Source organism: Hyphomicrobium sp. D-2 (genome assembly GCF_029872155.1).
Classification (GTDB): domain Bacteria; phylum Pseudomonadota; class Alphaproteobacteria; order Rhizobiales; family Hyphomicrobiaceae; genus Hyphomicrobium_A.
In genome coordinates this window covers 1-114,146 of sequence record NZ_JARXLA010000002.1, presented here as the reverse complement: position 1 = coordinate 114,146, position 114,146 = coordinate 1, and the positions used below count along the sequence as shown (strand labels likewise).

Annotated in this window: 106 protein-coding genes, 1 tRNA gene, 1 pseudogene and 1 riboswitch; of the genes and pseudogenes, 59 read left to right on the top strand and 49 right to left on the bottom strand. The window is 61.5% G+C overall.

Annotated elements, in window-relative coordinates; all coding sequences use genetic code 11:
- Positions 1–159: 159 nt before the first annotated feature.
- From QEZ49_RS02405 to QEZ49_RS02380, 6 genes are all read right to left on the bottom strand, one after another.
- Positions 160–603: a host attachment protein gene (locus QEZ49_RS02405; protein ID WP_280383876.1), complete on the bottom strand. Its 444-nt coding sequence runs from the start codon at positions 601–603 to the stop codon at positions 160–162.
- Between the two features lie 150 nt (positions 604–753).
- Complete coding sequence (locus QEZ49_RS02400; protein WP_280383874.1) at positions 754–2,244, bottom strand: hypothetical protein; 1,491 nt, start codon at positions 2,242–2,244, stop codon at positions 754–756.
- A gap of 244 nt (positions 2,245–2,488) precedes the next feature.
- Positions 2,489–3,949, bottom strand: coding sequence for a PepSY domain-containing protein (locus QEZ49_RS02395; protein ID WP_280383872.1), 1,461 nt, complete (start codon positions 3,947–3,949; stop codon positions 2,489–2,491).
- Positions 3,950–4,001: 52 nt separating this feature from the next.
- Positions 4,002–6,368 (bottom strand): TonB-dependent receptor, encoded by a 2,367-nt coding sequence (locus tag QEZ49_RS02390; protein ID WP_280383871.1) that lies wholly within the window; start codon positions 6,366–6,368, stop codon positions 4,002–4,004.
- A gap of 228 nt (positions 6,369–6,596) precedes the next feature.
- Positions 6,597–6,784: riboswitch (cobalamin riboswitch) on the bottom strand.
- 176 nt (positions 6,785–6,960) lie between these two features.
- On the bottom strand, positions 6,961–7,461 hold the full coding sequence (locus QEZ49_RS02385) for a DUF192 domain-containing protein (protein WP_280383869.1): 501 nt from the start codon (positions 7,459–7,461) through the stop codon (positions 6,961–6,963).
- Positions 7,462–7,469: 8 nt separating this feature from the next.
- Entirely contained in the window at positions 7,470–8,024 is a 555-nt protein-coding gene (locus tag QEZ49_RS02380) for a cold-shock protein (protein WP_157066678.1), read from the bottom strand.
- A gap of 759 nt (positions 8,025–8,783) precedes the next feature.
- On the opposite strand from QEZ49_RS02380, the gene QEZ49_RS02375 reads away from it, so the two are divergent.
- The 5 genes from QEZ49_RS02375 (at position 8,784) to QEZ49_RS02355 (ending at position 13,753) form a co-directional block, all read left to right on the top strand.
- Positions 8,784–9,599, top strand: coding sequence for a phosphoadenylyl-sulfate reductase (locus QEZ49_RS02375; RefSeq protein ID WP_280383867.1), 816 nt, complete (start codon positions 8,784–8,786; stop codon positions 9,597–9,599).
- Positions 9,596–10,501, top strand: coding sequence for a sulfate adenylyltransferase subunit CysD (cysD, locus tag QEZ49_RS02370; RefSeq protein ID WP_068461287.1), 906 nt, complete (start codon positions 9,596–9,598; stop codon positions 10,499–10,501). The genes QEZ49_RS02375 and cysD overlap by 4 nt, the downstream gene beginning before the upstream one ends.
- Entirely contained in the window at positions 10,501–11,964 is a 1,464-nt protein-coding gene (locus tag QEZ49_RS02365) for a GTP-binding protein (RefSeq protein ID WP_068461285.1), read from the top strand. Before cysD ends, QEZ49_RS02365 begins: the two co-directional genes overlap by 1 nt.
- A gap of 114 nt (positions 11,965–12,078) precedes the next feature.
- Positions 12,079–12,822: a sulfite exporter TauE/SafE family protein gene (locus tag QEZ49_RS02360; RefSeq protein WP_280383863.1), complete on the top strand. Its 744-nt coding sequence runs from the start codon at positions 12,079–12,081 to the stop codon at positions 12,820–12,822.
- 115 nt (positions 12,823–12,937) lie between these two features.
- The gene (locus tag QEZ49_RS02355; RefSeq protein WP_280383861.1) at positions 12,938–13,753 is read left to right on the top strand and encodes a sulfite exporter TauE/SafE family protein; all 816 of its coding nucleotides are present in this window, start codon (positions 12,938–12,940) and stop codon (positions 13,751–13,753) included.
- Positions 13,754–14,010: 257 nt separating this feature from the next.
- Here QEZ49_RS02355 and QEZ49_RS02350 read toward each other — a convergent pair whose 3' ends face one another.
- From QEZ49_RS02350 to cysG, 3 genes are all read right to left on the bottom strand, one after another.
- Positions 14,011–15,744, bottom strand: a complete 1,734-nt coding sequence (locus QEZ49_RS02350) for an NADPH-dependent assimilatory sulfite reductase hemoprotein subunit (protein ID WP_280383859.1) — start codon at positions 15,742–15,744, stop codon at positions 14,011–14,013.
- Positions 15,745–15,782: 38 nt separating this feature from the next.
- Positions 15,783–17,561 carry a flavodoxin domain-containing protein gene (locus tag QEZ49_RS02345; RefSeq protein WP_280383857.1) on the bottom strand — a complete coding sequence of 593 codons (1,779 nt, stop codon included), beginning with the start codon at positions 17,559–17,561 and terminating at the stop codon, positions 15,783–15,785.
- Between the two features lie 79 nt (positions 17,562–17,640).
- A complete protein-coding gene (cysG, locus tag QEZ49_RS02340) occupies positions 17,641–19,110 on the bottom strand; it encodes a siroheme synthase CysG (protein ID WP_280383855.1) in 1,470 nt (489 codons plus the stop codon).
- A 672-nt stretch (positions 19,111–19,782) separates the two neighbouring features.
- Between cysG and pqqA the strand changes: the two genes are divergently transcribed.
- The 6 genes from pqqA to QEZ49_RS02310 all read left to right on the top strand — a co-directional run bounded on the left by pqqA (position 19,783) and on the right by QEZ49_RS02310 (position 23,837).
- Complete coding sequence (gene pqqA, locus QEZ49_RS02335) at positions 19,783–19,872, top strand: pyrroloquinoline quinone precursor peptide PqqA (protein WP_068459450.1); 90 nt, start codon at positions 19,783–19,785, stop codon at positions 19,870–19,872.
- Positions 19,873–20,031: 159 nt separating this feature from the next.
- Entirely contained in the window at positions 20,032–20,961 is a 930-nt protein-coding gene (pqqB, locus tag QEZ49_RS02330) for a pyrroloquinoline quinone biosynthesis protein PqqB (protein ID WP_280383852.1), read from the top strand.
- A 53-nt stretch (positions 20,962–21,014) separates the two neighbouring features.
- Positions 21,015–21,734, top strand: coding sequence for a pyrroloquinoline-quinone synthase PqqC (gene pqqC, locus QEZ49_RS02325; protein ID WP_280385059.1), 720 nt, complete (start codon positions 21,015–21,017; stop codon positions 21,732–21,734).
- Between the two features lie 3 nt (positions 21,735–21,737).
- Entirely contained in the window at positions 21,738–22,040 is a 303-nt protein-coding gene (pqqD, locus tag QEZ49_RS02320; protein ID WP_280383850.1) for a pyrroloquinoline quinone biosynthesis peptide chaperone PqqD, read from the top strand.
- Positions 22,037–23,293, top strand: a complete 1,257-nt coding sequence (gene pqqE / locus QEZ49_RS02315) for a pyrroloquinoline quinone biosynthesis protein PqqE (protein WP_280383848.1) — start codon at positions 22,037–22,039, stop codon at positions 23,291–23,293. The genes pqqD and pqqE overlap by 4 nt, the downstream gene beginning before the upstream one ends.
- A gap of 157 nt (positions 23,294–23,450) precedes the next feature.
- Positions 23,451–23,837, top strand: a complete 387-nt coding sequence (locus tag QEZ49_RS02310; protein WP_280383846.1) for a cytochrome c family protein — start codon at positions 23,451–23,453, stop codon at positions 23,835–23,837.
- Positions 23,838–24,019: 182 nt separating this feature from the next.
- Here QEZ49_RS02310 and folK read toward each other — a convergent pair whose 3' ends face one another.
- Positions 24,020–24,544: a 2-amino-4-hydroxy-6-hydroxymethyldihydropteridine diphosphokinase gene (gene folK, locus QEZ49_RS02305; RefSeq protein ID WP_280383844.1), complete on the bottom strand. Its 525-nt coding sequence runs from the start codon at positions 24,542–24,544 to the stop codon at positions 24,020–24,022.
- Between the two features lie 258 nt (positions 24,545–24,802).
- On the bottom strand, positions 24,803–25,180 hold the full coding sequence (locus QEZ49_RS02300) for a 4a-hydroxytetrahydrobiopterin dehydratase (protein WP_173954208.1): 378 nt from the start codon (positions 25,178–25,180) through the stop codon (positions 24,803–24,805).
- A gap of 45 nt (positions 25,181–25,225) precedes the next feature.
- Here QEZ49_RS02300 and QEZ49_RS02295 point away from each other — a divergent pair, with 45 nt between their 5' ends.
- From QEZ49_RS02295 to fae, 7 genes are all read left to right on the top strand, one after another.
- Positions 25,226–26,245: a beta-ribofuranosylaminobenzene 5'-phosphate synthase family protein gene (locus QEZ49_RS02295; protein WP_280383843.1), complete on the top strand. Its 1,020-nt coding sequence runs from the start codon at positions 25,226–25,228 to the stop codon at positions 26,243–26,245.
- A 29-nt stretch (positions 26,246–26,274) separates the two neighbouring features.
- Entirely contained in the window at positions 26,275–27,174 is a 900-nt protein-coding gene (locus QEZ49_RS02290) for a methylenetetrahydromethanopterin dehydrogenase (protein ID WP_280383841.1), read from the top strand.
- Positions 27,171–28,364 (top strand): ATP-grasp domain-containing protein, encoded by a 1,194-nt coding sequence (locus QEZ49_RS02285; protein WP_280383839.1) that lies wholly within the window; start codon positions 27,171–27,173, stop codon positions 28,362–28,364. Before QEZ49_RS02290 ends, QEZ49_RS02285 begins: the two co-directional genes overlap by 4 nt.
- Complete coding sequence (gene mch / locus QEZ49_RS02280) at positions 28,336–29,307, top strand: methenyltetrahydromethanopterin cyclohydrolase (RefSeq protein ID WP_068461258.1); 972 nt, start codon at positions 28,336–28,338, stop codon at positions 29,305–29,307. Before QEZ49_RS02285 ends, mch begins: the two co-directional genes overlap by 29 nt.
- Positions 29,282–30,391, top strand: coding sequence for a RimK family alpha-L-glutamate ligase (locus QEZ49_RS02275; RefSeq protein WP_280383836.1), 1,110 nt, complete (start codon positions 29,282–29,284; stop codon positions 30,389–30,391). Before mch ends, QEZ49_RS02275 begins: the two co-directional genes overlap by 26 nt.
- Positions 30,379–31,215, top strand: coding sequence for a triphosphoribosyl-dephospho-CoA synthase (locus QEZ49_RS02270; RefSeq protein ID WP_280383834.1), 837 nt, complete (start codon positions 30,379–30,381; stop codon positions 31,213–31,215). Before QEZ49_RS02275 ends, QEZ49_RS02270 begins: the two co-directional genes overlap by 13 nt.
- A 229-nt stretch (positions 31,216–31,444) precedes the next feature.
- The gene (gene fae, locus QEZ49_RS02265; RefSeq protein ID WP_068461256.1) at positions 31,445–31,957 is read left to right on the top strand and encodes a formaldehyde-activating enzyme; all 513 of its coding nucleotides are present in this window, start codon (positions 31,445–31,447) and stop codon (positions 31,955–31,957) included.
- Positions 31,958–32,134: 177 nt separating this feature from the next.
- On the opposite strand, the gene QEZ49_RS02260 is transcribed toward fae, so the two are convergent.
- A complete protein-coding gene (locus tag QEZ49_RS02260; RefSeq protein WP_280383831.1) occupies positions 32,135–32,911 on the bottom strand; it encodes a HisA/HisF-related TIM barrel protein in 777 nt (258 codons plus the stop codon).
- Here QEZ49_RS02260 and QEZ49_RS02255 point away from each other — a divergent pair.
- A complete protein-coding gene (locus tag QEZ49_RS02255) occupies positions 32,910–33,929 on the top strand; it encodes a hydantoinase/oxoprolinase family protein (protein WP_280383829.1) in 1,020 nt (339 codons plus the stop codon). The two genes, QEZ49_RS02260 and QEZ49_RS02255, sit on opposite strands and share 2 nt — an antisense overlap.
- A 103-nt stretch (positions 33,930–34,032) precedes the next feature.
- Here QEZ49_RS02255 and QEZ49_RS02250 read toward each other — a convergent pair whose 3' ends face one another.
- The 7 genes from QEZ49_RS02250 to QEZ49_RS02220 form a co-directional block, all read right to left on the bottom strand.
- Positions 34,033–34,596, bottom strand: a complete 564-nt coding sequence (locus QEZ49_RS02250) for a DUF447 domain-containing protein (protein ID WP_280383827.1) — start codon at positions 34,594–34,596, stop codon at positions 34,033–34,035.
- A 76-nt stretch (positions 34,597–34,672) separates the two neighbouring features.
- Positions 34,673–35,275, bottom strand: coding sequence for a uridylate kinase (locus QEZ49_RS02245; protein WP_280383825.1), 603 nt, complete (start codon positions 35,273–35,275; stop codon positions 34,673–34,675).
- Entirely contained in the window at positions 35,272–35,664 is a 393-nt protein-coding gene (locus QEZ49_RS02240; RefSeq protein WP_280383823.1) for a dihydroneopterin aldolase, read from the bottom strand. The genes QEZ49_RS02245 and QEZ49_RS02240 overlap by 4 nt, the downstream gene beginning before the upstream one ends.
- Entirely contained in the window at positions 35,661–36,416 is a 756-nt protein-coding gene (locus tag QEZ49_RS02235; RefSeq protein WP_280383821.1) for a (5-formylfuran-3-yl)methyl phosphate synthase, read from the bottom strand. Before QEZ49_RS02235 ends, QEZ49_RS02240 begins: the two co-directional genes overlap by 4 nt.
- 200 nt (positions 36,417–36,616) lie before the next feature.
- Positions 36,617–37,351 carry an ATP-binding cassette domain-containing protein gene (locus tag QEZ49_RS02230; protein WP_280383819.1) on the bottom strand — a complete coding sequence of 245 codons (735 nt, stop codon included), beginning with the start codon at positions 37,349–37,351 and terminating at the stop codon, positions 36,617–36,619.
- Positions 37,348–38,127 (bottom strand): ABC transporter permease, encoded by a 780-nt coding sequence (locus QEZ49_RS02225; protein WP_280383817.1) that lies wholly within the window; start codon positions 38,125–38,127, stop codon positions 37,348–37,350. The genes QEZ49_RS02230 and QEZ49_RS02225 overlap by 4 nt, the downstream gene beginning before the upstream one ends.
- The gene (locus QEZ49_RS02220; RefSeq protein ID WP_280383815.1) at positions 38,117–39,103 is read right to left on the bottom strand and encodes an ABC transporter substrate-binding protein; all 987 of its coding nucleotides are present in this window, start codon (positions 39,101–39,103) and stop codon (positions 38,117–38,119) included. The genes QEZ49_RS02225 and QEZ49_RS02220 overlap by 11 nt, the downstream gene beginning before the upstream one ends.
- 453 nt (positions 39,104–39,556) lie before the next feature.
- Here QEZ49_RS02220 and QEZ49_RS02215 point away from each other — a divergent pair, with 453 nt between their 5' ends.
- The 3 genes from QEZ49_RS02215 to QEZ49_RS02205 all read left to right on the top strand — a co-directional run bounded on the left by QEZ49_RS02215 (position 39,557) and on the right by QEZ49_RS02205 (position 41,756).
- Positions 39,557–40,339, top strand: a complete 783-nt coding sequence (locus QEZ49_RS02215) for an ATP-binding cassette domain-containing protein (protein ID WP_280383813.1) — start codon at positions 39,557–39,559, stop codon at positions 40,337–40,339.
- Entirely contained in the window at positions 40,336–41,394 is a 1,059-nt protein-coding gene (locus QEZ49_RS02210) for an ABC transporter permease (RefSeq protein ID WP_280383811.1), read from the top strand. The genes QEZ49_RS02215 and QEZ49_RS02210 overlap by 4 nt, the downstream gene beginning before the upstream one ends.
- Before the next feature lie 116 nt (positions 41,395–41,510).
- On the top strand, positions 41,511–41,756 hold the full coding sequence (locus QEZ49_RS02205; RefSeq protein WP_280383809.1) for a hypothetical protein: 246 nt from the start codon (positions 41,511–41,513) through the stop codon (positions 41,754–41,756).
- A 122-nt stretch (positions 41,757–41,878) separates the two neighbouring features.
- Here the strand turns inward: QEZ49_RS02205 and QEZ49_RS02200 are convergent, their stop codons facing one another.
- The 3 genes from QEZ49_RS02200 to QEZ49_RS02190 form a co-directional block, all read right to left on the bottom strand.
- Complete coding sequence (locus tag QEZ49_RS02200) at positions 41,879–42,601, bottom strand: PQQ-dependent catabolism-associated CXXCW motif protein (RefSeq protein WP_280383807.1); 723 nt, start codon at positions 42,599–42,601, stop codon at positions 41,879–41,881.
- A gap of 130 nt (positions 42,602–42,731) precedes the next feature.
- Complete coding sequence (locus QEZ49_RS02195; protein WP_280383805.1) at positions 42,732–43,286, bottom strand: c-type cytochrome; 555 nt, start codon at positions 43,284–43,286, stop codon at positions 42,732–42,734.
- Positions 43,287–43,430: 144 nt separating this feature from the next.
- Complete coding sequence (locus QEZ49_RS02190) at positions 43,431–45,347, bottom strand: PQQ-dependent dehydrogenase, methanol/ethanol family (RefSeq protein ID WP_280383803.1); 1,917 nt, start codon at positions 45,345–45,347, stop codon at positions 43,431–43,433.
- Between the two features lie 762 nt (positions 45,348–46,109).
- On the opposite strand from QEZ49_RS02190, the gene QEZ49_RS02185 reads away from it, so the two are divergent.
- The 5 genes from QEZ49_RS02185 to QEZ49_RS02165 all read left to right on the top strand — a co-directional run bounded on the left by QEZ49_RS02185 (position 46,110) and on the right by QEZ49_RS02165 (position 51,595).
- Entirely contained in the window at positions 46,110–47,465 is a 1,356-nt protein-coding gene (locus QEZ49_RS02185; protein WP_280383801.1) for a formylmethanofuran dehydrogenase, read from the top strand.
- Positions 47,466–47,482: 17 nt separating this feature from the next.
- Positions 47,483–49,150 (top strand): formylmethanofuran dehydrogenase subunit A, encoded by a 1,668-nt coding sequence (locus tag QEZ49_RS02180; RefSeq protein WP_280383799.1) that lies wholly within the window; start codon positions 47,483–47,485, stop codon positions 49,148–49,150.
- Complete coding sequence (fhcD, locus tag QEZ49_RS02175; RefSeq protein ID WP_068461232.1) at positions 49,147–50,046, top strand: formylmethanofuran--tetrahydromethanopterin N-formyltransferase; 900 nt, start codon at positions 49,147–49,149, stop codon at positions 50,044–50,046. Before QEZ49_RS02180 ends, fhcD begins: the two co-directional genes overlap by 4 nt.
- Positions 50,043–50,852 carry a formylmethanofuran dehydrogenase subunit C gene (locus QEZ49_RS02170; RefSeq protein WP_280383796.1) on the top strand — a complete coding sequence of 270 codons (810 nt, stop codon included), beginning with the start codon at positions 50,043–50,045 and terminating at the stop codon, positions 50,850–50,852. The genes fhcD and QEZ49_RS02170 overlap by 4 nt, the downstream gene beginning before the upstream one ends.
- A 305-nt stretch (positions 50,853–51,157) precedes the next feature.
- Positions 51,158–51,595, top strand: a complete 438-nt coding sequence (locus QEZ49_RS02165) for a universal stress protein (protein ID WP_280383794.1) — start codon at positions 51,158–51,160, stop codon at positions 51,593–51,595.
- An 820-nt stretch (positions 51,596–52,415) separates the two neighbouring features.
- On the opposite strand, the gene QEZ49_RS02160 is transcribed toward QEZ49_RS02165, so the two are convergent.
- Entirely contained in the window at positions 52,416–53,918 is a 1,503-nt protein-coding gene (locus QEZ49_RS02160; protein WP_280383792.1) for a sugar transferase, read from the bottom strand.
- A 349-nt stretch (positions 53,919–54,267) separates the two neighbouring features.
- A complete protein-coding gene (locus QEZ49_RS02155; RefSeq protein ID WP_280383790.1) occupies positions 54,268–54,759 on the bottom strand; it encodes a hypothetical protein in 492 nt (163 codons plus the stop codon).
- A gap of 334 nt (positions 54,760–55,093) precedes the next feature.
- Between QEZ49_RS02155 and QEZ49_RS02150 the strand changes: the two genes are divergently transcribed.
- Together QEZ49_RS02150 and QEZ49_RS02145 are read left to right on the top strand one after the other, a co-directional pair.
- Complete coding sequence (locus QEZ49_RS02150; RefSeq protein WP_280383789.1) at positions 55,094–55,624, top strand: hypothetical protein; 531 nt, start codon at positions 55,094–55,096, stop codon at positions 55,622–55,624.
- 212 nt (positions 55,625–55,836) lie between these two features.
- The gene (locus QEZ49_RS02145) at positions 55,837–56,628 is read left to right on the top strand and encodes a hypothetical protein (RefSeq protein WP_280383787.1); all 792 of its coding nucleotides are present in this window, start codon (positions 55,837–55,839) and stop codon (positions 56,626–56,628) included.
- A gap of 40 nt (positions 56,629–56,668) precedes the next feature.
- Here QEZ49_RS02145 and QEZ49_RS02140 read toward each other — a convergent pair whose 3' ends face one another.
- Positions 56,669–58,018, bottom strand: a complete 1,350-nt coding sequence (locus QEZ49_RS02140; protein WP_280383786.1) for a PQQ-dependent sugar dehydrogenase — start codon at positions 58,016–58,018, stop codon at positions 56,669–56,671.
- A gap of 347 nt (positions 58,019–58,365) precedes the next feature.
- On the opposite strand from QEZ49_RS02140, the gene QEZ49_RS02135 reads away from it, so the two are divergent.
- The 6 genes from QEZ49_RS02135 (at position 58,366) to QEZ49_RS02110 (ending at position 64,879) form a co-directional block, all read left to right on the top strand.
- Positions 58,366–60,357 carry a carbohydrate porin gene (locus QEZ49_RS02135; RefSeq protein ID WP_280383784.1) on the top strand — a complete coding sequence of 664 codons (1,992 nt, stop codon included), beginning with the start codon at positions 58,366–58,368 and terminating at the stop codon, positions 60,355–60,357.
- Positions 60,358–60,603: 246 nt separating this feature from the next.
- Positions 60,604–62,199 carry an AMP-binding protein gene (locus QEZ49_RS02130; RefSeq protein WP_280383782.1) on the top strand — a complete coding sequence of 532 codons (1,596 nt, stop codon included), beginning with the start codon at positions 60,604–60,606 and terminating at the stop codon, positions 62,197–62,199.
- A 350-nt stretch (positions 62,200–62,549) separates the two neighbouring features.
- Positions 62,550–62,750, top strand: a complete 201-nt coding sequence (locus tag QEZ49_RS02125) for a hypothetical protein (RefSeq protein WP_068461208.1) — start codon at positions 62,550–62,552, stop codon at positions 62,748–62,750.
- Between the two features lie 74 nt (positions 62,751–62,824).
- Positions 62,825–63,004 carry a hypothetical protein gene (locus QEZ49_RS02120; protein WP_280383779.1) on the top strand — a complete coding sequence of 60 codons (180 nt, stop codon included), beginning with the start codon at positions 62,825–62,827 and terminating at the stop codon, positions 63,002–63,004.
- Between the two features lie 48 nt (positions 63,005–63,052).
- Entirely contained in the window at positions 63,053–63,958 is a 906-nt protein-coding gene (rimK, locus tag QEZ49_RS02115) for a 30S ribosomal protein S6--L-glutamate ligase (protein ID WP_280383778.1), read from the top strand.
- 177 nt (positions 63,959–64,135) lie between these two features.
- Complete coding sequence (locus QEZ49_RS02110) at positions 64,136–64,879, top strand: arginyltransferase (protein WP_280383776.1); 744 nt, start codon at positions 64,136–64,138, stop codon at positions 64,877–64,879.
- Between the two features lie 97 nt (positions 64,880–64,976).
- On the opposite strand, the gene QEZ49_RS02105 is transcribed toward QEZ49_RS02110, so the two are convergent.
- Entirely contained in the window at positions 64,977–65,675 is a 699-nt protein-coding gene (locus QEZ49_RS02105) for a hypothetical protein (protein WP_280383774.1), read from the bottom strand.
- A 435-nt stretch (positions 65,676–66,110) separates the two neighbouring features.
- Here QEZ49_RS02105 and QEZ49_RS02100 point away from each other — a divergent pair, with 435 nt between their 5' ends.
- Positions 66,111–66,398, top strand: coding sequence for a hypothetical protein (locus tag QEZ49_RS02100; protein ID WP_280383772.1), 288 nt, complete (start codon positions 66,111–66,113; stop codon positions 66,396–66,398).
- 381 nt (positions 66,399–66,779) lie between these two features.
- Here QEZ49_RS02100 and parC read toward each other — a convergent pair whose 3' ends face one another.
- From parC to QEZ49_RS02065, 7 genes are all read right to left on the bottom strand, one after another.
- Complete coding sequence (gene parC, locus QEZ49_RS02095; protein ID WP_280383770.1) at positions 66,780–69,035, bottom strand: DNA topoisomerase IV subunit A; 2,256 nt, start codon at positions 69,033–69,035, stop codon at positions 66,780–66,782.
- Positions 69,036–69,221: 186 nt separating this feature from the next.
- On the bottom strand, positions 69,222–70,022 hold the full coding sequence (locus tag QEZ49_RS02090) for a tellurite resistance TerB family protein (RefSeq protein WP_280383769.1): 801 nt from the start codon (positions 70,020–70,022) through the stop codon (positions 69,222–69,224).
- A 195-nt stretch (positions 70,023–70,217) separates the two neighbouring features.
- A complete protein-coding gene (locus tag QEZ49_RS02085) occupies positions 70,218–70,673 on the bottom strand; it encodes a CoA-binding protein (RefSeq protein WP_280383766.1) in 456 nt (151 codons plus the stop codon).
- A gap of 64 nt (positions 70,674–70,737) precedes the next feature.
- A complete protein-coding gene (locus tag QEZ49_RS02080) occupies positions 70,738–72,084 on the bottom strand; it encodes a DUF1254 domain-containing protein (protein ID WP_280383765.1) in 1,347 nt (448 codons plus the stop codon).
- A 53-nt stretch (positions 72,085–72,137) separates the two neighbouring features.
- Positions 72,138–73,169 (bottom strand): DUF1254 domain-containing protein, encoded by a 1,032-nt coding sequence (locus QEZ49_RS02075; RefSeq protein WP_280383763.1) that lies wholly within the window; start codon positions 73,167–73,169, stop codon positions 72,138–72,140.
- A gap of 134 nt (positions 73,170–73,303) precedes the next feature.
- Positions 73,304–74,140: an enoyl-CoA hydratase gene (locus QEZ49_RS02070; protein ID WP_280383761.1), complete on the bottom strand. Its 837-nt coding sequence runs from the start codon at positions 74,138–74,140 to the stop codon at positions 73,304–73,306.
- A gap of 81 nt (positions 74,141–74,221) precedes the next feature.
- The gene (locus QEZ49_RS02065; RefSeq protein ID WP_280383759.1) at positions 74,222–74,776 is read right to left on the bottom strand and encodes a hypothetical protein; all 555 of its coding nucleotides are present in this window, start codon (positions 74,774–74,776) and stop codon (positions 74,222–74,224) included.
- A 364-nt stretch (positions 74,777–75,140) separates the two neighbouring features.
- On the opposite strand from QEZ49_RS02065, the gene rplM reads away from it, so the two are divergent.
- The 4 genes from rplM to argC all read left to right on the top strand — a co-directional run bounded on the left by rplM (position 75,141) and on the right by argC (position 78,108).
- Entirely contained in the window at positions 75,141–75,602 is a 462-nt protein-coding gene (rplM, locus tag QEZ49_RS02060) for a 50S ribosomal protein L13 (protein ID WP_068461163.1), read from the top strand.
- 5 nt (positions 75,603–75,607) lie between these two features.
- Positions 75,608–76,087 carry a 30S ribosomal protein S9 gene (gene rpsI, locus QEZ49_RS02055; RefSeq protein ID WP_068461161.1) on the top strand — a complete coding sequence of 160 codons (480 nt, stop codon included), beginning with the start codon at positions 75,608–75,610 and terminating at the stop codon, positions 76,085–76,087.
- Positions 76,088–76,383: 296 nt separating this feature from the next.
- Complete coding sequence (locus tag QEZ49_RS02050; protein ID WP_280385057.1) at positions 76,384–77,025, top strand: TerC family protein; 642 nt, start codon at positions 76,384–76,386, stop codon at positions 77,023–77,025.
- Positions 77,026–77,172: 147 nt separating this feature from the next.
- The gene (gene argC, locus QEZ49_RS02045; protein ID WP_280383752.1) at positions 77,173–78,108 is read left to right on the top strand and encodes an N-acetyl-gamma-glutamyl-phosphate reductase; all 936 of its coding nucleotides are present in this window, start codon (positions 77,173–77,175) and stop codon (positions 78,106–78,108) included.
- A 103-nt stretch (positions 78,109–78,211) separates the two neighbouring features.
- Here argC and QEZ49_RS02040 read toward each other — a convergent pair whose 3' ends face one another.
- From QEZ49_RS02040 to QEZ49_RS02030, 3 genes are all read right to left on the bottom strand, one after another.
- Positions 78,212–79,291, bottom strand: coding sequence for a COX15/CtaA family protein (locus QEZ49_RS02040; RefSeq protein WP_280383750.1), 1,080 nt, complete (start codon positions 79,289–79,291; stop codon positions 78,212–78,214).
- 232 nt (positions 79,292–79,523) lie between these two features.
- Positions 79,524–80,591, bottom strand: coding sequence for a polysaccharide deacetylase family protein (locus QEZ49_RS02035; RefSeq protein WP_280383748.1), 1,068 nt, complete (start codon positions 80,589–80,591; stop codon positions 79,524–79,526).
- 178 nt (positions 80,592–80,769) lie between these two features.
- Complete coding sequence (locus QEZ49_RS02030) at positions 80,770–82,893, bottom strand: GumC family protein (RefSeq protein ID WP_280383746.1); 2,124 nt, start codon at positions 82,891–82,893, stop codon at positions 80,770–80,772.
- Between the two features lie 158 nt (positions 82,894–83,051).
- On the opposite strand from QEZ49_RS02030, the gene QEZ49_RS02025 reads away from it, so the two are divergent.
- From QEZ49_RS02025 to QEZ49_RS02010, 4 genes are all read left to right on the top strand, one after another.
- Complete coding sequence (locus QEZ49_RS02025) at positions 83,052–84,029, top strand: polysaccharide biosynthesis/export family protein (RefSeq protein WP_280383745.1); 978 nt, start codon at positions 83,052–83,054, stop codon at positions 84,027–84,029.
- 96 nt (positions 84,030–84,125) lie between these two features.
- Positions 84,126–85,235 (top strand): glycosyltransferase, encoded by a 1,110-nt coding sequence (locus tag QEZ49_RS02020; RefSeq protein WP_280385055.1) that lies wholly within the window; start codon positions 84,126–84,128, stop codon positions 85,233–85,235.
- A gap of 105 nt (positions 85,236–85,340) precedes the next feature.
- The gene (locus tag QEZ49_RS02015) at positions 85,341–86,843 is read left to right on the top strand and encodes an undecaprenyl-phosphate glucose phosphotransferase (RefSeq protein WP_173954166.1); all 1,503 of its coding nucleotides are present in this window, start codon (positions 85,341–85,343) and stop codon (positions 86,841–86,843) included.
- Positions 86,844–86,880: 37 nt separating this feature from the next.
- A complete protein-coding gene (locus QEZ49_RS02010; protein ID WP_280383740.1) occupies positions 86,881–88,290 on the top strand; it encodes an O-antigen ligase family protein in 1,410 nt (469 codons plus the stop codon).
- A gap of 24 nt (positions 88,291–88,314) precedes the next feature.
- Here QEZ49_RS02010 and QEZ49_RS02005 read toward each other — a convergent pair whose 3' ends face one another.
- Complete coding sequence (locus QEZ49_RS02005; RefSeq protein ID WP_280383738.1) at positions 88,315–89,463, bottom strand: DUF1513 domain-containing protein; 1,149 nt, start codon at positions 89,461–89,463, stop codon at positions 88,315–88,317.
- Complete coding sequence (locus tag QEZ49_RS02000) at positions 89,453–90,559, bottom strand: imelysin family protein (RefSeq protein ID WP_280383736.1); 1,107 nt, start codon at positions 90,557–90,559, stop codon at positions 89,453–89,455. The genes QEZ49_RS02005 and QEZ49_RS02000 overlap by 11 nt, the downstream gene beginning before the upstream one ends.
- Positions 90,560–90,922: 363 nt before the next feature.
- Here QEZ49_RS02000 and QEZ49_RS01995 point away from each other — a divergent pair, with 363 nt between their 5' ends.
- Both QEZ49_RS01995 and QEZ49_RS01990 read left to right on the top strand, forming a co-directional pair.
- Positions 90,923–92,134: an imelysin family protein gene (locus QEZ49_RS01995; protein WP_348534787.1), complete on the top strand. Its 1,212-nt coding sequence runs from the start codon at positions 90,923–90,925 to the stop codon at positions 92,132–92,134.
- Entirely contained in the window at positions 92,131–93,639 is a 1,509-nt protein-coding gene (locus QEZ49_RS01990) for a di-heme oxidoredictase family protein (RefSeq protein ID WP_280383732.1), read from the top strand. Before QEZ49_RS01995 ends, QEZ49_RS01990 begins: the two co-directional genes overlap by 4 nt.
- Before the next feature lie 70 nt (positions 93,640–93,709).
- Here QEZ49_RS01990 and pgi read toward each other — a convergent pair whose 3' ends face one another.
- On the bottom strand, positions 93,710–95,356 hold the full coding sequence (gene pgi, locus QEZ49_RS01985; protein WP_280383730.1) for a glucose-6-phosphate isomerase: 1,647 nt from the start codon (positions 95,354–95,356) through the stop codon (positions 93,710–93,712).
- A gap of 219 nt (positions 95,357–95,575) precedes the next feature.
- Positions 95,576–96,652: a transaldolase gene (tal, locus tag QEZ49_RS01980; RefSeq protein ID WP_280383728.1), complete on the bottom strand. Its 1,077-nt coding sequence runs from the start codon at positions 96,650–96,652 to the stop codon at positions 95,576–95,578.
- A 430-nt stretch (positions 96,653–97,082) separates the two neighbouring features.
- On the opposite strand from tal, the gene QEZ49_RS01975 reads away from it, so the two are divergent.
- The 8 genes from QEZ49_RS01975 (at position 97,083) to QEZ49_RS01940 (ending at position 104,294) form a co-directional block, all read left to right on the top strand.
- Positions 97,083–98,111, top strand: a complete 1,029-nt coding sequence (locus tag QEZ49_RS01975) for an aldo/keto reductase (RefSeq protein ID WP_280383726.1) — start codon at positions 97,083–97,085, stop codon at positions 98,109–98,111.
- Between the two features lie 239 nt (positions 98,112–98,350).
- Positions 98,351–99,181 (top strand): alpha/beta hydrolase, encoded by an 831-nt coding sequence (locus tag QEZ49_RS01970; RefSeq protein WP_280383725.1) that lies wholly within the window; start codon positions 98,351–98,353, stop codon positions 99,179–99,181.
- Positions 99,182–99,500: 319 nt separating this feature from the next.
- Positions 99,501–101,408, top strand: a complete 1,908-nt coding sequence (locus tag QEZ49_RS01965; RefSeq protein WP_280383723.1) for a methanol/ethanol family PQQ-dependent dehydrogenase — start codon at positions 99,501–99,503, stop codon at positions 101,406–101,408.
- A gap of 138 nt (positions 101,409–101,546) precedes the next feature.
- Positions 101,547–102,233 carry a pentapeptide repeat-containing protein gene (locus tag QEZ49_RS01960; protein WP_280383721.1) on the top strand — a complete coding sequence of 229 codons (687 nt, stop codon included), beginning with the start codon at positions 101,547–101,549 and terminating at the stop codon, positions 102,231–102,233.
- Positions 102,234–102,238: 5 nt separating this feature from the next.
- Positions 102,239–102,721, top strand: coding sequence for a hypothetical protein (locus tag QEZ49_RS01955; RefSeq protein WP_280383719.1), 483 nt, complete (start codon positions 102,239–102,241; stop codon positions 102,719–102,721).
- Positions 102,718–103,146, top strand: coding sequence for a cytochrome c-550 PedF (gene pedF / locus QEZ49_RS01950; RefSeq protein WP_280383717.1), 429 nt, complete (start codon positions 102,718–102,720; stop codon positions 103,144–103,146). The genes QEZ49_RS01955 and pedF overlap by 4 nt, the downstream gene beginning before the upstream one ends.
- Before the next feature lie 18 nt (positions 103,147–103,164).
- Positions 103,165–103,965, top strand: a complete 801-nt coding sequence (locus tag QEZ49_RS01945) for a quinoprotein dehydrogenase-associated SoxYZ-like carrier (protein WP_280383715.1) — start codon at positions 103,165–103,167, stop codon at positions 103,963–103,965.
- Positions 103,965–104,294, top strand: coding sequence for a hypothetical protein (locus QEZ49_RS01940; RefSeq protein WP_280383714.1), 330 nt, complete (start codon positions 103,965–103,967; stop codon positions 104,292–104,294). The genes QEZ49_RS01945 and QEZ49_RS01940 overlap by 1 nt, the downstream gene beginning before the upstream one ends.
- A gap of 59 nt (positions 104,295–104,353) precedes the next feature.
- Here the strand turns inward: QEZ49_RS01940 and QEZ49_RS01935 are convergent, their stop codons facing one another.
- From QEZ49_RS01935 to QEZ49_RS01910, 6 genes are all read right to left on the bottom strand, one after another.
- A complete protein-coding gene (locus QEZ49_RS01935) occupies positions 104,354–104,563 on the bottom strand; it encodes a heavy-metal-associated domain-containing protein (RefSeq protein WP_280383712.1) in 210 nt (69 codons plus the stop codon).
- A 39-nt stretch (positions 104,564–104,602) separates the two neighbouring features.
- Positions 104,603–105,340, bottom strand: coding sequence for an outer membrane beta-barrel protein (locus QEZ49_RS01930; protein WP_280383711.1), 738 nt, complete (start codon positions 105,338–105,340; stop codon positions 104,603–104,605).
- Between the two features lie 793 nt (positions 105,341–106,133).
- Complete coding sequence (locus tag QEZ49_RS01925) at positions 106,134–106,469, bottom strand: P-II family nitrogen regulator (RefSeq protein ID WP_280383709.1); 336 nt, start codon at positions 106,467–106,469, stop codon at positions 106,134–106,136.
- A 4-nt stretch (positions 106,470–106,473) separates the two neighbouring features.
- Positions 106,474–107,205: a DUF1538 domain-containing protein gene (locus tag QEZ49_RS01920; protein ID WP_280383707.1), complete on the bottom strand. Its 732-nt coding sequence runs from the start codon at positions 107,203–107,205 to the stop codon at positions 106,474–106,476.
- Positions 107,202–107,897, bottom strand: coding sequence for a DUF1538 domain-containing protein (locus QEZ49_RS01915; protein WP_280383705.1), 696 nt, complete (start codon positions 107,895–107,897; stop codon positions 107,202–107,204). The genes QEZ49_RS01920 and QEZ49_RS01915 overlap by 4 nt, the downstream gene beginning before the upstream one ends.
- A gap of 15 nt (positions 107,898–107,912) precedes the next feature.
- Positions 107,913–108,215: a hypothetical protein gene (locus QEZ49_RS01910; RefSeq protein WP_280383704.1), complete on the bottom strand. Its 303-nt coding sequence runs from the start codon at positions 108,213–108,215 to the stop codon at positions 107,913–107,915.
- A gap of 95 nt (positions 108,216–108,310) precedes the next feature.
- Between QEZ49_RS01910 and QEZ49_RS01905 the strand changes: the two genes are divergently transcribed.
- Together QEZ49_RS01905 and QEZ49_RS01900 are read left to right on the top strand one after the other, a co-directional pair.
- The gene (locus QEZ49_RS01905; protein WP_280383702.1) at positions 108,311–109,630 is read left to right on the top strand and encodes a glutamate decarboxylase; all 1,320 of its coding nucleotides are present in this window, start codon (positions 108,311–108,313) and stop codon (positions 109,628–109,630) included.
- Positions 109,631–109,947: 317 nt separating this feature from the next.
- Positions 109,948–110,025, top strand: a tRNA-Lys gene (locus QEZ49_RS01900).
- A 289-nt stretch (positions 110,026–110,314) separates the two neighbouring features.
- Here the strand turns inward: QEZ49_RS01900 and QEZ49_RS01895 are convergent.
- Positions 110,315–110,929, bottom strand: a complete 615-nt coding sequence (locus tag QEZ49_RS01895) for a S4 domain-containing protein (protein WP_280383700.1) — start codon at positions 110,927–110,929, stop codon at positions 110,315–110,317.
- A gap of 287 nt (positions 110,930–111,216) precedes the next feature.
- Between QEZ49_RS01895 and QEZ49_RS01890 the strand changes: the two genes are divergently transcribed.
- From QEZ49_RS01890 to QEZ49_RS17235, 3 genes are read left to right on the top strand one after another with little or no spacing between them, the layout of a single operon-like run.
- Entirely contained in the window at positions 111,217–111,633 is a 417-nt protein-coding gene (locus QEZ49_RS01890; protein WP_280383698.1) for a hypothetical protein, read from the top strand.
- A gap of 5 nt (positions 111,634–111,638) precedes the next feature.
- Positions 111,639–111,947: a hypothetical protein gene (locus QEZ49_RS01885; protein WP_280383696.1), complete on the top strand. Its 309-nt coding sequence runs from the start codon at positions 111,639–111,641 to the stop codon at positions 111,945–111,947.
- On the top strand, positions 111,948–112,259 hold the full coding sequence (locus QEZ49_RS17235) for a DMT family transporter (protein ID WP_348534795.1): 312 nt from the start codon (positions 111,948–111,950) through the stop codon (positions 112,257–112,259).
- Here the strand turns inward: QEZ49_RS17235 and QEZ49_RS01880 are convergent.
- Together QEZ49_RS01880 and QEZ49_RS01875 are read right to left on the bottom strand one after the other, a co-directional pair.
- Positions 112,202–112,513 carry a tRNA-guanine transglycosylase gene (locus QEZ49_RS01880; protein ID WP_280383694.1) on the bottom strand — a complete coding sequence of 104 codons (312 nt, stop codon included), beginning with the start codon at positions 112,511–112,513 and terminating at the stop codon, positions 112,202–112,204. The two genes, QEZ49_RS17235 and QEZ49_RS01880, sit on opposite strands and share 58 nt — an antisense overlap.
- Before the next feature lie 882 nt (positions 112,514–113,395).
- Positions 113,396–114,146: pseudogene (locus QEZ49_RS01875) on the bottom strand (S-adenosylmethionine:tRNA ribosyltransferase-isomerase); the annotation flags it as partial.

The following is a 114,146-nucleotide window of genomic DNA, read 5'->3' as shown; positions in this document are numbered from 1 at the left end:
CCATCCCGTGTCGGGGCAGCACGCCAGCAACACTACCGGCGCCGCTGCTTCACCCGCTGCTTCGATGCATTGCAACGCAACAGCGAGCCGTTGTTTTCAGCGCTTCCAAACAAGGACGCCCACGCGCTGCGGCCAAGCGCAACGTGCGGGAAGGATGCCTCAGATCGGCATCACCGCACCCAGGTGTTCCGGCAACGCCTTGGTGGGCACCTTCACCAGATCCTTGTCGAGCTCGGCATAGACCTTGTGCTTGACCGGCTCGGACAGCACCTCGCGCAGATCTCCCAGCGCTGCCGGTGGCGCCACCAGCACCAGCCGGTCATAGGCATCCTTCGACAGCCCCTGGTCCAGCACCTTGCCAAGATGCTGCGCGAACGCACGCTTCAACTCGCGGTGCGGATCAACACGCGGCGTGATTGCGTGGCGCGAAACGCCGACGGACTCATGCGTGCGCCCCAGCTTGTCGCGCACGAGTTCACTGTCCGGACGATCATCGCCGTTGATGACTTCGATCTGCTCGATGCCTTTACCGGGGCCGCGATTTGCAAACAGGCGCGCATGGGCGCCATCGGCGATCAGGATCCAGGTGGTTGTCGCTTTCATGCTGCAAGCTCTCCCGTTACGCGCCGACTATTGCGCCGCTGAATGATGAGAGTGCGCGCGAAGTGTCACCAGGTCATTGACGCCCACACGCACCGGCATCCAACGCTTAACGCATCCAATTTTAGCCAACTGCCGTGCAGCTTAATCGTCTCACTTCAGGCGTCTGCCGAACGCAAAGATCGCAGCAATGGGAATGACGAAGCCCATCACCAGACTGATGCCGACGATGTACGGCAAGTTGTCGTATTGGCCGCGCGTGATGACGAATATCTCGTTGAGGTATTTCGTCTGCAGCGCGCCAGCGACGAGCGCGAGGTTCATCAGCGACGCCATCAGCGCGAACCATGTTGCGCGATGTCCCGCTGGCGCATAGATCGCGATCAGCGTCAGCAACGGTATCATGCTGAGCTGCGCGAAAGGTGATGTCGTCGCCGCATCGATTATGGCGATGGTGCGCGCGCCGAAACCGAACACACGCTCGGTCCAATCGGCAAGACCAAGCGTGAGGCCGAATGCCGGCAGCGACAGCAGCGTGGTGATAACGGTGAGCCAAAGCAGCACCTGCGCTACCGGACGGCGCGTGATCGCATCGGAGAACAGCCACATGCCGAGCAGTGCAAGGGCGGCGCCGATCTGCGCCAGCGTGCCCTGGAACGCTTCATCGAAGCCCAGCACATCGATGACGAACCAGGTGTAGCCCTGCCCGGCCAGCGGCATGGCGCGGTAAATGAAAATGATCAGCGCAGCAAAAAAGATCGTGCGCTGTGTTTCGGGATCGAGCTGACGCACCACGCGCCACAGCATCGAACATATGACCGCCATCGAGACCGCGAACACGATTTCCTGATTGAACGGCACCGAAGCCCCCGCCAGCGTCAGCACGAAAACGCCGAACACGATGCCACCGCCGAGGATGCGCCAGTCGATAGGCCGCCGCTCAACCGGCCGCAGCGAAATCAACAGCGCACCGCTGACCGATATGGCGGGAATGATGAGCCCGGCGAGAAACACGCTTTCATACGAATAGATGCTGGCGATCCAGCCCGCGAGCCCGGCGACGCAGAACATGCCAAACGACAGCGCAAGCCGCCCCAGCACCTGAACCATGCCGAGATCGCGATCGATATCTGCCTTCGGGCGCGGCGTGCCATCGGGATTATTGCGGTCGACAACCTCCGTGCTCATCGCATCGGCGACGACATCCTGAATGACAACGCCGAGCACGCTGACAAACGCACCCAGCCGGTACAGGTTTTCCGGGCTGGCAAAGGTGAGCCAGCCGCCCGACGCACCCGCCAGCAGCAGCATGCCCGATGCTATGAATGCCGCGCCGATGAAAACATAAATTCGCCGTTGCGAGCCGAAAATAGGCACGGCATCGACGAGTTCGCCGAACACCATCTTCACCGTCCACGGCAGCGTGATCCAGACGCTGAGCGCAGCGAGTTCGGCGGGGCTGAGGGTGAGTGCCTTCTTGACCCAGAAGGCTTCGGCAACAGCGATCAGCCCCAGCGCGCCATAGGCGAAGTAGACCATCAGCAACGGCAGGTAGCGGGGTTTGAAGGCGCGGATCGGATTGAGCAGCGCCGCTTCAAGCTGGCGCTTCACATAATCCATGCTCCAGGCTTCGCCCGCTGCCATATGGTGCTCCTTCAGGGATCAGGCCGAACTACAGGACGCCGCACACCACCAACCCCATCAGAGGCTGTTGCAGGCATGGAGTGCGAGCGCCGAGCAATCAGTCCGTAGCCGACAATGCTGGCCGCAGGCTATGCGCACGATCAAGGCCCAACACCGTTAAAAGATCATTGGCCCGTTTGATCGGCGGCGCGCTGGCCGCAACGCGCCGCGATGGGATGCGTGCAGGCTTGAGATGGCGGCAGTGTCAGCGCAGCCGAAACATGCGGTATGCCAGCACCACGCCGGTGAGAGACACCGCCATGCCCAGCATCGAAAGCAACCAGATCAGCGTCTGACGGAGCAGCGGGCGCTCCAGCAGCCACGGCAGATCATACTGATGCGCGAAGCCGAACAGCCACCGATAGACCCGGTCGCCCTGCGCCAGCGCGCCAACGATGCGCCCGGTGGTCAGGTCGATCATCAGCCATGTGGACGCCGGATCGTCAAACATGACGCGCAGCGCCGGCAATGGCCGCTGGGCAAGGTGCGAAAACCAATAGAGATCCGGCGCATCCAAGCGCTGGACTGCCGCGATATTAGCTCCCGGCATCACGACAGCCGCCGCCGCCGTCAGACGCTGCTCGGCAAGATCCGCCGCTTCGCCGCTGCCGGCCAGCACCCGCCTTGCAGCGCCATCATCGGCGATGATGATGGGCGCGCCTTCGACCCATGAGAACGACAGCTCCTTAGTGTGCGCGCCAACTGCCGCGCGCAGCGTCGGCAATGTCGCCGCGAACGCAGGCCGCCCCGCGCCATAATAACGGGCGAGATCGTCGGGGCCGATGCTCAGGCCGCCGATCAACCCAAGCGGCGATACTGACAGCCATCCGCTGACCAGCCAAGTGACCACAAACACACCACCGACAAGTCCACTGAGATGATGCCATCGCATCCAGCCACGATAGGGCGTGATCCGTCCCGAGGCGTAGCGCTTACGCAACCGCATGCGCAGCACACCGATCCAGATGCCGAGCACGGCACCGATGGCGGCCGGCCCCGCCGTCCACATGATGACCTGACGCCACAGCGGCGGATCGCTTCTGATGACGGTGAAATAAATCCAGTGCGGCACCGAGCCGAGCCAATTCCAGATGCGCTCGCTGCGGCTGGTGTTCTGAACGATCTCGCCGGTTTTGGACGAGACATAAATTTCAGTACCGCGACCATCCGCAAGTTCGAACAGGTGCAACGGGCGATGCGGTGAGAACAACCCGGAGACCGTCCATTGATCCTGCTGAATTGTGCGGGCGTGACTGACCGGGCTATCGGGAAAAACGCGCTCTAGCCGCTCGGCGGCAGCATTGGCATCAACGCTGGCGATCAACCGGCCATCCAACGCGGAGACGGAGGTGGGCTTGCCAAAATCGACAATGCGATAGACCGGTTCATCGCCCCACATTTCGAGGCGGAACACGGTTGGCACCCAGGCCAGATTGACGGCTGCGAGTGCCTCACCCGGCGTGACGTTGATTTTGTCGGCATCGAGCCTAGGCAATGCCGTCAGGCGTTCCGCATCACGCCATGCGGGATACGGCACGTACAGCATCACTAGGCCGGAGAAGAACCACATGGCGCATAGCAGGCATGTGAGTACCCCGAGCCAGCGATGGCTCCAGAAAAGCCCGCGCCGCAGCAATTGAACCAGAGAATAGGTTGCCAGTCTCAAGTCTCAACTCTTGCTGCGGCGCTGTGCGAAAGTGCGTCCGCGGATCGACGGATCAGAACTTGTAGCCGAGCGATACCGCAAACGTGCGCGGCGGCGCGACAAAGCCCTGGATATCGTTGCCTGTCGCGACCGACGGATCGGTTCGATAGTACGATGCATAGGTTTTATCGAACAGATTGGTCACCTGGAAATCCAGTGTCGCCGCTGCGGTAGGCTTCCACTGCAGAGCTGCGTTCGCGATTGTGTAGGCAGGCCGCTCTAGCGTATTGGCGAAGTTTTCGTAGCTGCTGCCAACATACTGGATGCCGCCGCCAACCTGCCAGCCCGGAGCGAACGCCCAGGTTAGCCAGATGTTCGCGGTTTCGCGAGGCACAATGATTGCCTTCTTACCCGAGTAGTCGACCATTCGAGCAACAAAATTGACCCAATCGATTTCGGGGTAAGCAAACTCATCGTATTTGGCGTCGAGCAGAGCGCCGTTCGCATCCAGTCGCCATCCGCTGCCAAGTTCCGCGCCGAACGTAGCTTCAATGCCGCGCGACGACTGCTGACCAATCTGGTGCAACGTCGGAGTGAATGCCGGCGTGATCCCGCGGATCAACATGTCATTCTTCACGATTTCATAAGCTGCCAGCGACCATTCAACCGCGCCGCCGAAGAGCGATTGTTTGATACCAATCTCGTACTGGGTGCCGGTCGTCTGCTTGAGGTTGGAGATGTTTTTTGCATAGTCGAGCAGCGGCACGTCCAGAGGATCAGCGCCGACGGCATACTGACCGTAAATTGCCAAGCCCTCAACCGGCGTCACCACTACGCCAGCGCGCCAGTTGAACGAGTTGAAGTCGCTCTCAAAGCCATTGTTGGCATTCGCTAGGTCTTCACGCGTCAACGTCGTCGTGTCCCACCGCGCGCCGCCAACAACGGTAACGTAACGATTGAGCTCAAGGCGATCCTCCAGGAAGAACGAGCGCTGCATGAGTTCGGATTCGAACCGCGGCACGAGCGTGTGCGGGTTCGGGAACAGACCTGGATTGGGGTTGAAAGGGTTCACGCTCGGAATACCCCCGGCGCTGTAATTCGCGTAGTCGAATGTGCCCTTGTTTACGTCAAAGCCAACCACAGTCTCGTTGCCGAAGCCGAGGAAGTTGCTGCGGACAGTGGCGTCAAGCCGATTGCCGATCTGGTTTTGCTTCTGCCGGATATGCAGCCCGCCGAACCGGTCGATCTGATTGTTTGCAGTGTCCCACACGTAGTCCTCAACGTTGCGGAACTCGCGCCGGCTGCCCAGACGATAGGCGACGTTGCGAACAGTGATACCTTCTGTTGCTTGCCATTCGGCCTTGAACTGAGTCCACTCGTCGCGGAACTCGGCCAGCGAGTTAGCGATGTTGTAGTTCTTGTCCTTGATGCTCTTGTCGAACACGCCATCTCGATAGGGAACGCCGAAATACTGCATCGGCTCGCGTTCAGCGTAATCGTGCGAGACCGAGAGCACGAGGTCGTCTGAAACCTGCATGCGCAGGGCGCCATAGGCGTTGAAGTTTTCGGAGTCGCCGTTGTCGACCCAGCCGTCCGACGCTTCCTTGCTGAGCGCAAAGCGATAGGCCACCGCATCGGTAAGCGAGCCGCCGCTGTCGACAGACGCGCGCCGTGTGTTGTTGCTGTCGTAATAGACCTGCGCCTCGTTGACCTGCGCGCCAACGATAGGCTTTTTGGGCACAACATTGATGGCGCCGCCGATGGCTCCGTCGCCGTAAAGAATGGACGCGGGGCCGTGCAGAACTTCGACGCGCTCGACGGACCACATGTTGAACGGGAACGATGTGGTGCCGCCCGTGCCCGGATAAAGGCGCGTGCCATCGTAAAGCCGCGTGATCGAATTGTTGCCCACGAAGCCGCGCGCCGTGAAGGCTGTGCCCAGTACCAGGATCGTAGCGATCGTGATGCCCGGCGCGTTCTGCGTAACGGCTTCAGTGATCGTGTGCTGCCCGCGCTCGCGGGCGGTCTGGCCCGAGATGATGCTGACGCTTGCAGGCGTTTCGAGCGGCGTCAGGCCTAAGCGGCTGCCTGTGGTGTTCGGCACATCAAGATTCACACCGGGTCCGGGATCGGCATAGAGCGGCGATGCGCTTGATTCTGCGGTTGCCGTTGCCGTTGCCGTTGCGGTCTGGGGCGGCTCCGCAGCCACAGCAACAGGGGCGGCAGCCGAAGCGGGCGCGCTCTTTTTCTTGGCGACCTGAGCTTTTTTCTTTTTGGCCGCTGGCTCGACAACGAGCGCAGGCAGCTCATCGGCTGGAGCCGCCGCCGACTGCGCATTGGCGTCGGCCGTTCCCAGCATGAATGCGGTGGCCGCAGCCAGGGCACCGAACGAAACACTTATGGATGGATGGAACGCGCGGAACGCCGAACGCTTGGACACAACACTACCCCCAGTTACGCAAACCAAACCGAGGGAAACACGCCGGAACGCAACTCTACCGCACACAGCGATACACCACAGCTCCGCGCCGTGATGCGCACCGATGGCGCTGGCTAAACAGCTGGTGTCAGGAAATGACACCGTAGAACGACAAACCTGACGTAGCTTCCCTACGGTCGCACATCAGTCGCCACTACGGGTGTCCGTTCTACCGCGCGGCCCGCACGGCAAAGGGCGACTTGTGACGTCAGGTCTCCTGGCTCTCGGCTCTGGCGCTTTATCCGGCCTTCCCAGCAGCTCCATGAGAGCCGCCAGTGGCGTATGCGGAAAAGCTCGCCGATTACAGTTGCGGGCGCAGCCGCGGTTTTAGCGTATCGCCTCACCGCGTTCCCTTGAACATCACCCCTGCATCTGCGCCTGTGGGGGGCACATGAGTCAATGCCGAAGGGCCGTCCGGTTGTGCGCGCCCATTACCGACGTGACCGATTCGCAACAGTCATCCGCGCCTTACATGCCACCGGTGCTCGTCAGTACTGAGTGGCGGCTGATCCGCCTTGCGAACTGGCCTCTTCAACTAACAGACGGTGGCGTTTCAGTTTTCCGGGGCGGCTGATGAAAAGCTGGGATGGCGAACCCGATCGCCTGCCTTGATACCCAGCCGCTGCGTTGCTCCACCCGCCAGCTCAAGCACAGCCGAGACCGGCCCACCGGAAGCGACGATGCGCTCGGACAGAGGTTCGGTACGCACCTCGATGCGATGGATGACGCCATCCGGCTTAATGAACAGCATATCCAGCGGGATGTACGTGTTGCGCATCCACATGCTGATCTCGCGCGGCTCACCATAGGGGAACAGCATCCCCTTGTTGTCCGCCAGCTCGGTGCGGAACATGAGGCCAAGCGCCTTCTGCTTGGGATCGTCCGCAATCTCGACGTCGATGGCCAGCTCACGACCATCCGCCGGCAGCAGCCAGAGCTTTTCGACACGCATCTGCACATCGGCCACAGCAACACTCGCCGCCGTGCCAAGCGCCATAACAAACAGGGCCGCCCCACGGGCAGCCCTGCTCTGATGAATTTGCAATTTTGCCATCGCCCTTATCAGTGCGTTGGCGGCAGCCCCGGCTGACCATCCGGTCTCAGTTCGGCAGCCATGCAGCCCTTACAGCCGTGACCCCAGCGAACCATGACCATTTGACCCGGACGCAGCTCGGTGAAGCCGAAGCGCCGCAGTGTTTCCATATGTACGAAGACGTCCGGCGTTCCTTCGCCACGCGTCAGGAAGCCGAAGCCTCGTACCCTATTAAACCACTTTACCATGGCCCGCTCCCAGTCACTCTCGGGCGTAACGATAACGTGTGTACGCTGCGGAAGCTGCGAGGGATGAATCGCAGTGCTCTCGTCCATGCTAAGGATGCGGAATGCCTGCATTCCCTTGGGACGGCGCAGGATCTCAGCGTGAACCCGGGCACCTTCGTAGGCTGTCTGGTAACCACCGGCGCGGAGGCAGGTGACGTGCAGCAGGATGTCGGCCAACCCGTTGTCGGGCACGATAAAGCCATAACCCTTTGATGCATCGAACCATTTAATAGATCCGACGACCTCGAAGACTTCGACACCGGCTTCTTCGGCCCGTTCTCTCGACATGTCGGCCATAGGCTCGAACTGCGGAAAATCCGGACGCTCTGAAGAATCCCCCATTGTGGTACCCCGCTACTTTCTCAAACGTTTGCTTTTACGCCTCCGAACTTCGCCAACCCATGGAAGAGCCCTCTTCATGGCAGGCGACGTCGCGAAGCACGTGAAGAATACCATTTGTTAACCTGCCCGCTAGTTCGTTTGTTCCCGCAAAGCACTTGCAGCAGGAATGTCACGGGGATGTCCACATTAAATCACACAGAACAAGTCATTGGTTTTCATGGGTTTTATGGGTTATTATTTCATCCCCACATTTTCATCTGGATCAACTTGGGCACAGCTCTCCGAATGAATCCGTCTTTGCAAATTGAGCTCGCGAACTGACGTATTGCAGCGGCACTGATTCGTTTATCCACATGCTGTGGATCATTTCCGCCGACAGAAAAAACGAGCGAATCGACAGACGAATCATCGGCGACGATTTGACTGCGAATAGGAATGCCGGACGCTATAAAGGCGGCTGTCCACAAGTGCGCTCGGGGCGATCGCGCCCAGCCCGCGCGGAATGGCTTTCCGGCGCCTCTCGGCGGCTCACCATGGCGAGCCGCACGCGGTTGGCTCTCGGCCTTCCGGGACAGCGTTCCCCCAAGCCTCGGATTGGCAAAAAATTCCACCCCTCCGGGTGATGGGGAATGTGATACTATTTTTATTTCTGACTATAGCTTTAAGTAGAATAAGGTTTCCACTACGTTCGGCCTTGAGGATTTAGGGACCACTATGCCGACGAAAACCTCGAAAGCGGGCGCCGCCAACGCTTCGCCCCGCGCCATCCGCCAGCCTTCGCCGACTTCGACACCCTATGACTGGGTGGCCGAAGCAGATGCGCTTGACCAACGCCTGAGTGAGATCGACAGCCTTGAAGAGCGGCTGCTCGAGATCACCCGCTCCGTTCCCGGCCGCATCACTTTCTCTACCAGTCTTGGCATCGAGGATCAGGCCGTTCTGCATGGCATCGCCCGCAGCGGCGCCAACATTGATGTCTTTACTCTGGATACCGGCCGCCACTTCCCCGAAACGCTCGACACCCTCGAAGCCAGCGAGAATGTCTACGGCCTCAAGATCCGTGTGATGTTCCCGGAGGCGCACGAAGTTGAAGAGCTGGTTGCCCGCGACGGCATCTATGGCTTCCGCATGGCCATCGAGAACCGCAAGGCCTGCTGTGACGTGCGCAAGGTGCGGCCGCTGAAGCGCGCACTGAACGGCGCCACCGGTTGGGTGACGGGCCTGCGGCGTGAACAGTCCTCCGGTCGCGCCCATGTGCCCTTTGCGGCCTGGGACGCAACGGACGGTCTGGTCAAGCTTAACCCGCTTGCGGACTGGAGCCTGGAGCGCCTGGAATCTTTCGTGGCCAACAACGCCATCCCGATCAACCCGCTGCACGACCGCGGCTTCCCTTCCATCGGCTGCCAGCCCTGCACGCGCGCCATCCGCCCCGGCGAGGACATTCGCGCAGGACGCTGGTGGTGGGAGAACGAAGACGGTAAAGAGTGCGGCCTGCACAATCGCCCCCGCCAAAAGGATGCCGCCGCATGAGCGCGCAATTTTCGCACCTTGATCTGCTCGAAGCAGAAGCGATCCACATTTTCCGCGAGGCTGCGGCTCAGTTCCGCAAGCCGGTGCTGATGTATTCGATCGGCAAGGACTCGACCGTTCTGCTGCACCTCGCCCGCAAGGCGTTCTGGCCGCAGAAGCTGCCGTTTCCATTGCTGCACATCGACACCAAGTGGAAGTTTCGCGACATGATCACGTTCCGTGACAAGACGGTGCGTGATTTCAATCTCGATCTCATCGTGCACACGAATGAGGACGGGCTGAAGCGGGGCGTCAATCCGTACGATCACTCGCCATCCGTCTACACCGACGTGATGAAAACACAGCCGCTGAAGCAGGCGCTGGACAAATACGGCTTCGACGCAGCCTTCGGCGGCGCACGCCGCGATGAAGAAAGCTCGCGCGCGAAAGAGCGCGTGTTCTCGTTCCGCTCGCCCGGTCACCGCTGGGATCCGCGCCGCCAGCGCCCCGAAATGTGGAACCTGCTGAACGGTCGCCTCGGCCCCGGCGAAACGGTGCGCGTGTTCCCGATGTCGAACTGGACCGAACGCGACGTGTGGCGTTACATCGCCCGCGAAAACCTCGACGTTGTGCCGCTCTATTTCGCGGCCGAGCGTCCCACCATCGTGCGCAATGGTCAGTTGCTCGTCATCGATGACGACCGCCTGCCGCTGCAGCCCGACGAAGTTCCCGAACTGCGCAGCGTGCGGTTCCGCACTCTGGGCTGCTGGCCGTTGACCGCCGCCGTAGCCTCGACCGCAAACGATCTTGAAAGCGTCGTAACCGAAACACTTGGCGCCCGCACATCGGAACGCCAGGGCCGGCTTATCGACCATGACCAAACCGGCGCGATGGAGCGCAAGAAGCAGGAAGGCTACTTCTGATGACAGCGGTCACTGCTATCCGGCGCGAAGCCACTGCGCCTGCCCTCAAACAGGAGCTGGACGGCATCCTGCATCTTCTGACCTGCGGCTCGGTTGATGACGGCAAGTCAACGCTCATCGGGCGCCTGCTCTATGATGCATCCGACCTTTCCGACGATCAGCGCGCGCTGATCGACAAGTCCACCACCGCCAGCGGTCAGCCCGATTATTCACTGCTGCTCGACGGTCTCGTTGCTGAGCGCGAGCAAGGCATTACGATTGATATCGCATGGCGATACTTCGATACCGACAAGCGCCGCTTCGTCGTCATCGACAGCCCCGGCCACGAGCAGTATACGCGCAACATGGCGTCGGGTGCCTCCCATGCCGACGTTGCTATCATGCTTGTCGATGCGCGCCATGGCGTGAAGCGCCAGACCCGGCGCCATGCGGCCATTCTCGACATCGTTGGCGTGCGTCGCGTCATCCTGGCCGTCAACAAGATGGATCTGGTTGACTGGTCGCAGGAAAAGTTCCGCGCCATCGAAGCCGATTTCCGCAAACTGACGCTGCGCTTCGGCTTCCGTGATGCGATCGCGGTTCCCGTCTCCGCCGTAACGGGTGACAACATCGCCCATCAGTCGGAGCACATGCCGTGGTATTCTGGCCCGCATCTGCTGGAATACCTTGAGAAGACGCAGGCGCGTGATGTTGCCCCGCGTGGTCCCTTCCGGCTGCCGGTGCAGACCGTGCTGCGCGATGGCGTCGATTTCCGCGGTCTCGCTGGCACTGTTGCATCTGGTTATGTCAGCGTTGGCGACCGCGTGACAGACGTGTTGAGTGGCCAGAGCGCACACGTGCTGCGCATCGCCACCATGGACCACGATCTGGAAATCGCGCGTCAGGGCCAAGCCGTCGCCATCCAGCTCGACACCGACATCGACGTTGCACGCGGCGCGGTCATTTCAGCCGCCGATAGCGCGCTGCCCATCGTGGCCGGCCAGATCGAAGCCCGCATCATCTGGCTGTGGGAGACGCCGTTCGACAACGCCAACGGCTATCTCCTGCGCACCGGAACCGATCTGGCGCCGATTGCCGACATCACGGTGTCGTCGCTGCTGGATCTGGAATCGCTGGCCGTGCAGCCGGCGACGACCGTTGAAGTCAACGACATCGCCAACGCTTCCATCACGCTTGGCAGGCCGGTTGCCGTCGACACGTTCGCCGACAATCAGCCGACGGGCGTGTTCCTGATCGTCGATGCGCTGACGGGCGCCAGTGTTGCCGGTGGCGTGATCACCGCCGCGACTGCGGGCGAAGCAAGCAATGAAGGCGCATTCCATCTGACGCGCGAATTGCTGACGCGCGGTCTGTGCCGCGATCTGGGCGAAAGCGACGAAGACCGCCGCGAATTCCAGCGCCGCGCCAACGAAGCAGCGTTGCTGCTGCAGTCCGCCGGCGTGCAGGTAAAGATCGACATCTGATCAGACGAGATGAGTAAAAAGGAGCCGGAGACGGCTCCTTTTATTGTGGCCGCAGCGTCCGTTATATGGATTAATCCGTCGCTCTATCGATCATTTAAAGGTTAGTTTCGCCGCATGTGGGAAGACTTTCTACTGTTTGTCGCCGTCGGCTTCGCCGCGCAGATGGTGGATGGTGCTATCGGCATGGCCTATGGCGTTACGTCCTCCTCGGTGCTGCTAAGCATGGGTGTGCCGCCGGCCACCACCAGCGCCTGCGTGCACGCGGCTGAAACTTTCACCACCGCAGTTTCGGGCACGGCCCACTGGAAACTCGGCAACGTCGATCGCAAGCTTCTGGTCCGCCTTGCAGTGCCGGGCATGATCGGCGGCGCGCTTGGAGCCTTCGTTCTCACCAATATTGATGGTGACACAATCAGACCATTCATCAGCGCCTACCTGCTGCTGTTGGGCGTGCTGATCGTCTGGAAAGCGGTTGCGAGCCGCCCGTCGGAGGGCGCAGAACCGTCACGGGTCATCCCGCTGGGTTTCTTTGGCGGCCTGTTCGATTCCATCGGCGGCGGCGGCTGGGGCCCGATTGTCACCTCGACGCTGATCGGCCAGGGCACAAAACCGCGCTATGCGATCGGCTCGGTCAATCTCGCCGAGTTTTTCGTCACACTGACGATCTCAGCCACCTTCATCATGACCATCGGCCTCGACCTGTGGCCCATCATTGCCGGTCTGATCATCGGCGGCATCATCGCAGCGCCCTTCGCCGCTTACGCAACCAAGGTGTTGCCGGACAAAGCCTTGATGATCCTGGTCGGCTGCGTGGTCGTGATCCTGAGCCTTCGCACCATCATCTCGGCACTCACATAGGCACCGGGCATTTCAGTTTCGTCGGCCAGACGTGCTAAGCGCTGTCCGGTCTGTTCAACATAACGGAGCGTCCGACGTCCCCGGCGCGGACAATTGAATCGCTGATCGGCACCTGATGGAATTGTTTTTCTCAACCGGCTGGCCGGTCGTCATCATCGGCGGCTTTGCGGTTGGCTTTCTGGTGGGGCTGACCGGCGTGGGCGCCGGCTCACTGATGACGCCGTTTCTGATTTCGGGCCTGGGCGTGCCGCCCATTCTCGCGGTCGGCACCGATCTGCTGTTCGCCTCAATCACCAAGGCATCGGCAGCCTGGCGTCACAACCGGCTCGGCAACGTCGACTGGCCGATCGTGAAATGGATGGCGCTCGGCAGTCTGCCCGGCGCTGCAGCCGTGCTGGCGTGGATGTACCTCACCAAGCCCGATGTGCACGTGCTGTCGATCATCATCCGTGAGGTTCTTGCCGCCGCGCTTGTCATCAGCGCGCTTTGCGTCGCCGCCTATCCGCTGCTGAAGCGGCGCGCCAACGGCAATGGCAACAACGGCGCCGCGACCGACAATCCGCCCGTGCGGCGCGCGCCCACGCTGGCGCTAGGCATCATCCTGGGCGTGCTTGTCGCGCTCACGTCGGTCGGCGCGGGCGCGATCGGCGTCGTGGCGCTGACGGTGCTGTATCACACCATGTCGGCGCGCCGCCTGATCGGCACCGACATCGTGCACGCCATCCCTCTCACGTTTCTGGCGGGCATCAGCCACTTCGGCATGGGCCACGTCGACCTGACGATACTGGGCCTGCTGCTGATCGGCTCGGTGCCGGGCATCGCGTTGGGTTCACGCATCACCAGCATGGTGCCGGACTGGGTGCTGCGCGTGGTGCTGGCGCTGGTGCTGGGCTGGGCGGCCTATTCCCTCATCGGCCCGCTGGCGCACTGAGCGCTGAGACTTACGCCCGAAAGCTCCGAGCCTCCGAACGCACGCGCGGCCAGCGTCGCGTTGGCGCGCTTGGCGTCGCCGCATGCCGATGACGCCAGTGTTGCTGAGCCATCCCCATAACGAAAAAGCCGTCGCGCTCTGTCCAAAGACAGTGCGCGACGGCTGTCGTCACATGCAGGTGAAGTGACGTAACTGTATCGGCCAGCGTGGCGACAAGGCGCCTGACGCTGGCGAAACCCAGTATCCGCAGGCGGCTGCTATTCCGCCGCCGCAACCTTTACCGGCGCAAGATCAGCGTGGAAGCGATTGCCGCCGGTCGTTGCCTGAACATAACCGGCGCGGATGGCAAAGTCTCCGAAATGTTCGCCCTGCTCGCGCTCCTTGGCGTAGCGGGAGAAGATCGGATCCAGCAACCGCACAATACCACTTTTATCGACGTCCTCGGCATAAAGCTTGTTCAGCCGCTCGCCGTTAAATGCCGCACCGAGGTACAGGTTGTAAAGTCCTGGATTGCGGCCGACGAGACCGATCTCGGCCAGATACGGACGCGCGCAGCCGTTGGGGCAGCCGGTCATGCGGATGACGATCTCGTCGTCGCGCAGGCCGGCGCGATCCAGTGAATCCTCAAGCGCCGTCACCAGCTCCGGCAGGAAGCGCTCGCTCTCCGCCAGCGCCAGGCCGCACGTCGGCAACGCGACGCACGACATCGAGTTGCGGCGGATGCCCGAAAGATCAGTCCCGATGTCGATGCCATGCTGCTTCAGGATGGCCTCGATCTTCGCCTTGCCCTTGGCCGGTACGTTGGTGACGATGACGTTCTGGTTTGCAGTGACAACAAACCCGCCCGGATGGACTTCCGCGATCTCGCGCAACGCCGAGCGCAGCGTCCAGCCCGGCACATCCTTGATGCGACCGTTCTCGATGTAGAGCGTCAGGTGCCATTTCTTGTCGGCGCCCTGCGTCCAGCCGATCACGTCACCGGTCGAGGTGAATTCATACGGCCGCGCCTCGCCCAGCTTGTAGCCGAGACGCTTCTCGACTTCGGCGCGGAAATTAGCGAGGCCGCGATCCTCGATCGTGTACTTCAGGCGCGCGCGCTTGCGGTTCTCGCGATTGCCCCAATCGCGCTGGACGGTGACAACTTTCTCGGCAACGTCGATCGCCTGCTCCGTCGTGCAGAAGCCCATCACGTCGGCCGTGCGCGGGAAGGTTTCGGTGTCGCCGTGGGTCATGCCCATGCCGCCACCGACAGCCACGTTCCAGCCGACAAGCTTGCCGTCCTCGACGATGGCGATGTAGCCCAGATCGTGCGCGAACAGATCGATGTCGTTGGACGGCGGAACAGCCACCACGATCTTGAACTTGCGCGGCAGATAATGCTGGCCGTAAATCGGCTCTTCCTCGGGCTGCGCAGGCCGCGTCTTGTCGACCACCTGCTCACCGTCCAGCCAGATCTCGTGGTACGCGCCAGTGCGCGGCAGCAGATGCTCGCTGACATTGACAGCAAGTTCATGCGCGGCCGTGTGCGCCTTCGTCAGATACGGATTGGACGCCGCCAGCACGTTGCGGTTCACGTCACCGCAGGCCGCCAGCGTATCGAGCAGCGCCGCATTGATGGCCTGCATTGTGCGCCGCATGTTCGGCTTGATGACGCCGTGGAACTGGAACGTCTGGCGCGTCGTCAGCCGAAGCTGATCGTTGGCATAGGTGCCCGCGATCGCATCAAGCTGCAGCCACTGCTTCGACGTTGTCACGCCGGCCGGCAGACGCACGCGGATCATGAAGCTGAAAGCCTTTTCCAGCTTCTTCTTGGTGCGCTCACCGCGCACGTCGCGGTGGTCCTGCAGGTACGTGCCGTGGAACTTCGTGAGCTGGCTGTCGTCTTCGGAGATGGCACCCGTTGAGACGTCTGCAAGACCTTCAGCGATGGTCCCGCGCAGCAGCCGGCTGTCTTCCTTGATGTGTTCGTTCTTTGAACGCTTGTCAGTCATGTCGTCCGTCCTGTCAGAGTGCCCCCAGGCCACCCTTTTTAATATACGTCGCGCTGATACCGGCCCGCCTTGGCGAGCTCTTTCAGCTTTGCGCGGCCAACCTCGTCATCGCCGCGCGCCGTTTCAGCAAGGATGCGCGCCAGCGTGTCATCGACATCGCGTGCCATCCCCTTTTCGTCACCGCAAACGTAGACGTGCGCACCATCGGCAATCCAGTCGAGCAGTTCCTCGCGCCGATCCCACAGGCGATGCTGCACGTAGATCTTTTCCGGCTGATCGCGCGAAAACGCAACGTCGATACGGCTGAGCGTTTCGGAAGCCAGATGCTCCTGCCATTCGAGCTGATAGAGGAAGTCGTTGGTGAAGTTGCGCTCACCGAAGAACAGCCAGCTCTTGCCCTTGTGCTCCAGCTCCGCACGCTCTTCGATGAAGCCGCGATAGGGTGCAACACCGGTGCCGGCGCCAATCATGATGATCGGGCGATTGCCATCCTCCGGAATGCGGAAGTGACGGTTCGGCTTCACGTAGACGCGCACTTCATCGCCGGTCCTGCGACGGTCGGCGAAATAGGTCGAGCAAACACCGCGACGCTCGCGGCCGTGGGATGCCCAGCGCACGGCGCCGACCAGCAGATGCGCTTCGCCCGGATGCGCCTTGGGGCTGGAGGCCACTGAATAGAGGCGGCCCGGCAGCGGACGCAGCAGACTGAACAACTGCTCCGGCGTCAGCTTCTCGCTGTAGGTTTCGAACAGGTCGACAAGCTGGCGATCAGCGGCGAAAGCGGCAAAGGCTTCCGGCTCCAGCAGCTTGGCGGCATCGGTGCGCTGCGTCAGCTTCGAGAATGCCTCGATCAGCGGGCGCGACAGCGTGGTGACGTCATAGCGCTCGCGCAGTTTCTTCACCACCTCACCGTCAGCGCCAAGACCAACAGCTTCGGCAACTTCCAGCGCGAGCTGCGGATCGTTCTCCGGCACGACGCCGATGGCATCGCCGGGCAGATACGAGAAGCCCGGTGCATCGGCTGCGATTTCCACATGCCAGGTCTCGCGGCTCGAACCGGTGCCGTTGAGATCGACCAGCGCGGTGATCTCACCGGTGAGCGGGCTCTCGACCGTGTAGCGCGGCTCGTCGTCGTCTTCAGCAAGCAGCGGCGACTTGAAATCAACATGCACGACGGTGGCGTTGCCCGCATCGGCCGGGGCCAGTTCGCCCAGCGCCTTCTCGGTCCACTCAGCTGCCTGCTTGGCATAATCGAGGTCGAGATCGATGCGATCGAATGCACGCACACCGCCCAGCGCTGCGAGACGCTCGTCGATTAGTCTGCCGGTAGCGCAGAATTCGACGTAAGCGGAATCGCCCAGCGCCAGCACAGCGAAGCGCACGCCATCAATGCGCGGCGCCTCATCGCTCATCAGCGCGTTATAGAAATCGACGGCGCGGCTCGGCGGATCGCCTTCGCCCCAGGTGGCCGCATAGACCAGAATGTTCTTGGCCTTCTTCAGCAGGTCGAAGTCGGCATCGGCGAAATCGACGATGCGTGCATCGAGGCCGTGCTTCTGGGCGATCTTCTTGGACCGCAGCGCTAGCGCTTCGGCGTTGCCGCTCTCGCTTGCATAGAGCACCGTCAGCGGCTGACGCGGCTTCTGCGCCGGAACAGCCGCAATCGCACCGCCCCCCTGGGCAGCCTCAAAACCGGCGAAGAAACCCGCCAACCACGCGCGCTGCTGCGGCGTCGTGCGCGCGACCACGCTATTGAGGACTTCAATCTCCTCCTGCGTGAAGGGCGCATTCTTCGGTAGCAACGGCTGGGCGGTCACACTCGCCTCCTTGAGTTTATGGCATTGCGGCGCAAAGGAGCGCTGATCGTTTCTGAACTATGCTGATTTGTCTGCACGACTATCGGCATACCTGCTCGGCATATGCGTCAATGGCCTGCGAGCCTTTATCAGGTCCGCTCCCCGAAGCAATGCGCGCTCGGTATACCTCTACACGCTGTGGCCGCGACAGCCCTGCGCTCGCCCAATCCAAACCAACAAAAATGACTGCGGGACTGCGTATACCCGTATCCGCAATGGCCTGCACCAGCGATCGAAGATCCGTCTCTATTACCCGCTCGCTGGGCAGCGTTCCGTTTTCCACAACGACGACCGGCGTTTCAGGATCTGCTCCGGCGGCCAGCAGGTGCTTGCAATAGTGGTCGGCCGTCCTGACACCCATATAGATCGCGAACGCCTGCCCCGGCCGGGCCAGAGCAGCCCAATCGAGATCGATATCGCCTTCAGACGAAGCCCCGGTCACAACGGTGAACTGGCGGACCCGGTTGCGTTGCGTAACCGGCAGCCCGATGCTGGCCGCGCAGGCGTGCGCAGCCGTGATGCCCGGCACAACCGTCACCGGCACGCCCGCCTGGCGTACAGACGCCATTTCCTCGGCAGCACGGCCGAAAACGAACGCATCGCCGCCCTTGAGCCGCACCACGCGGTGACCCTTCAAAGCCTCGCGGACGATGATGCGGTTGATTTCTTCCTGGCGGTGGGAGTCGCCTTCCGGCCCCTTGCCAACGTCGATGCGCGCGGCATCCCGGCGCGCATACTCGAGGATGGCGGGATTGACCAGTCGATCCGTCACCAGCACATCGGCCGACTGCAAATATTGCTGTGCTTTCAATGTGATGAGGTCTGGCTCGCCGGGCCCGCAGCCAATCAGAACCACGCTGCCGACCGGATGGCCGAGCTGCCGGGAGGCTTCGATCTGACGTTCCAGCTCACGGTCAGCCGCTTCGCCGTTGCCCGCAAGCGCCGCATCGCGCCACGGCCCCTGCAACAAGGCTTCCCAGGTACGGCGGCGCAAAACGGGATCGAGAATGGTGTCCTTGACGCGCTGACGGAGCGCCTGGGCACGGTGCGCGATATCGCCAAAGCGCGCCGGCAGCCAGTCCTCCAGCCGCGCCTTGATCTCGCGGGCCAGAATGGGCGCGGCACCCTCAGTGCCGATGGCGACAACCACCGGATCGCGATCGACAATTGCGGGCACGATGAAAGTGCTATCGGCAGGTCCATCGACCACATTCACAGCCACGCCCCGCGCCCGGGCTGCTGCCGCGACACGCTTATCGAGGGCCTCGTCGTCGCTGGCGGCAAAAACCAGCACCGCGCCATCGACATCGCTATCGATGAAGGCCCGCGCCTCGACCGTCAGGTTGTTAAAACCGGCATCCAGGATCTCGGCGCACACGTCGCCGTCAACGAGGCGCACCCGCGCCGTCGTCTTCGCCAGCAGACGGAGCTTCTGCAGCGCTTTCTCGCCACCACCGACGACGAGCACTTCACGCTGCTCAAGATCGAGAAAAACAGGGAAGTATCGCAACGCCTTGCCTTTCGCTGCTCACGAGCGGATCAACCGGGATATCGCGTCGGGCACCGACCGGGGACCGCCTCGAGGCGGCACCGCATGCCAGTGACTGACGTTATAGTTTAACAAAGTAGTTTTTTCTATTCTCTCGACAGTATCGACGGGAAATAAGAACAAAATCCCCTCGCATCGCCGCATTCTGAAATTGCATTTCCATCTTGCGGGCCAACGCCCCCGTGAAAGGCCTCCAGCGGGTCTATCTCCGAAAGGACGGGCGAACCACCTGCGCTAGACAGAGGATCTGGCGCGCTAACACTTTGGTCTACATCGCCCCTTCAGCCGGTTGCGGCATTTTCCCCGCTGTACGCAACGGGCGGCGCATCCCCTGCCGCTCCGGCGGCATTGACACAGATCAACTCTGCCATCGACACGCACGGCCAAATGCCTGAGTCAATTGCCATTCTACCCCTGCCCGGCTGACGTTTTTCACACGGCATTGTGAGCGCCTTTGACTTCCGTTTCGGGCGGGCCTGTGGTTTATAGCCGCTATGGCGATTGAGGGCTCGCGTGCCCGAGATCGACGAACCGGGGCACCCGTAGAAGGTTAATGCTCCGGTGGATGGGCCCTCGGCGGGGTACATCCGAATAATGTAATAACGGCAAAATTGCGCAATCGGAGGAAAAGTCATGAAGGTTTGGACCAAGCCCGCAGTTCGTGAGCAGGAAGTTGGCCTCGAGGTTACCTCGTACATGCCGGCTGAGATCGACATCATCTAATTTTTGACTGTCGACTTTGACTCACACTGTCAGTGAGTTTCTTGCAACGGCGGTCGAGGCCTCGACCGCCGTTGTTTTATCGGGCGAAGAACGATCGAGCGCCTACGCCAGACGGCCCCAAGCCACATGGCGATGTGTGCTCACATTCAGACAGCAGAAATGATCATAAAAATTCTGGGGTCCGCTGCGGGCGGTGGCTTTCCGCAGTGGAATTGCAATTGCCGCAACTGCACCGCTGTGCGCACCGGCGTGCCCGGCTTCCGTGCGCGCACCCAATCGTCGCTGGCGATCAGCCGCGACGGCATCAACTGGGTGCTGCTGAACGCTTCTCCGGACCTGCGCCAGCAGATCAACGATACGCCCGAACTGCACGCCAAGCCCGAATTCGGCATGCGGCACAGTCCTATCAAGGCCGCGGTGCTGACCAACGGCGACGTGGATCACATCATTGGACTGATCAACCTGCGCGAAGCCCAGCCGTTTTCTGTCTATGCGTCCGACCGTGTGCTGGCGACCATCAACGCCAACTCGGTGTTTCAGGTGCTGGCCGAACAGCACGTGCCGCGCATCGAGATGAAGCTGAATGAACCGTTCGCGCTGACGGGCGCGGGTGTCGATCTCGGCCTGACGGTGGAAGCGTTCGCGGTGCCGGGCAAGGTTGCGCTGTACCTTGAAGATACGTCATCGGACAATTTCGGCAGCAAGGACGGCGATACGATCGGTTTGAAAATTACTGATACGGTCGAGAAGAAGTCCTTCTTTTACATTCCAGGCTGCGCGCAGGTAGATGAGAAGCTGGCCGCGCGCCTGAAAGATGCGCCGGTTGTGTTCTTCGACGGCACGCTGTTCACCGACAACGAGATGCTAGATCAGGGTCTGATGCCGAAGACCGGCGCCCGGATGGGCCACATCAGCATGTCGGGCGAAGATGGTTCGATTGCTGCATTTTCGGGACTGAATGTCGGCCGGCTGGTCTATGTTCACATTAACAATTCAAATCCGGCGTTGGATGAAAATTCTGAAGCCCGCAAGACGATTGAGGCTGCGGGCTGTGAAGTCGGATATGATGGGATGGAGGTGCGGCTATGAGCGACGCGGTGAGCCTTGAGCGCAAAACTGCCGAACGCGACGCGCAGGAACTGATGCCGGTGGCGGAGTTCGAAGCGGCGATCCGCGCCGTGGGCGCTGAGCGCTATCACGACAAGCATCCGTTCCATCACATGCTGCACGGTGGCGAGCTGACCAAACCTCAGGTGCAAGCCTGGGCGCTGAACCGCTACTGCTATCAGTCGGCAGTGCCGCGAAAGGATGCCGCCCTCATCAGCCGCCTTTACGATCGCGAGCTGCGCCGCGAATGGGTGCACCGGCTACTGGATCACGATGGCTATGGCGAGGAAGAAGGCGGCATCGAGCGCTGGCTGGTGCTGACGGATGGGCTTGGCCTCGACCGCGATTACGTCGTCTCTATGAAGGGCGCGCTGCCCGCCACCAAGTTCGCGGTCGAAGCTTATGTCACCTTCGTACGTGAGCAGCCGATCACGGTCGCCATCGCCTCGTCGCTGACGGAACTGTTCGCGCCCAAGATCCATAAGGAGCGCATCTCCGGCATGCTGGAGAACTATCCGGACTTCATCGACGACAAGGTGATGGCCTACTTCAAGCGCCGGCTGACACAGGCACCGCGCGATGCCGACTTCGCGCTTGGCTACGTGCTGGAGCACGCCAAGACCCGTGACGAACAGGAAGCGTGCGTCGATGCCGTTCGCTTCAAATGCAACGTGCTGTGGTCACAGCTTGATGCACTGCAAAATGCCTATGTCGAAGGGCGTGTTCCGCCCGGCGCATTCCGACCGGAGGCCTGAAAAATGGGCGAACCTACACCACGCCAGCGAACGGTGATCGTATCCGACAGCAAGCCGGTGATGCCCCCGTACATCAAGATGCGCTACGACGCCGGGCGCAACCGCTGGATTATTCTGGCGCCTGAACGTCTGTTCGATCCCGATCCCATCGCTGTCGAAGTTTTGAAGCTTTGTGATGGCGCACGCACTGTCGGAGACATCGCGGCCCACCTATCTAATGAATACAATGCTCCGGTGCAGGATATCGAGGTCGACATCATCGCGATGTTGCAAGACCTCTCCGACAAGGGAGTTGTGAAGGCATGAACGAGATTGCCCCATCCCCGGGAGGTCACGTCAAGGAAGGCACCATCACCATGGATGCCGGCGAGATGCGCTGTGATGCCAACCCGTCATCGCCCACCGCGCCCGATCCTTCCTGCGTCGTGCGCGCACCCATCGGCCTGCTGGCCGAACTGACCCATCGCTGTCCGCTGCAGTGCCCTTACTGCTCCAATCCGCTGGAGCTTGAGAAGGTCAACGTCGAGCTGTCGACGGAGGATTGGCAGAAGGTGATGCGGCAAGCGGCACAGCTTGGCATCCTGCAGGTTCATCTTTCCGGTGGCGAGCCGACCGCGCGCCGTGACCTGGAAGAAATCGTGAAGACTGCTGCCGAGTCTGGCCTCTACACCAACCTCATCACCGCCGCTGTTCTGCTGAAGCGCGAACGGCTGGAGAAGCTGAAAGAGTGCGGACTGGATCACGTCCAGATCTCCATTCAGGATGTCGACACGCAGGCGGAAAACGCCGACCGCATCGCCGGCTACAAGGGCGGCAGCGCGAAGAAAAAGGAAGTTGCCGGCTGGGTTCGCGAGCTTGGCATGCCGCTGACGATCAACGCGCCGATCCATCGTCATAACATCCACAGCGTCGAAGCCATCATCAACTACGCCGTGGAGCTGGGCGCCGGACGCGTCGAGATTGCCCATGTGCAGTATTATGCCTGGGCGCTCAAGAACCGCTCCTCGCTGATGCCGACGCGCGATGCCTTCATGGCCGCAGCGCGCCTGGTTGAGCGCAAGCGCGAAGAATTGAAGGGCATCATCGTCATCGACGCCGTGGTGCCGGACTATTACGCCAAGTATCCGAAGCCCTGCATGGGCGGCTGGGGCAAGGGCATCATCAACATCACGCCTTCGGGCCGGGTGCTGCCGTGCCACGCCGCTGAATCGATCACGCACCTTGAGTTCGATAATGTGCGCGACAAGCCACTCGCCGACATCTGGCTCAATGGCGACGCCTTCCAGAAGTATCGCGGTACGAGCTGGATGAAAGAGCCTTGCCGCACCTGCCCACGGCGCGAGATCGACTACGGCGGCTGCCGTTGTCAGGCGTTCGCACTCACCGGCGATGCAGCAAATACTGACCCTGCGTGTTCACTTTCTCCGTTGCATGAGGAGTGGGCCAAGGTGGCTGATGTCGAATCCCATCAATCTCCACCAGCATTTGTTTACCGTCGCCCGGGCGGTGCAACACCCAAGCCGGCGGCCGAAAAAACACCAGTTTCAAGCGACGCTTAAGACCGTTTTCTCCCACGACCTGGAAGCGCAAGTACCAAAGGGTGCGGCATCGTGTTCAGTCCAAGTTCAGAAAAGACTTGGCACAGTCACAGGTGCCATCCGATGATGCGCGCGCCATCCAAACGACGCGCGACGTCGTAACTAGGGAGAAAACGGGATGCTTAAGTGGGTACTGGCCGCAAGCGCTGTGCTTGCGATGCCAACAATGGCTTCTGCGCAGGACGTTGAAGCCGGTCAGAAGGTTTTCGCACAGCAGTGTGCAGCCTGTCACAAGGTCGGTCCGGACGCCAAGAACGCTGTCGGTCCGGAGCTCAATGGCTTGTCCGAGCGCAAGTCGGGTTCGCTTGAAGGTTACAACTTCTCGCCAGCACTGAAGACCGCTGCGATTGAGTGGACCGCAGAGAACCTCGACGAGTGGCTTGCTGATCCGAAGAAGAAGATCCCCGGCAACCGCATGCCGTTCCCGGGCGTCAAGGACGAGCTGAAGCGTGGCGACCTGGTTGCCTATCTTGAGTCGCTGAACGCTGACGGCAGCTCGAAGTAATTGGTTTGCTGCGTCGGCGGCCAGCGCCCCGTATGGGTGTCGCCGACGCACTCAATGCCAGCGCGATTGATACAGAACGCCGTCAGCCTTCGGGTTGGCGGCGTTTTTGTCTTTTCAGGGGGCTTTATAAAACGGATCTGGCGGCCGTTGCATTGACGGCAATCAAGCAGCCAGTGACGCGATCAGTCCAGCCGCTCCATGCCGGTCTTGTCGACGGCGTCATACAGCTCGCGCACAGTCCGGCCACCGATGACGAGATCGGGTGCAATGTCCATCAGCGGGCCAAGCACAAACGCGCGCGCGCCGATGTGCGGATGCGGCAACGTCAGCTCGGGCGTGTTGAGTATCGTGTCACGATAGACGAGCACGTCGAGATCAATGACACGCGGCCCCCAGCGCTCGATCTCGACGCGCCCCATCTCGCGCTCAATCTGTTTGCAGCGGGCCAGCAGGTCATGCGGCGCCAGCTCGGTCTTCACCGACATCGCCGCGTTCACGAACCAATCCTGATCGGTCTTGCCCCAGGGCGGCGTCGCGTAATCGCCGGAGCGCGCAACGAGGCGCACCTCACCGCTTTGGGTCAACAGCGCGATGGCACGGTCGATGTTGGCGGTCTTGTCGCCCATGTTCGAACCCAGCGCGACGATGCTGTCGAACGCGAGCCCATTAGGCGTAGCTGAGGTCGGGGCAGGAAATACGTGCTTCATGCGACGGGACACTTGGCCATTGGTGATTTCGGCGCCTTGGAAATTGGCGGATAAACTGTTCGGGCTGCGAACGGATAGCGATCAGCTTTTGCAATCACACCCGCTATGGTCGATTTTCGTGCTCGGCGCGCAGCCGGCAAGAACCCGCCCATAGCCGCGCCTGCCGTCGCGGGCAACGGCTATGCTCGATATCGTGCAGCCGGCCCCAAGGCAAGTTCGGCACGCCAACTTGCCAAAAGGTAAACGGAGGCTTTCCGATCAGTCGTATTTGATATAGGCAAAGCGCTGGTCGGCTTCCGGCGTCCCCTCCAAAGCTCCCCCGGCCTTGCCAGGGCGCCAGTGCACGACCTCTTCAATTTTCTGGGCCAATTCCAGATCCTTGGGTGTGATACCCTTGGCGGAGTGGGTGACGAGACGCACCTCAACCCAGGCATAGGAGGCTGTAATATCAGGGTGATGCCACGCCGCTTCGGCCAGATGCCCGACCGTGCTGATGACCATCAGCGTCCCCTTCCATCCGCTGGTCTTGTATGTCCGTCTGATCCAGCCATCCTCGAAGCGCCACGTGGGTAGATTTTTTTCCAGCCACGCGTTGACTTCGGCATCAGGCATGGGCTTTTCGCGCTCAGCCGCCATATTGTCCTCTCCTAGGGGATTTTCGCACCTGCAGGTTGAACCGTAATGCCACCACTGGCCGACGCAATGCAATCTGAAGCGCCTGGGCAGAAGTCCACTGCCCATCCCGAGGCTGTGCGCGTAGAAACCGCCGCGCGCCTGCATCTGGGCTTTCTGGATCTCAACGGCAGCCTTGGACGGATTTTCGGCAGTATCGGCCTGGCTATCAACCGCCCGCACACCGAACTGGTTCTGCGCCGCAGCGACGTTTTCCGTGGCGATGGCCCCGATCATGAGCGCGCGGTCCGGCAGCTGCAGCGCTTCGCCCAACTGTTCGGCCTCACCAGCAGCTATGAAATCTCGGTCAAGAACGCCATTCCGCCCCATGCCGGGCTCGGTTCCGGCACCCAGCTGGCGGTGGCCGCCGGGGTAGCGCTGGCTGCGCTCGAAGGCATCGACATCACGCCGACCCGGCTTGGCGAAGTTGTCGACCGTGGCGCCCGCTCCGCGATAGGCATTGCGTCGTTTGAGCGCGGGGGCTTCATCGTCGACGGCGGCAAAGGCGGCAGCGACCGGGCCCCACCGATCATGATCCGCACCGATTTTCCCGAGGCGTGGCGGTCGCTGCTGGTCACGGACCCAAAGGCCTCTGGCGTGCACGGTGAAGCGGAGACGAATGCCTTTGCCACCCTGCCGCCGCTGCCCGATGCGGCTGCCGCAAGTGTTTGTCGTCTCGTGCTTATGCAGCTCGTTCCCGCCTTGATGGAGGAGGAGATCGAGCCCTTCGGCGACGCCCTGACCGAGATTCAGAAAATCGTCGGGGGCCATTTCGCCGCTGCCCAGGGGGGTAGCCCGTGGACCAGCCCGGCGGTGGGCCGCGTTGTAGAAGCCCTGCGGGCCAATGGCGCCATCGGCATCGGCCAAAGTTCGTGGGGCCCGACCGGCTTCGCATTCGCAGCTTCGCAGGAAATTGCCCAGCACCTCTATGATTCTTCCATCGAACTCGCTAGAGGCGTGGGGCTTGAAATCATGATCGTCGAGGGTCGCAACAGGGGCGCCACCATCGAAAAGATCACGAACACGTAGTCGATAAAAAAGCCAAGGAAAGTCCTAACATGAGCGACGCCACTCCTATTCTGCACATGCTCTCGCCGCAGAAGCACATGTCTCCCTTCGACGTGAACATGGCAGCGGACGCCGGCTATAAGGTCATCGTTCCCTACATCAACGTGACCCTCGAAGAAGTGACCGCGCTCACGCAGGACGCCATCTTCTCGCGTCCGCCGAACTACGGCACCCGCACCGGCCTGTTCATCGGCGGCAAGGATGCCATCCTGGCCCTCGACATGCTGGACGCCGCGCAGAAGGCGCTGGTGCCGCCGTTCGGCCTTTCCACCTTCGCTGACCCGGCTGGCTCGTTCACGACCGCTGCCGCCATGGTCGCCTGCGTTGAGCGCGTGCTGCGCACGAAGTTCAATCGCGACTGGAAGGGCACCAAGGTTGCCGTGTTCGGCGCCACCGGCGTCGTCGGCTTCGCCTCCTCGATCATCGCCGCGCTGGAAGGCGCTGAGGTTACGCTTGTCGCTCACCGTGGCGTCGACCGCGTCATCAAGTCGGCTGAAGTCTCCAAGGAGCGCTTTGGCGTCGATCTGATCGCCAAGTCGGGTGAAACGCTGGAGCAGAAGCAGGCCATCATCGCTGAAAGCGAAGTGGTGTTCGCCGCTGCCGCCGCTGGCGTGCGCGTGCTCTCGGCTGAAGATCTGGCCGTTGCCAAGAACCTGCTTGCCGTTGCCGACGTCAACGCCGTGCCGCCGGCCGGTGTCGAAGGCATGGAGCTGTTCATGGACGGTGGCGCGCTGCCGGGCTCGAAGGCTCTCGGCGTTGGTCCGCTCGCCATCGGCGACATCAAGTACAAGACCGAGTCTGGCCTGTTCAAGCAGATGATCGACTCGACCGAGCCGGTGCACTTCGACTTCCGCGCCGCGTTCGCGCTGGCACGGACGCTGACAGCTTGAAGACGGGCGTTCCCGTCCTCATTGCAGCTCTTTCCGGGCGGGGGCTTTGTGCCTCCGCCCGTCGAGCCGGCTACCTCCCCTATGTCGCTGATGCCTTCAGCGATCGCGACACGCGCGCAATGGCGGCACAGGCGCTGCGCATTGCCGACGCGATGCGGCTCGGCATCCGCGCAAAGCCGCTGTTTCATACCCTTGATGCACTGATTGATGCGGCCCCGAAACCGGCTGCCGGTGCGCCACCAATCGGCCTGCTGCTCGGCTCCGGTTTTGAGGACCGGCCAAAACTGGTCGCCGCGCTCGCCCAGCGTTATCGCATGCTTGGCAACAGCGCCGACGCCATCCGCGCCTGCAACGATCCCGTCGCGCTGACGGCGCTTCTGGATGCGCGCGGCATTCCCCATCCTGAAACGCGCAAGCTGCCGCCTGAGAACCTTGATGGCTGGCTAGCCAAGCGTATCGGTGGCAGCGGCGGCACCCACATATCGCCCAAGCCTACGCGTGCCCCTGCGCCGCGCCGCTACTATCAGCAGCGCCTCAATGGCGAAGCTGTTTCAACGCTCGCGCTCGCTGCCAATGGTGCAGCGCGCATCGTCGGTTTCAGCCGTCAATGGTTCGCAGGGACTGGACCGCGGCCGTTCCGTTACGGCGGCGCTGTCGGGCCGGTCGATCTTGCGCCCGCTGCTCAGGACGCGATGGCATTCGCAACGCATGAAGTGTGCAATGCGCTGCAGCTTTCCGGCCTTGTCTCGTTTGATTTTCTGCTCTGCGGCGCGGTCCCCTATCTGTTGGAGGTCAATCCTCGCCCCGGCGCGACGCTGGATGTTTTCGACGACGAGCATGGCACGCTGTTTCACGCGCACATGGCGGCATGCAGCGGCGAAAATCTTGCGGGCATCGCATTGCCCGCACTGGAGCGAGCCAAGGCATCCGCCATCCTCTATGCTGACCGCGACCGCTTAACCATCCCCCGCGCTTTTCAGTGGCCGCAGTGGGCCGCTGACATCCCCGATCCTGCCAGCCGCATCCCCCGCTATCGCCCGATAGCGACGGTCTATGCCGATGCTTCAACCACAGATGAGGCATTGCAACGCTGCCGTGAACGCTTGGAGGAATTGGGGTCGATGCTGTATGCACAGGCGCAAAACAGGGAGCGTACTACAGATGCAGATATTCAAAGGCCCCGCCCCTAGCGTTTCGGCCCGCGCTGCTAAACTCGTTGAAACACTGATTGCCGATGCAGATGCGCTGCGCTGCTCGGTGACGACCGGTGCAGCCGGCGAGCGTTGCATTGATCTTGGTGCTGAGGTTCCCGGCGGTCTTGAAGCCGGTCGCCGTCTCGCCGAGATTTGCCTCGGCGGACTTGGCACCGTGACGCTGACGATGGACTCCGGTCTGAAGCGCTGGCCGCTGGCCGTCACCGTCCATGCGATGGAATCCATCACCGCGTGCCTCGGCAGCCAGTATGCCGGTTGGCAGATCACCGACGAAGAAACCGGCTTCTTCGCGCTTGGCTCCGGCCCGGCCCGCGCACTGTCGCGCGTGGAAGAGCTGTACAAGGAGCTGGGCTACGTCGACCAGTTCAACAAGGCAACGATCGTCATCGAAGGTGACAAGGCTCCGCCCGCCCCGGCTGCACGCAAGATTGCAGCCGCCTGCGGCGTGAAGCCGGAAGATCTGACAGTGCTGTTCGCGCCGACGGGCAGCCTTGCTGGTACGGTGCAGATTGCTGCCCGCGTACTTGAGGTGGCGCTGCACAAGGCGCACGCGCTGCACTTCCCGCTGGAGAACATTGCTGACGGTATCGGCACTGCTCCGCTGGCTCCGCCGGTGCCGGACTTCATCGGCGCCATGGGCCGCACCAACGACGCGATCATCTATGGCGGTCGCGTGCAGTTGTTTGTGCGCGGTTCCAACGAAGCAGCCGAGAAGCTGGCCAAGCAGCTGCCGTCGAACACGTGCTCGGCATACGGCGAGCCATTCGCCGACATCTTTGCGGCAGCCGGCGGCGACTTCTACAAGATCGATCCGATGCTGTTCAGCCCGGCCGAGGTGATCGTATCCAACCTCGACACCGGCACCACCTTCCACGCTGGTGAGTTGGCACCCGATGTCGTCGACAAAAGCTTCCGCTAACGAAGTCATCACAACAGGCGAATGCGCAGGCTCCAAGGGCCTGCGCATTGCCGTTTTTCTGGAAGAGGAAGCGGGCCACTGGCATGTGCGCCGGCTCGCCAGTGCGTTGCGTGCGCACGGCGCTGACGTTGTCGTCACCTCGCTGCCGCGCTGCGCATTCGATACCGGCATTGCCAGCGGCATCGACATTCCCGGCTTCAATGGCGAACTGCCCGATGCGGTGTTCGTTCGCTCGATTTCCGCCGGCACGCTGGAACAGATCACATTCCGCCTTGGCATCCTGCATGCGCTGCGTGAGTGCGGCGTGCGGGTATGGAACGATGCGCGCGCGATTGAACGCTGCGTCGACAAATCCGCCACCACGTTTCTGCTGCATCGCGCTGGCGTGCCGACGCCGCGCACACGGACGATGGAAACCAAGCCGCCCGCCGATGCCTACGTTGCGGAAGCAGGACGTGGGCTGATTTATAAGCCGCTGTTCGGTTCGCAGGGCAAAGGCCTGCTGCGCATCGACGACGTTGCCGAACTGCCCGATCCTGTCGCCGCCGACAGCATGTATTACCTGCAGGACTTCGTCGGCCCGAGCGGTTCGGTGTTTGAAGACTGGCGTGTCATCGTCACCCGCCGCCGCGTCGTTGCGGCCATGGCGCGCCGTGCAGATACCTGGGTCACCAACGTGCATCTGGGCGGCGCACCGGTTGCGCACGAACCCGATGCGCAGATGGCGGAACTCTCCCAGCGTGCACTGGCTGCGGTTGGCGGCGATTATGCTGGCATAGATCTGATCCGTGCTCCGGATGGGCGCCTGTTGGTGCTTGAGGTCAACAGCAATCCATCGTGGCGTGGTTTGCAGACCGTAACTGATGTCGACATTGCAGCCGTGATTGCGGAAGATTTCCTGCACACGGTGATCGCGCATCGCCAGAACGGCGCCCGCGCCGCCTATCCCGCTGCCTCCGGTCCGCACGCCGAACTGCCGCTGGCCGCAAGCAGTAGCTTCGCGCCTACTGGCACTTTGCCTGCCGCAACAACCGGCGTTTCAGCTGAACGTGATCCGGAGAAAACAACGCCATGCCCCGCGTGAGTGAAGCAGAACTGGCCGCGTCATTCATCGCGGCCTGCCGTGCCGAACTCAATGCGCTCAAGCCTGGCAACGTTCACATCCATGCGCCCGGCCACGGCATGGACATCACACATTTCGAACGCAGCGCCGAAGCTGCCGCACCGCACATTGCTGCCGCCGACGAGAAGGTCGGCGTGCGCATTCTGCGGGCAATGCAGGCGTCATTTGCGGTTGCCGGCTGCAATACCAATCTCGGCATCCTGCTGCTATGCGCACCGCTCGCCGCCGCTGCGCAGCGCGATGACAGCGTACCGCTGCAGGCGCGGCTGCAGGACGTGCTGGTCGATCTCGACGCCGAAGATACCGTCGCGGTTTACGAGGCCATCCGTCTGGCCAATCCTGGCGGCCTGGGATCGGCGGCCGAGCAGGACGTGGCAGAATCACCGACCGTCGGGCTGATCGATGCCATGGCGATGGCTGCCGAGCGCGATCGCATCGCCGGCGCTTACGTTTCCGGCTTCAGCGAGATCTTCGATTTTGGCCTGCCGGTGTTCGCAAACGCCATCGAGGCGACGGGAAATCCACAACTCGCCATCACAAATCTGCATATGGCATTCCTGAGCTACTTCCCCGACAGCCATATTGCCCGCAAGTATGACGTCAATCTCGCTGAGGCAATCCGCCTCGAAGCGCTCGCGATGGCGCCTGTCTGGCAGCAGGCCAACGAGGCTAACGCCTTTGATAAACTACTAGAATTCGACGCTTCCCTTAAGCAGCGCAATATTAATCCGGGTACCACCGCAGATTTTGTTGTAGCAACTTTGTTCGCGGCTATTCTCAGTTGAGCGCTAACCTCTGTGGGAAGTGTTTAGCCCCCTTGTGTCCGGCCTAGGCCTCAGGCTATTTAGTGCCCGTGCCGAAACAAGGCGCGCCGCTATCTAGCTAACCGGTTCGGGGACACGTTCACCGGACGCAGACAAGGATGGCTATTCGAATCGGGCAGAACCGATGCACCCAGCCCAGGCAGGGTGGCATTGGCGCTCGTTGTGTTTATAGCTTGGGAGATCCCCCGAAATGTCCAAGATCAACAAGGTACTTCTCGGCGAGTCGCTCGTCGGCGACGGCAATGAAGTGGCGCACATCGACCTTCTGATTGGTCCGCGTGGCTCGGCCGCTGAGACCGCATTCTGCAACGCGCTGACTAACAACAAGGATGGTTTCACCACCCTTCTGGCCGTTATCGCTCCGAACCTGCCCTGCAAGCCGAACACGATCCTGTACAACAAGGTCACCATCAAGGACGCCCGCCAGGCCGTTCAGATGTTTGGCCCTGCTCAGTACGGCGTTGCCAAGGCTGTTCAGGACTCGGTTGCTGAAGGCGTGATCCCGGCTGCTGAAGCTGATGACCTGTTCATCTCGGTTGGCGTGTTCATTCACTGGGAAGCCGCCGACGACGCCAAGATCCAGGACTACAACTACCGCGCCACGAAGGAAGCGATCGCTCGCGCCGTCGAAGGCAAGCCGACCGCTGCTGAAGCAACCGCTCAGCGCAACTCGGTACAGCATCCCTTCGGCGCCAAGGCTTGAAGCGGACACCGTCCACAGCAGAATGACAACCCGCCTTTAAAGACGGGCCTGCTGCAGCGATTGGGTAGACTGCTTTCTGGACGTTGGAACGGGTAGGACACCGTTACGTTCTGCTCTTCCCCCTGGTAGGAATGGGTGGAACACCCTCGTTCTGCTCTTCCCCTTCGCATGACGACATTAGAGGCCGGCGATCTCCCTGAGGTCGTCGGCCTTTATGCTTTCACGGTGCAACGCGGTTGCGAGCAGCACACCCGATGCGCCAGCGCGGTGCGCGGTATCGATATCAGAGCGGTCGCGTACACCGCCAGCGGCATAGACGCGACGGTCCCCGGCAAGGGTAACGATGGCCACGAGACGCGCGATATCCGGTCCTTCTCCGGAGCCTACCCGCGCCAGCGTCATCGCGATCACGCTGTTGGGCCACACATGCGCATTGAGCAGCAGTTCCGGCGGCCCCTCGAACGTCTCGCCCCGGAAATCCAGCGACAGCACGTATGCGTCGGCGGGCAAAGCCTGCAGCGCCTTGATATCGCTTTCATCCCTGAGGCTTTCCGAGCCGATCACCGGCATCACCAGGCCTTCGGAAACCCGCTGTGCAGCTTCATCCGGGCGCGCGCCCTCATCCAGCCACACCCGCATTGATGGCACCGCATCGTGCAACTGGCGGGCAAGCTGCGTGTTGCCGCCCCTGCCCTCGATGCCATCAAGGTCGGCAACATAGAGCCCCGGAAACGGATAGAGCTGCGCAAATCCGCGTGCCACCGCGACTGGATCGCTGCCGGTGGCAAGGGGCGTTTCGAGTGGGCGATAGTTGGCCCGGTCGCCTTTTACCGCCGCCACTGCCGTACCGTGGCGCACATCGAGAACCGGTATGATGTCCATCTGCTTGCCTCCGCGCTCCACCCGTGCAACACGGCCCGGACGCGACGAAGTTTGCAGGCGCGGAGATTCCATGTCCATCACTGCCGGATACGATGTTGGGGGCGCACACCTAAAAGTGGCGCTGGCCGAAAACGGACGCACTGTTGCAGTGCGGCAAATTCCGTGTCCGCTATGGCAAGGACTGGCAGCTCTCGACGACGCCTTCGCATCTGCACGCGATCTGACTGAGCGCGCACAGCAACACGCTCTGACCATGACCGGCGAGTTATGCGAAGCCTTCCCCGATCGCGTGACCGGCGTTGCAGCGATACTCGACCGGATGGTGCGGCTCACCGCTCAAGCACCATTGCGGATCTGGATCGGCCCGCGCGGTATGGGTTCGCCGGAGCAGGCCCGCGCGCATCCGCTGGATGTCGCTTCCACCAATTTTCTCGCCAGCGCAGCGCTTGCCGGACGACAGGTTGCGAACGCGCTGATCGTCGACATGGGATCCACAACCACCGACATCATTCCTGTCGTCGGCGGCATACCTGTGCCCCGCGGTCTGAGCGATGGTGAGCGCCTGCGTAGCGGTGAGCTTGTCTACTCCGGTACGACGCGCACAGACGTTTCCTGCGCTGCCAAGCGGGCGCAACTGGACGGCATCACCCAGCGCCTTGCCGCTGGCAACTTTGCCAACATGGCCGACGTCCGCCGCGTTCTGGATACGCTGCCCGATGACGTCGACCAGCATCCGACGCTTGATGGACGCGGCAAATCCCAACCCGAAAGCCTGGAGCGATTTGCACGCTGCTTTGGCCGTGATGCGGCAGAATTCTCAGCCGATATCTGGCGCCTGTCGGCCGCTGAAATTGCTGCACAACAGATGGACGACATTGCCGACGCCATTCAGCACGTGCTGGCAACATCGAAGCTGCCCGCCGATGCGGCGATCATTGCAGCCGGTGTTGGCGCCTTCGAGATCGCGGCGCTGGCGCAGCGGCTTAATCGTCAGCATCTATCGTTTGCCGATATTGCCAATGCCGACGAAAGCTGCCGTGATTGGGCGACGCGCTGCGCTCCGGCCGTCGCTGTGGCGCTGCTGGCGTGACGTCAGCCCGAGGTTCAATGCAGCGGTGCTGAGGAACCCGGCGAGCCCAAGAACATGGCATCGGGCAATGGTTCACTCAGCCAAGCCACCGCACGCTGAACCGCTATTGGCCGGCGCGCCAGGCGTTGATCTTTTCCATCAGCCAGCCCCATGCTTCTTCTTCGCGCCGGCCGGCCGTTTTTGAAATTGCGATGTCGAGATACTTGAGCTCGCTCTCGATCTTTTCCGGCGGCAGCATGTTCAGGCGCGTCACCAGCACCGCGCATTCCAGCACCGACGCCTGCGCGCGGTTGAAACCTTCCCAAGGCCGATGGCTCTGCGCGTGCACAACGCGGCAGGAAAAGCGCGGCCGCTGCTCGTCTTCGCGCACGTCGGCAACTTCCATCTCCCAATGGGAAACCGCATCCGCGAGGCGCGCCCCCGGTACGTGTTCCACCGGCACCGTTGGCCAGTTCTTGCGCCCGGTGACACAGCCGGCAAACACGCGCACATCGTCCGTGTGGCTGGCAACCGCGAACGGCGTGCGCTCCAGATTGGCCAGCGTGCGCGAGGGGCGGAACGGAGCGATGATCCAGTTGTCGCCGTCGGCGATCAGGCCCAGGGGCGCGATATAGGGCGTTCCATCCGCATCAAGCGTGGTGACGATTGTTTCAACGATGCGCGGCATCAGCAGCTCCCATCGCTCCGGTTCGGCGTGTTCTATATCCTGCGCTTAGCGTGGGCGCGGGCTGCACGCAAACATTTCAGCTATCTCGAAGCAGCGTAGCCAGAACATCGCCATCGCCCGCCCCCAGCACCCGCCACTTTAAGCCAGCGCGCGCGACGATCTCCGGGAAAGCAGCATCGACGATGCCAGCGTCGGCCAGCGCCTGCGGGCCAGCATCAGGATCGACGGCGCACGACTTGACCAGCACCACTTCGGCATTGCCAAGCCGCTCAGCCAGGCGGGCAGCAAGGGCATCCGATGTCGTGCGCCAGTCGTGCGTTATGTGCGGATCGTCAGCGGCAAGCCGATAGGGCATCCAGACCGGGACGCGATCGGCGTCAAACGCCTGCGCAATCTCGGCCACGTCCGCTGCTGGCTGCAAGCGGGGCGCCATATCGGCCAGCAACAGGCCCGTCTGCTGCATGGCCAGCAGCGCCATGCGATGCGCCGTGGATTGAGAGATGCCGTGCTGTTGATATGCCGCGCGCACCGCATCCGCGAACGTGCCGCCACCGGGCACAACAACGCACGGGCGCTGTGCCGCTGTCACCGCACTCAATGCAATGGCAAGCCGCTGACCGTCGTCCTCAGCGAGACTGCCGCCGAGTTTCACGACAACGATTGCGTCGGACGAACTCACGTTGGGCGGGAACGGACGATCTCGACGCCAACCGCATCGGGTCCGCGTTCCAGCTTTTCGATCCGCACCAGCACCCGAACGATGCGCGTATCGGCGAGACAGCGCTCGGCGATGCGGGCGGCAAGCGTCTCAACGAGATTGATATGCCCGGCGGCGACGATGCCCTTCACCGCGTTGGCGAGATCGTCATACGAGGGCACTTCCTCGATGTTGTCGCCCTTGGGCGAAACACCAGCGGCAACCTCGGCCTCGATGGTGAAGCCGACCTTCTGCGTGATGCCCTGCTCTTCGTCGTAAACGCCGATGGCGATAGGCAGCACCAGATTGCGCACGAAAATGCGGTCCAAAATCCTGCCTTCGCCCTGCGCTTTGTTCTGCATCTCGCTCATATCAAGCCTTCCGTTTGCGCGGGCGCCATAGCATCCGGCATTGGCACACGGCAAGCATCGTCACGTGCTGCGCTGCACACAGAAACGGCCTTGCGCACCGCTGCGATTGCTTCGGCATCCAGCACGCCGGTGCGGTCGCCCGCGCGGCACAGCCCGCCGCGGAAGCCCAGAACATCGGGGCCAAGCGCAATAAGCGGCGCAACATGGTTCACGCGCAGCGATCCGGCCAGGCCGGCGAACATGCCCGCCGCCTGCACGGCCGCGACAAATGCCGCCAGTTGCTCCTCTGGCACGATATCGCTGAGCGAGCCCTGCCCCTTGGCCGCCGTGTCCAGCATCAGGCCCGCGCAACCGGCCGCGGCGGCATGGGCAATGAGCGCTGGATCGACGCCATGGTCGGCCAGCAGCACGCCGACAAGCCCCGCACCACCCAGATCCAGCGTGCCCAGGCGCGCCAGATTGGCCTCCGGCGCATGGCGCATACTGAGCCCCACCTTGACGATCTCGATACCGGTATCGGCCATGCGGATGGCAGCCGATGCGATTGCTTCAACATCGGCCGAAGGATCGCCCACCGTCGCACTAACCGGGACATGCGCGGGCAACGCTGCCCGGATGGCCTCGACGCGGGCGAACGGAAGCGCACCCAGCGCGCCTGCACCCGGATCCTTTGCATCGACGATGTCGGCACCCAGCGAAACCACGAGCTGTGCTTCATGCTCGTCTGTCACGCTGGCAAGCATTCTTGCCATCTGGCGCGTGTATCCTGATCTGCGGTTGAGATTAACGGTCCGCCTTGCCGCATGCGGCGCGCGCTGACGCACTTCGTCGTGCGGGACTAGACCGGTCCGCCGGCAGACACAACTAGAGTATCGCGGCGGCGGAGCCAAGCCTATGGCCGCATGGCGCTATTTTGCCCACCCAATACGGCGATTGCAGCATATGCCTGACTTCAGACGACGCCAAAAATGCGATTCTGCTCGGCGCGGACCTTATCGCGATCAACGCGCTCGCCGATTTCTAGCGCAACCGCCTCATCCTGCACCACGGATGCCGGAGTGCCCGCCAGGCAAATCACCCGGCTGGCCAGCATCACCGCCTCCTGACGGTCGTGCGTAACGAAAAGAACCGTGGTCGGCCGCCGTGACCACAGCTCCATCAGCAACTGGCGCAGGCCTTGCGCGGTCGGGTCATCGAGCGAAACGAACGGCTCATCCATCAGCAGGATGTCGGGCTCAAGAATGAACGCGCGCGCCAGTGCAGCCCGGCGCTGCATGCCCAGCGAGATCATCTCCGGATAGGCGTGCGCCGCATCCGCAAGCCCGACACGGCCTAAAAGTTCATCGATGTTGGCGTGACGCGGATCGTTCGGCGGCAGCACCAGCGCAATGTTCTCGCGCACCGTCCGCCACGGCAGCAAACGCGGCGACTGGAACACGAACGCGACGTTGAGGTTCGGATCGAAAAAACGGATGTCGCCATCAAACGCGCGATCGAGCCCCGCGATGATGTTCAGCAGCGTCGACTTGCCACCGCCAGACGGCCCGGTGATGGCGACGAACGATCCGGCTTCCACATCGAATGCGATTGCGTCCAGCACATGATTTGCCGCCCGGCCCGCAACGGCGGGGAATACCTTGCGCGCAACATTGACCTGAAGCGTGGGCACGTCCAGCACGCTGTTCATCGCCGCCACCTGTTGGTGCGCGTAATCATTGGCTGCAGCAACGCCAGCTCGATGAGTTGCACGACGGCGATGAACGCCAGCGAATATGCTAGGATCATCGGCACATCGAAAAGCTGGAACGCGATGTTGAGCTGATAGCCAACGCCGTCGGAGCGGCCGAACGCCTCCACCACCAGCACGATCTTCCACACCAGCGACAATCCGGTGCGCGACGCGGCAATAAAGAACGGCGCCAGTTGCGGCACCGTGACGTGACGCAGCGTTTTCCACCAGCCGAAGCGATAGATCTGCGCCATCTCGATGAGATCTTTGGAGAGGCTGCGCGCGCCCTCCCGCATCGTCACCGCAACGTTGGGAATTTTGTTGATCGCCACCGCGAGCACCGCGGCCACCTCGGTCAAGCCGAACCAGATGTAGCAAAGGATGATGATGACCAGCGCGGGCAGGTTGAGAAAGAAGCTGACCCACGGATCGAAGAAGCGGTCGGCCAGCGGATGGCGGCCAAGCAGCAGACCGATAGCGGAGCCGACAAAGATCGCGATGGTGAAACTGAAGAACACGCGGATCAGCGTGGCGATGATGTTGCGCCACAGATCGCCGTTCTGCCATTCGCGTGCCATCACCTCAACGACCGTGAGCGGATCGGGCAGATAGCGGCTCTGCACGATGGCAGCGGCAATGGCCCATAGTGCCAGCAGCGTCGAGAGCGAAATCAGCGTCCAGCCAATGCGGCCGATCCTGATGGCGCCGAACGGCGCACCCGCTTCATGTTGCATAGAACAGCTTCGGATCGAACGGGGTATCGGGGCCGAGCAGCTCCGCGCCATCGACATCGGCCAGAACTTCGACGAGACGCTGCGCCGCTTTGGTCTGCGCTTCGCCCCAAGGCTGCGGAATGCCGGCGCGGTAGTAAGCCTTGATGGCCGTGAACTCGGCATCGGTCTCAGGCCGTACCAGATGGCGGATGCTGTCCCACGCGTCATCCGACGTCGCCAGAACACCCTGCGCCTGACGCACCACGGACAGAAACGCAGCTATCGCAGGCGCTTTCGTCGCTTCCGTTTGCTCACGCCAGATGAAGCCCACGAGCGACGGGATCGGCTTGATACCCAGCGCCTCCAGCACCGCATCCATGCCGATCACCGATCGGGCGCCCTCACCCTCCATGCGCGCGGCGTAGGTCCAGAAGTTCAGCACGCCATCGAGCCGGCCATTCAGCACCTCGGCCGTCAGCAACGGAGAGGCGCCGAACGACGGCCGCGCTTCTTTCGCGATATCGAAATTCAGCACATTGCGGGCATAGGCACGCAGCAACAGCCAGCTCTTGTCGATCGGCCCACCGGAAACGCCTATCGTACGGCCTTTGAAATCCTGCAGCGTCTTGACGGGCGACGTGCCGGGCACCATCACCGCGCCCAGCGCCGACGAATACGGCGCATAGCGCAGCGGAATGCCGATGGCGCGTTCGCGCAGCGCCCACAGCCAGTCGCTGATGATCATGTCGCTGTCGCCGGACAGCACGGAAACCGACGCCGCCTGACTGTTGGCAACGTGGATGACATTGAGCTTCAACCCGGCCTTGGCCGCGAGATCATGCGATTTGATGATCTCAAGCACCCAGCCCAGCGAACCGAATTTCAGCGTTGCAACGCGCAACGTGCCGGCATCAGCGGCAAACACGAGCGGGATATTAAACGCTGCTGCTGCAGTAGCCGCGCCACCGGCCGCCAGCAGTTGACGGCGATCGATCATGCAGCACCCTTTCCCGCACGACCGCAGGACGGAACCATCGGATCAGATTGCAGTGAGCCGCGTTGCAGCTTGTCACTGTCATGGCATTTCGCGAGGCTCGCTTCAGCAATCAAGGCGCTTCCCCTGTCAGGCCGCAGAACTAATATTTCGGCCTGTTTTTGTTGGTTTTTCCTTTTAGGTGGGCCGAAGCTCTCACCGATTGCAAGAACATTCTAACCCTGCCCGCAAAGGGATGCCGTTTCGCCATCGCGGAGCACGCCTGCACCTTCGTCGGATCTTGACAAAGCATCGTTCTATTCCGTCTAAGTGCAACATTATAACATAAGCGACACCAGAGGTCCGGCATCCAAGGTCACATTGTTGCGAGGCGAAGTTCATTCGCCGTTGCATCTCGAATGCGGCATTGAGCAACTGCCGTTGCATCGCAATTCCAGGATTGGCGTCAGCAGGAACATGGCAGTCGAGCATCGGACACCGGAGGCTGAAACGCCCGCGCTCCTGGTCAGGGATGTCAGTCACGCGTTTGGCGACAATCGCGCACTGAGCGATGTATCGCTTGAAATTCCGCGCGGCCGTTTCGTCGTGTTGCTGGGGCTCAACGGCGCTGGAAAGTCGACGCTGTTTTCGCTCATCACACGCCTATACGACAACGTCACCGGCGAGATCCGTATCTTCGGCGCCGACATCCGCCGCCGCGCTACCGCCGCGTTGCAGAGGCTTGGCGTGGTGTTCCAGAGCCGCACGCTCGATCTCGATCTGACGCTGCAGCAGAACCTGTTTTATCACTGCGCATTGCATGGCATCAGCGGCGCTGACGCACGAGCACGCACGGCACAGGCGCTGGCAACGGTTGGGTTGACGGATCGCGCCGAAGAAAAAGTGCGCAACCTTTCCGGCGGCCAGTCGCGGCGACTGGAAATTGCCCGCTCCCTGCTGCATCGGCCATCGCTGTTACTTCTTGATGAGCCAACCGTTGGCCTCGACATCGGATCGCGCGAAAGCGTCGTGAAGATCGTGCGCTCGCTGGTAGAAAAGGAAGGCCTTGCCGTGCTGTGGGCAACGCATCTTTTCGATGAGGTGCTGCCCACCGACCTCGTCGTGCTGCTGCACAAGGGCCGCGTGCTTTTCACCGGCACGGTTCCCGAATTGCTGGCACACACCGAGATGCAAACTGTCAGCGACGCATTTCGCAAAATGACCGGTACCGCAGCCGGCACCGGGGAACTCGCGGCATGACGACTTTGAGCGCGACGGATCAGCAGCGGCCTCGCAGCGGCGATCGTATTGCCGATAACGCTCCGCCGCCGCTTGGCGTGCATGCCTATGTCACCTGCCTTTACGGCATCGTGTGGCGCGAGGTGCTGCGTTACATGCATCAGCGTGAGCGTTTCCTATCCGCGCTCGTGCGGCCGCTGATCTGGCTGTTCATTTTTGCTGCCGGATTTCGTCAGGCGCTCGGCGTGCAGAACACTCCGCCCTATGACGGCGCGGTACTCTACGAGGTGTATGTCTTGCCGGGCCTTATCGGCATGATCCTGCTTTTCAACGCGATGCAGTCGTCGCTGTCGATGGTTTACGATCGCGAGACCGGCGCGATGCGAACGCTGCTGGTCAGCCCGTTTCCGCGATGGTTTCTGCTGGTGTCGAAACTGGTCGGTGGCGTCGCCGTCGCGGCCATTCAGGTCTATGTGTTTCTGATCATCTTCTACTTTTGGGAAGCAGATCTCGGCAGCACCGGATACGCGCTGTTGCTAGGCCCGCTCGGTGCGCTTGCGGTGCTGGCAATCATCAACGCATTCGGCAAAATGTTTTCCCAGCGCACCATGGCGGGTGCACTCGCGGCAGCGCTGATCGCAACCGCTGTGATGATGGCGGTAGTCATCTTTGCGTGGGATCTTCCGGCGCCATCGATGAATTACCTTGCCGTGCTGCCCGCGGTTCTAATTGCGGGTTTCATGCTGGGTTCTCTGGCACTGCTGCTTTCGTCAGTGGTGCGCCAGCTTGAGAACTTCGCCGGGGTGATGAACTTCGTCATCTTCCCGATGTTCTTTGCTTCGTCCGCTCTCTACCCGCTGTCGCGCATCGAGCAGTCGAGCCCGGTGCTGTATTATATCTGCCAGCTTAATCCGTTCACGCACGCCGTGGAGCTGATACGGTTCGCGCTGTATGCAAGGGTCGACTGGGCGTCGCTGGGAATCGTGCTGCTATGCACGGCGATTTTTCTGGGTGGCGCGATCTACGCCTACAATCCCTCGAAAGGGCTGATCGCCCGACGCGGCGGCCCGGGCTAAACCAGTATTTTCGGGCGCGCCAATAGCGGCGATTTTTCTCAAATTTGCTCGAATAATTCCGTTGGAACCTTTCATCGCGCCATCGGTTCGATGTGCAAATCAACTGGAGGTTTGCCATGGCTTTGTATGATCGCCCGGATCGACGCGACGCCCACTCGCAGATGGATTCCAGCGTAAGGACGCTGGCCATGATCGTAGCGGCCGCAGTTCTGCTGGCATTGCTGACGATGTACTTTGCATCCCAGCGCGACACCACGACGGTGACCGTTGAGCCCGGCGCCAGCGTCACCGCTCCGGCGCCCAACAACACGATCACCACGCCGACAACGCCATCCCCGGCCCCGGCACCGCGCACACCATAACGCTGCACGGCGAAAGAGCGTGTGCACATGATCCAGGCGAGCAGCTAGACCGTGATCGCTTCGGACCCAATCAGTCCGAAGCGTGAATAATCGGTCTCATAGTTGCTCGCCGCGGCTGAGGCTCACGGCAACTTCTTAACCGCGATCAGCGGATAGCCCAGCTCCTGCCAGCCATCTGTACCGCTGGGGAACCACATCACGTTGGAGTAGCCGTATGTCATCGCACGCTTGGCTGCGTTCCATGACATCCAGCATTCCTTGAGACAGAAAAACACCAGCGGCGCATTCTTCGCGCCTTTCGTCAGCGCCTGCAGACGCTGCTGGAAATATTGATCCACCTCATCGGGCAGTCCGCCGTAGCCGACGTTCGGCATCCATGCGGCGCCTTCGATGCTGCGATGGGCCGGATCGCGCCACAACGTGCCTGCGGGCAGGTTGGGCGGCTTCTGCGCCTGCGGATAGACATCGATGAAGACGGCGCCATCGCTGTTCCAGAGGTCGGCGGCTTCTTCGTTAGTCAGAACGCGCGCGCCGCGCAGCGTGGCAGGAACCGGCGAGCGGAAATCATCCATGCGGTAGCTGTCAGGCTCCGGCGGCACATTGGCGGCCGGTTGCGGCGTTGGCGCGATATCGGGATGCGGTGCGGCACCCGATATCGGACGCTGTGGCTGTGGCCGCACTTCGGTCGGCGTATCGGCGGCGGCCTGTCCGCAGAGGAAAACTGCATTGAAGGCGGCAACCAGCAGCGTAACAGCCATCATCCGGATCGTTGCGTGCCGAGTGATGCGGTCACGCATACCAAAGCCTGCCGTCGCGAGCTGAACCGAATGTTTTCCGACCTTCATGCGTCTTTGCCCCTCCGCTCGCATCCCATCGCGAGGCATGAAGTCATTCTAGCGGATTGGCAGCCACAGCACAGCCCGCCTAAACGCCAAGATGCGGATCAGGCCGCGGGCATGGAAAACGACCGGCACATCAACCGAGGCACTGCTCATCGGCCTTCTGCACTTCGTCCGGTTTATCGTCGCGATTATCGCCGCCAAGCTGTGTTGCGGGCAACCCGTTGTCGAACGAGCGCGCCTTGAGATAGGCGTACAGATCGTTGAGGAAGCACATCACATTGCGGTCATGGCTGAAGCTGGGCATCGTTATTCTGGTGCCGCTTTCGTCCGAAACGCGCCCGTTCGCAACGATGTTCGCGTACTCGTTGTAGTCGAGCTTCTTCAGCGCGTTGGCCAGCCCCGGCGCATCGACGGTGCCGAGTGCATTCGGCCCATGGCAGAGCGCACACTCCGCATGGTAGCGGCGATAGCCGTTATAGGTCGACCAATCGGTGATGATCTTGCCATCGCGCCTGCAGACCCGAAACGTCGGCGTGCCATCGGGCAGCATCCAGCGACCGTCCTTGAACTCCGCACCTTCCTGGCTAATGCAGCCATCGGGCAACGTCACCTCGGGCTGCATTCCCGGACGCGCATCAGCGGCCAGCGCGGCGACGGCGACCGCAAACAGCAGGCTAATAGCACCCACAACAGGAAAGCTGTCTCGTACCAAAGCTGCGCCCCTGTTTCTGGATGAGTTGCAGAACGACACTGCCACACACGCGCAACGACAGAGTAAATGCTCACGATTGATTTTTCCGAAATAATCGATGCGCGCGAAACGACTGGCCCGCTACGGCAGCGCCCACACCGTGAGCGATCCGCCCTGCGCCGTATAGTTGCGCAGACCAGACAAAGCAGCCGCCAGCGGCGATTGTTCCGTACGCTTGGCATCATTACGGCCGTTGCCGATACCTAGCCCCGGCAGCCCGCCAATGCCCGACAGCACGCCGATGTACTGCTTGCCCTTGTGGGCATAGGTGAACACGTTTCCGACGATGCCGGATGGCGTGCGATTGCGGAACAACTCACGCCCGTCCTTCTGGTCGACGCATTTGAAGTCGCCTTCCAATGTGCCGTAGCAGGCGATGCCGCCCGCCGTGGTCAGCACGCCCGACCAGATGGGAAACTGCTCCTTGTTCGACCACACCGCTTTGCCCTCAACGGCATCCCAGGCAATCAGGTTGCCCATATGCGTATCGTTTTTGGGCGGCGACATGCTGACGGGCGGGCCGGGAATTGCGACCGGCGCAGTGGAAATCGAGCGCGAAGCTTCAGGCGCGGCCGGCTGCGGCGCTTGCCCCTCGCCCGCTGCTGCGCCTTTTCTGGCGGCTTCACCGGCATCTGCCACGGCCGCCGCAACTGGCGCAGCAAAGTTCATGCACACATGACTTGCAGGCACATAGAACAGCTTCGTCATCGGAGAATAGGCGGCGGGTTGCTGGTTCTTGCTGCCTAGTGATGCCGGACAAACCTGTGCGGTTTGCGCTGCCGCGTCGCCCTTCAGATCGGATAACGATGCAATTGCCTTCGGCCGTCCAAATGTCGGACTGGCTGCGTCGAGGTCAATCTCACTGGCCCAGTTGACCGCCACATCGAACCTTTCAGCGACAAGCGGAATTCCAGTTGCGCGGTCGATGGTGTAGGCAAATCCGTTGCGGTCAAAGTGCACCAGAACATCGCGTTTCTCGCCGCCGATCTGCGCCTCGTCGATCAGGATCATTTCATTGACGCCATCAAATCCCCAGACGTCGGATGGCGTCAGCTGATAGGCCCAGACAGCGTCACCGGTCTGCGGACGGCGGGCGATGATCGAGGATGTCCACTTCGCGTCTGACCGGGTTTCATCAGCGCCGGCGCCAAGCGATGGGCTGCCAGTTCCGTAATAGAAAAGGTTCAGCTTTGGGTCCCAACTAAACCAGCCCCACGGCGCGCCGCCACCAAGAGCCCCAGCATTGCCAGTGCCCGCTACGTCACCAGTGGCTCCACCGGGATTGCCGGAATTCGCGCCAACCGGCTTGCCCAACGCCGTGGTCTTTTCCGCATTGAAAAGCGTTTCAGCGTCGGAACCCGACGAATAGGCCCGCCACAGCCGCTGGCCGGAATTGATGTCATACCCGGTGATGAAACCACGCGCGCCTTGATCGCCTCCCGATACACCGGCGATCACCACCTTACCCGCGACAAGCACTGCACCGGTGCCGGTCTCGCCCTGGGCCGGATCGCCATTCTGCGCTTTCCAGATCACCTGCCCCGTCTTCGGGTTCAGCGCGACGAGCGTCGTGTCGGCTTGATAGAGAAACAGCTTGCCGTCGGCATACTGCAAACCGCGATTGACGCCCCCGCAGCACATCCCCTGCGCGATGCTAGAATCCTGCGTCGGTTGATATTTCCAGACGATGCGGTTTTCGTCGTCAAGGTTGAGCGCATAAACGACGTTCGGGAACGGCGTGTGAAGGTACATCATGCTGCCGATCACAAGCGGCGAGCCTTCGTGTCCGCCCAGCACACCGGTCGAAAACGACCACGCCATGCGCAGATCGCGGGCATTTTTCGAGTTGATCTGATCCAGCCTGGAATAGCGCGTCGCAGCGTAATTTTTCTGCTGCATGCACCAGTTGTTGTCATCCTCAACGCACTTGTGGGCGCGCTCATCGGCGTTCGCAGCGCTAAATCCTATCGATAGCAATATCGACAGAAGCACGGACACCAATCTCAATCGGCATGCGGCCAGGGTGAATATTGCGCCCGCGGGCGGCAGAAAACGAATCGTGCCTGCAAGTGGAAAGCCGGTCATCGTCTGCTCCATCCCTTCCCGATGCGCCGATGGCCGGGAAAAATGCGTCGTCGCACGCACAGAATAGCAACGAATCCACGTTCCTGCCCGCACTCTGACGGTAAGTTGATGCCGTGATGTTCCGTCTGGCGCGGCGCCCGTGCGTGCGCTCAGGAACTGAAATGCTGCAGTAAAGTTGCAATGATGGGCCGTCTCGCGCCACTTGCCACATGCACTGAAGTTATTTTTTTGCAGCGCACAATCAGCATTCGCGATGCCGCTATCGACCCCGATATTCAGTCTGGAAACCCATGCCAAACGCTAGGACGCCGGAAGCATATGAAATGTGGCTCGAAAACTGGCGAATCAGCCGCCGGTTTCAGGACGCATCGGGCCTTCGGTCGGAGTCGCGCTTTCCTACCCAATAGGGTTGGAAAACCTGGCCGCGCAGCGTGTGCGATCGCGAACGGCATACGTCAGATTTTTTGCGTTCCGGTCCGTTCTGAAAAGAAGGCTTTGCGTTGCGAATTTCAGCGTGTATCTGCGAACGTAATGAGTCAGTCGTAGCATCAAAAAACATAAGCGCTGGCATTTACCCGCAATTGTCGCCGATCCGTCAAACCGCCGCATTAGTACAAGTGTTGTTTTGGCGGGACGTCCGTGCTTATTTGCGGCCCCCGAAGGAGACTGCACCGAATGACAGCACAGGCTGAGGGTGACCGCTCAGGCGAACCCACAGGTACCCACATCTACAACAACGTCACCTGTCCCTTCTGCGGCCTCCTTTGTGATGACCTGCAGATCACGCGCACCGGTTCGACGTTGAAGGTCAACAATGGCTGCCCGCGCGCAACCGCCGGCTTCCAGCGTCCGCTTCCCGCAGCCAAACCGCTCATCCGCGGTTCGGAAGCGAGCCTGGAAGAGGCCGTGAAAGCCGCTGCCGAAATCGTACGTGGCGCCAAGCTGCCGCTGTACGGCGGTATGGCCGGTGACGTTGCCAACGCCCGCGCGATGCTCTCCATCGCCGACCGCACCGGCGGCGTTGTCGATCACGCGCTCAGCGAAGGCCAGTATCGCAACTTCCGCGTCGTGCAGACGAGCGGCTGGATCATGTCGACGCTGACCGAAACGCGTAACCGCGCCGATCTCTTCGTCATCGTCGGCAGCGACATCCACAAGCTGCATGGCCGCTTCTTCGATCGCATCGTGACGCCCGACGAGACAATGTTCGAAAGCCTCGGCGGCAAGCGCACAGTGATCTTCATCGGCGAAGGTCTCGACACCTCCGCCGCAACCGGTCCGCGCATCAAGGAAGTCATCACCCTTCCCGCCGCCAAGGATCGTATCCCTGAGGTGCTGGCTGCTATCTCCGCCATCGTGCGTGGTCATCCGATCTCGTCCGGCGGTGAAGAGGTCAAGCGCAACAGCCTGCTGGCTTCGTTCCTCGGCTCGTCCGGGGATGAGATTGCCGGCGTCAAGCGCGCCGACATCGAGAAGGTGGCCGAGAAGTTCAAGGCCGCCAACTATGGCGTTCTTGTCTGGTCGCCGCCTGCACTCAGCATGCCGGAAGCCGACCTCACCGTGCACATGATGACGGAGATCGTGCGCGAACTGAACACCACCACGCGCTTCGCGGGCTTGTCGCTTGGCGGCAACGAAGGCGCACCGAGCGCAGCCTCCACCTGCACATGGCAGACCGGCTATCCTCTGCGTGTCAGCTTCGCCAGCGGCGCGCCTGAGTATGACGCCAACCGCTACAACATCGCACGCATGCTCACCGACGGTGAGGGTGACATGCTGATGTGGGTTGCTTCTATCGGCACCGACATTGGCCTGCCGCAGACCGCAGTGCCCACCGTTGTGCTTGGCACCCCAGGCCTTCGCCTCGCTCAGCCGCCAACGGTTTACATCCCCGTCGGCACGCCGGGTATCGACCACACCGGCCAGATGGTCCGTTGCGACAACGTCGTCTCGTTGCCAATGCAAAACCTTGGGCGCTCGCAGTTGCCGAGTTCAGCCGATGTGTTGGCTGCCATTGAAGCCGCCCTTTAAGACGTGAGCCCCGCGCTATGATGATCAAGCTGACCGGCGGCAAGGTCTACGACCCCGCAAACAACGTGAATGGTGAGGTGCGCGACATCTACGTCCGTGACGGACGTATCGTCGCCGCTGATCCGAATGCCCGTGTCGACCAGGAATATGATGTCCGTGGCAAGGTGGTGATGGCTGGCGCCATCGATCCGCACACGCACATCGGTGGCGGCAAGGTGACGATCGCCCGCACGCTTCTGCCCGAAGATCATTTCAAGGACGAAGTCGCCCACACGGAAATCACCCGTGCAGGCACCGGTTACGCCACGCCTTCGACGATGATCACCGGCTATCGTTACGCCGAGATGGGCTACACGGCGGCGTTCGAACCGGCGATGCTGCCGGCCAACGCCCGCCAGGCCCACATGGAAATGGGCGACACGCCGCTGCTCGACAAGGGCGCGTTCGTGATGCTCGGCAGCGACGACTTCCTGTTGCGCTCGATGGCTGAAAAGCAGGACTTCGAGTTCATCAAGGACTACATCGCCTGGACGATGCATGCCTCGCAGGCCATCGCCATGAAGGTGGTGAACCCCGGCGGCATCAGCGCGTTCAAGTTCAACCAGCGCAAGCTCGACCTCGATGAGCAGCATGTTCACTACGGCGTCACGCCGCGTGACATCATCCTCACGCTGGCGCGCGGCCTGCTGGAACTGGGCGTCACCCATCCGCTGCACGTGCACGGTTGCAACCTCGGTATTCCCGGCAACGTCGAGACGACACTCGCCACCATCAAGGCCACCGAGGGCCTGCCGCTGCATCTCACGCACATTCAGTTCCACAGCTATGCCACCGAGGGCGACCGCAAGTTCTCGTCTGGTGCTGTGCAGATCGCTGAGCTGCTGAAGAAGTATCCCAACATCTCGATCGACGTCGGTCAGGTCATGTTCGGCGCCACCTGTACGGCTTCGGGCGACTCGATGCGCCAGTACGTCGGCTCCAAGAACGCCGATCCGAAGCGTTGGGTGGTGATGGACATCGAGTGCGACGCCGGTTGCGGTGTTGTGCCGTTCCGTTACCGCGACAAGAGCTTCGTGCACGCCCTGCAGTGGGCCATCGGTCTTGAGACCTTCCTGCTGTGCGATGATCCGTGGCGCATCTTCCTGACCACCGACCATCCGAACGGCGCACCGTTCTATACCTATCCGCACCTCATCCGGTTGCTGATGGATCGCGATTTCCGTCGTGAGACGATGCTGCACGTTAATCCGGACGCACTGATGTATTCGACGCTGCCGCATCTGGAGCGCGAATATACGATGTACGAAGTTGCGATCATGACGCGCGCCGGCCCTGCCCGTAGCCTCGGCCTGAAGGATCTGGGCCACGTTGGTCCGGGCGCCCGTGCCGACATCACCGTCTACAACGAAGACTCCAACCGCGAGCGCATGTTCGAGAAGCCCGCGATGGTGTTCAAGAACGGCGATCTGGTCGTCCGCGACGGCAAGGTCATCAAGGTCGTCAACGGCGCTACGCACGTTGCACGTCCCGAGTACAACCGCGATATCGAGAAGTCGCTCAAGAGCTACTTCGACCGCTATCACACGGTGCGTATGGAGAACTTCCGCCTGTCCGATGACGAGATCATCGACGGCGGTCGGGGTGAAATCATCGTACAGCCGACGAGGGCCAGGACGTCGTCATGAAGGTCAACGGCATAGCAATCGACGATACCTTTGCCGAGGCCTTCGGCATGGCCGGCACGGGTGTCATCATCACCGCCGACACGATGAAATGGGCCCGCATTGCTGCGGTCACCATGAGCGGGTTCGGCACATCAGTCATCGGCGCGGGTGCTGAGGTCGGTATCGACCGCGAGCTTTCGCCTGATGAAACGCCGGACGGACGTCCGGGCGTGCGCGTGCTGCTGTTCGGCTTCTCGCCGGAATCGGCCGCCGCACAGCTCAAGACCCGCGTTGGCCAGTGCGTACTGACCAGCCCCGGTTCGGCCTGCTACGCGGGCGTCGATACAAAGAAGCGTATCGGCCTGGGTCAGGGACCGCGCTTCTTCGGCGACGGCTTCCAGACCTCCAAGCGCCTTGGCAAAAGCCGTTACTGGCGCGTACCGGTGATGGATGGTGAATTTGTCATCGAGGAAACCACCGGCATCGTCACCGATGCTGTCGGCGGCGGCAACATCCTGATCCTCGGTAATGATCGCGTCGGTCTGCTCGAAACCGCTGAAGCTGCGGTTGAGGCCATCGGCGGCGTTGCGGATGTCATCACACCGTTCCCCGGCGGCATCGTGCGCTCGGGCTCGAAGGTCGGCTCGAAGTATGCCGGCGCCATCGCGTCCACCAACGATGCGTTCTGCCCCACCCTGCGCGGCCGCGTGAAGAGCGAGCTGGCACCCGATACGATTGCCGTGCTGGAAATCGTCATCGACGGCCTCACGTCCGACTCCGTCGCCCAGGCGATGAAGGTTGGCATGAAGACCGTGCTCGACATGGGCGCACCGAAGGGCGTGACGCGCATAACCGCTGGCAACTACGGCGGCAAGCTGGGCCAATACCACTACAAGCTTCGGGAGCTGCTGCCATGAGCGGTCTTACTTTCCGCGCCAATTCGGCCCCGAGCGAGCGGCTGAACCTTTCCCACCTGACGCCGAAGCGGATTGCTGAACTATCGCAGTCCGAGCTGATGGCGCTGAACGTTGGCACCACCACCAAGACCCTAAAGCTTGGCGATGTGTTCACCGTTTCCGGCTCGGCCGGCGACAGCGTTCGCATCGAAGGCGCGACGAACCGCATGGATTTCGTCGGCAGCGATCTCAAGGAAGGCACCGTCATCGTTGAAGGCGATGTCGGTCTGTCCGCAGGTCGCAACCTGCGTGGCGGCCGTCTTGATATTCGCGGCGATGCAGGCGCCTTGCTCGGCTCCGGGATCAGCGGTGGCGAAATTCTGGTGAAGGGCTCGGCTGGTTCTCTCGTCGGTGGCCTCAGCCCCGGCGACAAGTTCGGCATGACCGGCGGCCTTATTGCCATCGAAGGCGATGCTGGTGATCGCGCTGGCGATCGTATGCGTCGCGGCACCATTTATGTGCGCGGCCGCTGCGGTAGCTTCGCCGGCTCGCGCATGGTGGGCGGCACAATCTGGACGGAACTTGGCTTCGGCACCGATCCGGGCATGCTGCTGCGCCGTGGCACTCTGATCGGACCGTCGGTTGAGCGCATGCTGCCGACCTTCGCCGATGCCGGCGACCACGACATCGTAATCCTGCGCATTCTTTCGCGCTACATGGCGTCCGTGCTCGGCGCGGCCGCTCCCAAGGCATTGCCCGGCAAGGTGCGCAAGTTCGCCGGCGATCTGGCGACCATCGGCAAGGGCGAGTTGCTGATCACCTCGTAACGCCCGTCACACAATTTAGAAAATGCAAACTCCGGTGTCTGGGCCTCCAGCGCCGGAGTTTTTGTTTTGGGCTGACCTGCATCGTCCGCGTCCCTCCACAGAGCCGCAGTTGCAAACCATTAGGGAAGATCGGGTTAGCAACTTAGGCGCGAGAGCCGATGCCACTCGTTGAAAGATTGTTGCTAGCGGTTTTGATGCAGCGCAATGGCGATGCTGCAAAACCGACTATGAATGGTCATCGGCCGCATTAAGCCGCGCTCGCGTTGCAGTACCACTCAGCAATGCCCTCATCAGTGGAGCTCCCGATGTATTCCCACATTCTGATTGCCACGGACGGATCGGAACTGGCGCAGCGTGCCGTCGAACAGGGCTTGGCGCTGGCCAAGGCGCTGAACGCCAAGGTGACCGCGATTACGGTCACGGAGCCATGGACGGCCGCTGTCTCCGGCGAATGGGCCGTTTCATTCCCGATCGAGGAATACGAAAGAGGTGCGGCTGCAGGCGCGGAGAAAATTCTTGTCGGCGTGCAGGAAGCAGCTGAGCGCTTGGGCGTGCAATGCAACGGCGTGCACATCAAGGATCAGTATCCCGCCGAAGGCATCGTCGAGGAAGCGAAGGCCCTCGGCTGCGATCTGATCGTCATGTCATCACACGGCCGGCGCGGCATCGCCAAGTTCATGCTTGGCAGCCAGGCGTCACGCGTGCTGGCGCAAACCGCTGTGCCGCTGCTGATCGTCCGTTAAGGCGCTCAGACAACAGCGCTGCGCAAGCGTTGCACGCGATTGGGCTGTTACAGTTCTTCATGGTGCGGAGGATTACGACCCTCCGCCCAGCCCGCGGCGCAGCGTCTTATGTGTTGCTGCGCGTCTGCCCGTGAGCAAATGGCGGCAGGGCTACTAGGCAGCGAGGCCGCAACGACGCTCAACGAGCTGATGTCGAAAACCAGCTGCGATGAGTTCCACATACGTCCAAAAGCAACGTAGACGGAGCGCACGTCGTGCCGCTGCTGATCGTCTCGTGTTGCCTGGAAAAAGTGATGTGCAGGCGATAGTCGGAGTGATTACTTTCTCAGGCGGTCTAAATCCGTTTCGGTAACGTGCATGAAAGTCACTTCGTACGCTTGGCTCCTCGCCTCTACACTAGGTCGCCGTTCGTCGATGATCCAAACGTTGGGGGGAAAAGCACCAACAAGATTGATCTCTTCTGCGACATGAACTTCGTAATACTCCTCCGGCGGAGCATCCGCAATTCTCGCCAATTCGGCTGCAAGATACGTCAGAGCTTGTCGATTACAATAGCATTTTACTTCTTCGTCCTGGAGCAAAACGCACATACGAGCGTCGGGATGAGGCGCAATTTTCATCATCAACCTGTCAAGGCCATGTTCGACTTTTGAGCCCTCATGTCTCTGAGAGACGTTTGTATTTTGCAACTACCGTTCGGAATATAAGCCTCCCGCAGTTCTGGCATTCTTGAGTGCTGCCATCGACTACGAACTCCTGAACACTTGCAATAGCGTGCACATGAGCGCCGGTCGGCGATTAACGGCAGCGGTGCAAAAATTCAGGGCTTCGGCTGCGAACCACAATCACTCAGTGGGCCAATGTCTCTCCACGCGTCACTGATCGCCTCCTGATTTGTCCGATCACCAAACAGGACGAGCGGCACAGTCCTCGTGACAACCTTCAGATCGGTCGTGAAAGACGCGTTACGGATATAACAGATGTCCAGAGCGGCTTTGTCCAACGCGGATATCTCGCGTCCGCCAGCAACCTGGGCCAATCCGGTCAGGCCGGGGCGAACCAGCAATCTGGCTTCATAGCCTGGACTTTGATCAATCGGGAGCAAGGGCCTCGGACCGACGAAAGACATGTCCCCGATCAGAATGTTGTAGAGCTGCGGGATTTCATCCAAGCGCGTGCGGCGAAGGAAATGCCCGATGAAGGAAACTCTCTCTTCGTCACCCAGCTTGCGCCCTGACGGATCATAAGCGCGGCCCATGGTGCGGAACTTGCACAGCCAGAACGGCCGCCCATTCTTCCCCGGACGCCGCTGCCAGAACAAAACCGGCAGCCCGACATCCAGCGCAACTGACAAAGCGATGATCAGTGCCAACGGAAGCGCGACGACTGAAAGCGCAAGCGCGCCCATGACGTCAAACAAGCGCTTGACCACGAAGTATGGGCGTCGATTAAAACCTTCTACAGCACGAATACTGTTGTTGGTCGTCCCCTGTGTTGACGCGCTACTGGACTTCTCGCCCCCCGGCCCTTCAAACTCAGTAAACCCGAGCTTTTCGGCGATAAATTCAACCCTGACGTTGCTTTCATCAGCAACGGCGCCAAGTGCCTTGCGCGCTAAATCGGATAGCTCCTCAAGTCTCATCAAAACGATGATGCGCTTGACTGCAATGCCTTGAATACCGAGATCTTTCACGACTTCGGTAACGTCTTCCGGACGGCCAAGAACCGGCAGAGAGTGAATTTGGCGGCCTTCCTGCCGCAAACCGTATCCAAGAATACCCACGACATCGTCGCGCCGATTACTCATCTGAACCAGCGCCCGCAGGTACAGGTCCGTCAACGGCCCGGTGCCAACAAGAAGATCTGACGCTTGATCGAGACGTCGGACGGTCGAGGCCTCAATCGCCGACCTGCGACGCACATGGTGGAGCCGCCGCATCACGCGCAAGCCCACAAGCACCGCCGTCATGAGCAGAAATTGGATGATGGGTAGCGACTGAGGCACACCATCCCAAAGCTGCATCCAGAGCGTTATCCCCGCAGACAGCATGACGACTATAAAGGTCATACCGACGATGCGCAGATAGTCACCCAGAGCGCTAAAACGCCAGATATAGCGATAGCTGCCGATCACCATGAAAATTGGCAGCGAGACGGCAAGCGAAACCGCTAAATAGCTGGCAATAGTGGCCGTTGCGTAAATGGAAAAATCCATATTACTGCAAACCAGGAAAGCCATAACGGTAGAAATTGCCACGGCCAAAAGGTCAATAAATAGAATAAGCGGGCGATAAAGAAGCCCTTGCGAGATCAATCCCGACACAACAAATTACCCCCGTATAGCCAAAAGCGGCGCTCTTACAGGTTACAACTCCTGATATACATAAATTCCAGAGTGTGCACGAGGCTCGCCACAACCCCATCAACAACTAATGCTGGGCGGAAGTCCTACGGCTCCAGTCCAACCACACCCATGAGTTGAGCGCGATTTCCGCGCACGAAAGGGCAAAGTCAGAAGCCCGGTAGGACTGGGACCCAAATGTTCTGCCCCAGAAACTAAGCTCGCAGCGTTGGCTGAGGTGTCAGTCGGCGTCCAAAGCACCTAGAGCGAATAGCTAAGGCTCCCCTTTTGCGCCCGTGCTCTCCAGAAAGCATGCTCCTGCGCTCCTGAGTCATGGACTGGCGGGCTTATCCGAACCGCCGCCCTGACTGAGGGCGATAGCAGCCGCTACGGCCCCGCCTGCGAGCAATCCGCCGACCACCAGCGTGGTTGTGCCAATGCCGCCGGCTTCCGCCGCCGGCGTACCATCTACGCCAACATCTTGATTTACTTCAGTTGTCTCAGAATCCGGCGCGCCCTGATTCATGCGCGCGGCGAAATCAAGCGTCTCGCTTTCAGCACCGCATGGCTGATTAGGCTGCACATCCCAGACCCCGGATCCGAGCCGCACCCGGCAGGTTGGCGAGTAAACCAGCAGCGCAGTTGCTTTGGAAGCGACGAGAATTTTTGAACCGGGCAGCAGCACGGTAGGCGCGCCAACAGGACGATAGCCATTGCCGAAGTTGACATGCACCTCGCCTGCCTCTGGATAAAGGCTAGCGGCCGAAGCTGCCGTTACACCAGCACCGAAAACGATCAAAATGACCGCCCCTAACCTGCGCATCTCACACCCCGTCCTGCCAATGTTGCACTCTAACGTGCACAGCCTATGGTTGAATCGCAACTCAATGTCAACGAGCGCAATATGGTCGTTAACAATCTACGCGCGTATGGGCTGGGGACGAGGCCATCCAGACGCCTTAGAGGCTAAGTACGTCCTTGGGTTGCATTTGTTTTCAGCTAAAAAGCCGACTAGCTATATGCTGCATAGTTTATTATATAGCTATATTCCTGCATTTATGTTTTTCATGTTTTATTTTTCGAAGCCCATTGCCCGCATAAATAATCTGCTCCATTCAGGGAAACATTGATTTTTTGATTCCATGGAGTTCTTGGGCATGAAGGCCTTTTATCTGGCTGGCGCATCGTTCCTGATGATTTCGACCTCATACGCTGCGACCGTAAAAGTGGCGGAAGGAACCGTTTTACTCCAGGACGGACAAGGCAATTTCAAATCGGTTGTTTTCGGAACCACCTCTGTCAATCCAGGCGATAAAATCGTTATTCGATCCGGCGGGGTTGCCGTCGTCGACTACGGCAACGCATGCACAGTGCGTCTTCCCGCAGGCATCTGGACCATCAAGCCCGTAGCGCCCTGCAAGGACAGCGCGGCCAACATCGATTTTACGTCCAGGATGAATCAGGCCGGACCGCCGGAAGGCGGGGATCTGCCGATTGAGGACACCGCGTCCGCCCCCGCCGCCGACATGACACCGTGGATCATTGGCGGATTGGCCGTCGCCGGTGGCGTTGGCATTGCCGTTGCCGTGAGCAACAGCGGCGACAATGACAACCCGCCTGCAGTTCAGCCCACGCCGCCACCGCCGGATGTAACGCCGACGCCGCACGACACTCCGATCAGCCCTTAGCGGCCTCTGCTCTAAAGTTACACAAAAAGGAAAGCGCCCCGCTCTTTCCAACGTGGGCCGCCTGTCGATTGAGACGCATCAATTTGCCCGACCGTTTCCCTTTGCTAGTGTCGTGAGGAAACAGGTTGATGATGGTGGATGCATGCTTTGCGTGCATCGCAACCGCTGAGCCTTGGCGGAGCGCCACTCACCCGGCAGCAAGGATGCGCATAATGTCCGGAAACTTCATTTCCCGCACAGCCACCACGTTAGCGCTGACGGCGGCGCTCGTGCTTTCTGCAAGCGCACTTTCCGCAAGCGGGGAGCCAACCGATATCACCGTGCGCGTGCTGAGCAAGGATGCCAAGTTCATCGGCACCAGCATGGGCGGTGTGCGTGTTACCATACGCGACGCTGACACAGGCGAGTTGCTTGCTTCCGGCCTGACGCAAGGCGGAACCGGCGACACAAAGCGGCTTATGCATACCGATGCGGGCAGACGCTCGGTTCTTGCCGATGACAGCGCCGCAAAGTTCAGCGCGACCATTGATCTTGATGCCCCACGCCGCATTGAAGTGGAAGCATATGGACCGCTTGCACAGGCCCAGTCCGCCCAGCGCGCAAGCTCAACGCAGTGGGTCATTCCCGGCAAGCATGTCAGCGGCGGTGACGGCTGGACGCTGGAGTTGCCGGGCTTCGCCGTGGACGTACTAGCTCCACCCGCCCATCAGAGCATCACGGGCCCGGCAACGGTGAACGTACGCGCCAACGTGGTCATGATGTGCGGCTGCCCCATTACACCCGGCGGGCTGTGGGACGCGAATGGCTATGAGGTTGAAGCCATCGTGCTCCGCAACGGCAAACATATCGGTCGCATAACGATGAAATATGCCGGTGAGCCAAGCCAGTTTGCAGGCGAAGTGGAAGCAACCGAACCGGGCATGTACGAAGTTGTCGTTTACGCTCACGATCCGTCGAACGGAAACACCGGATTGGACCGCACGACATTCAACGTCACAAACTGACAGCCGCGTTGGGTGAGCCGACATGTCGGACGTTGCGCGGCTATCGATCGGATGATGGCACGAGACGCCAGACCTGACCGGTGGAACCGTAAGGCCCCATGGTTCCATTGGTCAGCACATAGATTTCGCCATCGCGATCGGCGCTTAGTCCGATGATGCGTGAATCCGATTGCAGCAATTGCTCCAGCGGCCACAACTTGCCTTCGCCTGCTGCTGCCGGATCCGCGACAAACAGCTGACCGGAGGGCTGCTTGAAATCGGCGCTCCAGTCCGAAACCAGCAACTTGCCACGCAAGGCGGCTATCCGGTTGCCGTCATACTTGCGCGCGCCGGTAATCGCAGTTCCAACGCCCGTACGCCCGACATTTGTATCGGGATGCGATGCCTGCATGTTGGGATACTCAACAACCGGCAGCCGGAGGAGATTACCCGCAGCATCCGTGCGCGCGCAATCGGCTGGCGGATGGCGCGGTTTAAGCCGATCGATGCAGTGGGTGCCTTCGAGCAGCGGCCAGCCATAGTTGCCAGGTCCATTGACCTGATAGACGGATTCCCACAGCGTTTCAGCCGTCGCGGTGGCGTAAAGCTCGCCAGCTTTGTCGAACGCCAGCCGATAGGGGTTGCGGAATCCTGATGCCCATACCTCAGGCATGCCGCGTCCCGCCGCCGCTGCGCCAGGCGCGAACGGGTTGTCGGGCGGAATTGCATAGCCCGGAAAGCCATCGTCGACATCAATGCGCAGGATTTTACCGAACGGCGAATGGGCATCCTGCGCGACGCGATCCCACGTCAGCGCTTCGGCGGGCACGTTGAAGGCATCCCACACCACATCTTTGCCGATGCCATGCGAAGCACCTCCATCACCAAGACCAATATAAAGATTGCCGTCCGGGCCAAATGCGAGACCGCCGCCGTTGTGTTTGCGGCTGGGCCAGTCAACTTCCAGCAGCACGCGCTCGGAAGCAGGATTTATCCGGGACAGATCGCCGGGCGCCGCGGTGAATTCCGACACGCGACGGGTGTGGTTCCAGCTCTGCGGCGCACCGGATCGCAACGGCGCTGAATAGGATGCGAACACGCGACCATTACGCGCGAAATCGGGATGCAGCGCGAAGCCCAACAGACCACGCTCTTCAAAGTCGTGCTGCAACGGCAACAGACGATCGCGCAGATCAAGAAACGGTTCCGGCTGCAATTTGCCATCACGATCGAGCACACGGACAACGCCGTCCTGCTGGGCGATCAATCGGCGGCCGCTGCCGTCGTCGGGTTCTTCAAGCTGAATGGGCGCCGTCAAGCCGGAGACGACCGGCTCAAGCTTCACGTCCGCGCCCATCGCCACGTGGGCGTGAAAGACGACAGCGCAGAGCACAACGAAAAACCGGCGCATGGCACATCCCGCTAACATCGAGGCTGCGCGCCAGCCGACACTGCATGAGAAGCACGATGGCGCGCGATACATAATCAGATCGGGCGCGCACCCTGCCCGCGCAACGGCATCGATCACGCAAAAGCATGTGAAATCTGCCCGACCGCAAATCGGCAGGGGAAGAATGATCGGCGCGGCCAACAAATTGTTGAAAGTATTTGTACAGAATCGACGCATCAAGTTATGCATAAGGAATGCGCAACGCTGCGCCGTTCGCTTCACTTCAATCCCGCAATGCCTGCCAGATATCGTCTTCGGCAGTGTAGCGTGTTGCCGATGCGCCTGGCCCTTGATCGACAAGGACCGCAATGCCCATCAGGACGACCACCGCGCTTGCAGCTCTCGCATTGATGTCATTGTCGGCCGCAACGCGCGCTGACGAAACCGCTGCACCCTCCCCGGCGCCTTACAACTGGAGCGGGGCTTATGTCGGTGGAACATTCAGCGCCGACTGGGGGCAATCGAAATGGGCGCAGGATGGCGGCGGTGGCGGAACGGCCAGCGGCACAATGGGGCTTGGCAACCCGTATGACTTTTTCGCAGGCACCGGCAGCTATGCGACAGGCCTTAGCGCCGGATACGATTACCAACTGCCGGAAGGCGTAGTGATCGGTGTGGCGAGCGACATCTCATTTCCGAGCCTCATCAACGGCAGCGCCACCGCCAACGGCGCAACCCAATGGGACGACGGTGTTCTGATGTCGGGCACGGTGCGCGGCCGACTTGGCTTGGCACTGGATCGCTTCCTGCTGTACGGCACCGCTGGCTATGCGTGGGCGCAGGAACAGGCGACGGCAACGGACATCGCATCCGGCAATACGCAGACGCGCCGCCCGATGCGTCATGGTTGGGTTGCGGGCGGTGGCGTCGAGGCAATGCTGGGCCGCAACTGGAGCGCGGATCTGTCGTATCTTTATACCGACTATGGTTCCGGCGCGTTTCATCTGCCGGATGGAACCGGGTTTCAGTCTGACATCACGCTGCAGAGCGTGCGCATGGGGTTGAATTATCGCTTCGCGGATGGGACGGACGCCAGTACGCGCGAGCAGCTTAGCGCGCTGACGCCATCCGGCGACTGGGCCGTGCATGCGCAATCGACGTACGTGATGCAGGCCGTGCCGGGATTTCGCTCGCCATATATCGGGGCGCAGAGCCTGATACCCAACCAGCAGCATCAGACGTGGGACGTGACGCTGTATCTGGGGCGGCGGCTGTGGCAAGGGGCTGAGTTGTGGGTCAACCCCGAAATCGATCAGGGTTTCGGCCTCAGCAACACGCACGGCGTTGCGGGCTTTCCCAGTGGCGAAGCGTATAAGGTTGGCGCGTCGTGGCCGTATGCGCGCATCCCGCGTTACTTCATACGCGACACCATCTCGCTGGGTGGCAAGATGGAAACCGTTGAGGCCGACGCCAATCAGTTTGCCGGTACGCAGACAGAAAACCGGCTGGTGTTTACGGTCGGCAAATTCGGCATCACCGACATTTTCGACACCAACCAGTATGCGCATGATCCGCGCAGCGACTTTCTCAACTGGGCGCTGGTGGATACGGGCACGTTCGATTACGCCGCCGATCCGTGGGGCTACACCTACGGTGCTGCGGTGGAGTGGTACCAGGGCGACTGGACGCTGCGGGTTGGCATATTCGATCTGTCTGACGCACCGAACAGCACCGAGCTTGACCCGAACTTTTCGCAGTTTCAGACCGTGGCCGAAATCGAACGGCGCTATCGCATCCATGGCCAGCCGGGCAAAATCGCCATCACCGGATTTCTCAGTCGCGGTCGCATGGGCACCTACACCGACGCGGTGGCGCTTTCGGCCGCAACCGGGCAGCCCGCCGATACAGCGCTGGTGCGCGAATATCGCAGCCGCATGGGCATAAGCTTCAATGCCGAGCAGCAGATCAACGATACGCTGGCACTTTTCGCGCGCGGCGGCATCGTCGATGGCAACGTCGAGCCGTTCGACTTCACCGACATCGATCGCACGCTGGCTGCGGGGCTTGTGCTGCAGGGTAAGCACTGGGGCCGCCCTGACGACGTATTTGGCTTTGCAGGCGTGATGAACTTCATCACCAGTGAACACAAAGCCTATTTCAATGCGGGTGGTATGGGCATCGTCGTCGGTGACGGCATCCTGCCGAATGCTGGTCCGGAGTTTATTATGGAGACCTATTACGCGTTCCCCATCGCGGGAATGACGGCGACGGTCGACTATCAGTTCGTGAACAACCCCGGCTACAACGAGGATCGCGGCCCAGCGTCGATCTTTGCCGGCCGGCTGCACGCGGAGTTCTGATCAGCTGCGGCGTGGTGATCGGATATCGCGTGCTGAAGCGGTAGGTGCGAGCGCGCAGACGCATGGCAAAGGCCGGGACAAGGTTTGCGCTCGTGGTGCTGTGCGTTGATTTTCTGCGGAATTATCGGGGCGCGCGATGCCTAGCGAGGTTGTCTTGGCGCCGGTGTGACGATCGGTGATTGCGCTGCGCCGTCCAGCCGTTACAACGGAGGACGATAGCAACGCAGAGCCCAGATCGACCGACGAATGACCGCACCGTTCAATGCCGCCGATGCGCGCCGCAGCCTGTTCTCCGGCCTTGTAGCCGCCGCCACCGCCTATGGCCGCGACGGCAAGGGTGAGCGTGTCATTCTCGAGGATGCCGACGGCAATACGCTGACTTACAAGCGGCTTATCCTTTCCAGCCTTGTGCTGGGGCGCAGGCTGGCGAAGCTTGCGCGCGAAGGCGAAAATGTCGGCGTGCTACTGCCCAACGCTGTCGGGTTACCGGTGACGATACTGGGCCTCAACGCCTATGGTCGCGTTGCAGCAATCCTCAACTTTTCGGCCGGGCGGCGCGCTCTGACATCCGCCATCGCCACCGCGCAACTGCGCACGGTTTTGACGTCGCGACGGTTTGTTGAGGTGGGCGGTTTTGAAGATCTGATCGCAGCCCTTTCAGCGGCGGAATATGCACCCGGCCAGAAAACACGCATTGTTTATCTGGAGGATGTGCGGGCCAGCATCGGCATCGTCGACAAGATCGCGGGCGCCCTGCGCGCATTGCGGGCGAAAAGCATCTATCGCGCCAATCCGGCCGATGCTGATCGCCCCGCCGTGGTGCTGTTCACCTCCGGCACCGAGGGCGCGCCCAAGGGCGTGGTGCTGACCAACAGCAACATCGTCGCCAACGTCAATCAATCGCGCGCGCATCTGGGCAAGGTGCTGTCGCCGGGCGAGACGCTGCTCAATCCGCTGCCGATCTTCCATTCGTTCGGGCTGACGGCTGGCACGTTTGTGCCGATCTTTGCCGGGGTGAAGTGCGCGCTGTATCCCAGCCCGCTGCATTACAAGCAGATCCCCAAGTCGATCCGGAAGACGCAGGCGACGCTGATGGTGGCGACGGACACCTTTGTGTCGGCCTATGCCCGCGCGGCTGAACCGGGCGATCTCGACAGCCTGAAATATGCCGTGTGCGGCGCCGAGAAGGTGAAGGAGCCGACGCGGCAGCTTGTGGCGCCAACTGGCGTTGAAATTCTGGAAGGCTATGGCGTTACGGAGACGTCGCCGGTGCTGGCCTGCAATCTGCCGGAGACGAACCGCTACGGCACCGTCGGCCGTCTGCTGCCGGGCATGGAGGTGCGGCTGGAGGATGTGCCGGGCCTCAGCGACGGCAAGCGGCTTACTATACGCGGGCCCAACGTGATGGCGGGTTACCTGCTGCCGGATCGGCCCGGCGTTCTCGTGCGCCCCCGCGACGGCTGGCATGACACAGGCGATATCGTTTCCATCGACGACGGCTTCGTGAGCATTCGTGGCCGCGCCAAGCGCTTCGCCAAGCTGGGCGGCGAGATGGTGTCGCTGGCGGCGGTCGAAGGCCTTGCCTGCGCGCTGTGGCCCGATGCCCAGCACGTGGTGCTGAGCTTCCCCGATCCGCGCAAGGGCGAGCAGCTGCTGCTTGTCACCGACCAGCCAAACGCGAGCAAGGACGCCCTGCTGGCCCACGCCCGAGGCGAAGGCTTCTCCGAGTTGTGGGTGCCGAAGTCCGTTCTGATCGTCGATGCCGTGCCTTTGCTGGCGACCGGCAAGGTAGACCTGCAGGCGACGGTTGAACTGGCCCGCCCCGCGCAACCGGCTCTATAGACGACGCTCAAGAATCGCGCATCGTCGCAGGCGATCGGAGTTCGGTCTGCGACTCGACAGGTGACGTGCCCTGCACAGCCAAGATGCTGATATTACGTCGCTTTAATGCATCGTGATCATGGTGCCGATGGGCGTATTCAACAGCCTCTGAAGCGGCATTGATATATCGTGCAGAGCGCAAGCGTTGCTGCGCCACCACGGGCCGCTAGGAGATCGCGCCAGCTCCGTTAAGAATTCTTGACCCCGACCCCTGCGTTCTTCATGGATGTTGATAACAGGTCGGCGCGCCAGCGTTTCGCCTTGGGGAAACACCAAGAAATTTCCACACACAAACGAGAGTACGAACAGCCATGTCGACGACCACGGCGCCTGCGCGCGTTGAGGGCACGGATGTTGTTCTGCGGCGGCCGACGCTGCAGTGGGCGCTCAAGCGCGCAATTCTTGGTTTCGTGATCCTGTTCGTTACCGTAGCGGCGGCGGCCACGCTGCTGCATGCCTCCATCGATCCAGATGACGAAGCCGCATCGCAGGCCGAACTGACGTCACTGTGACGGGTTTCCCAGCGCTGCGGGGCTGACGCCGGCCGTCAAAGCAAAGGCGAGCCAGGCGGCGCGGGGCTGATCTGATGACGGCGGCCATTATTCCAACAATGGCAGCGGCATTCAGCGACCGTATTGAATTATCTGAAAATTCCATGTTGGGACGCAAATCTCGACATTCGCGGCCGCTTGAGATCGGCGGCTTGGAGCCTTGCCGCGTCCTGTGGGATTCGGTCGCGGCTCTCCGCTATTCCAACCACACATGATTGTGCTTCTTTACAGCAGACTGGCGTTCGCACCCTAGGAATGCGCCCATGCGCTTCGTGATGCTTGCCCGCAATCCGCAGCTCTATTCGCATGTGCGGCTTTGCGAGGCCGCACGGGCTCGCGGCCATTCGATCGATGTCGTGAACACGCTGCATGTTCACATGAACATCACCGCCAACCAGCCGGTGTTGCGCTACAACGGCCAACGCCTGCCGATTTATGACGCGGTGATCCCCCGCATCGGGGCATCCGTTACGCATTACGGTCTGGCGGTGCTGCGCCAGTTTGAAATGCAGGGCGTGTTTCCGCTGAACGAGAGCGTTGCCATCGGCCGATCCCGGGACAAGCTGCGCGCGCTGCAACTGCTGGCCCGGGAAGGCATTGGCCTGCCGGTTACGGCCTTCGCCCACGGCCCCCGACGCGCCGAGGATGTCATCAAGGAAGTTGGCGGCGTGCCTGTCGTCATAAAACTTCTGGAAGGCACACAGGGCATGGGCGTGATTCTGGCTGAAACCGAAGCGTCGGCAAAATCGATCATCGAGGCGTTCAGCGCCGCCAACGTGAACATCATGGTGCAGGAGTTTATCCGCGAGGCAGCCGGTGCCGACATCCGCGCCTTTGTGATCGATGGTGAAGTTGTTGCTGCTACGCGTCGCGTCGGCCGGCCGGGTGAATTCCGCGCCAACCTGCACCGTGGCGGACACGCAGAGGCGATCGAGCTGACTGCGGACGAGCGCGCCATTGCGGTTCATGCCGCCAGCGCCCTGGGCCTCAACGTCTCCGGCGTCGATATCGTGCGCTCTACGCATGGCCCGCTGGTTATCGAGGTCAACTCCTCGCCGGGACTGGAAGGCGTTGAAATGACAACCGGAGTCGACGTTGCCGGCCGTATCATCCGGTTTCTGGAGCAGAACGCTTCACACGGAAAAACTGCGACCAAAGGTAACGGCTAAAGTTGTGAGGATTCCCCAATTGCCCGCAGAGCGCGAGCTTTTGGACGCTTTCCTGTCAGTGCCACCCCTGCTGGGCGTGTCGCCCACCTTGATTGCCCCCCACGGCCTCAACTATCCTGCCCCTTCAGAGGCCGGCGCATCCCCGACCCGAAATTTTCTGGCGAGGAAAGCCCGCGAATGACGGAACAGCAAAAGCACTTTCCTGAGTTCTACGTCACCGCCCCCCAACCGTGCCCCTATCTCGCCGGACGCCAGGAACGGAAGCTCTTTACGCATCTGACGCACGAGAAGCCTGCCAGCGTGATCGACAATCTGCTGCGCGGCGGCTTCCGTCGCAGCCAGAACATTGCCTACATGCCGTACTGCGAGGGCTGTCAGGCGTGCGTGTCGATCCGGCTCGTCATCGACGAACTGCACATCGGCCGCTCAATGCGGCGCACGTTGGAAAAGGGCCGCTGCCTGGACGCCAAACGCGTGCCGCCCGAGCCGACCTCCGAGCAGTTCGCGCTGTTCCGCCATTACATCGACACGCGCCACTCCGACGGCGGCATGGCCGACATGACGGTGCTGGATTATGCGATGATGGTTGAAGACAGCGTGATCAACACGTTCGTCACCGAGTATCGCCGTAAGCCGGAAGATCCGCTCGACACCGATGTCGAGAGCTGGCCGCTGGTGGCCGTTGCGCTGTGCGATCTGCTGTCGGACGGCATATCGATGGTCTACAGTTTCTACGATCCCGACATCGCGCATTCCAGCCTCGGCACCTACATGATCCTTGAGCACGCAGAATATACGCGCTCGCTCGGGCTGCCGTATCTGTATCTCGGCTACTGGATCGATGGCTCGCCGAAGATGAACTACAAGATGCGATTCCAGCCTCAGGAGCGGTTGGGGCCGAACGGCTGGGTCCGCGTTTAATCACGCTTGCGCACGCGTGACGGCCGCGCCTGTTACTGAGACGCGTTCGGGATCTTGTCGCCGGGGGCTTGGTCGGCCCCAGCGTTACTTCGAAGTGCTATTGCTTGAGTGCGGCGTCCAGTTTCTGGAACATGTAGCCCCACTTCGCACTCTGCGTATCGACGAGCTGCTGCATCCGCGACTTGAGATCCGCCAGCAGGGCGCAATCGGGCGTCGCGGCCTCAGCCCCTTCCTGACCCATTGTTGAAATATCGGTCAGCAGCCGTTCCGAATCCCGATCATAGACGGCGATTTTCTCATCGCGAACGAACGGCGCGGCGGCGGCCAGAAACTCGTCATGGCTCCAGCCACGCTTGTCTTTCAACTGCCGCAAACGCTCCTGAAACAGCGGCTTGTTCTGCATGTTGAGATCGCGCAACGCGCCGGCGGCGTCGTCAACAACGGCTTCGAAATCCGTTTTCTGGCAAGCGCCCGCAACAGGCGCGGGCGCGTTGTCCTGTGGCGCCGGTGGCTGTGCACCGTTCTTGCTTCCGGCATCGGGCGAGGCAGATGATTTGCCCAGATCCAGCGGCGCCCAGCCTTTCGGCGCCGGTGCAGGCGAGGCTGAGGGAAGCTTCGAGGATGCAGGGGCTTTGACGGTCGGGGCGGAAGGGACGGGCAGATCGGCCTCGGCCTGCACATCCGCGGTGCCCCAGTTCGACGCGGCCGACTGCGCGCGCGCGGATGTACCGCCGGCAAACGCGACCAGCGCAACGAGCAGAGCTGCTAAAATGCGAATAGTCCCCGTGCCGTGCATGGGACACTCCTAGCGGGCCGCTGGTTGCGCAGCAAGATGCATGCGAACCATTCCAAGCAGGATCGGAGCAGACCGGCGTGGCTGCAACAGTTTGCATCCGCCGATGCGCAATGATTGTGCGGCCGTGGCCTGGACGCCCCAGCGCCAGACGATGGCGGCGCACCTAACAGCCCGCGAATCCCTCATCCGCAGTGTCACGAATCGCCGTCACAAATCACCCGACGCCCCGATGCATCAATGCGCGGAGAGTGTGGAGCGCATGGCATTTCCCGGCAGAAAGCTGTGCAATTCGGACAAATCCAACAGTCTCGCTTTATTGCTCGCTGTTTAAGCAAAGCGGGATCGAGATATGCTAAACTCAAGCAATCCGGTGTTGTCGGGCGCCGCGGCTCCGGGTTCACGGCTTTCCATCAGCGAGGCGCCGAGGGCAACTGCATGGATATCTCGCAGCTTCTGATTCAGGCCATCAGCGGCGCGGTTGGTGGCAATGCCGCCGGCGCCGTTTCCAAGGACACCGGACTGGGCACGCTCGGCAACACGATTGCCGGTGCATTGGGCGGCGGCGTGGGCGGTCAGATCCTCAACTCGGTGCTCGGACTTGGCGGGACCGCAGCCGCCTCGGGCATGGATATCGGCTCCATCATTTCCGCGTTTGCAACCGGCGGCGTTTCCGGCGGCCTGACGGCGCTGGTGATTGGCTATCTGAAGTCGCGCGTAGCCTGATCTGCCAAGGCTCGATCCAATCGAATTAGGTCAGGATCGGGCCACATGCAGTGCTCCATGGCGGGCAACTTGGATGCAAGTAAACGGGCGCCACCGCACGGCTGTTTAAACAGCAAGGCGCCCGCAACACTTTTGATGGCGCTCGGCGACTCCGCTACGCGGAGCTGGCCGCCGAGCGCGTGATTTCGCGCTGGCGACTCTCCTTCGGAGAGCCGGCCGCCAGCGCTGATTGGTGCGCGCTGCCTCGCGTCTCCCCTCTACATACTCCTGACGCAGGTCGCGATCCACGCCAGCTTTTATGGCACTCGGCGACACCCCTCCGGGGCGCCGGCCGCCGAGCGCATAACGGAGCCGGCCGCCGGTGATTGCGGAATGCGCTAATCAGAACGATGGGCCGAACGAGTTCGAGCGCGGGAAGCCCTTCGGCACCGTGGCGCCCGATTGAGCGCGCTGCCCCACCCACTCCTTCAGGTCCGCCCATGGCAGCGTGAAGGTGCGGCCGGCGGCGTCAGTCCACGTCAAACCTTCGCTGCGCTTGAACACACGCGCATCAAGCACGCTCGCGCCCTTGGAGCGCTGCAGGATGACACCCTTGCCGCGTGTCATCTCGTTCACTTCCTCTAGCTTGAAGACGAGCATTTTGCGGTTGTCGCTGATGACGGCAACGCGGTCGGCGCCGTGCGGAACCGGCACGATGATGCGAGCTTCATCGGGTTCCGATACATTCAGAACCTGCTTGCCCTTGCGCGTGGAGGCAACGATGTCGTCCTCGGGCACGACAAAACCATAGCCCCCCGTCGACGCGATCAGCAGCTTACGGCCCGGCTGGTAGACAAACGCGGCGGCGATGTCGTGGTTCTCTTCCAAGTCGATCATTAACCGCACCGGCTCGCCGTGACCACGGCCACCGGGAAGCTGCGACGCCTCCAGCGTGAACACCTTGCCGTTGGTTGCCAGCAGCAGCAGCTTGTCGGTCGTGTGCGCCTTCACCGCCGTCTTGAGCTTGTCGCCCTGCTTGAAGTCGAGCTTCGACAGATCGTCGACATGTCCCTTCAATGCGCGCACCCAGCCCTTATCGGACAGGATAAGGGTGATCGGCTCCTTTTCGATCAGCGCGGCATCGAGATCGACATCGATTTCCGGTGCGTCGGCAAACGATGTGCGGCGGCGCCCCAGAGCCGTGGCCTTGGAGTAGCGCTCGCGCACGTCCTTTACTTCGCTGCTGATGCGCTCCCACTGCAGGGATTCTGATGCGAGCAGTTCCTCAAGGTTGCGCTTTTCTTCCGACAGGTTGTCGTGCTCGGCGCGGATCTCGATTTCTTCAAGCTTCGACAGCGACCGCAAACGCAGATTGAGGATCGCGTCGGCCTGCACTTCGCTGAGCTTGAAGCGCGACATCAGCTTGGCTTTGGGATTGTCCTCGTGGCGGACGATCCGGATGACCTCGTCGATGTTCAGGTAGGCGATGAGATAACCATCCAGCACCTCAAGCCGGTGCTCGATCTTTTTCAGGCGATACTGCGAGCGCCGCACCAGCACTTCGACGCGGTGCTCCAGCCACTGCCACAGCACATCGCGCAGGCTGAGCACGCCCGGGATCTGCCCGGCCGACAGCACGTTCATGTTGAGGCCGAAGCGGACCTCCAGCTCCGAGTAACGGAACAGGCTTTCCATCAGCAGCAGCGGATCGACCGCGCGCGTCTTCGGCTCCAGCACGAGGCGGATTTCCTCGGCGCTTTCGTCGCGGATGTCGCCCAGCAGCGGCAGCTTCTTTTCGGTCAGCAGCTCGGCAATGCGCTCAACCAGCTTCGCCTTCTGCACCTGATAGGGAATTTCGGTGACGACGATCTGATAGCCGCCGCGACCAGCCTCTTCCTTTTCCCACTTGGCGCGAATGCGGAAACTGCCGCGGCCGGTCTTGTAGGATTCAAGGATGGACTCGCGCGTTTCGACAATGACACCACCGGTCGGAAAATCCGGTCCGGGGATCATGTCGACGAGCTTCTCAATGGACGCGTTCGGATGCTTGATGAGATGCAGCAGGCCGGCGCAAAGCTCATCGACGTTGTGTGGCGGAATGTTCGTCGCCATGCCGACCGCAATGCCCGACGCGCCGTTAGCGAGCAGGTTCGGGAATGCCGCCGGAAGAACCACCGGCTCCTGCTTGCGCTCGTCGTAGTTGGGACGGAAGTCGACCGTGTCTTCTTCCAGGCCTTCCATCAGGTCGGCTGCGGTGCGGGTGATGCGCGCTTCCGTGTAACGCTCGGCGGCGGGGTTATCGCCGTCGATGTTGCCGAAGTTGCCCTGGCCGTCGATCAGCGGATAGCGGACGGCAAAATCCTGCGCCAGACGGGCAAGCGCATCGTAGATCGCCTGATTGCCGTGCGGGTGATAATCGCCCATCGCGTCGCCGACGATCTTGGCGCACTTCAGGAAGCCGCCATCGGGCGACAGACGCAACTGGTGCATCGCATAGAGAATGCGACGGTGCACAGGCTTCAAGCCATCGCGCACGTCGGGCAGCGCGCGATGCATGATGGTCGACAGCGCATACTTGAGGTAGCGCTCCTCAAGCGCTTCCTTAAGGTTCACTGGCTCGATGCCATCGGGGCCGGGAAGAATCGGTTTTTCGCTCATGGCGATGGGCTAGCGCGCGGCGCGCCCGGCGGCAAGGGCAAGGTTGGCTATGCACGACCTTGCCGCACATTCAGCCGCAGATACGCGCGGCCTAAAGCGGCGAAAACGCCGCCACATCCCGAGACATGGCGGCGTTGTATAGATACGGGTTTGATACGGTTATCGCACCGACGCGAAAACCGGTGTTCAGACCGTGAGAGTGGGCACCGCGCCGGCCTTTGCCTGCCGCACCGCTTCTTCAAGGTGCGCCACAAGCTGCGCATCGAGGCCAAGCGTGGCCGCCAGATAATTCAGGTACGCGCGTTCTGCATCGGTGTCGGCGTCAATGGCCAGCGACGACGCGAGATAGATCTCGGCCCGCTGCTCCGGAACCGGAGTTGAAGCTGCAAATTGCGCGGGCGACCACGGACGGGCGATTTCGGCCTCCAGAAAACTCTGCTCCTCGGAGGTAATGCCAAGCGCCGCCAGACGGCCGACGATAGCCTCCCGCTCGGTTGCATCCAGCACGCCATCGGACATGGCCGCTGCGATCATCGCCCGCACCAGCACCAATGCGTGTTCGTTGATGGCAGCCCTGGGAACGGCTGGCGCGGCAGCGACCGGCGGCACCGACGCTCCTGCAGGCACAGCCCCGCCAACGGCCAGACCTGCGCGATAATTGTTGTAGGCGCGATAGGCCAATCCACCCAGCGCAGCAGCGGCGCCAAGCTTCAGCGCATCGCCGGCCAATTCTCGACCGGCCTTGGAGCCGAGCAGCAGCGACGTGATCGCGCCAGCCGCGACACCACCCGCAACGCCGCCGCCGAAACCGCCCGGAATGGCACCCGTGACGTTGCCCAGGATGCCGCGCGCACGCTCCACCAGATCGTTGGCACCGGCACCGCTCTGCGGCTGTGCCACCGGTTGTCCAACCGGTTGCTGCGGGACAACGCTCCCGCCCTGCTGTCCACCGACCAGAAGGTCTAGAATACGCGTTGCGTCGATCATCCTGTTTCCTCACCTAAAGCCGCCTCCCTAAGTAGGGAGCGGCCAGCGCGCGACAAGTGGGAACGGGAACGGAACTTTCAGGGAGCAATGGGAGAGAAGTCTCCCCGATCACGAACTGTAGCCAAAAATACCCAACCCAGCCCTACTCAGGAATATCAGCGGCTACGGCGCTCGCATCAGCGTTGTCAGGGATTGTCAGGGTTCATCGCGCGAGATGGCCTGCTCCAACCGGGCGTATTCGATCTTAGGACAGCGGTTCATCACCACCTGCAATCCGGCGGCTTCCGCCTCCTGAGCAGCCTGAACATCGCTCAAGCCGAGCTGCATCCAGACGGTGCCGAGACTAAGCCGATCCTTGTCGGCGATGGCCTGCCGCGTGGCATCGAGCAACGCGTTTTGATTGCGGAAAATGTCGACGAGGTCGACTGGGGCAGGAACGTCGGCCAGACGCACATAAACGGTGCGACCAAGGATGGTGCTGCCGGCGTGTCCGGGATTGACGGGATGCACGGTGTATCCCTTGCCGATGAGATACTGCATCACGCCATAGCTGGGCCGCGCGGGATTGGGCGAAGCGCCGAGCACCGCAATTACGCGCGCGGCGCGCAAAATGTCGACGATGTAATCGTCGCTGTAATGGTCGTGGTGCATGGGGTGGCTTGCAATGGCGACGGCGCGGTTTGACCGCGAATGTAGCTTGCGGCCACGGCGAGCGCTATCGCCTTGGAATGGTTTCGATCAGCGGCGCTTTCCAGGTGCCGTTCAGCACCGATGGCTTCGGCAGATAAAGACGCATCACAGCCGCCATCGGGCCATCGGGAGCGGGAAGCCAGTTGGCCTCGAGCTTTTTGCCGGGGCTGTCCTTCTGCATGTAAATGACAATGCGGCCAGCATCGTCCTTCTGCAGATCCGGCAGCATCGACGAATTTATGAGGTAGCGCCGCAGCGGATTGTGAACCAGAAAGCGCGTTGTGCCGTCGTACATGGTCACCGACCAGAATGCATCGACTGGCGGCAGCCCATCCGCGGGAAATGTAAGACGATAATCGTACTTCGATGTATCGAGCGGACGGCCTTCGCCATCCACCAGATAACTTGGATACAGCGCTTCGGCGTCCGAGTTGCCGAAAAGCCCGCCCATCGCTCCGATGCACCCTTGCAGCTCCTTGCCACGCATTTCATCCGGCGTGCCGAACAGCCCCGTCGAAGATGTCACCTGCATAAGCGCGTCGCTGATCTCTTCGTGTGCCTTGTGGCCGGCGGCATCGATGACGCGGAGCAAGTCGTCGGGCATTCCGGGCGGTGGCCACGGCGCACCGGCTGCAATGCCGATCGTCGCGAAGCGATCTCGCTCAGCGGCTTCCCATGGCAGCGGAACGGCGAACTGCAACAGAAAATTGACGTAGCGCCAGAAGCCGGACTGCATCGTCTCACGACTGATCGGCGGCCAGTCGATTGCTGGCGCGGCAACGGGCGCAGCTGACCCAATATATTTCGACAGTGGCACCGCTTTGTAGCCCGCCTGAATGCGTTTGACCGCCGCGATGTCGTCGTCAATCAGTTGGGTGCGATAGAGCGCAAATGCGATGCTCGTCGGCATGCGGACAACGCGCTTGATTCCGTCCGGAACGTCACCGTTCCAGTCCGGCCCGGCGATCAGAAAACTGCCGCCTGCATTTCCGTCGCGCCGCGTGCCAATATAATCGACGTTGTGCGTGTAAAGGTCGATGAGCTGAATGGAGTAATAGCGCTCGTTCTCGATCGGCGGCAGCGTGACAACCAGCGGCTCGGCGCGCAGGTCCATGCACAGGAAGGAATAGGGCGTGTCGGAGTTTGGCGTCACGATGCCGGTGTCGTTCGGCGTGAACACGCGCGCTTCGTTATGCACCGCGTTTGGCGGACCTTTGTACTGGCTGCCGCCCGTATCGAAGACCCATTGATAGAGCGTCAGGTAGTTTTCCACCATCGGGAACGCATACAGATACGCATCGTGTGCGATTTGCGCGACATCATGCGTTGAGGTGCGGACAGTACTGGTCTTGGGCGCGGGGGAAGCGTTCAAGGGATACTCCTACGCTTGGCGAATTATGTACCTGGCGCAATTGTGTGCGGGACCTATGAATGCCGTTCTTCGGCGACGGGAAACTTCCAGCTGCCGTCGAGAACGGATGCCGACGGACGGTAGAGCCGCACCATGTAGTTCCAGCCCTTGGGCGTCGGCAGGCAGTTGACGGTTTCGTCGGTGCAGCCGCCGAACTGGATGGTGACTTTGCCGTCGTCGCCCTTCTTCGCGGTGATGTTGTTCAGCGAATAGGCATTGCTGGCATTGGGCTCGAAATATCCGTCGGCGTCGTACACCGTCACCGACCAGAAGCCATCAACCGGAACATCGCCGACCGTCATGCTGTAGACGGTGTCGCCGTCGTTCTTTTCAGGCACGACGTTGAGATAAAGCGCATCCTTCTCGGGGTTTCCGCCCCACGCATGCGCCGCCCCTAGAAGATGGCGAACGGGATCGACTGCACCCTTCGCGCCAAACATGCCGCGTGTATCGGGAAGCATGCCGGAAAGGGTGAGCAACGACGCACGCACCTTCGCCTGACTTGCTTCGTCCCAGTCCGGCACCTCGAACGTGCCGCTGGCATCCTGCTTTACGGCGAGCTTGTCCTGCAGCGCGTGGACCGCGCCGACATCGTCCGCATTGTCGGGGTTGACCAGAATGCGAACACCAGCCAGCGCGTAACGGGTGCCGACATCCTCCCTGGTGATCGTGTGATCGCCGGGCTCATAATAGACATGGGGCGTGTAGTGATCTTCGCTGATGATCTGCAGCGAGATGAAGCGGCCGTCGGTATCGGGCAGCGTAATCGTGACCGGGCCGGCATCGAGATCGAGCACCTGGGCCGAATACAGCGTGTCGCGATTGAGCCGGATGACCGTTTGCTTATCCATGGGGCTGGGTTCGCGGGTGTGATCCCACTTGCCGAACGCGCCGTTGTTGACGATGCCGCCCATGAACCGATCGGATTCAGCGCGCACGAAGTTGTCGGTCGTTACCGGGATCTTGTCGGCAAGTGCGAGAGAAGCCGTCAGTGGCAGCGCGACGCCGATCAAACAGAAGCGAACGCCCCAGAAACCCATGCCCATGTTAAAACCACCCGCTGTTGTGCAGGGTGCACTATCGGGCCGCAACCGCTAACGAGTGGCGCAGATAGCAATATGTACTTGCGTCAAATTGCTGGCAGGGATTGTGTTACTGGCAGCGCTTAAGCTGAGCCGGCCTAGCAGCCTTTCCATTCCGGTTTGCGCTTGCCGAGAAACGCGCCGATCCCCTCCTCGGCGTCGCGCGCCAGCATGTTCCGCACCATCACATCTGCGGTGTAGGCATAGGCTTCGGCCAGCGGCATCTGCGCCTGCTCGTAAAACGCGCGCTTGCCGATGGAAACTGTGAGCGGCGATTTGGCCGCGATTTTCTCCGCCATCGCCAGCGCGTGCTCCAGCGCCTGCCCTTGCGGCACGACGCGATTGACGAGCCCGTGCGCTGCCGCCTGCTCAGCGGTTATCATCTCGCCCAGCAGCAGCATTTCCATCGCGGTCTTGCGGGATACGTTGCGCGACAGCGCCACCATCGGCGTTGAACAGAACAGGCCGATGTTGACGCCCGGTGTTGCGAAGTGCGCATTTTCAGCGGCGACGGCCAGATCGCACGTTGCTACAAGCTGGCAGCCCGCCGCTGTGGCGGTGCCCGACACCGCCGCGATGACCGGCTTTGGACACGCGATAATGGCCTGCATGGTGGCGGCGCAGCGCGTCATCGTCTCGGTGAAGAATACAAGCCCTGCATCGGCGTCGGCGCGATGGGCGGTCAGTTCCTTCAGATCGTGACCCGATGAAAACACCGGCCCGGCAGCCGCAAGCACGATGGCGCTGACATCATCGTCGCGGCCCAGTGCTTCGACTGCCGACTGTAACGCCTCAAGCAAGGCGAGCGACAGCGCATTACGCGCCGCCGGCCGGTTGAGCGTGAGCAGCGCAACCCGTGGTGCCGGACGCTCAAGCAATAGCAAAACCTCGCTGTGCGCGGCGCTGTCAGTTGAGGCTTCGGGCTGGTGTTGCATTGCTCTTGGTCCTGCGGCTCGCCGCCACGCATACACATTGCGTATTATGCGGGCGACGATGCGTTGCGACGGATCAGGTTGTCAGTCCTGCAGCGACTTTTCAATCTCGTCCCAGTGCTGCTTCACCAGCTCGACGTTCTCCATGAACTGAAGCTTTGGCGTCGTGCTGATAGCCTCGTTCAGTTCATCGACGAGCTGCTTCTTGTCTTCGTCGGTCAACGACGTGTCGGCTTTCACCTCTTCGAGCTCCTTTTTCAGGGCGTCGACAGGTTCGATGAATTCGCCGGTTTTGGAATCCAGCCCCGCCATGACGATCGAGATGTTGGCCGCAACGTCATCCAGCTCCGCGAAGTCGGAGAAGCCATGCTTGCGGGCCATCTCGTCGAGTTCGTTCTGGAGTTCGGGCTCGATGGTGTCGTCGGCGTCCTGCAGCTTGGAAGTTACGGTGGTCAGATCCGGCTGAGCGGCGATGAAATTCTTCACCTGATCTTCGGTGAGGCGCATCTGCTTGATCGGCTCGTCCGCCGCGTCCTGATCCTCTGCGACAACGGGCGAAGAAAACGCCACGAAAGCGAGCATCGCCGCCAGACAGGGAGCCAATAGCTTTGAGATCGAACCAGATAGTGCCTGCCGCATAGCGTTCCGTTCCTCCGCTGGATTATGTAGCCGCTGGGCCATCGATGGCCCTCGAATCAACAGTATGCGGCGCTTCCGTTGCATTTAATACGCAGACCGCAGGATTCGCACCCTGTTGCCAAGTCTGGGGTTTCATTTTGAGCATTAGCTCAGGAGAAATGTGCGCGAACCGGGCAGCATGGGTCGAAACATCAAAACGGTATTATAATACCACACTACACAATACATTGTTTTTGCTCGTGTTTTCATTTTTGCGCGCATTGTCGATTGACAGATTCCAGGCAATCTGGTTTCAAGGCGCCACTCGCGCCCGCTGAGATGACATCTGTTGCCCATCTGGCGCCCCTATCAGGAGCCTCCGACTATGACGACATTCGTCGCCAAGCCCGCCGAGGTGGAGAAGAAGTGGATCCTGATCGACGCTGAAGGTCTCGTCGTCGGTCGTCTCGCCGCTCTCATCGCCACCCGTCTCAAGGGCAAGCACAAGCCGATCTACACCCCGCACGTTGATTGCGGCGACAACATTGTCGTCATCAATGCGGACAAGGTGATTTTCTCCGGCAACAAGCTCACCGACAAGGTCTACTACCGCCACACCGGTCATCCGGGCGGCATCAAGGAGACCACCCCGCGCCGCCTGCTCGAAGGCCGGTTCCCGGAGCGCGTTGTCGTCAAGGCCGTTGAGCGCATGCTGAAGCGCGGTCCGCTGCAGCGTCAGCTTATGCGTAACCTGAAGGTCTACAAGGGTAACGAGCACCCCCACGAGGCACAGCAGCCGGAGCTGCTCGACGTGGCTGGCCTCAACCGCAAGAACAAGAGGGGCTAAGGACAATGGCACAAGAAACCAAGTCTTTGGAAGACCTCGGCGAAATCAAGGGCGTTGTGGCTGCGGAAGCCCCCGTCCATGTGCAGAAGCTGGACAGCCTCGGCCGCGCCTATGCCACCGGCAAGCGCAAGAACGCCGTCGCCCGCGTCTGGATCAAGCCGGGTCGTGGCACCATCACCGTCAACGCGAAGGACTACACCGCATACTTCGCGCGCCCGGTGCTGCAGATGCTGCTTCAGCAGCCGCTGGCGGCCGCTAACCGCGCCACCCAGTATGACATCAACGTGACCGTTCACGGTGGTGGTCTGTCCGGTCAGGCCGGCGCCGTCCGTCACGGTATCTCCAAGGCCCTCACCTACTTCGAGCCGGACCTGCGTTCGGTGCTGAAGAAGGGCGGCTTCCTTACCCGCGACAGCCGCGTGGTGGAACGCAAGAAGTACGGCCGCGCAAAGGCCCGCCGCAGCTTCCAGTTCTCGAAGCGCTAAGGCGACGGCATTTTCGCCACTACCGACATTGCAACGGGCTGCCCATCGGGCGGCCCGTTCTGCTTATGACGTCTATTTGAAGGCGTTTTTTGCGCCACGCCCACTTGCCCGCTTCTGGCTACGGTGCCACATACCCGCGGGGATCGAAGTTGGGCCTGCCACGCGCGGCCCGACATAACACAGGGTGCAGGATGGACTGGCTATTACAGGACCTCAGTTATCTTTTTGGGGTCATCGCGGAAGAAGCACAGCATCTTGTTTCGCCCGAGTGGTACCGCCAGAACTTCGTTCCACTGATGAACATCATCATGATCGACCTGGTGCTGGCGGGTGATAACGCCATCATCGTCGGTCTGGCCGCCTCGCGCGTGCCCAAGGAAATGCGCAGCCGCGTCATCTTCTGGGGCATCACCGCTGCGGTTGTGCTGCGCATATTCTTCGCGGCCATAACGGTTCAGCTACTTGGCATCATCGGCCTGACGCTCGCCGGCGGCATCCTGCTGCTGTGGGTGTGCTGGAAGATGTATCTCCAGATCAAAACCGGCAGCCACCACGGTGACGCCGATACCGTGGCCGGATCGGCTAACGGCGACGACGGCGACATGAGTTTCTGGTCCGCTGTCGGTCTTATTATTGTCGCCGACGTGTCAATGTCGCTTGATAACGTGCTGGCAGTGGCTGGCGCGGCGAAGGGCTCGACGCTGGTGCTGGTCATCGGCCTCGCCGTTGCGATCATCCTGATGGCGGTTGCCTCGGCCTACATCGCCAAGCTGCTGGTCAAGTATCCCTGGATCACGTGGATCGGTCTGCTCGTCATCCTCTGGGTCGCGCTGGAGATGATCTATAAGGGCTCACACGAGGTAACGTGTCAGGCGTTCAACTTCGGCTGCTCGGAAACGCTGTGGCAGGGCATCAAGCACCGACTGGGCTTCTCATAACAGCCACGCCGCATGGCCTTGTTTCCGGCCAAAGCAGCGCAGGCAGTTTACTTACAGGGCGCGGCGGAATAAGCCGCGCCCCAAATGTTTCGAGGCAGGTTATCGCTTATCGAACCGGACAACTTAAGAGCACAGGGCAACGCCGCCATGGGCACACAGGCCAAACCAGCGCAGATATTCATTGACGGTGAAGCCGGAACCACCGGCCTGCAAATCCGCGAACGGCTGGCTGACAGTCCGGACGTTGAGGTGCTGAGCATCGATCCGAGCCGGCGCAAGGACAATGCAGCCCGCATGGAGATGCTGCGGGCCGCCGATCTGGTGGTGCTGTGCCTGCCCGATGATGCGGCGCGCGAAGCCGTGGCAATGGCCGACAGCCTTGGCGATGAAGCGCCGCGTATTCTCGACGCCTCCACCGCGCACCGGACCGGTGCCGGTTGGGCTTATGGCTTCCCCGAGCTGAACCGCGCCCAGGCCGAGGCCGTGCGCTCCGCGGCGCGGGTTGCCAATCCGGGCTGCTATCCGACCGGCGCCATCGCGTTGATCCGGCCGCTGGTCGACGCCGGTCTGGTGCCTGCGGATCACCCCATCACCGTCAACGCGGTCAGCGGTTACTCCGGCGGCGGGCGTTCAATGATCGAAGCTTACGAGGCTGGCACCGGAGCCGCGTTCGAGCTCTATGCGCTCGGGCTTGAGCACAAGCATGTGCCGGAGCTGATGGCCTATGGCGGGCTGACCCGGCGGCCCATTTTCGTGCCCTCGGTGGGCAACTTCCGCCAGGGCATGATCGTCTCGATACCGCTGCATCTCGACATGCTGCCGGGCAAGCCCTGCCTGCGCGATCTGGAACTGGCGCTTGATGCGCATTACGCCGGGCAGGAGCGCGTAACCGTTGCGCGCGAGCCAACGGCTAAACTCACCCGGCTGGCGGCGGACGAGATAGAGGGCCAGGACGGCATGGAGCTTTATGTGTTCGGCAGCGCCGCGCACAATCAGGCCGTGCTGATGGCGCGGCTCGACAATCTCGGCAAGGGCGCGGCCGGTGCGGCGGTGCAGAATATGCGGCTGATGCTGGGTCTGTAAGGCGGGCTCGCGGCGCAGGTGCACGCGCGCGAAGGCTTTGCATGCGCTCGGCGGCCGGCTCCGCGCAGCGGAGTCGCCGAGCGCCACAAAAAAGCTTGCGTGCTCAGGCTTTCGACGCGCTGGCAATCCGATGCAGGTGCAGCGTCGCGACCGCAATGACGATCGCCGCCCCGCCCTGATGCGCGAGCCCCAACGACAGCGGCACAACTGAGACCAGCGTCCAGACCCCGAGCGCCATCTGGGCCACCAGGCATACCGCCAGCAACGCCCCCGACCGGACGATGCGTTCATCATCAGCCGACCGCACCAGCGTCACGAAGTGGATCAGCCCAAGCGTGACGACCGCATAAGCCACCATGCGGTGATCGAATTGCACGGTGGTGATGTTCTCGAAAAAGTTGATGTACCACGGATGCTGCATGAACAGCCCATCCGGCACGATCTTGCCGTCCATCAGCGGCCAGGTGTTGTAGGTGAGCCCGGCGTTGAGGCCGGCCACCAGCGCCCCCAGCGCCGACTGAACAAAGATGAGAACGAACAGCGCAATCGCGGTCAGGCGCTGTGCGGGCGTGACATTCAGAAAGCGTATGCGCTCGCCCCCCGGCGCCGCACCCAAGGCCAGCCAGACCAGCAGCGAAAGGATTGCGAACGCTGTGATGAGGTGCAGCGTCAGCCGATATTGGCTGACGTCCACGCGGTCCACCAGCCCGGACTTGACCATGTACCAGCCGATAAAGCCCTGCAGTCCGCCGAGCGCGAAAACGCCAAGGCACTTGAGCGCGAAGCCGCCGCGCACGCGGCCCGACATCCAGAAAAACAGGAACGGCAGCCCAAACGCGAGGCCGATGAAGCGGCCGAGGAAACGGTGCGCCCACTCCCACCAGTAGATCGCCTTGAAGTCCTCAAGCGACATGCCGGCGTTCATGACCGAGTACTGCGGGATGCCTTTGTACTTCTCGAAGGCGGTGTGCCAATCGGCATCGTTGAGCGGCGGGATTGCGCCCAATAGCGGCTGCCATTCGGTGATGGAAAGACCGCTGTCCGTCAGGCGCGTTGCACCGCCGACGACGATCATCGCGAAAACCAGCGCGGCACAGAACCAGAGCCAGACCCGCACGGCGTTGCCGGAGACAGCCGGCTGAATATCAGCACCGTCCCTAGGCGATGAAATTGAAACGGCCAACTGCGCATGCCCCCAGATTGTACCCTACCGCCTGATAACGGCCCCACGCGCGGCGATCAACAGCCGTGGTGTGCACCGCAAGCAGGGGCATGCTGCGGTGCATCGCTCCGGCGTGCGACCTCAGCCAGCCGATCAAACGAGCTTTTTCATGGATGTGCAAGGTTGCGATCGGCGGCGCATGCCAAAATGGCCAGCCTGATAGATCGCGCATCACGCGACCGCAGGGAAGTTGCTAGGCTGGTACCCGACGACCGCTGAATTTCTTCAGTGTGTTCATAAGCGCGAACGGCACCCCGGACAGCAGGGCCTTCACATAACGCATATCCTGATAGTCGCCGTTCAGCGACAGGCGGGGCAGCGCCATCATGTCCTGAGCATTGTCGGGATATAGCAGGCCCTTGCGGGTTGTGACCGCGGTTTCGAGTTCCAGCCCTTCGGCGATACGAAACTCCCGCTCGCCAGCGCTGCCCTCATCGCCGTAGGGATAGCTGAAGTGGCGGCACGGCAACCCCAGCTCGGCCTCGATCCGGAGAACGCTTTCCGTCATTTCATCGCGGGCGCGCGCGTCATTGAGCTTGGCGAGCGCATAGTGCCCGCGTGTGTGGGCACCGATGGTAACCAGCGGATCGGTCGACAGATCGCGCAACTCGTCCCACGACATAATGAGATCCTGATGCGCCAGCTTGGGGTTGATGCCATAGGCTGCCGCCAGTTCGGCAACGACTGCACGCGCCTGATCCTCAGGGATGCGGCGCAGCCACCAATAGATTGCATGGTGCGCGGCGTATTTCTCGGCGGCGGTGGCAAGCCTGAAGTGGTGCGTTTCGCCACCCATCGCCAACGTAATCTGCGGGGCGGCGCGCAACACCTTCTCAAGCGTCAACCACCAGAAATCGCCGTTGCCGTCGGCGAAGTCGGTTGGCACATAGATCGTGAACGGCACGCCGTGGCGGCGGAAAATCGGCAACGCATATTCGCGATTGTCGCGATAGCCGTCATCGAAGGTGAAACAGGCGAACGGCTTGGCGGGCCTTGGCGTTTCAAGGCGCGCACGCACCTCATCAAGCGCGATGACGTCGAAACCGGCATCGATGACATTGGCGACGACTTCATCGAGGAAGCGCGGCGTCACCTTGAGAATGCGGTTCGGCTCGAACTCGTGCGGCACCGCCGGATCAACCTGATGCAGCATGAAGATGACACCGGAGCCGGCGGTATAGGGCGCGAGGAGATTGCCCGCGCCCGAATAATGCACCGCTGCCAGCGCAGTCTTCAGAAGCGTTGCCGTCCGTCTGCTCATGCCGCCCTCGTGCCGTCTGCGGTCAACGGACGTCCGATGCAACGTCCGCTACCCGACTGCGAGATTGTTGTTCGCGGCACTATGCGCACGCGGTGTTCGCTCCACATTAAATTGAGCCGACAACAGACCGTTTTGCCTAACGGTCTGTTACCACCCGGGTCGATGCCCGCTGGGAGCCTCAGCTGACCCGTGCTTCCAGCCGCCCTTTGGCACCGACGCGAGCCAACCGTTCGCGCGCAATCTCGGTGGATTTGCTGCGCTCAAGCCGGAACAGCTCGATATCGGTGACATCGAAGCCAAGGAACGTGCCCCCGCCCTGCACCGTGGCCGGGCGACGACGCGCTTCGCTGACGATGATGCCCGCATCGAAGCGGCCTTGGATAGCTTCAAACAGAGCCCGCGCAACGTCGGTGCGGCCGACGACGAGGATCTGATCGTAGGCGGTATCCAATGCATCGAGCGTGAGGTTGAGGCGGTCGGGATCGAAAACGATATCGCGATCGTGCACGGGAGCACCGGCCGCAATGAAGTGAGCGCCGCTGGCGGGAATGCGCGTGACAACCGCTTCGAACGTGGCCTTGCCCTGCAGCAATTCATTGAGGCCCGGCCGCGGCACGATGCCCAGAGCTTCCGCCAGACCGTGACCTTCCGGCGCCCAGTCCAGCACGATGACATCGCTGCCTGCATCTGACATCGCCTTGGCGAGATCAATGCCTTCCGTGCCGATGTCCATCTGCTCGCTCGATCCGGTCATCAGCGCACGGAAACCGCCAATGTCCTGCGGATGCGCCGCAAGCTGATACGCAAGATCGGCAACCGACTTCACAACATGCACGCGCGAGGCATCGCGGGCCAACACGGGCGCAAGTTCACCGGTCGAAAGCTCAGCCACCGCAGGCTCGAACACTTGATGCTCGGCCGTTGCCCCCCGAGCCGCCGTGAAGAGCGCTTTGGTAACAACAATGGCAATGCCGAACAGCAACGTCGCGAGGCTTACGAGAATGGCGTAAGGCAACGGCTTGGGGAAGCTCGGCACGCTGGTGGGACGGGCGATGGAAACGATCTGGGCTTCCACCGGAACCGCGCGCCGATCGGCAGCAATGCGGTTTGACTCATAGCGTGCCTGCAGCCGATCCAGCTCGGCGCGCTTGGAACGCGCTACGGCTTCCAGCTGACGGAGCTGAACTTCATCTTCGCCCGTGCCTGCGGTTTCTTTCTTGACCTGCTCAAGGCTGCGGCGCACCGAAGCCTCGCGCGAAGCCGCAATCGATGCGCCCTTCTCGATACCTTCGACGATCTTGCCAACCTCAGACTTGATCTGGCGCTCAAGGCCTTGCAGGTCAGCGCGCAGCTGACGCATGCGGGGATGAGCTGGCAGCAGCGTGGCCGACAATTCAGAGAGCTGACGCTCAACACGTACACGCTGCTGCACGAGGTTCTGGATCAGCGGTGAACGCTGCACATCGGGCAACGATTCAGCATTTCCAGCGCGCACCATTTCGCGCACCGACTGCGCGCGTGCGTCGGCTTCACTGCGTGCGGCCTGCGCGCGTGTCAGTTCCGTGTTGAGATCGGCAAGCTGCTGCTGATTGAGACCCGTGTTGTTCGGTCCGCCCTTGAAGATATCCGCTTTGGCGCGGAACTTTTCGACCGCCGCTTCAGCATCGGCGACCTCGTTCATCAGCTTGTCGATCTTCGGCTGCAACGCCTGCTGCACTTCATCGGTTTGCGATAAAGAGCGGGTGGCGAGCGACGTGCGATAAGCTTCTGCGATGCGATTGGCGACTTCAGCGGCAAGCGCCGGATCGCTAGAGGTGAAGCGGATGCCGATGACACGGCTTTCGCGCGGCGAATAGACATCAAGGCGGCTGTTGAACGCCTTTAGCACCCGATCCTGTTCGCTCTCGGAATCGTTGCCGCCAAGACCAACAGCATTCTTTATCCGCTGCAGCAGGCCGGGCGCACCAATTGCGTCATTGAACTCGGGATTTTTGTCGAGCTTTTCCTCCGCAATGATCTGCAGCGCGAGATCCGGCGACAGCAGACTGCGAAGATGCGTGTTGATCGCTTCCCGATCGAGACGGGACGCAACCGATTCAGCGCTACGGTCAGCGCCGTTTGCATCACGCGGCGCCACAACCTGAATCTGCGCCTCCGATGTATAACGGGGCGGAAACTGCGACAGCACCGCATACGTCAGCGCGCCGGTCAGCAAACTGAGCAGCACAAGTTTCGGGATCGCGCGCTTCAAGGAGCGCCAGATTGCTCCGATATCGATATCGTCAGGGGCGGCGGTGGCCATGATCTTCCGCTTCAAGGAAACTAATCGTTGCCTCAAATTAGATCGCTTACCGGTTGCGATTTTATTAAGCGTTCCACAGCAAGACACACGCTTAGGTTTTATTAACCGATAGCGCGCAGAGTGCAGACAGCGAAACATACCGCGTTGGCTGCACACCCATGTCTCAATTGCGCATACACAGTCTGCTGATACTCAGCGCCGCCCTGCTGGGCGGTTGCGCACAGACACCGCTGGTTGGGGAACTTGCGTCGGATATCGCGTCGCTGACGGCCCCCGCGCCAGCCTGGCAGTCACCTTCCGCCGGACGCATGATTGAGCACGGCACCGAGACCAACACCACCGCTGCCAACGCAACTTCGGTCGATATTATTGGCGATGGCCCCAATGCGGTGCACGGCAGCGTGCGGCCGACCTCGGTGTGGGGTGAAGCCACCGTGCACAAGGCCGCCGCAACGCTCGACTTGCCGGTGGAAACGCAGCTCAAGGCCGATGGCAACAACACCGCCAAGACGACGGACAAGCCGGTTCAGGTTGCTGATGGCTGGCACGCGCCCGCACGCCGGGTGGTTTCACCGGCACCGATGGCTCCTGCTCCGATGCCCATGGCGGCCGCGCCCGTGGCCTGGGGCCCGGCTGTGGTTGTATCTGGCGACATTACCGGCGGGCCGACGGGTCACGAGCCATACATCCTCGACACCGGCGACCGCCTGCGCGTGTTCGTCTATGGACAGCCAAACCTGTCGCGCCTCTACACGGTCGATCAGGTCGGCAACATTGCTGTGCCGCTTATCGGTTCAGTGCGCGCCCGTGGACGCAGCACGGTGGAACTGGGCCGCGCCATCGCGCAGCGGCTGGCCAGGGAATACGTGAAAGACCCGCAGGTCACGGTGGATGTGGCGCAGAACCGGCCGTTCTTCATCCTGGGTGAAGTGCGCCAGCCGGGCCAGTTCCCCTACGTTTCCGGCATGACCATTGAGCAGGCGATCGCAATCGCGGGCGGTTACACGGAACGGGCCAGCCACCGCCGCTTCCGCATCACGCGCAAACTCGGGCCGCTCGTTGACCAAATCGAAGCGCCTTCCGATTACCCATTGCTGCCGGGCGACACGGTCTACGTGTTCGAGCGCTTCTTCTAGGGCACGCTCGCTTCGTGCATTAAGCACCACGCGTGCCGCCAGACGGCGCGCCCTGCCCGCAATGCGGTCTATCGTGGGAGTGAACAATTGCGGATCATGCACTGCCTGCGGGCGCCGGTGGGCGGCCTGTTCCGCCATGTGCTCGACCTCAGCTCCGAGCAGGCAGCGCGCGGCCATGCGGTTGGATATATCGTTGATTCAACCGTCGCCGATGCGTTGACCGAAGACCGCCTCGCCCGCGCGGAACAGCATCTCCAGCTTGGCATCACGCGCATTCCGATGGGGCGGCTGCCCGGGCCGAAGGATCTGGCAACAAGCCGCGCCATCAGCGCTGTCGTTGCCGCGATGAACGTCGACGTATTGCATGGCCATGGCGCCAAGGGCGGCGCTTACGCGCGTCTTGCTGGCCGGACCTTGAAGCGCGGCGGACAGAAAACAGCAGTGTTTTATACGCCCCACGGCGGCAGCCTGCACTACAGCACCCGCTCGCCACAGGGCATCATTTACCTCGCGGTGGAGCGGTTCCTGGCCCGGTATACGGACGGGCTGATCTTCGAGAGCGATTTCATCCGCCGCGTTTACGACGCCAAGGTCGGCGCAAATGCAGTGCCGCAGCGTGTCATTCCGAACGCTCTGCAGCCGGACGATTTCACGCCGCACGCGCCCAACGCGAACGCCGCCGATTTTCTGTTTATCGGTGAGCTGCGGCGCCTGAAGGGCGTGGACGTTCTTCTGGATGCGCTGGCAGGCATCCGGGCCCGGCAGCACGATGTGCGCGCTGTCATCGTAGGCGGCGGGCCGGATGCCGACGCGTTCAAAGCCCATGCGGAAAAGCGCGGCCTTGCCGGTGCAGTGACATTTCCCGGCGCCATGCCAGCGCGCAAAGCGTTTGCTCTCGGGCGCTGCCTGGTTGTGCCATCGCGCGCCGAAAGCATGCCGTATATCGTATTGGAGGCCGCTGCGGCCGGCATGCCACTGATCGCAACTGACGTGGGCGGCATCCCGGAAATTGTGCAAGGTACCGACACGGTGCTGATCGCACCCGGCGACGTTCCCATTTTGAAACACGCCATGACATCATTTCTGGATGACCCAGTCGCAGCAAACGCCCGTGCAGCGCGCCTGAGAGACGCGGTTTCCGCCCGTTTTACAGTGGCGCGTGCGGTTGACGACGTGATCGCATTCTACAGCGAGATACTTCGCTAACCTTAACTGACAAGCTTACCGACAGATCGGCAAATTTTAGGCACCTGGCATGGATGCTGCTCTTACAAGGACAGCATCCACCGTCGTTTGCCAGGATCGTCCGGAATGTCCCAAATCGGTAATGCCTCTGTTCCAAACCCGCTGGGGCTTCCAACCCCCGAGCCGCGTTTGGCCGACTTCCGGACTGACGACAACACCAGCCTTGTTTCCATGGTGGTGATCCGCGGCGTGGTTCGCACGCTGGACGTGTTCATCGCAGCAATGGTCGGTCTGGCCGTCGCGCTGTTCTACGTCGACGATCCCGAGATCTTCGCCAATCCCTATTACATGGCCGCCATTCCGTTCACCGCGATGGTGGTGGCGCTCGGCTTTGACATGCTGGGCCTTTATTCGCGCGTCTCGTTCAGCTCATTCCTGCGGCAAATGCCGCGGGTAATCCTGATCTGGACGATCGCATTCGCGCTGATGCTGGCCGCCGCGTTCTTTCTTAAGGCGGGCCATGAGCTATCGCGCGTCTGGCTGGCAACCTGGTACGCCAGCGGTCTCGTGCTGCTGCTAGCCGAGCGCGCTGCCGTTACCGCGTGCGTGCGCCACTGGATCCGCGAAGGTCGCCTGTTCCGTCGCGCAGCCATTTACGGCGGCAGCCACATCTCCGAGAAGCTGATCACCGATCTTGAAAAGGATGTCGACAGCGACATTCGCATCATCGGCGTGTTCGACGACCGCGGCAACAAGCGCATCGGCAGCATGACCTCCGGCTATCCGCATCTCGGCAGCCTGAAGAATCTTGTCTCCTATGCGCGCCACTCACGCCTCGACATGATCATCGTGGCGCTGCCGATCACGGCCGAAAAGCGCGTGCTTGAAATCACCCATTCGCTGGCTGTTCTGCCCGCTGAGGTGAAACTTCCGGCCGGTTCGAGCGCACTGCGCTTCACGCCCAACACATATTCGCACGTTGGCAACGTGGCGATGATCGACCTGCTGGAGAAGCCGATCGCCGATTGGGGCGCGGTTTCGAAGTGGCTGTTCGACAAGATCGTGGCCACCCTGGCCCTGATTGTGCTGTCGCCGGTCATGCTGGCCGTCGCCATCGCGATCAAGCTCGACAGTCGCGGACCGGTGCTGTTCCGGCAGAAGCGCTATGGCTTCAACAACGAGCTGATCCAGGTTTTCAAGTTTCGCTCGATGTACACTGACCGCTGCGATGCCAACGCATCCAAACTCGTCACCAAGGACGATCCGCGCGTAACCCGCGTCGGGCGCTTCATCCGCAAGACAAGCCTTGATGAGCTGCCGCAGCTTTTCAACGTGCTGATCGGTAATCTGTCTCTCGTCGGCCCGCGCCCGCACGCGCTGGAAGCGAAGGCCGCCGGCAACCTTTACGACGAAGTGGTCGACGGCTATTTCGCGCGTCACAAGGTGAAGCCGGGCATCACGGGCTGGGCGCAGATCAACGGCTGGCGCGGCGAGACCGACACGCCGGAGAAGATCCTGAAGCGCGTCGAATGCGACATCTACTATATCGAGCACTGGTCGCTGCTGCTGGACACTTACATCCTGCTTAAAACGCCGTTCGCGCTGATGAAGTCGGAAAACGCTTACTGATCGGCATTTCGCTTTCGCGGGAAAGTTTCAGTAGCTCATGGTCAGCGTTGCCGCCGATATCGGGATGGGAAGTGCCGCACCATCCGTGCCGCAACAACGGCATCGGCGCGGCCTCATCACCCTGCTCGCGCTGGCCGCTGTTGCGCTGACGATCGCGGTGTCGGGCGTGGTGTTTTCCGAACCCGCGCCCGTCGATGCGCTGACAATGGGGCTCATCGTTCTGCTGCCGGTGATTGGGCTGGTGCACTTCACGCCGACGCTCGTTTCATTCGCAGCACTGTGGCTGCTGGCGGCGGCGGGCGCGCTGCTGGGCATGGCCTTCTCGCAGGATCTTTCCGGCACCGGAATTCACGTCGCAGTGACGCTGTATCTTTATGCGGCGTGCGCGGTGTTGGCGGCGTTCGTTGCCTACGATCCACCGCGCCATGCCAGACTGCTGCTCAATGCGTGGTCGTTTGCTGCATTGGTGGCGGCAGGCGCTGCATTGCTCGGCTACTTCCACATCATTCCGGGCGGCTATGAGCTGTTCACGGAGTATGGTCGCGCCACGGGTACGTTCAAAGACCCCAACGTTTTCGCGCCGTTCCTCATCGTGCCGCTGCTGTATCTTATCAACGTCGCGCTCGAACGTCCGCTGCGCGGCATGGTGCTGCCGCTTGCACTCGCGGCCATCCTGATGCTTGGCGTGTTCTTCAGCTTTTCACGCGGCGCGTGGATCAATCTTGCGCTGTCGCTGGTGCTCTATGGCTATCTGCTGCTCGTTACCACCCGTAAGGCCCGCGTGCGGCTGAAGCTGCTGTCGCTGTTGCTGCTGGGCGCACTGTTCGCAGCCCTCGCCGTCATGGCCGCGTTGAGCTCGAACGAGATCTCCTCGCTGCTGCTACAGCGCGCCAGCTTCGATCAGTCGTATGACCTTGGCGAAGAAGGCCGCTTCGGAGGCCAGGAAAAAGCGCTCGGCATGATCGCTGAAAAGCCGCTTGGCATCGGCGCGCTGGAATTCGGTCAGCGTTACCATCCGGAAGCGGCGCATAACGTCTACCTGACGATGTTCCTCAACTCCGGCTGGCTGGGTGGCGGAACTTACCTGCTTCTGGTGCTGCTGTCGCTTGGGTTCGGTATGCGCTTTGCCATGCGCGGCACCGAAATCCGGCCGATGTTTCTTGCGGTCTATGCAGCGTTCGTCGGCACGGCCGGTGAAGGCATCATCATCGACAGCGACCACTGGCGGCACTTCTATGTGCTGATGGCGCTGCTGTGGGGCATGATGGCCGCCGACTATTCCAGCTCCGGCAGGGCCATTACTGCGGGTGATGGCGCCAAGCCTGACAAACGCAACGCACGTGGACGGCGGGCGCCGCGCCTGTTGGCGTCATCGGGCGACGGCAAAGGCCATACAAAGCCGCGCCGCCTGCCAACGATTGTCGGCGCTCAGGTGGCGGCAACGTAAAACACGCGCAAGCTGGAACTCATTTCAGCCGATGACGCGCACGTGGTTGTCAAACGCGCGGCCCGGAAATGTCGTCGTGGTCAGATGGGTGTGGTCGGGCTGCTCCGTCTGCACGATGCCGTGGCCGGACGTCATCGCAAAGCCCGGCCCCTCAATGCCGGCGATGCCGCAGCTATCGGCAAGCTGGCTTTCGCCCACCACCTGTTGGCGCTCAGTATCAATGTAGACGATGCGGCCCGCGCGCGGCGCCGATGCCGCCAGCAAACGGCCGTCGCCGCTGACAGCAACCGAACCGATATAGCCCGCCAATGATGCGCCCATCGGCTTTGGCGGCGCGATGATACGCAGCGGCGCGTCGAGCCCGGCGCAACCGACCAGATCGGGCGAGTCGACGTTCTCGCCTTCCCACTGGCATCCGAACCACACCGTACCGCGTGCATCCTGCGCCAGATGCCGGATGGATAGACGGTGCAGCTCCGCGCTCTGCTTGTGTTGTGCCAGCAGCCGGCCATTGCGGCGATCAACGAATGCGAGCGAAGGCTCCATCGAAGAAAGGTTGAGCTTCTCGCGACCGGTTTCAACGTGCGTTTCAATGCCGCCATTGGCGATGGCCAGCGTGGTCCCGTCAGCGAGCAAAATCACCTCATGCGGGCCGATGCCGTAGCTGGGAAATTCGCCGATGCGTCGAAAGCCGCCCGCGACGTCATAAACGCCGATGAGGCCGTCGCGCGTGTCGTTGTCGTGCTCGGTCGCATACAGCAGCCGGCCATCGCGCGAGAACACGCCATGACCGTAAAAGTGCCGGTTGGCAGGCGTGGTGAATACTGACGGCGGTTGCCGGTCATGGATGTCGAAGCTGAGCGCGAATGTGCCGGGCCGGCGCGCAAACACCACGGCGCGGCCGCTGGCGTGATCAAGCGCGATGTCATGCCCGCGCCCTTCCAGCGACACCTCATGCAGCAAGGTGCCGTCGAGCGACATGATGACGACCGAATAGCCGCCATCGGGGCGGCGGCACGCGGCGATGAGATCGCCCGGCATGATGCCGCTGTCGAATGCGCTGTCATCAGCGGTGGCCGCTGACGCAATCGCAGTACCGAAATGCACCGCCGCAGTTGTCGAAGCCAGACACACCGCAGCACCGATCAGAAGCTGTCGCCGATCAATCGCCATCAAGTTCATTGAACCCTATTGTCAGCCCGGCGAGCGTTGCCATCTCCCGCCCGACCAGTTTGCGAATGCCGTCTATCTGGAACCGCAGGATGCGCAATCGACGCGAGCGCACCTCGCCGGTTGTTTCCGTGTTGTCGATCGCCTCGGGCACCTCGTCGGACAACCTGTCGAACGCGCCGGAAATCCAGCGCGACATCCAGGTTTTGTCTTTCGGCACCGCCACGGTGAGATCCATGACATCATAGAGCTGCTTCAGCGACTGCATTTTGGCAACGATGTAGCGCGCCGTGAGACCGGAACGCGCAAACACCAGCAGTGGCTTGCGCGCCGGATTAACGGCGGCGTATTCCATCTGCACGATCTCGCGATCGAGGATCATCTGCAGCCCGGTGATAAATGCACGCGCAAAATCTGCGGTCACTTCATCGGTGGTTTTATATGGACTGTTGCCGACGCCAGGCTGCAGCAGCCGCGTGCGCCATCCATCCGCGCCGCTCCACGCTGCAATGACCTCCAGCGTCTCAGCCTGAACGGCCTCAGCGGCGGCGACGGCGAGACGGCAGCGGTAACGGCCATCGTCCGTCGTATCGGTAATCGGTCGCTTGTCATCATAGAGCAGCAGTTCAAGCGCGCCGAGCCCCTGCACCGCCGCGCTCTTCTTCAGCAGCACCTGCGGATCAAGTGCACTTTCATCGCGACTGGCAACGAGACGCCCAACCTGACGCGGCGTGACGTTGCGCGCATCGGGCCAGAAATGAAAACGTTCAGCACGGCCGATCTGGGCCATCGGGCCCATGCGCAGAAAATCCACCGCTGCCCATGACAGTGCTGTTTTCTCGAACTCGCCACGGGCGTCGGCCAGCTTGGCAGCGTCGCCTGCACACACGCCGGCGATGATGCCGCCCAGCAATGCGCTTTCATCTGCCAACGTTTGGAAGTGCGGTAGCAGATAGCTGTCGACGATGCGTTCGTTGATCTTGGCGAAGTCTTCGTTTGCCGCCGATGCTGGCGATCCTGCTATGCCGCAGCCGAGAAGCACAAGCCCCAGCGCTGCGCAGACCACCGCCATTCTCAGAACGCTAGCGCGCGAACGCATGCATTTCCCCAGGCACAATCATCCCCACCGAGGCCTATAGCAGCACTTTCACGTGAACGCGCGCATTCTACATTGCCGCGATCCGCGCCTACGCCTTATTTCATCTTTTTGTTAGCCTGACGTCGGGTCAAAATATTCTTGACTTATGCTGTCCGCAATCATTGTGATCGGCTTGGTCAACAGTTCCCGGCACGCCCGTTTGACCGAGATCAGATCGGCCCAGTATTGCTATCGGTGCCGCGGCGCTTGCCGTAACCCGCACATCACTCCAACCACCAAGGAAGGCTTCGCGCAATGTTCAACAGGCTGGCTAGAACCCTGATGGCCACCGCCGTCATCGCTTTTGCTACCGGAGCGTGCGCAGTGGCACAGGAGGCGCCCAGCGTGGCGGCAGTCTCCAAGACGTACGCCGACATCGCCGAAGCAGGATATTCAGATTCCCTCACCGGCGCGCAGGCATTGAAAGTCGCCGTCGATGCGCTCATTGCCAAGCCATCGGAAGACACGCTGAAGGCCGCACGCGCGGCCTGGATCACGGCGCGCAAGTCGTACACGCAAACGGAAGCCTTCCGGTTCGGCAACAAGATCGTTGATGACTGGGAGCCGCGCGTGAATGCATGGCCGCTGGACGAAGGGCTGATCGACTACGTCTCGCAGGACTATGCCGATCAGGGCCTGCCGAACGATTTCTACCTCGCCAACGTGATCGCCAATCCCAAGATCAAGATCGGTGGCGAAGAGATTGACGCCAGCGTCATCAGCAAGGAGCTGCTGAGCGACAAGCTGCAGGAAGCGGGCGGCGTAGAATCCAACGTGGCGACCGGCTATCACGCCATTGAATTTCTGCTGTGGGGCCAGGATCTGAACGGCAACGATGCCGGCGCCGGCAATCGCCCCGCGACCGATTATGACACCGCAAACTGCTCCAACGGCAATTGCGATCGCCGTGCGCAGTATCTTAGCGTCGTCACCGATCTGCTGATCGACGATCTGACGTGGATGGTCGGCCAGTGGGGCGAGAATGGCGATGCGCGCAAGACGGTGATGTTCGACGGCGGCAACGTTGGCTTGTCAGCCATTTTCCGCGGCCTCGGCAGCCTTTCATACGGCGAACTGGCAGGCGAGCGCATGAAGCTGGGCCTGCTGATCCACGATCCGGAAGAAGAGCAGGACTGCTTCTCCGACAACACACACAACGCCCATTACAACAACGCTCTGGGCATCCGGAACATTTATCTGGGCAGCTACAAGCGCCCCGATGGAACGGTCGTTTCCGGCCCCAGTGCATCCGATCTCGTACGGGCGAAATCCACCGAAGCTGACAACGCTACGCGCGCCGCACTCGACACGACGATGGAGCGCATGCAGGCCATCGTCGATCGGGCGGAGAGCGGAGAAGCCTATGACCAGATGATCGGCGAAGGTAATGCGGAGGGCAACGAGCTGGTCGAGAAGGCCATTCAGGCGCTGATTGCGCAGGCCAAGGCTCTGGAGCGCGACGTCGGCGTACTGCAGCTCAAGGCCATTCAGTTCGAAGGCTCCGAAAGCCTCGACAATCCCGGCAGCGTGAGGTGAGGCAACCACCGCTGTGCGGGCTGGCGATACTGGTTCCGGGGCTGATGGCCATTGCAATGGCCGCTGCCTCGGTTCCAGCGACGCAACTGCACGGTGCAAACGCTTTGCACGCTGTTGCTGCCTTGCCGGACGATGATGCGGCTGAGGCACTGCCGGGCGGCAACGCAACGACACGCGAAAGCTACGACACGCCCAACGCATTTTCGCACCCCTCGCACGGCATCGGCCTTGAGGGGGAAGCGAAATTCAAGGTAGGCAACGGCGTTTTCCGCAAGCTTTGGGTATCGGCGCCATCGTCGACGAAAAGCTCTGACGGGCTAGGCCCGCTGTTCAATTCCCGCTCGTGTCAGAACTGCCATCTGAAAGACGGTCGCGGCCACCCACCGTCCGCTAACCGCCCGGATGCGACGGCGGAATCGATGGTGCTGCGGTTGTCGATCCCGCCGCAGAACGATGAGCAGCGGCGGTTGCTGGCGGAACGGCGCGTCAACACCATCGACGAACCGACCTATGGCGAGCAACTGCAGAACATGGCGGTGCGCGGGCTCGACAACGAAGGCCACATGCACATCACCTATGACGAAGTGCCGGTGACCTTGAAAGACGGCACGCAGGTGAGCCTGCGCCGTCCGACGTATCGCGTTGAGGCGCTTAAAGCTGGCCCGCTGCACGCTGATACGATGCTGTCACCACGCGTTGCGCCGCAGATGATCGGCGTCGGGCTGCTGGAAGCCATCCCCGATGCGCAAATCCTGGCGCACGCCGATCCGAACGACAGCGATGGCGACGGCATATCGGGACGCGTCAACGAGGTGTGGTCGGCGCAACGGAATGACGTTGCGATCGGTCGTTTCGGCTGGAAGGCGGGCAAGGCAAGCGTCGCCGATCAGACTGCAAGTGCGTTTGCTGGCGACATGGGGCTTTCCACGCAGCTTGATCCGCGCAATGCCGGCGATTGCACGGCGCAACAACCTATCTGCCAAAACGCGCCGCACGGTGCGCGGAAGCGCGATGGCGGCGTCGAGGTTGGCGCCGCGCTGTTCGACCATGTTGTGTTCTATGCGCAGAACGTTGCCGTGCCGCTGCGCCGGAACATGAACGATGCGCAAGTCAAACGCGGCAAGTCGGTGTTCCATGCGCTCGGTTGCCAGAGCTGCCATGTGCCGTCGTTCGTGACCGGGGATGTCGACAGGCAGCCGCATCTCAGTCAGCAGCGTATCTGGCCATATACCGATCTGCTGTTGCACGATATGGGTGAAGGGCTCGCGGACAACCGGCCGGAGGGCGTTGCCGATGGCCGCGAATGGCGCACCGCGCCGCTGTGGGGCATCGGGCTGACGCGAACGGTGAGCGGGCACACGCTGTTGCTGCACGATGGCCGCGCGCGCTCAATCGAAGAAGCCATTCTCTGGCATGGTGGCGAAGCACAGCGTGCCCGTGATGGCTATGCCGCCTTGGCGCGCGAAGATCGCGATGCGCTGGTGCGGTTTATTGAATCGCTTTGACGACGCCGCAGCGATAGCGCCATGACGCTCCGCACGTTCGATCGACGCATGCGCGGCACCAACACAACCATCAGGATTGGTGGCGGGCGTTGCGATACCGCTGGATCAGGGCGTTGGTTGAAGCGTCGTGCTGCAAATCCGGCGCGGACGTAGCGGTGATTTCCGACGCGATCTTGCCCACCAGTACCTTGCCGAGTTCCACGCCCCACTGGTCGAACGGCCCGATGCCCCAGATTGCCCCCTGCACAAACACGCGGTGTTCGTAGAGCGCAATCAGCGCGCCCAGCGTACGCGGGTCCAGCCGATCCGCAAGCAGCATGTTGCTGGGACGATTACCGTCCATAACACGGAACGGCGCATCGGCCGCGCTGACGCCGCTGGCTTCGACCTCGGCAAGCGAGCGACCGAACGCCAGCCCTTCCGCCTGCGCGAACAGGTTGGCCATCAGCAGATCGTGCGGCGCGGCGAGCGGGCTGAGCGGCTGCAGAAAACCGATGAAATCCGCCGGCACAAGATGCGTGCCCTGATGCAGCAACTGATAGAACGAGTGCTGACCGTCGGTGCCGGGCTCACCCCACAGAATGGCGCTGGTCGCGAAATCAACCCGGCGCCGCTCAAGATCGACGCTCTTGCCGCAGCTCTCCATCTGCAATTGCTGCAGATAAGCCGGGAAGCGTGCAAGGTTCTGCGCATACGGCAGAACGGCCTGCGTCGCGGCGCCGAAGAAGTCCGCATACCAGACGCTCAGCAGCCCCATGATAACAGGCAGATTCTGCTCCAGCGGCGCGGTGCGGAAGTGCACATCCATGTCCGCGAACCCCGCCAGCATGGCGCGGAAGTTTTCCGGGCCGACAGCGAGCATGGTAGAAAGTCCGATGGCGGAGGGCAGCGAATAACGACCGCCAACCCAGTCCCAGAACGCGAACATATTAGTGGTGTCGATGCCGAACTCCGCCACCTTCTGCGCGTTCGTTGAAACGGCGACGAAGTGCTTCGCCACCGCGCGCTCATCGCCCAGCCGTTCGATCAGCCATTGCCGCGCGAGATGCGCGTTGCTCATCGTTTCCTGCGTCGTGAAGGTTTTGGACGACACAACGAACAGCGTCTCGGCCGGGTCCAAATCGTGCGTTGCTTCCGTGAACGCCGCGCCATCGACATTGGCGACGAAACGAAACCGCATATCGCGCGCGCTGTAGGGGCGCAGCGCCAGATAGGCCATCTCCGGCCCCAGATGCGAGCCGCCAATGCCAATATTGACGACATTGCGGATCGGCAGCCCGGTGTGACCGATCAGATTTCCGGAACGCACACGATCGGAAAACACCGCCATGCGATCCAGCACCGCGTGTACGTCCGGCACGACGTTGCGCCCGTCGACCTCAATAACTGCATCAATAGGCGCGCGCAACGCTGAATGCAGCACGGCGCGGTTTTCAGTGGTGTTGATCCTGTCGCCACGAAACATCGCATCACGACATGATGAGAGTTGGCGTTCCTCGGCCAGCTGGAACAGCAGCGCCATGGTTTCAGCGGTGATGCGGTTCTTCGAATAATCGAGAACCAGCCCCGCGCCCTCAACGGTGAAACGGGCCGCGCGCTCGGGATCGGTGGCGAACAGATCGCGCAGCGTCGCATCCTTGACGGCGGCGTAGTGATCGGAAAGCGCCCGCCACGTGGGTGCGGTGGTCAGCGGTGCAACGGCAATGGCCTCGGTCATCGGATCGGTTCTTTCGCAAGCCAATAGTTGGAGAGCAAATTTAGGCGAACTGCGCACACAGAACCGCACGGACCTTCAATCAACGAGGCCCCGTGCGGGTGCGCTACTGTGATCCGGAAAATGGGCCAGAGGGAGAAACGGTTCCGGCCCATTTGTTGATGGTATTAAATCGCGATGGGTTGCATGCACCTTTGCGGGTGCGCAACCGACCGCCATACGCTACGCAAGCGCCTTCGTCTTCGAGGCAATCGAAGCAAGCAGATCGCGCCACGAGGCGACAAACGCCTTGGCGCCATCTGCCTGCAGCTTGCGGCCCAGCGCCTCGACATCGACGCCCGCTTCCGCGTGCGCGGCAAAGATCGCGTCGCAGTCACCACCGTTGGCAGCAAGCAGATCGCTCGCCGTGCCATGATCGGCGAATGCGCGCAGCGTATCCTCCGGCATGGTGTTGACGGTGTTGGGTGCCGCAAGCTTGTCGATATACAGCGTGTCAGTAGCGCGCTTGTCCTTGCTGGAGGTGCTGGCGAACAGCAGCCGCTGCGGCCGCGCGCCGGCATTTTCCAGCCGCTGCCAGCGGTCGGATGCGATCAGTTCGCGGTAAGCGCGGTAGGCGCTCTGGCCGATGGCAATGCCGAGCCGGTTCTTGATCGCGTCGGGCACATCCTCAACGATGGCGCGATCCCAACGGGAAATGAAAACAGAAGCGACGGAACGCACATTCGCATCGAGGCCAGCTGCAACGCGCCGCTCCAGACCGCGCACGTAGGCTTCAGCGGCCGCGAGATAATCGCCGGTTGTGAACAGCAGCGTCACGTTCACCGGCACACCCGCAAAGGTGGCGGCTTCGATAGCGGGCAAGCCTTCATGCGTGCCGGGAATCTTGATGAAAAGATTGGGGCGATCGGCCTTGGCATAAAGGCGCTTGGCTTCAGAGATGGTTGCATCGGCGTCGTAGGCAAGCAGCGGCGAAACTTCGAGCGAGACCCAGCCGTCAACGCCACTGGTGCGATCATAGATCGGCCGGAACAGGTCGGCAGCGCGGCGCAGGTCATCAAGCGCCAGCTCGAAGAACAGCTCCTCGTCGGACAGGCCCTTGCGCACCAGCGCTTCCGCGGCGGCGTCATAATCTGATCCGCTGCCGATCGCCTTTTCAAAGATGGTCGGGTTGGAGGTGAGCCCGGTGACGGAAAATTCTGCGATCATCTTCGCCAAACGCCCGCTGTCGAGCATCGAGCGGGTGATGTCGTCGATCCAGATGCTTTGGCCGGCTCGGTGCAGTTCTTTCGTCGCCGTCACGGGCGGTCTCCAATCATTCCTGCCAGGGGAAAATTCAGCCCCTGAGATAAAGCGCGTTACGATGGTGAGGTTCTAACCGAAAGCAGCGACAATTCGAAGCGCAATGAGCGATGAGCCCTAATCGCGGATGGTTAGCCCGGAAACAGCGAACTTTCCGGCATTTCAAAACGTTACCTAAGTAGCATCCGGCGCTCAGGAAACTGTTGGCGTGAATTGGGGCGCCAATGCGGATTGCATAGAAAGTAATCAGATAAGCCGCTGTCCAGCGCCCTGCTATCGTAGGCAGGTGGACGCCGGTCCGTTCGCTGGCATGAATTAGGCGCACCACTTTCTCGTCCGGATGCGCCGGATGCGGACCAGCTTGCAGACCCAAAGCCGCTCCCTATCTAGGCATTAACCTCGCTTCCCCCGCCCATCAGAGGAACCAGCCATGGAATATCGCCGTCTCGGCCGCTCCGGCCTCACCGTGCCCGCGCTTAGCTTCGGCACCGGAACATTCGGAGGCGTGGGCAAGCTGTTCTCCGCCTGGGGCGACACCGACGTTGCGGAAGCCCGACGGCTGATCGACATCTGTCTCGATGCCGGCGTCAATATGTTCGACACCGCTGACATCTATTCGCAGGGCGAGTCTGAGCGCATTCTGGGCGAAGCGCTGAAGGGCAAGCGCGACAAGGCCATCATCTCCACCAAGGCGACGTTTCGCTTCAACGACGAGCCCAACAACGTCGGCTCGTCACGTCAGCATCTGATCGCCACCGTGGAAGCGCAATTGAAGCGCCTGCAGACCGATCACATCGATCTGTTCCAGCTTCACGCCTATGACGCGCTGACGCCGCAGGAAGAAGTGTTGTCGACGCTGGATACGCTCGTGCGCGCAGGCAAGATCCGCTACACGGGCGTTTCGAATTTCTCCGGCTGGCACCTGATGAAATCGCTGTCGGTGGCCGACCGGTATGGCTATCCGCGCCACGTCGCTAACCAGACCTATTATTCGCTGATCGGCCGCGAATACGAGTGGGAGCTGATGCCGCTCGGACTTGAGGAAGGCGTCGGCGCGGTGGTGTGGAGCCCGCTCGGCTGGGGCCGCCTGACTGGCAAGATCCGTCGCGGCACCGGCATTCCCAAGGAAAGCAGATTGCATGGTTCGGCCGATGCCGGCCCGCAGGTGAGCGATGAGTATCTGTTCCGTGTCGTCGATGCGCTTGAGGACGTCGCGAACGAGACCGGCAAGACCGTGCCGCAGATTGCGTTGAACTGGCTGTTGCAGCGCCCCACCGTTTCCAGCGTCATCATCGGCGCGCGCAACGAAGAACAACTGCGCCAAAACCTTGATGCCGTGGGCTGGAACCTGACGCCGGAGCAGGTCGCCAAACTGGACAAGGCGAGCGAGATCCCCCTCACCTATCCGTACTGGCACCAGCGCGGCACGTTCCTGGAGCGCAATCCTGCTCCGGTATGATGGCGCAACCCGCTGCCGCAGGATGATGTCTGCGGCAAGACAATGATGCCGGCGCCGCCGTGTCCGAAGCCTATTCATTGAGCAGATTATTCCCCCGGTGACGCCATCGTGCGCACCGGGTTTTTTTGTTTGCGTGTCTGACAGCGAAAGATAAAGCTGCGCCTATTCTGTTCGTCGTCGATAAATGCTCCGCACGCATACCTTGATACGCTGAGACGGCCTTTTGCGGAGAGCGAGCCATGGACACGATCACCACCAAGGATGGCGTTGAGATTTTCTACAAGGATTGGGGACCGAAAACCGTACAGCCGATCGTGTTCCACCATGGCTGGCCATTGAGCGCCGACGACTGGGATACGCAGATGCTGTTTTTCCTCGCCAACGGCTATCGCGTTATTGCGCTCGACCGGCGCGGACACGGGCGCTCAACACAGACCGCCAATGGCAACGACATGGACACCTATGCCACCGATGTCGCCGCGCTGACGGATGCGCTCGACCTGAAAGATGCAATCCACATCGGCCATTCGACCGGCGGCGGCGAAGTTGCGCGCTACGTTGCGCGGGCCAAACCGGGGCGCGTTGCAAAAGCCGTGCTAATCAGCGCAGTGCCGCCGGTGATGCTCAAGTCGGCCAAGAATCCGGACGGCCTGCCGATGGAAGTGTTTGACGGCTATCGCAGCGCGCTGGCCGCAAACCGCGCGCAATTCTATCGCGATGTCGCCGCCGGTCCGTTCTATGGCTACAACCGTTCCGGCGCCGAACCGCAGGAAGGCGTCATCCAGAACTGGTGGCGCCAGGGCATGATGGGCGGCGCGAAGGCGCACTACGACTGCATCGCTGCGTTCTCAGAAACCGATTTCACCGACGACCTGAAAGCAATCGACGTTCCGGTGCTGGTGCTGCATGGCGACGACGATCAGGTCGTTCCGTACCAGGACGCCGGCGTGCTGTCGGCAAAGCTGCTGAAGAACGCGACGCTGAAAATATATCCGGGATTTCCGCATGGCATGCCGACAACCCATGCGGATGTCATAAACGCCGATATACTGGCGTTTCTTAAGCACTGACCTTTTACCCGCCAACATGACATTCTGCGGCGCATAGCGCGCCAAGCCAGCGGCGATTCTGCTCCATCGGGTGTGGACGAGGCCGCTGCTCCGCCGCGCTCGACTCCATTTGCCATTTGTACGCGAAGCGATGCGGGACTTCCTCCCGATGCCAAGGTGATTGTCCCGCGCTTTGCATTGGCCATTAGTCGAATGAGTGCCGTTTTTACGATCCCATTTGGCCAAAAGGCGAATGGACGCAAATCCATTTTTCTCCAAGTTGGAGCGAGGCGCGGCCAAACGCTGCACCTTCAAACATAACGATATTGGAGAAACGCCCATGCAACGTCGGCTCCCCGTCCGGGGCGTCAACGCGACGCTTTTTGCCGCCGCCTCGACCCTGGCCATTGCAGCTTTCGCATGTAGCTTTCCGGCCGCTTCTGAAGCCGCTGAGCAGCGCCCCGTAACCTGGGAAGACATCCTCAACGACGAAAAGACCACTGACGACGTCGTGAGCTGGGGCATGGGCGTTCGCAATCACCGCTACAGCACCCTCGACAAGATCAACGTCAACAACATCGCCAACATGAAGCCGGCGTGGTCGTTCTCGTTCGGCGACGAGAAGCAGCGCGGCCAGGAAACCCAGGCGCTGGTTCGCGACGGCGTGATCTATGTGACCGCTTCCTATTCGCGCGCCTTCGCTCTCGATGCCAAGACCGGCAAGCGCCTGTGGAGCTACACGCACCGCCTGCCCGACGACATTCGTCCGTGCTGTGACGTTGTGAACCGTGGCGGCGCGCTGTACGGCGACAAGCTCTACATGGGCACGCTGGACGCAGGCATCGTTGCGCTCGACATCAAGACCGGCAAGCAGGTTTGGTTCAAGAAGTTCGAAGACCACACCGCTGGCTACACGATGACCGGCGCTCCGAACATCATCAAGGACCAGAAGACCGGCAAAGTGCTGCTGATCCACGGTTCTTCGGGTGACGAATTCGGCGTTGTCGGCCGCCTGTATGCACGCGATCCGGACACGGGCGAAGAAATCTGGATGCGTCCGCTGGTCGAAGGCCACATGGGCCGCCTGAACGGCAAGGACTCCACGACGACGGGCGACGCAAGCGCACCTTCGTGGCCGAACGCGAAGGACGGCAAGAAGGTTGAAGCCTGGAATCAGGGCGGCGGCGCTCCCTGGCAGTCTGCCACCTATGACGAGAAGACCAACACCATCGTCATCGGCACCGGCAACCCTGCTCCGTGGAACCACCATTACCGCTCCGGTCCGAACGGCGACTGGAAGCCTTACGACAGCCTTTACACGTCCGGTCAGGTTTACATCGAGCCGTCGACGGGTGAGCCGGTTGGCTTCTTCCAGCACACGCCGAACGATGCGTGGGATTACTCGGGCAACAACCCGATCACGCTGTTCGAAATGGAGAAGGACGGCAAGACTGTTCGCGCTGGCGCCCACGCTGACCGCAACGGCTTCCTGTTCATCACCGACCTCGACAAGCTGACCGCACGCGACGGCAAGATCTCCAAGCAGGCTGGTTCTGCTCTGGGCATCTATCCGATGGTTCCCGACATTTCGTGGGCCACCGGCTGGGATCTGGCAACGGGTCGTCCGCACGAAGTTGAAGGCCAGCGTCCGCCGGCCCCGGCTGAGGGCGAAGCCAAGGGCAAGACCATCCAGGTGACGCCGAACTTCCTCGGTGGCACGAACTGGATGCCAATGGCCTACAGCCAGGACACCAAGCTGTTCTACATCCCGACCAACGACTGGATGGAAGACTACTGGACCGAGAACGTCACCTACAAGAAGGGTGCCGCCTATCTCGGTCAGGGCTTCCGCATCAAGCGCCAGTTTGACACCCACGTCGGCGTGCTGCGCGCGATGGATCCCACCAACGGCAAGGTCGTCTGGGAACACAAGGAAGCTATGCCTCTGTGGGCCGGCGTGCTCACCACCAAGGGTGGCTTCGTGCTCACGGGCACCAGCGACGGCTACGTGAAGGCGTTCGACGCCAAGAACGGCAAGGAACTGTGGAAGTTCCAGACCGGCTCGGGCGTTGTTTCGCAGCCTGTCACCTGGGAAATGGACGGCAAGCAGTACATCGGCATCACGTCCGGTTACGGCGGTGCAGTTCCGCTCTGGGGCGGCGACATGGCCGACCAGACCAAGCAGGTGAGCCAGGGTGGTTCGTTCTGGGTGTTTGAAGTTCCCCAGACCACGGCCGCTGCAGAGTAACGGCACGCTCCATGCGGGTTCTGGCTCCCGCATGGGTTCGCTCCCTACGGCGAGGGCAGTCGGTGATGAACCGGCTGCCCAAGCCGCACCCTAGACGTGAGCGTCGCTAGTCTCCTGACTGAACCCAAGGTGCCATCAATGGCTTTTCACCGTTGCGGCCGTCGTGCCGTTTTTGCGGTTGTCGCTGTCATCACCGGCGCTGCGGCGACGATGAGCGGAGCGCTCGCACAGAGCTATCCTGCAATTGAAAACACGGAAGACAGACCCGATCCGTGGATCATCAACGGCTGCGTCATCGCGCCGAAGACGGTTTGTCACAACGCTGATCTCCGTCATGCCGATCTCAGGCATGCAAATCTTGAAGGCGCCGACCTGAAAGGCGCAAACATGGCGCGTGCGGATCTGCGTCACGCCAATCTCAACGGTGCCGATCTGAGCGGCACCAACCTTGATGGCGCCGACATGCTGATCGCATTTATGGCGCGTACAAATCTGAACGGCGCCTCGTTGCGCGGCGCAAACTTCAAATCAGCACGGTTGCCGAAGGCGGACCTGTCGAACACAGATCTCACCGCTGCCAGCCTGGAAAATGCCTGGGTGAAGGAAGCCCGCTTCAAGAACGCGCGCTTCATCAACACCGATCTGCAGGAAACCAAGTTCTACGGCGCGGATCTCTCTAACGCCGTGTTCGATGGCGTGCGCATCCGCTTCGCGATCTTCCAGGATGCGTTCATGGAAGGCTGCAAGGGCTGCCCGCACGACTGGCAGACCGGCGTGGCGCAGTGGAGTCAGGATCCGGCGCGGTGGGAACCGGGCCCGCAATGATGGCAATGCGGCGCGCAGTTCGGCTCATGTGCTCCGGCGGTTGGGCTACGGTTGCGCGCGTATACGTTGTCGTAGCGCTCTCAGCTTTTGCAGCCGCCGTACCGGCCAAGGCGCAGACGCATGATGACATCCGCGCATGCGCCGCAATCCCGGACGACGCCGAACGCCTTGCCTGCTTCGACCGCACCGTGCGCAAGCTCACCGCGCCGAAATTCGAAGGGCGTCTCAGCACCACGACCGAACGCTTTCACATCGATCAGCCAACGCAGCTTCGCTACGAAAGCGACGGCCCGATCTTCGTTCTTTATCTCAAAGCCGACGACGGCAGCATCATCCAGAACCTGCACATCGGCGGCGGCGGCCAGGCCACGTATCTCATCGAGCAACCCGGCACGTACTTTCTTGACGTGAGCGGCAGCGAGACGTGGCGCATCTGGCTTGAACCGCCGTCCACCACAAATGCCAACCAACGAGGCCCTTCACTATGACGTTCCGCGCATTCCTGGCCGCACTCATGCTGCTGCCCGTTCTTCCCATCGCAGCCGTCTATGGTCATGGCGATGGCGCGCCGCAGCCGGTTGACACCTCCGGCTTGCCGCCGCTCGGCGACCAGTGGCAGGCAACCAATCCTTACCGCAACGATGAAGCGCTGCGCGCGACCGCCATCGAGATCGGCTCGCGCGGCTACAATTCCAACTGTGCGCGCTGCCATGGTCTGGAAGTGAAATCCGGCGGCATGGCACCGGATCTGCGCGAGCTGGGCGAAGGCGAAAGCGAAGACGCCTGGTTCATCGCCCGCGTGCTTGGTGGGGCTACCGTTGGCGGCCGCCAGAAGATGCCGCCATTCGATGGCCTGCTGAATCAGGAAGCCATCTGGGCCATTCGCACGTACATTGACTCGCAACCAGAATAACGACGCAAGGAACCCACCATGTCCGCCACGCGCTTCATCATCTGCGTTGCCGCCGCGTTCCTTGCCAGCTTCTCGGCGGCCCTAGCTGACGACAGTGCGTGGAGCTCGATCCGCAAGGAGCTGTTCGCCGATCGAGCGATCAGCGAGGACAGCGGCATGGTGCGGGTCGTTGCACCGAAGCGGGCGGAAGATGCCGCCGTGGTTCCGATCACGGTCTACATCTCCGGCCAGATCGCCAATCGCGCGAAGCGTCTGTCGCTGATCATCGACGAAAATCCTGCTCCGCTGGCGGCGGCGATAAACTTCGACACCGCTTATCGCGAGGGCGGCGATATTGGTGATCGCACCATCGAAGCGCGCGTGCGGCTGAACGACATGAGCGCTGTCCGCGCTGTGCTGGAAACCGACGACGGGACACTTCATGCCGCCAGCCAGTACGTCACCGGCGCGGGCGGCTGCACGTCTACGACGCTGAAGGACATGGACGAGGCGATGGCATCGCTGGGCAAGACGCGGCTGCACGTCTACGACGATGCGACCCGCGGTGAAGCGTGGCGCGATCTGCAAACTCAGATCCGGCATCCGAATTTCTCCGGCATGCAGATCGACATCAAAACCAACACGTATCTGCCCGCGCACTTCGTTGAACGCGTGGACCTGACCGTCGGTGATCGCCCGTTTGCGCAGATCGAAAGTGGCATGTCGGTGTCAGAAAACCCAAGCTTCCGCATTAGCTTTGCGCGCCACGGACGCTTCCCCGTCAAGGCCGTGGTGCGTGACACCAACGGCAATCTGTTCGACGCCAGCAGCGGCTCATGATGGGGATCGCGGTTAAGCTGGCCATGTGCAGCGCCATGGTTGCGCTTGCATTGGGTGCATCAGCAGCAAATTCGTCCGCGCGCGCAGAGATCAAAGACTACATGATCCTGCGCCTGTTGTATCTGGATACGAGCTGTGGCGTCGACCATCTGGAGCTGCTTGAGCCGGACGCCGACGGCAATCAGCGCTTCTACGCCAAATGCCGTAATGTCGGCAGCTATCCCGACGGCCTTGAGGTGCTGTGCACCGATCCGGACGACGATCGCGCCTGCAAGGTTACGACCCCGGAGAAGACGTTCAAGCACCTTGAGTTGCTGCGGCAGCGCTAGTTTTGCCCGGCTTCGAACGGGCACACGGTCATGTGCCTGACAGACGAAGCCGAGCCCTATCACTCCACCGCGCGCGCTTCCCAGCCGGCATTCAGCAGTTGTTGCAAGACGGCGTCGGAGCTGGCCGTGGTTTCAACCTGGATGCTCCGATCAACGACATTCGCGGCAATTTTCGCCGCCGGATCCAGCACGGCGACGACCTTCTCGACCGCCTTGGCACAACCGCCGCAGGTCATGTTTTTAATGTGAAACTGCACGCGATTTCCCATGACCTGACGTTCCGCATCCATGCGCATTATAGCGAAGGGCTATTTTAGCGGTGTCGCATAGCCACTGTCACCACCACCGAGTTTAACCGAAATCCTGCCGCGCACGACGTTGAAAGTGTTCTCGACATCGACGACTTCGCCCACCACTCCAGCGGCATCCGCCAGCGCGAACTGTTTGTCGTGCAGATCGACGCGGATGTATTCAAGCCCGAAGCTGATGCTTGGCGTGATGAGATATTCAAACCCGCCGCCGTAGTTCCAGCCGGTTATCTTTTCCTTGCCGCGCAGATCAAGCGGGCCGCCGCCAGCGTCGATATCAGCTTTTACGTTCGCACGCGCGTAACCGGCCGTTCCGTAAACCAGCGCGCGTCCGAACGCGTAGCCAAGCCGTGCATTGGCCAGCAGCAGACCGTTCAGCTCATTGCCGCAGACGCGCGCGCCGCCCTGACAAAAGTCGGCCTGATCGACGTTGAGCGCGCCTGAGTAGGAAACCTCAGCGCCCAGAACGAAATCATTCCACTGTTGCTGATAGCCGATCTGACCACCGAACAGTGCGCCGAGACTGTAATCAGGTGAGGCTCTGCTGCCGTTGGCAAATGTCCAATCGCTGTCGCCCCAGGCGCCGGCTTCATGGACACCGAGATAAAGACCGCTCCATGCGTCTCTCGGTGAATAGGACTGATACGAATTAAACGGACCTGCTGCTACCGCCGTTGCAAAACTAACCGGCAGAACACACGCAACAACACCACGCGACAAACGCCTAAATACAGACATATACAAACCCTCAAGCTACAAAACTAACGTCAACAGCATAGGCGCGAATACGCAGCGCGTTCCATGCAGCGCCCTGCCCTTATGCACAAACTTGAACGTTCATGCACAGGCACTGCCGCCTTCACATGATCTATTGTCCGCGCATGGCCAATCAATCCGCCGACAGACGATGCGTGACACTGAATGTCGGCCTATGCTTATGTTGCAGCGCTAAGCGGCAATCAGGCGAGCGCGAGACCTGGCTTTGCCGCACCGATCAACGGCACAGACGCACAGGCTTCGGCAGTCACATTGAATTGACGATATGCGCGCACGTGACATTGCCCGCATTCGGGGCAGACATACGCATCACCGCCCCGCGCGTAGGACGATGAAACCGGCGCCCAATGGCTAAGCTGATCGGGCGGCACACAGCGGTGCTCGGCAGCTAGCCGATTGCGAAAACGGGCAAAGAGAGAGTTCTGCGGCATGGACCTGACAACGTCACGCGCCGTGAGGCGCCGATGATTGATTTGGACTGCACGCAAAACACTGGTGATCTGTCTAACACAGGCTTGTTCAGCCTGCAGCGCCATCGCCGCCGGCCAGAGTCGATTCATGTGGGAATTGTTGGATAACTCGTGCCGAAATCCGGTCGCTGTGGATGAGCGCAACAGGCATTCTACCGAAGGCGCTGAACCGACACGAAAAATCTGCAGAGAAATTTAGCTGGCCGCTACTGGAGAAATGGCAGCGGTGCCGCTGCCTGCAACGTGGCTGGCTTCAACCAAGCTCAAGCAACGTTTTGACGGCGTCACGCGCTTCCGTCGCCCCCTGAGCCCAACACGTGGGGCACACCTTCCAGGCGGCTAACCGGCACCACAAAGGCCAATCCATTGCCCGGCTCATCGAGCTTTGCGGCGGCAACAATGGCATCAAGGATTGCGTCCGCCGCATCGGTATAGACGAGCGTCAAAACGATTTCCTTCTCCGGCTCAATGGCGATACCGAGGATGGACTGGTTCTCGTGAATGCCGACACCACGACCCAACATCACCGTGCCGCCATGGGCGCCAGCTTTCTTGGAAGCGGTCAGCACCGTATCGCCCCAGCCCTTGCGAACGATACTCACGATCAGCGACGTAGGCATGCGTTCAACCCTTTCGTGCCAGTTTACGGCGTAAGATCAAACCGAGTGTCATCAGTGAGATGACCGGCGCAACAGCAATCAACGCCACGAGCCCCAAGCCATTCACAATCGGATTGGTATCACCCATCGCGGCCGAGACACCCAGCGCCAGCGCGAGCAGAAACGTGTTTGCCAGCGGACCGGTCGCAACGCCACCGGCATCAACTGCGATCACAACGAAATCGCGCTCACTCAACCACATGATGACAAGTATCAGCAGATAGCTCGGGATCAGCAGGTAAAGGATTGGGATCTGATAGGCGATCCGCACCATGCCCAGAGCAACGATGAGCGCGACGCCGATGCAGATGGCCTGCAGTACCACAATGCGCCGGATCGAACCGCTGGAAGCATCCTCGACCTGATCGGCGAGAATGCGCACCGCCGGTTCGCCCCATGTGGTGACATAGCCAAGAAACAATCCGGCCGCGACCAGAACCCACGTTTGACCGTCGGTGCCCAGCGCCTCGCCTATCGCGCGGCCCACCGGCAAAAATCCGATGCTGACGCCGGCGAGAAAAAAGAACAGGCCCGCCGCTGAAAGCGCGGTGCCGATGATGATGTCGACGAAATCCCGAAACGGCAGCTTCAGCACAAAAAGCTGGAACGCTGCAAACAGCACCGCCAGCGGGGCCACCGCCAGAACGACACTGACCAGCGTGCTGCGCAACTCCGCAACCAGATCCAATTCTATCATGCCAGAATGATCCCCATGATCATGACGGCAATGATCGGGCCTATCGATGCAAAGCCCAACAGGCCGAAACCGTCGGCAATGGCCGAGCGGCCGGCAAGCACCGAGCTGAGGCCAATCGCGAGCGCGATGATAACGGGCGCGGTCAAAACGCCGGTTGTTACGCTGCCAGCGTCATAGGAAAGCGCCACGAATTCTACCGGGGTAAAAAATGACAGCGCGATGACAGTGCCGTAAGCAATGCTGAGCATAAGGCGCACCGAGAAGCCGAAGATGATGCGCGCCATCGCCAGCCCGACGAAAATCGCAACGCCCAGCGCAATGACATAAAGCACCACGTGCTCGCGTATGCTGCCGTTGGAGGTTGCGTCCACCTGCGAGGCCAGCACGAGAACGTCCGGCTCGGCCACGGTTGTTGCAAAACCCATCGCAAATCCGACTGCGATAACCAGCGCGATCGAACCGAGTTTGGGCAGTTCCGCGCCGATGAAACGGCCCATGGGCAGCACGCCGATGTCGAGCCCGGCGAACAGCAGAACCATGCCGATGATCACCAGCGCCGACCCGGCCAGGAACTGCGCCACGATTGCGAGCGGCGCGCTTATCAACACCAGCAGCAATATGCAGACAACCGCGACAAGCGGCGCGACGGCGCCGACGACTTCCTTCAGTTTTTCGAACAGAAGTGAATACACCGAAGACCTGCGCGATCATGTTTTTGTGACAATGAAATGCCCGCGCATTGCTGCGAGCAGACGTCCACCAGCACGAAGTGCAAACGTGCTTTTATGAGTCAACACGTTGGCGCGGAAGAAGAGCCATTTGAGGGCGTAACGCGCGCACTTTTTCAGGTCGGTGATGCGCTGGCACCGCACGCACGTCGGAATTGGCAACGCCGGCAACGCAATTTGCACCGCTGTAATCGGAGGCTGCAGTTCAAGGCGCAGCCGCCGCCATTTTACCGCTGTCAAAATGTCATTCTGGAACGGCGCACAAAACAACATCAACCACAAGCGCGAACCCACACCACGGATGAACCCTATCGCCACCGATAAATGGCTTTATCGGCGCTGGCTTTCAGTTCGCGGCTATCGGGGAGCGTGCAGTTATGGCTCAGGATCGTTTTGCGGCCAAAGTGGTCTCGGAAACGCTGGATGACGCATTCGATGCGATCTACGGCGCGCCGGAAATGCGCAAGCGCCTGCCGACGGCAACCTTTCCGAGTGGCATCGAAGATCCGGACCGTGTTTATGCCGCGCTGCGCGATGAGCTGATGCTCGATGGCAATGCACGCCAGAACCTGGCGACGTTTTGCCAGACGTGGGAAGAGCCGCAGGTTCATCGCCTAATGAATGACTGCATCGCCAAGAACCTTGTCGACAAGGACGAGTACCCGCAGACGGCGGATATTGAGGCGCGCTGCGTGCGCATGATCGGCGACCTGTGGCACGCGCCCGAAAGCACGCAGGCGGTCGGTTGCGCCACCACCGGTTCCAGTGAAGCGGCAATGCTGGGCGGGCTGGCGATGAAACGCCGGTGGGAGGCACGCCAGCGCGCTGCCGATAGGCCCATCGACAAGCCGAACATCGTGACCGGCCCGGTGCAGGTCTGCTGGCACAAGTTCGCCCGCTACTGGGATATCGAGCGGCGGGAAATCCCCATGGACAACGGCCGTCTGCTGATGACACCGGAAGAGGTGCTGCGCCGCTGCGATGAAAACACCATCGGCGTGGTGCCGACGCTCGGCGTCACATTCACCGGCGCGTATGAGCCGGTGCAGGCTGTCAGCGATGCGCTTGACGAACTGCAGAAGCGGACCGGCCTCGACATTCCCATCCATGTCGATGGCGCCAGCGGTGGCTTTCTGGCGCCATTCTGCGCGCCGGATCTGATGTGGGATTTCCGACTGCCGCGCGTGCGTTCGATCAACGCTTCAGGCCACAAATTCGGTCTGGCGCCGCTGGGCGTCGGCTGGGTGCTATGGCGCGAGGTCAAGGATCTGCCGGACGACATGGTGTTCTGGGTGAACTACCTCGGCGGTGAAATGCGCGACATCGCGCTCAACTTCTCGCGCCCCGGCGGTCAGGTGGTCTGCCAGTATTACAACTTCCTGCGGCTCGGTCGCGACGGCTATCGCAGCATCCACTCCGCCTGCTACGCGAGCGCAAAATTCCTGGCCGATGCCATCGCCAAGCTAGGGCCGTTTGAAATCATTTTCGACGGCGACATGGCACGCGGCATCCCCGCCGTGTCGTGGAAAATCAAGGACGGCGTCGATCCCGGCTTCACGCTGTTTGATCTGGCCGACCGGCTGCGCGTCAACGGCTGGCTGGTGCCTGCCTACACGCTGCCGGCCAACTGTCAGAGCCAGACAGTGCAGCTGCTCTCGTGCGCAACGGCGTCAGCCTTGATCTGTGCGCGCTGCTGATGCGCGACATGGCGGCGGCCATCGATCACTTCAAAGCGCATCCGGTGCAAACGCCGCTGACGAGCGACGAAGCCTCCGGGTTTCATCGATGAACCGCTCAGGCTACCGATGATGAAACGGTGGCGGGCGGAAGTGGGCGGATTGCTCCGATCGATACCGCAGGGCACAGGCCGAGCCGCATGGGCAATCACCCCTCTGAATTTGTTGCAGAGACACGCTTGGCTGGCTTTTGCCGTAAGAATTGCAGAAGGTCGCCCGGGGTGTGGGTTCGCCTTGACCGTTCCACCTCCTCCGCCTAAAGCACGGCTCACCTTGAGGGGCCCGTAGCTCAGGGGTAGAGCACCTGACTTTTAATCAGGGTCGTCGATGGATCGATCCCCATCCGGGCCTCACCAAGGATTTCAGACTAAATCCCGGTTTTTCTCCGCGTCTGTGAAGGCGGGCGCGTCACGGCCCTTTGCCGAGATCGCCGAGGGTGATTTTCCCAATCCCCACGCGCACGAGACGAAGAACGTCGGCACCCTGCGCCGCGACCGTCCTGCGCACCTGCCGGTTGCGCCCCTCCGTCCGCACGACCTCGACCCAGCTTGAACGGTTGCCTGATCGCAACAGCCGCACCGCAGCCGCGCTGAGCCGCTCGCCGCCGTCCTCGACGAGGCTGCGTAGAGCGCGCCGATGAAATCGTCATCGGCGACCCGGTCGATTTTTACGTGATAGGTTTTCGGAACGCCAGGACGCCGAGATCAGGCGGGTAATGCGGCCCAGCCGACTGTCGTTTGTCAGCAGAAGCAGCCCGCTTCGCTCGCCTTGTCGAGACGACCGACGCGAGGAAGACAGGAACGGCAGGTCCGGAGGCAGAACAGATCGCCGACTGTCTCCGCTCGTGCGGGTCGCGCCGCGCGTGGTAACGAAGCCGCGCGGCTTGTTCAGCATCAGATAGATTTTTGCTTCAGCCGCGATGGCGCCGCCGTCGACCGTGATCCGGTCGCGGTCTGGATCGACGCGCAGCGTAGCGACGCGGGCGGTGCGGCCGTTGACCGATACCCGACCGGCCTCGATCAGAACGGTGGCTTCAGTGCGCGAACAGAACCCAAGTTTGGAAAAGCGCGCGCGGCTGGGCTTTGACGACAGGGCGGCGCGAGGCGACGGCGTTCCGGCGCCACGCGCGATGGACGATTGATGGCCTGCCGCCCTTCCAGAAAACGGACGATGTGACATGGCGAGGCTCGCGCCTTGGGGTGCCGCGTCCCGACAGGCAAAAAAATTCACAAAGGCAGGATGAGAGCGGCTGCCGGGCATGTCATGACCCCGGACGCGCCATCGCCTCCGGGGGTTAGAATTCCCGTGATGGAAAGTCCTCCCGGCGCGGAAGATGCGGATGAAGCGCTGCTTTGCTCATGGGGCATCCCCTTCGCGCGATCGTGTGGTATCACGTCAATTGGTGCTGCCGAAAACGCCGCAGCCTGCGCCGCCAACTCAGGGCGACTGAGGCTTAAAGCGATGATGGATCGCGCATTTTGCAGCGATGCCCACTGTCCCTGACCGATGCGCGTTTTGGCGCACCGGCCATTTTGCGCCGATGGGATATGTACGCGCGCTATGGACGAAACTCGCAATGCCAGAAGACCGGCGCCGCGATACCGGCAGAGCGCGTGCTGCCCGCAGCGCAGCCGCGCCGCGAGGTGTTGATCCCAGCTGCGGACCGCCTCAAGGCCATCGGGCTGATGTGTGTTGCCGTTGCGCTGTTTTCTGCGCTCGATACCTCGGCCAAATATCTGGCGACCGCCTCCGGCCTGCCTGTGGTGCAGATCGCGTGGTCGCGCTTCCTCGGCCAGTTCGTCATCATGTTGTCGATGCTATCGGTGCTGCCGATTTCGGCGCTGTTGGGCACGCGCAAGCTGAAGCTTGAACTGCTGCGCTCACTGCTGATGGTATCGACCACCGCGTTCAACTTTCTCCTTTACTTATACAGCTCGATCAGTCGATCTCCGTCGTCTTCTTAGCGCCGTTGCTGGTTGCGCTTCTCGCGGGGCCGCTGCTAGGCGAATGGGTTGGCCTGCGCCGCTTCATCGCCATCGCAGTCGGCTTCGTTGGCGTGCTGATCGTCGTGCATCCCGGCGTCGGCGAATTTCACTACGCGGTTATATTCGCGTTCGGCTCCATGCTGGCCTACGCGTTCTTCATGCTGCTGACGCGCTTTCTCGCCGCCCATGATGCGCCGCTGGTGATGCTGTTTTATTCGGTGCTGCTGGGCGCGTTTGGACTGGCGCCGTTCGCGCTCTGGAACTGGGTGTGGCCGCCGGATGCAACGGCATGACTGCTGCTGAGCGTACTCGGCATTTTCGGCGGCGTTGGACACTATCTGTTCATCCACGCATACCGGCTGGCACCCGCGTCCAGCGTTGCGCCGTTCATCTACATCCAGATGCTGACGATGGTGCTGTTCCGGTTCACCGTATTCGGCGACGTACCCGATGTGTGGACGCTCATTGGCGCGTCCGTCATCATCGCGTCCGGCATCTATCTGCTCAACCGCGAGCGCAGTGTGCGCAAAGCGGTTGCGGAAACCGATCAATCTGACCAGCGGTTCGGTTCGTGCGTTCGATACGGTCGAGCGTTTCTTCCTTGAGCATTGAAGCGTCCTTCGGCGATGGCGAGGCGCATCGCCGCCATCAGCTCCTGATAGAATGTGGTGTTGACCCACGACAGCAGCATCGCGCCCAGATATTCACCCGAGCGCACGAGGTGATGCAGATGAGCGCGGGAATAATCGCGCGCGCCGGGACATGAGCTTTGCTCGTCCAGCGGCGCAGGGTCGTCCGCGTGCCTGGCGTTACGCAGGTTTACCTTGCCGTTCCAGGTGAGCAGAACCATGGCGACCATTGCGCGTCAGCATCACGCAGTCGAACATGTCGACGCGAGGCGACAAACGCGATGAGATCGGACGGCGTGCCGGCGCACATCAGATAGCGCGGCTTGTGCGATGGCAGATGCGGCAGCACGCCATCCAGCGTCCACGCAACATCAGTTCCTGCACCCTCCCCCACTGCAGGCCGCCGACAGCATGGCCATTTGATCCATCGCAACCAGTGCGCTGCGCCGAACATGGCGCAGCTCCGCATCGACACCGCCCTGCGATGCCGAACAGCGCCTGCCCCGGCCAGCTGGGTCGGAGAACGCGCGCTGCGCCCTCGCGGCCAGCGCAACGACAACTCCATCGCCCGTTCGGTTTCTTTGCGCTCGGCGAGCAACGGTAGCCATTCGTCGAGCTGCATCTGGATGTCGGAGCCGAGCAGACACTGGATTTCCACCGCCCGTTCGGTGTCAGCAGATGGCGCGATCCATCGATATGCATTGCAAGCACGCCCTCTTCGTTGATCTTGCGGATCTTCGACGACATGACGAAGCCGCCGCTATCGGTCAGGTTAACCCCTGGCTGGCTCCAGCGCATGAAGTTGTGCAGCCCGCCGAGACGCTTTGGTGACGCGCGCTCGGCTCAAGGCGGCGCAGCCATCGGGTGATAGGTGTTGGCCAGCACCGTGTCGGCTGCCGCCTGCTTCCACTTGATCGAAGGTCAGCGCCTTCACCGTTGCCACCCGTGCCCCACCGGCATGAACGCGGGCGTGCGCACGATGCCACGCGGCGTCTGACCTCGCCAGCCGCGCCGCACCGTCCTGCTTCAAAGCCGATAGCCGAGGGTACGCGCCTGCTGTTGCATCGGTGGAATGTTCTTTCGGTTTCGAAGGCGTCATAGCTGCGGTGCGATCAATCATGGTTCGCACGCATCAGCAGCGAGAGGGCGTCGCCGTAGGAATAAAACCGGTAGTCATTGGCGATCGCGTGCGCTTGCGCCGCCTGCATGCGCTCGCGGCCAGCAAACGCTGAAACCAGCATGAACAGCGTCGGCCGCGGCAGATGGAAGTTCGTCATCAGCACGTCGACCAACGCGAAACGATATCGGCGTGATGAAGATATCGGTGTGATCGCTGAAAGGTTGCAGCTCGCCTTCGTGCGGCCGATTCAGCAGGCGCAACGATGTCGTGCCTACAGCGACGATGCGGCCACCATTCGCGCGCACAGTGTTGAGCGCCTGCACCGTTTTGCGCGCTCACCTCACCCCATTCTGAATGCATCTTATGCTCGGCGGTGTTTTCACCTTCACCACCGGCGAAAGGTGCCCGCGCCAACATGCAGCGTCACGAAGTAGCGCCCGGAAACGCCGCGTTCCGCAACGCGCAGGCGCTCGGTGTGAAGTGCAGCCCCGCCGTCGGCGCGGCCACAACGCCGTCGCGCGCAGCGTAGATCGTCTGATAGTCGGCGCGGTCGGTGCTTTCGACGCCGCGCTTGCCGGCAATGTATGGCGGCAGCGGCATCTCGCCCACGGCCGCAATGGCAGCGTCGAGATCCGGCCCGACAAGATCGAATGCGACATCAACTTCGCCGCCTTCGCCGCGGCTTGGCGCAGTGCCTTCCAGCGCACCCAGCATGCGCATCTCGCCGCCGTGGTGAACTGCTA

What these genes read in the sequence shown, in the direction of transcription:
- QEZ49_RS02300 (WP_173954208.1), bottom strand. Translation starts at nt 25,180, where the DNA reads ATGGCGGCTGAGCGCGAAAAGCCCATGCCTGATGCCGAAGTCAACGCG.
- cysD (WP_068461287.1), top strand. Translation starts at nt 9,596, where the DNA reads ATGAGCGCGCAATTTTCGCACCTTGATCTGCTCGAAGCAGAAGCGATC.
- rplM (WP_068461163.1), top strand. Translation starts at nt 75,141, where the DNA reads ATGACGACATTCGTCGCCAAGCCCGCCGAGGTGGAGAAGAAGTGGATC.
- QEZ49_RS02100 (WP_280383772.1), top strand. Translation starts at nt 66,111, where the DNA reads ATGGATATCTCGCAGCTTCTGATTCAGGCCATCAGCGGCGCGGTTGGT.
- QEZ49_RS02130 (WP_280383782.1), top strand. Translation starts at nt 60,604, where the DNA reads ATGACCGCACCGTTCAATGCCGCCGATGCGCGCCGCAGCCTGTTCTCC.
- QEZ49_RS01935 (WP_280383712.1), bottom strand. Translation starts at nt 104,563, where the DNA reads ATGGGAAATCGCGTGCAGTTTCACATTAAAAACATGACCTGCGGCGGT.
- QEZ49_RS02375 (WP_280383867.1), top strand. Translation starts at nt 8,784, where the DNA reads ATGCCGACGAAAACCTCGAAAGCGGGCGCCGCCAACGCTTCGCCCCGC.
- QEZ49_RS02155 (WP_280383790.1), bottom strand. Translation starts at nt 54,759, where the DNA reads ATGCGCAGGTTAGGGGCGGTCATTTTGATCGTTTTCGGTGCTGGTGTA.
- QEZ49_RS02255 (WP_280383829.1), top strand. Translation starts at nt 32,910, where the DNA reads ATGTCCATCACTGCCGGATACGATGTTGGGGGCGCACACCTAAAAGTG.
- mch (WP_068461258.1), top strand. Translation starts at nt 28,336, where the DNA reads ATGCAGATATTCAAAGGCCCCGCCCCTAGCGTTTCGGCCCGCGCTGCT.
- QEZ49_RS01890 (WP_280383698.1), top strand. Translation starts at nt 111,217, where the DNA reads ATGTACGCGCGCTATGGACGAAACTCGCAATGCCAGAAGACCGGCGCC.
- QEZ49_RS01930 (WP_280383711.1), bottom strand. Translation starts at nt 105,340, where the DNA reads ATGTCTGTATTTAGGCGTTTGTCGCGTGGTGTTGTTGCGTGTGTTCTG.
- QEZ49_RS02210 (WP_280383811.1), top strand. Translation starts at nt 40,336, where the DNA reads ATGACGACTTTGAGCGCGACGGATCAGCAGCGGCCTCGCAGCGGCGAT.
- QEZ49_RS02165 (WP_280383794.1), top strand. Translation starts at nt 51,158, where the DNA reads ATGTATTCCCACATTCTGATTGCCACGGACGGATCGGAACTGGCGCAG.
- QEZ49_RS02170 (WP_280383796.1), top strand. Translation starts at nt 50,043, where the DNA reads ATGAGCGGTCTTACTTTCCGCGCCAATTCGGCCCCGAGCGAGCGGCTG.
- QEZ49_RS01965 (WP_280383723.1), top strand. Translation starts at nt 99,501, where the DNA reads ATGCAACGTCGGCTCCCCGTCCGGGGCGTCAACGCGACGCTTTTTGCC.
- QEZ49_RS02270 (WP_280383834.1), top strand. Translation starts at nt 30,379, where the DNA reads ATGCCCCGCGTGAGTGAAGCAGAACTGGCCGCGTCATTCATCGCGGCC.
- QEZ49_RS02000 (WP_280383736.1), bottom strand. Translation starts at nt 90,559, where the DNA reads ATGCGTTCGCGCGCTAGCGTTCTGAGAATGGCGGTGGTCTGCGCAGCG.
- folK (WP_280383844.1), bottom strand. Translation starts at nt 24,544, where the DNA reads ATGAAGCACGTATTTCCTGCCCCGACCTCAGCTACGCCTAATGGGCTC.
- QEZ49_RS02110 (WP_280383776.1), top strand. Translation starts at nt 64,136, where the DNA reads ATGACGGAACAGCAAAAGCACTTTCCTGAGTTCTACGTCACCGCCCCC.
- QEZ49_RS02240 (WP_280383823.1), bottom strand. Translation starts at nt 35,664, where the DNA reads ATGAGCGAGATGCAGAACAAAGCGCAGGGCGAAGGCAGGATTTTGGAC.
- QEZ49_RS02230 (WP_280383819.1), bottom strand. Translation starts at nt 37,351, where the DNA reads ATGAACAGCGTGCTGGACGTGCCCACGCTTCAGGTCAATGTTGCGCGC.
- parC (WP_280383770.1), bottom strand. Translation starts at nt 69,035, where the DNA reads ATGAGCGAAAAACCGATTCTTCCCGGCCCCGATGGCATCGAGCCAGTG.
- QEZ49_RS01895 (WP_280383700.1), bottom strand. Translation starts at nt 110,929, where the DNA reads ATGCCCGGCAGCCGCTCTCATCCTGCCTTTGTGAATTTTTTTGCCTGT.
- QEZ49_RS02065 (WP_280383759.1), bottom strand. Translation starts at nt 74,776, where the DNA reads ATGCGGCAGGCACTATCTGGTTCGATCTCAAAGCTATTGGCTCCCTGT.
- QEZ49_RS02020 (WP_280385055.1), top strand. Translation starts at nt 84,126, where the DNA reads ATGCACTGCCTGCGGGCGCCGGTGGGCGGCCTGTTCCGCCATGTGCTC.
- QEZ49_RS01925 (WP_280383709.1), bottom strand. Translation starts at nt 106,469, where the DNA reads ATGCCTACGTCGCTGATCGTGAGTATCGTTCGCAAGGGCTGGGGCGAT.
- QEZ49_RS02120 (WP_280383779.1), top strand. Translation starts at nt 62,825, where the DNA reads ATGACGGCGGCCATTATTCCAACAATGGCAGCGGCATTCAGCGACCGT.
- QEZ49_RS02125 (WP_068461208.1), top strand. Translation starts at nt 62,550, where the DNA reads ATGTCGACGACCACGGCGCCTGCGCGCGTTGAGGGCACGGATGTTGTT.
- pqqE (WP_280383848.1), top strand. Translation starts at nt 22,037, where the DNA reads ATGAACGAGATTGCCCCATCCCCGGGAGGTCACGTCAAGGAAGGCACC.
- QEZ49_RS02070 (WP_280383761.1), bottom strand. Translation starts at nt 74,140, where the DNA reads ATGCAACACCAGCCCGAAGCCTCAACTGACAGCGCCGCGCACAGCGAG.
- QEZ49_RS01940 (WP_280383714.1), top strand. Translation starts at nt 103,965, where the DNA reads ATGGGGATCGCGGTTAAGCTGGCCATGTGCAGCGCCATGGTTGCGCTT.
- QEZ49_RS02050 (WP_280385057.1), top strand. Translation starts at nt 76,384, where the DNA reads ATGAACATCATCATGATCGACCTGGTGCTGGCGGGTGATAACGCCATC.
- pqqB (WP_280383852.1), top strand. Translation starts at nt 20,032, where the DNA reads ATGATCATAAAAATTCTGGGGTCCGCTGCGGGCGGTGGCTTTCCGCAG.
- QEZ49_RS02075 (WP_280383763.1), bottom strand. Translation starts at nt 73,169, where the DNA reads ATGGGCATGGGTTTCTGGGGCGTTCGCTTCTGTTTGATCGGCGTCGCG.
- fae (WP_068461256.1), top strand. Translation starts at nt 31,445, where the DNA reads ATGTCCAAGATCAACAAGGTACTTCTCGGCGAGTCGCTCGTCGGCGAC.
- QEZ49_RS02385 (WP_280383869.1), bottom strand. Translation starts at nt 7,461, where the DNA reads ATGGCAAAATTGCAAATTCATCAGAGCAGGGCTGCCCGTGGGGCGGCC.
- QEZ49_RS01960 (WP_280383721.1), top strand. Translation starts at nt 101,547, where the DNA reads ATGGCTTTTCACCGTTGCGGCCGTCGTGCCGTTTTTGCGGTTGTCGCT.
- pgi (WP_280383730.1), bottom strand. Translation starts at nt 95,356, where the DNA reads ATGACCGAGGCCATTGCCGTTGCACCGCTGACCACCGCACCCACGTGG.
- QEZ49_RS02365 (WP_068461285.1), top strand. Translation starts at nt 10,501, where the DNA reads ATGACAGCGGTCACTGCTATCCGGCGCGAAGCCACTGCGCCTGCCCTC.
- QEZ49_RS02250 (WP_280383827.1), bottom strand. Translation starts at nt 34,596, where the DNA reads ATGCCGCGCATCGTTGAAACAATCGTCACCACGCTTGATGCGGATGGA.
- QEZ49_RS02200 (WP_280383807.1), bottom strand. Translation starts at nt 42,601, where the DNA reads ATGAAGGTCGGAAAACATTCGGTTCAGCTCGCGACGGCAGGCTTTGGT.
- QEZ49_RS02225 (WP_280383817.1), bottom strand. Translation starts at nt 38,127, where the DNA reads ATGCAACATGAAGCGGGTGCGCCGTTCGGCGCCATCAGGATCGGCCGC.
- QEZ49_RS02015 (WP_173954166.1), top strand. Translation starts at nt 85,341, where the DNA reads ATGTCCCAAATCGGTAATGCCTCTGTTCCAAACCCGCTGGGGCTTCCA.
- QEZ49_RS02030 (WP_280383746.1), bottom strand. Translation starts at nt 82,893, where the DNA reads ATGGCCACCGCCGCCCCTGACGATATCGATATCGGAGCAATCTGGCGC.
- QEZ49_RS02090 (WP_280383769.1), bottom strand. Translation starts at nt 70,022, where the DNA reads ATGATCGACGCAACGCGTATTCTAGACCTTCTGGTCGGTGGACAGCAG.
- QEZ49_RS02275 (WP_280383836.1), top strand. Translation starts at nt 29,282, where the DNA reads ATGTCGTCGACAAAAGCTTCCGCTAACGAAGTCATCACAACAGGCGAA.
- QEZ49_RS02360 (WP_280383863.1), top strand. Translation starts at nt 12,079, where the DNA reads ATGTGGGAAGACTTTCTACTGTTTGTCGCCGTCGGCTTCGCCGCGCAG.
- QEZ49_RS02010 (WP_280383740.1), top strand. Translation starts at nt 86,881, where the DNA reads ATGGTCAGCGTTGCCGCCGATATCGGGATGGGAAGTGCCGCACCATCC.
- QEZ49_RS01945 (WP_280383715.1), top strand. Translation starts at nt 103,165, where the DNA reads ATGTCCGCCACGCGCTTCATCATCTGCGTTGCCGCCGCGTTCCTTGCC.
- QEZ49_RS01975 (WP_280383726.1), top strand. Translation starts at nt 97,083, where the DNA reads ATGGAATATCGCCGTCTCGGCCGCTCCGGCCTCACCGTGCCCGCGCTT.
- QEZ49_RS02215 (WP_280383813.1), top strand. Translation starts at nt 39,557, where the DNA reads ATGGCAGTCGAGCATCGGACACCGGAGGCTGAAACGCCCGCGCTCCTG.
- pedF (WP_280383717.1), top strand. Translation starts at nt 102,718, where the DNA reads ATGACGTTCCGCGCATTCCTGGCCGCACTCATGCTGCTGCCCGTTCTT.
- QEZ49_RS01955 (WP_280383719.1), top strand. Translation starts at nt 102,239, where the DNA reads ATGCGGCGCGCAGTTCGGCTCATGTGCTCCGGCGGTTGGGCTACGGTT.
- QEZ49_RS02350 (WP_280383859.1), bottom strand. Translation starts at nt 15,744, where the DNA reads ATGACTGACAAGCGTTCAAAGAACGAACACATCAAGGAAGACAGCCGG.
- QEZ49_RS02150 (WP_280383789.1), top strand. Translation starts at nt 55,094, where the DNA reads ATGAAGGCCTTTTATCTGGCTGGCGCATCGTTCCTGATGATTTCGACC.
- QEZ49_RS02135 (WP_280383784.1), top strand. Translation starts at nt 58,366, where the DNA reads ATGCCCATCAGGACGACCACCGCGCTTGCAGCTCTCGCATTGATGTCA.
- QEZ49_RS02105 (WP_280383774.1), bottom strand. Translation starts at nt 65,675, where the DNA reads ATGCACGGCACGGGGACTATTCGCATTTTAGCAGCTCTGCTCGTTGCG.
- pqqD (WP_280383850.1), top strand. Translation starts at nt 21,738, where the DNA reads ATGGGCGAACCTACACCACGCCAGCGAACGGTGATCGTATCCGACAGC.
- QEZ49_RS02140 (WP_280383786.1), bottom strand. Translation starts at nt 58,018, where the DNA reads ATGCGCCGGTTTTTCGTTGTGCTCTGCGCTGTCGTCTTTCACGCCCAC.
- pqqA (WP_068459450.1), top strand. Translation starts at nt 19,783, where the DNA reads ATGAAGGTTTGGACCAAGCCCGCAGTTCGTGAGCAGGAAGTTGGCCTC.
- QEZ49_RS02220 (WP_280383815.1), bottom strand. Translation starts at nt 39,103, where the DNA reads ATGATCGATCGCCGTCAACTGCTGGCGGCCGGTGGCGCGGCTACTGCA.
- QEZ49_RS01920 (WP_280383707.1), bottom strand. Translation starts at nt 107,205, where the DNA reads ATGATAGAATTGGATCTGGTTGCGGAGTTGCGCAGCACGCTGGTCAGT.
- QEZ49_RS01880 (WP_280383694.1), bottom strand. Translation starts at nt 112,513, where the DNA reads ATGGTCGCCATGGTTCTGCTCACCTGGAACGGCAAGGTAAACCTGCGT.
- fhcD (WP_068461232.1), top strand. Translation starts at nt 49,147, where the DNA reads ATGAAGGTCAACGGCATAGCAATCGACGATACCTTTGCCGAGGCCTTC.
- QEZ49_RS02205 (WP_280383809.1), top strand. Translation starts at nt 41,511, where the DNA reads ATGGCTTTGTATGATCGCCCGGATCGACGCGACGCCCACTCGCAGATG.
- QEZ49_RS02405 (WP_280383876.1), bottom strand. Translation starts at nt 603, where the DNA reads ATGAAAGCGACAACCACCTGGATCCTGATCGCCGATGGCGCCCATGCG.
- rpsI (WP_068461161.1), top strand. Translation starts at nt 75,608, where the DNA reads ATGGCACAAGAAACCAAGTCTTTGGAAGACCTCGGCGAAATCAAGGGC.
- QEZ49_RS02310 (WP_280383846.1), top strand. Translation starts at nt 23,451, where the DNA reads ATGCTTAAGTGGGTACTGGCCGCAAGCGCTGTGCTTGCGATGCCAACA.
- QEZ49_RS02005 (WP_280383738.1), bottom strand. Translation starts at nt 89,463, where the DNA reads ATGGCGATTGATCGGCGACAGCTTCTGATCGGTGCTGCGGTGTGTCTG.
- QEZ49_RS02025 (WP_280383745.1), top strand. Translation starts at nt 83,052, where the DNA reads ATGTCTCAATTGCGCATACACAGTCTGCTGATACTCAGCGCCGCCCTG.
- QEZ49_RS02185 (WP_280383801.1), top strand. Translation starts at nt 46,110, where the DNA reads ATGACAGCACAGGCTGAGGGTGACCGCTCAGGCGAACCCACAGGTACC.
- pqqC (WP_280385059.1), top strand. Translation starts at nt 21,015, where the DNA reads ATGCCGGTGGCGGAGTTCGAAGCGGCGATCCGCGCCGTGGGCGCTGAG.
- QEZ49_RS02035 (WP_280383748.1), bottom strand. Translation starts at nt 80,591, where the DNA reads ATGAGCAGACGGACGGCAACGCTTCTGAAGACTGCGCTGGCAGCGGTG.
- QEZ49_RS02380 (WP_157066678.1), bottom strand. Translation starts at nt 8,024, where the DNA reads ATGGCCGACATGTCGAGAGAACGGGCCGAAGAAGCCGGTGTCGAAGTC.
- QEZ49_RS02085 (WP_280383766.1), bottom strand. Translation starts at nt 70,673, where the DNA reads ATGCACCACGACCATTACAGCGACGATTACATCGTCGACATTTTGCGC.
- rimK (WP_280383778.1), top strand. Translation starts at nt 63,053, where the DNA reads ATGCGCTTCGTGATGCTTGCCCGCAATCCGCAGCTCTATTCGCATGTG.
- QEZ49_RS02295 (WP_280383843.1), top strand. Translation starts at nt 25,226, where the DNA reads ATGCCACCACTGGCCGACGCAATGCAATCTGAAGCGCCTGGGCAGAAG.
- QEZ49_RS01905 (WP_280383702.1), top strand. Translation starts at nt 108,311, where the DNA reads ATGGCTCAGGATCGTTTTGCGGCCAAAGTGGTCTCGGAAACGCTGGAT.
- QEZ49_RS02180 (WP_280383799.1), top strand. Translation starts at nt 47,483, where the DNA reads ATGATGATCAAGCTGACCGGCGGCAAGGTCTACGACCCCGCAAACAAC.
- QEZ49_RS02355 (WP_280383861.1), top strand. Translation starts at nt 12,938, where the DNA reads ATGGAATTGTTTTTCTCAACCGGCTGGCCGGTCGTCATCATCGGCGGC.
- QEZ49_RS02400 (WP_280383874.1), bottom strand. Translation starts at nt 2,244, where the DNA reads ATGGCAGCGGGCGAAGCCTGGAGCATGGATTATGTGAAGCGCCAGCTT.
- QEZ49_RS02235 (WP_280383821.1), bottom strand. Translation starts at nt 36,416, where the DNA reads ATGGCAAGAATGCTTGCCAGCGTGACAGACGAGCATGAAGCACAGCTC.
- QEZ49_RS02290 (WP_280383841.1), top strand. Translation starts at nt 26,275, where the DNA reads ATGAGCGACGCCACTCCTATTCTGCACATGCTCTCGCCGCAGAAGCAC.
- QEZ49_RS01970 (WP_280383725.1), top strand. Translation starts at nt 98,351, where the DNA reads ATGGACACGATCACCACCAAGGATGGCGTTGAGATTTTCTACAAGGAT.
- argC (WP_280383752.1), top strand. Translation starts at nt 77,173, where the DNA reads ATGGGCACACAGGCCAAACCAGCGCAGATATTCATTGACGGTGAAGCC.
- QEZ49_RS02260 (WP_280383831.1), bottom strand. Translation starts at nt 32,911, where the DNA reads ATGGAATCTCCGCGCCTGCAAACTTCGTCGCGTCCGGGCCGTGTTGCA.
- QEZ49_RS02145 (WP_280383787.1), top strand. Translation starts at nt 55,837, where the DNA reads ATGTCCGGAAACTTCATTTCCCGCACAGCCACCACGTTAGCGCTGACG.